Raw genomic sequence first — 115343 nt, forward strand, 5'->3', positions numbered from 1 at the left:
CGTGGGCTCGGAGATGTGTATAAGAGACAGAGTTATCCCCCTCCATCAGGCAGTTTCCCAGACATTACTCACNTGCATGTGTTAGGCCTGCCGCCAGCGTTCAATCTGAGCCATGATCAAACTCTTCAATTAAAAGTTCGATTTGCTTAAACAAGTTAAGCGGTGCTCAAAGTTTACTTTCGTAATAATTCAACTAAATGAATTACTGCTTGGTCACTCTAAGACTTGATATTTTTTGCCACCGAAGTGGCTGATATCGTCTTGTGAGTGCCCACACAGATTGTCTGATAAATTGTTAAAGAGCGTTCGTTGCGAGATTTAACTCAGCAACGTGGGAGGCACATATTACTCCTTCCCACTGAAGAGTCAACCATTTTCTTTTACAAGATGCGGTGTTTTCACCGGGTTGATTCTTCCTGACTGAGCGACTTGGTTCTCGTTAGAGGAGTCGTTGTTCCCGGTCAGTGGAGGCGCATTATAGGGAGTTCTCAGAAGGCCGCAACTCTTAATTTCAAAAAACTTTCCGAATGCTTTCTTTTTGGTCTAAACGTTTACTAAGCCCGCATTAGTGCGATTTTTTATACGATATCTGCCCAAAATCTTTAGCGAATTTAGCCACCTGCTGCCAGTCGGTGTATTCCACTTCTTTACTGGTGTCCGTTTCGCCGCCTGTCATTCGCATAATCAGTTTGATCATCACCTTATCGAACCAGCGATAACGTGGATAACGTAATGCTCCGGCGAAGACACCGCAGATCGCCGGCTCCCACGGTGACGTCAGCAGAAACTTACGCACATAGGCATTCGTCTGCGGCGTTCTCTTCTCCGGCTTACGGGCTGTCAGGTTCACGCCGAAAAATGCAGAAGGCATTTGGTTCAGCGTTTCCGAATGCGTTTTAACGAACTTATCCAGCACAGCATTAAAATGACCGTAGCGAATGGACGCGCCGATCATGACCTGGTCGTAATGCTTTAAATCAACGTGGCCCGCGTGAGCCAGATCGACAACATCACAGTTGCACTTCTCTTTCAGCTCATTTGCTATAAAGGAAGCGATGGCATGAGTCTGGCCGTCACGGCTTGAGTAGAGGATCAACGCTTTCATTCTTATTCCCTTTCAAAAACTCATTCGCGCCAGAATGTCGGCGTGAACAGCACTAATAATGTGAAGACCTCAAGGCGGCCAAAGAGCATCGTGACAATCAGGATCCATTTCGCCACGGAATTCATGGATGCGAAGTTATCCGCCACGACGCCCAGCCCCGGCCCCAGGTTATTGAGTGTGGCCGTGACCGCGGCAAAAGCGGAAAAGTTATCCACTCCCGTCGCCACGATCGCCAGCATGCTGACAATAAACACCAGCGCGTAAGCCGAGAAGAAACCCCATACGGCTTCAATGATACGTTCCGGCAATGCGCGGTTACCCAGTTTGATGGTGTAAACCGCATTCGGGTGAACCAGTCTTTTCAGTTCCCGCGTGCCTTGTAAATAAAGCAGCAGGATACGGATAACCTTCAGGCCGCCGCCGGTCGAACCCGCACAGCCTCCAATAAACGCAGAACACAATAATAGAAGAGGCAGGAACAGCGGCCACTTCGAAATACTGTCAGTGGTATAACCTGCCGTCGTTGCCATCGACACCACCTGGAAGAACGCCTGATTCAGCGTTTCCAGCCCTGAGCCGTAGGTATTATGTATCCACAGGATAAACGTACAGATCACTACCAGCGTAAATTGCACGCCGATGAACATCCGGAATTCCGGGTCACGCCAGTAGACTTTCAGGTTGCGTCCGCTTAGCACCGCAAAGTGCAGGCCATAGTTACAACCGGAGATCAGCAGGAAAACGGCGACAATCGTATTAATAGTGCCACTGTGGAAATAGCCGATACTGGCGTCGTGCGTCGAAAAACCACCGATAGCGATGGTTGAAAAGCTATGTCCGATGGCATCGAAAACCGACATCCCTGCGCCCCACAGTGAAAGCGCACAGGCGATAGTCAGCAGCACATAAATAAGCCACAGCGTTTTTGCCGTTTCGGCAATACGCGGACGCATCTTGTTGTCTTTCAGCGGGCCGGGCATTTCGGCCCGATACAGCTGCATTCCGCCGACGCCCAATATCGGCAGAATTGCCACGGCGAGCACAATGATCCCCATACCACCAAACCATTGCAGCATCTGCCGGTAGAACAAAATGGCCTTAGGTAATGAATCCAGCCCGACCAGCGTGGTCGCGCCCGTGGTGGTCAGCCCCGAGAAAGATTCAAAGAAAGCGTCGGTGAGCGACAAATTCGGACGCTCTGAAAACAGAAAAGGCAATGCCCCAACGCTGCCCAGCACCGTCCAGAAGAGCACGACAATCAGGAAACCTTCGCGCGGCTTCAGCTCGCTTTTTTGCTTACGGTTCGGCAGCCAGAGGAATAACCCAATGGCCAGAGCGACAAAGAAGGTCTGGCTGAACGCACGGCCCGCGCCATCGCGGTAAATTAAAGCGACCAGGCCGGGAATAATCATCGTTCCGGAGAAGAGGATGACGAGCACCCCGACGATGCGTGTTATGGCACGAAAATGCATGCTGGTGCGTTCCTCAGCGAATTAACCATAGAAAAATTTAAGAAACCGGACACAAGATGAGCGTGCCACGGCTGATATCGAAAAGCTGACTGATTGCGGCCTGCGCCTGTGCGGCAGGCAAAGCCAGAACGAGATCGACCGAAGCCCCGTACTCACTGCGTAAAATATGCCCGCCAACCTGCGAGAGCAGCGTTTCCACCAGCTGTAACTGGCTGTAATCACACTGCACCGCGTACTCCGCCAGCGGGACCTTTTGCTGCACAACGAGCAGCTTTAATGCCTGCTGGACACCGCCGCCGTAGGCTTTCACCAGCCCGCCTGTGCCCAACATAATGCCGCCGTAATAACGCACAACGACGGCGGTTATTTCTCCGACCCCGCTTCCCATCAGCTGACTGAGGATAGGTTTTCCCGCTGTGCCTGCAGGTTCACCATCATCGGAAAAGCCCAGTTGCTGAGAATCATTCGGCGCGCCAGCTACAAATGCCCAGCAGTGATGACGCGCTGCCGGATGTTGATTTCTGACGTCCTGAACAAAAGCTTTCGCCGCCTCAACGCCTTCCGTTCTTGCCAGCAAGGTGATGAAACGGCTCTTCTTTATTTCTTCGCTGTAACTGACCGGTTCAGCGGGGACGGAATACGGCTGCATCAGGCCAGCTTCAGATCACGGGTCATGTTCTCGATACGATTGTCATGAATGACAATATTGTCTTCGATACGGATCCCGCCAAATGGCTTCATTGCATTAATACGATCCCAGGCAAAGTGCTTGCTGAACTGCCCTTCGCGCCACGGCGTCAGCAGCGAATCAATGAAATACAAGCCCGGTTCGATGGTCAGAACCATTCGTGGCTCAATCACACGCGTACAACGCAGATAAGGGTATTGCGAAGGCGCGGCCAGATGCGTGCCCTGATCATCTTGCATAAAACCGGCAACATCATGAACCTGCAACCCCAGCGGATGCCCCAGACCATGCGGCAGGAAAGGCCCGGTCAGGTTCTGTTCAACCATCGCGTCTTCGCTGATATCGACCACCAGCTTGTGCGCTTTCAGCAGTTTGGCGATGCGATGGTGCATCTGAACATGATAGTCGGTATAGCGCACACCGGATTTAATCGAATCAATTAACGCCAGTTGTTCGGTGTTCAGATCTTTAACCAGTGCCCCGAAATCGCTGTCAGGTTTTCCGGCATAGGTACGCGTCAGGTCAGCGGCATAACCGTTATATTCTGCGCCCGCATCAAGCAGGAAACTGCGCATTTCGGCCGGGGGCTGGTTATCAAGCGTGGTGTAATGCAGCACGGAAGCGTGTTCATTGAGCGCCACGATGTTGTCGTAAGGCACATCAGTGTCGCGGTGACCGGTCGCGGTGAGATACGCGAGATTGATATCAAACTCACTCATCCCCGACAGAAACGCTTCTTTCGCAGCACGGTGGCCGCTTACGGCGACTTTCTGCGCTTCACGCATACAGGCCAGCTCGTAGTCTGTTTTGTAGGCGCGATGATAATGCAGATAATCCAGCACCGCTTTCGGGTTCACGTTCGACGCCGGAACGCCCATGCTGATGGCGCGATCCTGGCTGGAGCCGATATAGCCCACGCGCTTCAGATCCACCGGCAACTGGCCCTTGATATCGTCCGCATTTGCCAGCGGCGTCAGCGAAATTTCTTTGGTCCAGAAACTCTCAGGCAATGGCTCATGGCTGTGCCAGTAATCCACCGGCGAATAGAACCACAGCTTCGGCGCATTAACGCCATCCACCCACAGCCAGCAGTTCGGCACTTTAGTGACCGGCACCCAGGCTTTGAATTGCGGGTTAACTTTGAAGGGATAACTGTGATCATCAAGGAAGGTCGTTATCAGTTCACCGGAGTGAATGAGTAACGCATCAAGCTGAGAACGTTGCAGAATTTCACGGGCACGCGCCTGCAGCGTGGCGATATGTTCTTTATAAAGCGTAGTAAGCGATTCCATCCAACTGTCCTTTTTTCACCGGAAAGACGATGCAGCATCTTACCACAGCCTCACCGCGACCATAGTCCCGGAAGGTTTGTGATCTTGCCTGCAAATAAAACACATCTCATTTGCAAATTATTAACATAAAAACCACACTCGAAAGCATCTGGTCATACCAGATCATCCCAGATGATTCAGGAGAGACACATGCTCTACCAAGGCGAAACATTACATCTGCACTGGCTCGATGGCGGTATTGCTGAGCTGGTGTTTGACGCTCCGGGCTCGGTGAACAAGCTCGATACCCAAACGGTCGCCAGCCTCGGCGAAGCCATTGCGGTACTGGAAAAACAGTCTGACCTGAAAGGTTTGCTGCTCAGTTCAGCGAAATCCGCTTTTATTGTAGGTGCGGATATCACCGAGTTTTTATCTCTGTTTAACGCACCGGCGGAAAAACTGCACGAGTGGCTGAATTTCGCCAACAGCATTTTCAACCGCCTGGAAGATTTACCGGTTCCGACGCTTTCTGCCATCAGCGGGTATGCGCTGGGCGGAGGCTGCGAATGCGTACTGGCCACCGATTTCCGTATCAGCACGGCTGACGCGCGCATCGGTTTGCCGGAAACCAGCTTAGGCATTATGCCGGGCTTTGGTGGCTCGGTGCGCCTTCCGCGCCTGATTGGTACAGACAGCGCGCTGGAAATTATCGCCGCAGGCAAAAATATCAGCGGCAAAGATGCCCTGAAAATCGGGCTGGTTGATGCGGTCGTTGATGCAGAGAAACTGCGCTATGCCGGTATCAGCATGCTGCAACAGGCCATTGACGGGAAACTGGAGTGGCAGAGCCGCCGTGAACCTAAACGTTTGCCTCTGAAACTTAGCCAGATTGAAGCGGCGATGAGCTTCAGCGTGGCAAAAAGCATGGTCATGCAGAATGCCGGGAAACATTACCCGGCACCGATGACCGCGGTGAAAACGATTGAAGCTGCGGCACGCCTTGGCCGTGACGAAGCGCTTAAGCTGGAAACCGCCAGCTTTGTTCCTCTCGCGCAATCAAAAGAAGCGCGCTCGCTGGTCAGCATTTTCCTTAACGATCAGTTCGTGAAAGGCAAAGCCAAAAAACTGGCGCAAGACAGTGAAAAACCGGCGCAGGCTGCCGTTATCGGCGCGGGGATTATGGGTGGCGGTATCGCTTATCAGTCTGCGCTGAAAAGTGTGCCGGTCGTGATGAAAGACATCAGCGAACAGTCCCTGACGCTTGGCATGAATGAAGCGGCTAAACTGCTGAATAAACAGCTGGAACGCGGCAAGCTGGACGGTATGAAGATGGCAAAAGTGCTGTCGACAATCCATCCGACGCTGGATTACAGCGGCATCGAACGCGCCAAAGTGGTGGTCGAAGCGGTCGTGGAAAATCCAAAAGTGAAAGCCGCCGTACTGGCTGAAGCGGAATCCCTGCTGAGCGCCGACACCGTGCTGGCGTCCAACACCTCAACCATTCCGATCGACCAGCTGGCTTCTACGCTGAAACGCCCGGAAAACTTCTGCGGCATGCACTTCTTCAACCCGGTTCACCGGATGCCGCTGGTGGAAATCGTTCGTGGCGAGAAAACCTCGGACAAAACAATTTCGCGCATCGTCTCTTACGCCCTGGCGATGGGCAAAACGCCGATCGTGGTCAACGACTGCCCGGGGTTCTTTGTTAACCGCGTACTGTTTCCGTATTTATCCGGTTTCAGCCTGCTGCTGCGCGACGGCGCGGATTTCCGCCAGATCGACAAAGTGATGGAAAAACAGTTTGGCTGGCCGATGGGCCCGGCCTATTTGCTGGATGTTGTGGGCATCGATACCGCTCACCACGCGCAGGCCGTTATGGCCGCCGGTTTCCCACAGCGCATGGCGCGCAATTACCGTGACGCCGTGGACGTGTTATTCGACAACCGCCGCTTTGGTCAGAAAAACCAGCTGGGCTTCTACCATTACAGCCAGGACAGCAAAGGCAAGCCACGTAAAGACGTCGACGATCAGGCGGTCAGCCTGTTAGCTGAAAACCTGAAACCTGCGCATTCCGATTTCTCACCGCAGGACATCATTGCCCGCATGATGATCCCGATGATTAACGAAGTGGTTCGCTGCCTGGAAGAAGGCATTATCGCCAGCCCGGCAGAAGCTGATATGGCACTGGTTTACGGCCTCGGATTCCCTCCGTTCCACGGTGGCCCGTTCCGTTATCTGGATACGCTCGGCACCGCCGCGTATCTGAAACTGACCGAACAATATGCACATCTCGGCCCGATGTATCAGGCGCCGGAAGGGTTACGCGCCAAAGCACAGGCAAATGAAAGTTATTATCCGGTTGCGGCTCCGCTGGAAACCCTCAGCACCGGCAATCAGGCATAAGGACCGAAATCATGGAAAACGTAGTCATTGTTGACGCAGTCCGTACACCAATGGGCCGTTCGAAAGGCGGCGCATTCCGCCAGGTCAGGGCTGAAGATTTATCGGCACATCTGATGCGTGCCCTTCTGGTACGCAATCCGTCCGTTGATGCCAAATCGATTGATGATATTTACTGGGGCTGCGTGCAGCAGACGCTGGAACAAGGCTTCAATATTGCCCGCAACGCCGCCCTGCTGGCTGAAATTCCGCACAGCGTGCCGGCCACCACGGTGAACCGCCTGTGTGGTTCCTCCATGCAGGCTTTGCACGACGCGGCGCGCGCCATTATGGTCGGCGATGCGCAGGTCAGCCTGATCGGTGGCGTGGAACATATGGGCCACGTCCCGATGAGCCACGGCGTGGATTTCCATCCGGGCCTGAGCAAAACCGTGGCGAAAGCCGCAGGCATGATGGGGCTGACCGCCGAAATGCTGGCGAAAATGCACCAGATCAGCCGCGAGATGCAGGATGAGTTTGCTGCGCGTTCCCATCAGCGGGCACACGCTGCAACACTTGCCGGGCATTTTGCCAATGAAATCGTTGCGACCGAAGGCCACAACGCAGAAGGCGTGCTGACCCGTTATGATTTTGACGAAGTTATCCGCCCGGAAACCACCGTCGCCACACTCGCGGCATTGCGTCCGGCCTTTGATCCGGTCAACGGCACCGTAACAGCGGGGACGTCTTCGGCGTTATCCGACGGCGCATCAGCTATGTTGCTGATGAGTGAATCCCACGCGAAATCCTTAGGTTTGAAAGCCCGCGCACGGATCCGTGCGATGGCTGTGACCGGTTGTGACCCTTCTATTATGGGTTACGGCCCGGTTCCGGCGACGCGTCTGGCGTTGAAACGCGCCGGTCTTAGCGTGCAGGACATCGGCCTGTTCGAACTCAACGAAGCCTTTGCCGCGCAGGCGCTGCCGTGCGTAAAAGACCTGGGGTTGCTCGAAACGATGGAAGAACGCGTCAACCTGAACGGCGGCGCAATCGCGCTCGGACATCCGCTCGGTTGCTCCGGTTCGCGTATTTCCACGACTTTGCTGAACCTGATGGAACGTCGCGATGTGCAGTTTGGCGTCGCCACCATGTGTATCGGTTTAGGTCAGGGTATCGCCACCGTCTTCGAACGCATCTGACGTCAGTCTGTAAAAAAGAAAAAGCGGGCTAAATGCCCGCTTTTTAAAATCTTGTTCTTCTCGTTTTAGTTGCCGTTTTCCCGCCTGTCAGGGGCGGGCTTTTTCTCAACGATCCATTTTCAGATCAGATGAAAGAGAAGGCATCACCAAACAAACGGTCTTCCAGCGCACCGCGTTCCGCAACAAAACGCTCACGGGCGATTTTTGCCATTTCAAAACGACCGGCGATATAAATATCGTGCTCCGCCAGTGAAGAGAAATCTTGCAGAACGGCGCTCAGCACCGTCCCGCTTCTGCCCTGCCAGCCCTCTTCCGGCTGTTCGACAACCGGGATCACTTTCAGATTCGGGTGGTTGATGCTCATTGCTTCAAGCTCGCCCAGATCATACAAGTGCTTCAGCTCGCGGCCACCCCAGTAAATGGAGATATCCCGGTGAGGTTGTTGTTCGAGCGCCGTAATCAGAATGGAACGGACATACGAGAACCCGGTTCCGCCTGCAATCAGCACCAGCGGACGCTCGCCATCTTCACGCAACCAGGCATCGCCGTGCGGAATATCCACGGTAATCGCCTGTTCTTTCAGAATGCGATCCATCACCGCCATCGCGTACAGATTCAGCTCAGACGCGCCGATGTGCAGCTCAATGACGTTGTTTTCAGCAGGCGTAGAGGCCAGCGAGAACGGACGCTTATCGCGCTCGTCCATCACCACCATCAGATACTGGCCCGCGCGGAAAGAAAAAGGCGCTTCCGGAACCAGCCGGACACGGTAAACCGTATCCGTTATCGCCTCAACCGAGGTCACTTTACAGCTCAATATTGTCATGCGTTCCCTCTGTGGGTCATCAAAGCAAAGCGTAGGACAAAGATTCGATTATTTTTTCGCATCGTCTTTATCATTTAGAATAGCGAGTTCATCCCAGATGGCGTCGATACGCGCGGTCACGTCCGGATCTTTCACAATCGGGCGTCCCCATTCACGCTGCGTTTCTCCCGGCCATTTGTTGGTCGCATCCATCCCCATTTTTGAGCCAAGGCCCGAAACCGGAGAGGCAAAATCCAGATAATCTATCGGCGTGTTTTCCACCAGCACGGTATCGCGCGCGGGATCCATCCGGGTGGTGATTGCCCAAATCACGTCATTCCAGTCGCGGGCATTCACATCGTCATCACACACAATCACAAACTTGGTGTACATGAACTGACGCAGGAAAGACCAGACTCCCATCATGACGCGTTTGGCATGACCAGCGTACTGCTTCTTCATGGTAACGACCGCCAGACGGTAGGAGCAACCCTCCGGTGGCAGATAAAAATCAACAATTTCCGGGAATTGTTTCTTCAAAATTGGCACAAACACTTCATTGAGCGCCACACCCAGCACCGCAGGTTCATCCGGCGGACGGCCTGTGTAGGTGGAGTGATAAATGGCGTCTTTACGCTGCGTCATGTGCGTAATCGTGAAAACAGGGAAACTGTCTACTTCATTATAGTAGCCGGTATGGTCGCCATAAGGGCCTTCGGGCGCCATTTCACCCGGTTCGATATACCCTTCCAGCACGATTTCGGCGCTGGCCGGGACTTCCAGATCGTTGGAAATACACTTCACAACTTCGGTTTTATTGCCGCGCAGCAAACCTGCGAAAGCATATTCAGACAGCGTGTCCGGCACCGGCGTCACCGCGCCAAGAATGGTGGCCGGATCTGCGCCGAGCGCGACACTCACCGGGAAACGTTTACCCGGATTCTGCTGGCACCACTCCTGGTAATCGAGCGCGCCACCGCGATGGGATAACCAGCGCATAATCACTTTGTTTTTGCCCAGAACCTGCTGGCGATAAATGCCGAGATTCTGACGCGGCTTGTTCGGGCCACGGGTTACAGTCAGGCCCCAGGTGATCAGCGGCGCGGCGTCTTCCGGCCAGCACTGCATCACCGGGATCTTCGTGATATCAACCGCGTCACCTTCCCAAATCTGCTGCTGACAAGGTGCGGAATGCAGCACTTTGGTCGGCATATTCAGCACCTGTTTAAACTTCGGTGCCTTATCGTATAAATCGCGAAAACCCCGCGGAGGCTCAGGTTCTTTCAGAAACGCCAGCAATTCACCCACTTCACGCAGCGCGCTGACGTCTTCTTTCCCCATGCCCATCGCGACACGCTGCGGCGTGCCGAACAAATTGCACAGCACGGGCATGTCATAACCTTTCGGATTTTCAAACAGCAACGCCGGACCACCCGCCCGCAAAGTGCGATCGGCAATTTCGGTCATTTCCAGATAAGGGTCAACAGACTGGCTGATGCGTTTCAGTTGGCCTCTCTTTTCAAGTAACGAGAGGAAGTCACGTAAATCACGGTATTTCATGCTGATTCTGAGTCGCCGGGTTGAAGGAGGGCATTATAAAGCCTCTCCGGTGTTGTTGCTGCCTTTTTGTTATCAGCAGGTAAACACTGATAACGAAAAAGCAGTATAACCGCCAGATTTAAACGCTGCAGGTCTGGCGATGCGAATGTGGCTGAGCAACAGCGTTACTGACAGTTAAAAGGCACCAGTGGCTGTATGGCCTGAGTATCCTGATATTCCTGCGTTTCCTGCCCGTGGCGGAATACTTTGAAACCCTGCCCTTTCGCGCTGAAATAGCTCAGATTATTGCCGGAAACCTGCAACAGGCTGCCTTCACGCAATGCCAGCACGGACTCCGACGGATTAACCGCACAGAATTCGGCAATACGCTCATCGCGCGTTTCCCCCATATGACCGCTTAAATGCGCGTCGATATAGTGCGGGTTAATCTGTACCGGGAAGAGACCCAGAGAAGGCAGAACCACGGAGTTGCGAACCGGCATATCATTGGTGGTGCGAATGCTTGGCGTGGCTACGTTACAACCCGCGCTCCAGCCGATGTAAGGCACATTGCGTTCACGCACAGCACGCTGGATCGGCACAATCAGGCCATTCTCATGCAGAAGCTGGTTGAGCATCCAGGTATTGCCGCCGCTAATCAAAATACATTCTGCGCTGGCAATCGCCTGGGCAGGGCTGGCGGCGTGATGGATGCTGTCTACTTTAATACCCAGCGCGTCCGAAAGCTCTTTCGCACGGGCGTCATAATCACTGCGGATCAAAGCGTAAGGAATCAAAACAGCAGAACGGATGTTTTTCGCCTGCAACATTGCCTGAATACGCTCTTTTGCATAACCCAGTAACTCGGATTCACCTGAGAGTTTACCGTTACTCAGCAAGAACAACTCCATGAGACTTCTCCTGATAAATTTAGGACGAATAGAGGGGATAAGACCGCGCTTTTCTTCGATAATAAAAGATAACGGGCCGACAATCAGCAAGCGTCTGCACTGACTTGCACTGTCTGTATCTCATGAGCGGCTTTTGGTATGCTGCCCCGCTCAACGTTTTAATGTGGGAAACTATGGAATCCTGGTACTTACTCTATTGCAAACGTGGTCAGCTGCTTCGCGCGAAAGAACATCTGGAGCGCCAGGAAGTTAACTGCCTGACACCGATGATCACACTGGAAAAAATGGTGCGCGGACGCCGTACGGCCGTCAGTGAACCTATGTTCCCGAATTATATGTTCATCGAGTTCGACCCTGAGCGGATCCATACCACGACGATCAACGCGACGCGTGGCGTCAGTCACTTCATCCGCTTCGGTGCAAAACTGGCGACGGTTCAGCCGGACGTTATCAAACAGCTGATGGAACCGCCTTCGGTTGAATACCGCGACCCCGAGACGCCTTATGAAGGCGACCATGTCGTGATTACCGACGGAATTTTCACCGGTATCGAAGCGATATATACCGAACCCGATGGCGAAGCGCGTTCACTGCTGATGCTGAACCTGATAAACCAGCCGGTCCGTCAGAGCATCGAAAATACGCATTTCCAGAAAATCTGATTTGCGTTCACTGGCGTCCCGATGAAAAAGCACCGTTTGCCGGTGCTTTTTTAATTCAGGAATTTATTGAAACGCCTTCATTTCAAAGTACGGGCAACGCAAAAAGCTTACGCGCATTCTCATCCGTGATATCCGCCAGCCATTGCGGATCTTCCCCCCGCCACAACGCCACCTGATTCACAATATGCGGCAGGAAAGCCGGTTCATTACGGCGATTCTTCGGCTTATTTTCCATATCACGCGGCAAGAGATAAGGCGCATCAGTTTCCAGCATCAACCGGTCAGCGGGGATCAGCGGCAGCATTTCGCGCAGTTCCAGCCCGCGACGTTCATCGCACACCCAGCCGGTAATACCAATCGATAACCCGAGAGACAGATACAGTTCCAGCTCTTCACGCGTACCGGTAAAACAGTGGACGACGCCGCCCGGCAGATCCGGCAGCCAGGGTTTGATCAACGCGGCAAACCGCTCTCCGGCATCACGGCAGTGCAAAAATACCGGCAACTGCAACTCTTTCGCCAGCGACAGCTGCGCGGTAAACGCCGCTTCCTGACTGTCTGCCGGAGAAAAGTTACGGTTAAAATCCAGCCCGCATTCGCCGATCGCAACAACCTGAGGCAATGCGGCCAGATCGCGAATACTGCGCTCAACGTCTTCGTTCCAGTCACTCGCCTGATGCGGATGCACGCCCGCCGTCGACCAGCAGAAATCCGGATGTTCCATCGCCATCTTCTGCGCTTCAGCGCTTTCCTGCTCGGACGTGCCGGTGATCAACATACCGCTCAGACCGGCTGCTCTGGCTCTTTCGACGACCTGCGGACGATCTTTATCAAACTGATTACTGGTGAGGTTAATACCGATTTCAAACATGAAGAGTCCCAAAACAGAAACCGCCCAACAGGGCGGTTTTTTTCATCAAAGAATGTATTACGCAGGCTGATCCGGATCAGCTTCGCTATCGACATCAGCACGACGACGGCCACCCACATAGAAACGGGCAAAGAACACGCCGATTTCAAACAGCAGGTACATCGGAATGGCCAGCAGCGTCTGAGAGAAAACGTCCGGCGGCGTTAACAACATACCGACGACGAAAGCGCCGACTAACACATAAGGGCGCTTTTTCTTCAAATCTTCCGGTGTGGTTACGCCACTCCAGCACAGTAAAACAATCGCAATCGGCACTTCGAAGGACACACCAAACGCCATAAACAGCGCCATCACGAAATCGAGATAGTTGTTGATGTCGGTGGCTATCTGAACGCCAGCGGGCGCGGTTTTCGCAAAGAACGCAAATGCCAGCGGGAAGACGACAAAGTACGCAAAAGCCACGCCGAGATAGAATAACGCGGAGCTTGAGAACAACAGCGGCATCATCAGACGACGTTCATGTTTGTACAGCGCAGGCGCTACAAACGCCCAAACCTGATACAAAATGAACGGCGCAGAAAGAAATACCGAGACAATCATCGTCAGCTTGATTGGCGTGAAGAACGGCGATGCGACGTCAGTCGCAATCATGCTCGCGCCCATCGGCATCTGTTTGATCAGCGGAGAAGCGACCAGCTGGTAGATATCATTGGCAAAATAAACCAGTGCCAGGAACACCACGATAATGCAGATAATGGCATTCAGCAGACGCTTACGCAGCTCAATAAGATGGCTGATAAGTGGTTGAGTATCTTCAACAGCCATGTTTAACGCTCACCTGTTGTTTGAGTTGATGAAACCGGTTTTACCGGTACTGCGGGTTCAGCAACAGGGGCTTCAGCGGCGACAGGTTTCATCACCGGCGCAGAGGCAACCGAAGGCTCGGCAACCGTTGATTCTGTTACCGAAGGCTCCGCAGAAGCGGCCAGCGTTTCAGCATGTTCTGCTGCTGCATGCGCCGTCTTATTGGAGGCCAGCGCAGCATCAACAGCACTTTGTGGTGCGGCAACAGGCGCGGAGACTACTTTCTCAGCCGTGGCCGGAGAAATACCTGCATCATGATGCGCTTCGGCTTCATCCAGAACCGGGTTGTGGATGGTGTTGCCTTCAGCTTTGGCGTTTTCGACAGCTTTCTCCGCAGGGTTCAGCCCTGAGTTGATCGACTGCTTCATAGACTCTGCCGCTTCTTTCAGCTCATCCATAGACGCTTTGATTTCTGGCGTTAAATTCTTCAGGCCGGCTTCTTCAGCTTTTTTCAGGCTGTCCTGCAATTCCTGAAGTTTCAGTTCCTGCGAAAGCTCGCTTTGAACAGAGGCCGCCATGGCACGCAGTGTGCGGATCCAGCCTGCTACTGTTCTTACTGCTACAGGTAAACGCTCCGGCCCAAGGACTACCAGGCCAATCACCAATACCAGCAGCAGTTCACTAAATCCAATATCGAACACGGCTTATACCTGCTCTTTGTTTTGGCTCTTGGTTTCATCTGCCTTGGCTGCTGGCTTGCTTTCAACAGACTTAGCGATGAAATCAGCATCAGAAGCAGAAGCAGAAGCAGAAGCAGAAGTGTCAGCATCTTTGTTAGTTTTCTGGCCTTCATCATCGCTCATAGCTTTTTTAAAGCCTTTGATGGAAGCACCCAGATCAGAACCCAGACCGCGCAGTTTCTTAGTACCGAACAGCAGTACCACGAGTACAACGAGAATCAGGATTTTTGTAATACTAATACCACCCATTATTTTCACCTCAATAGGAAGGAACGACATTCATTGCCGTACGCAAACGGCATTCAAGTTAACGCAAAGTATTCAGCTGGCGCGCTTCCATCCAATCAACCAGGAAATTGCACCCGCAGCCATCAGGCATGCCGGATAAACCTTAACATCGCCCAACAGTAAAAGAGTTCCGCTCAACAGCAGCGTCGCACCAATCCCCAGAAGATAACGAGACTGGCCCTGACGGGAACTCTGGTTATGGATCTGGGAGGAAAGCTTCTCAATGTTGTATTGCAACAACTTATGCTGATGCAGGCTCTGGTAAACCAGATCCGGCAACTCAGGCATTTTCTCCAGCCAGAACGGCGCACGCTCTTTCAGCGCACGGATCATTGCCGGCAACCCGACCTGATCGCGCACCCAACTTTCGAGGAAAGGTTTCGCCGTGGTCCACAAATCGAGTTGAGGATAAAGCTGACGTCCGAGACCTTCTACGTACAGCAACGTTTTTTGCAGCAGCACGAGCTGAGGCTGAACTTCCATATTAAAACGGCGGGCCGTATTAAACAGATTCAACAGCACGTTACCGAAAGAAATTTCGGCCAGCGGTTTCTCAAAAATCGGTTCGCAAACCGTACGGATAGCGAATTCGAACTCTTCGACGTTGGTATCGCGGGGAACCCAGCCGGAATCGACATGTAATTCAGCCACTTTACGATAATCGCGGTTAAAGAAAGCGATAAAATTCTCCGCGAGATACCGTTTGTCTTCCTTGTTGAGCGAACCAACTATGCCGCAATCAATGCCTATGTAGCAAGGATCTTCAGGGGTTTCGTAGCTGACGAAAATATTCCCAGGGTGCATATCGGCATGGAAGAAACTGTCGCGGAAAACCTGGGTGAAGAAAACCTGCACGCCGCGTTCGGCCAGCAGTTTCATATTGGTGCCCTGTTTCTTCAGCGCTTCAATATCAGAAACCGGGATACCGTAAATACGCTCCATCACCATCAGACGTTCGCTACAGTAATCCGGATAAACCTCCGGCACATACAGCATCGGGCTGCCTTCGAAATTACGTCGCAGCTGAATAGCATTCGCCGCTTCGCGCAGTAAATTCAGTTCATCGAGCAGCGTTTTTTCATATTCGCGTACCACCTCACGGGGGCGCAAACGGCGGCCATCGGGCAACAGAATCGGTAACCAGCCTGCCAGACGCGACATCAGACGGATATCCGCCACGATAGTCGGCAAGATATCCGGGCGGATCACTTTGAGAACCACCGGCTTACCGTTTTCTTTCAAAATGGCGGTATGAACCTGAGCAATCGAGGCCGAAGCCAGCGGCGTCTGGTCGAACTCATCAAACCAGGTTTCCACCGGACCACCGAGCGCCACTTCAATTTGCTGGCGCGCTTTCGCACCATCGAAAGGCGGAACGTGGTCCTGAAGCAAGGCAAGCTGATCGGCAATCTGAGGAGGGAAAAGGTCGCGGCGTGTTGACATCATCTGGCCAAACTTGATCCATACCGGCCCCAGTTCTTCCAGCGCCATACGCATGCGCTCGCCCAACGGCTTTTCTTTATGACGATTAGGCAACCAGAAAAAAAGATAACGACCAATGCGCAGCGGCAGCGTTAAGCGGATTTTAGGGATGAGTTCGTCAAGGCCATAGATCAGAAACATGCGGATAATCAGATATAAACGTCGCATTTCCCTAGGCGTCACGGTTTACCCTCCAGTTTTTCGATACGTTTGTCCAGCGCATCCAGCTCGCGCTCCAGCGCAGAAACTTCATCGCTAAACCAGACAACTTCCAGCGGGCCCGGCGCCATCTTCCACTCTTCGGTCAGCGTCTGAGCCACATAGCTTTGCTGATGTTTCAGACCTTTTTGCAGAAAACGCAAACTTCCCTGAACGGCCTGAGTCAGCCCCTGAGCCGCGATATCACCGACGTAAGGTGCCAGGAATTCTGCGGGATCCCATTCGGCCATATCGAGCAGAGCGGTCCATTGCTGGACAACAGAAATATCACCCTCGACCACCAGCTCACCGCTGCGCATAAGCGGCGATAATTGCTGACGATCGCGCAGCTTATGGAGCACAGAAAGCCGTGTGATAACGGTGCAATCCGCCGCACCGTCCCACTGTCCAAGAACATCGATTTTTTGCTCGCTGAACACAAACGTCAGCGGAGCGCTCAGTTCCTGCAATTCGACACGTAAAACTTTACCTGCCAGACGCGTCCGCGCCGCCTTCATGCTGCGATCGCGGAAAAGCAGGTAATTAAGCGGCGTCTCAATGGCAGCAGTCAGTAACGGAGTCAACAACATCGGCATGCTCATATCAGAATTTGAAACCCCGATGCAGCGCAACAATGCCACCGGTCAGGTTGTGATACGTCACATTTTCAAAACCTGCGTCCGCCATCATGCCTTTCAGAGTTTCCTGATCAGGATGCATACGGATGGATTCGGCCAGGTAGCGATAGCTTTCAGCGTCTTGCGCAACCAGTTCACCAATGCGCGGCAAAATATGGAAAGAATAAGTGTCGTAAGCTTTGCTCAGCGGTTTCAGAATAGGTTTGGAGAATTCCAGAACCAGCAAACGACCACCCGGCTTGAGCACGCGGAACATCGAACGCAGCGCTTTTTCTTTTTCAGTCACGTTACGCAGACCGAAAGAAATGGTGATGCAGTCGAAATAATTATCAGGGAAAGGCAGAGCTTCAGCGTTGGCCTGAACATAATTAACGTTACCCACGATGCCGAGATTACGCAGCTTTTCGCGGCCCATCTTCAGCATGGAGTCGTTAATATCCGCCAGCACAACTTCGCCTTTTTCGCCCACCAGACGGGAGAATTTTGCGGTCAGATCGCCGGTGCCGCCCGCCAGATCCAGCACACGCTGGCCCTGACGCACACCGCTGCAATCAATGGTGAAACGTTTCCAGATGCGATGAATACCGAAAGACATCAGGTCATTCATCAGATCATATTTTGCCGCAACGGAATGGAAGACTTCCGCCACCATTTCCTGCTTCTCATCTTTGGCTACTGTACGAAAACCGAAATGGGTGGTTTCCTGCGTCTGCTTTTCCATTATTTATGCCTGCTTTTTCAGTCAAACTCTTGGGGAGAAGTGTACCAGAACCCGTTAGAAAGCCCCATCACCGATGGTGATTCAACATATTGCAAAGATTCATTTATTGAATCAGTCCGACTCAGTGGAAACCTTTGCCAGCTTTAATTATTCACGCGGGTTCAGCGCCTGTTCTTCTTCCGCATCAGAGGTATCGGGCAGAGATGCGGTATCTTCCGGTTCATTTTCCGCTTTCGCTATCTCAGCCAGAGACGGGCTGATAGGCCGTTTAACTTCGACCCCCAGAGCACGGAAACTTTCAACCTGCCCTATAAGATTACCACGGCCTTGCGTGAGTTTATTCATCGCTGAGCGATAACTTCCCTGCGCTTTGTCGAGGCTTTGTCCCATCGACTCCATGTCATCCACGAACAACCGCAGCTTGTCATACAAACGGGCAGCGCGGTCGGCAATGCGTTTAGCGTTCTGGCTCTGATGCTCATAGCGCCATAAATTACTGATTGTACGCAAAGCCACCAGCAGCGTGGTCGGGCTGACAAGCATAATATTGTGACGCAGTGCTTCGCTGATCAATTCTGGCTCCCGGTCGATAGCCAGTAAAAAAGCAGGCTCAACGGGGATAAACATCAGGACGTAATCAAGGCTGCGCAAACCGGGAAGCTGCTGATAATCTTTACGGCCCAGCAGGCGGATATGGCCGCGGACAGACGCGATATGCTCATTCAGCGCCGCTTCACGCTCGCTGTCATCTTCACTGTTGAAGTAACGCTCGTAGGCCACCAGCGTCATCTTCGCGTCAATCACCACGTCTTTATTCTGCGGCAGACGCACCACCACATCGGGCTGCATTCGGCTGTTCGTATCAACCTGAACGCTGACCTGCGTCTGATATTCGTAACCCTCGCGCAGGCCGGACGCCTCCAGCACGCGGCTGAGCACCACTTCACCCCAGTTCCCCTGCGTTTTATTATCACCTTTCAGCGCTTTGGTGAGGTTCACCGCTTCGCGCGCCATCTCAACGTTCAGCTGTTGCAGGTTACGGATTTCGTGCGCCAGCGTGTGACGTTCACGGGCTTCCTGACCAAAACTGTCCTGCACCTGACGGCGGAAACCATCGAGCTGCTCGCGCAACGGCAGCAGAAGTTTATCGAGGCTTTGCTTGTTCTGTTCGTCGGCCCGGCGACCATTTTGTTCAAAAATACGGTTAGCCAGATTTTCAAACTGGCTGCTCAGGCGCTGTTCACTGTTGATCAGCAGGCGCTGTTTGTCTTCTGCCGCCATACGCGTTTCGTCCAGCCGCGTAGAAACCTCGCGCAGCTCGGCTTCCTGAGCGCTGTTAATTTCACGCTGGGCTCGTAATTCCTGGTTCAGTTGCTCACATTCATTTTGCCAGTGGGCCAGCAATTGCAACTTTTCCTGGCTGGCTGCCGCCGCGCTGTGCAATTTGCGCAGCTCAAGTTCCGTTTCACGCATTTGCTGCTGAACGGCTTGTCGCTCATTTTTGTGCGCATCGTTTTCCGCCTTCACTTGCTCCAGCGAATGCTCCAGCAACCGGCGCTGTGTTTCGTACTCTGCCTGTTGCTGCTGTTGCCGAAAACTGGCGACCAGCCAGCCGACTAACAGGCCGATTATCCCTGCGCCCAGGGCGTACAAAATGCTGATATCCACGCGTATTCCTTCTTAAAATCACTTGCGGTCACGGTAATAGCAGGCTGTATGGATGTCCAGTCTATTTTCAGGGGCATGACGCCTTTGCGAGACGTCTTCCAAAAAGGAATTTCTCCCGCCCGCCCCTCTTAAAGACTTCAGCAATGCAGCGCAGGATTCAGAACCAGCGGCTCAGCCATTGGATGCCAAAAGCGCCCGGCGCAAGAATGCCGAATGCCCAGATCAGTGCGGAGGTTACGTTGGCAATCTGGAAATACTTCTGCGGCATGCCACAGATCCCCGCCACCAGCGGCACTACGGCGCGGAGCGGGCCAAAGAAACGCCCGATAAATGCGCCCGGCATGCCCCATTTTTCGAAGAATGCATGCCCGCGAACCAGCATTTGCGGATGGCGCGAGAACGGCCAGAAATTCCCGACGCGATCCTGAAAATGTGCGCCGACCCAGTAAGAAAGCCAGTCGCCGAAGAATGCACCGGCCGCCGCTGCTGCCCATATCGGCCAGAACGGAATGCCGGTTTCACCAATCAGCGCCCCCAACCCCAACAGAATAAAAGTGGCCGGAAGGAGCAGAGATAAAAACGCCAGAGATTCGCCAAAAGCGAGGAAGAACACGATCGGCGCAGCCCATACCTGATGCGCGCGGATAAAGGTCGTTGTGTAATCCAGAAGGTCGTGAACAGTCAAAAAGCAGTTCCTTTTGTCAGCGGTTTTGTGTCAGCGGCTTTTTATCAGCAGTTGTTTATCAGCAGATAAGTCGCCGGATTGATAAATTATTCCAGACACTTTACTAACACGACCTTAACAGATCTGATTATCGGGGCAAAAAAATGGGCCGCCAGAGGCAGCCCACAGATGTGATGTGTTTGTTTTAGTATTTTTTAGATCAGGCGACGGGCGGCTTCTACAACGATTTTCACCGCGTGGCTTTCGGTCTTTTTCATCGTTTCCGCGTCAGGAATTTCCTGCTGCGTGCGGTTTACGATAACACCGGCAACCATACCTGCACGCAGGCCCTGGCTTGCACACATGGTCAGCAGTGTGGCGGATTCCATTTCGTAGTTCATCACGCCCATTTCCTGCCACTCTTTCATCGATTCTTTGAAGCGACGAACAACGCGGCCAGAGAAGGTGTCGTAACGTTCCTGACCCGGATAGAAGGTGTCAGAAGACGCGGTTACGCCGATGTGCGTTGCAGCGCCAACAGATTCTGCCGCCGCGACCAGCGCCGTGGTACAGGCGAAATCGGCGACAGCCGGGAATTCCATCGGTGCAAAGTGCAGGCTCGCGCCATCAAGTCGAACAGCAGCCGTCGTGACCAGAACATCGCCCACATTGATATGCGGCTGAATAGCGCCGGTCGTACCCACGCGCAGGAAAGTCCGGATACCCAGCTGTGCCAGCTCTTCCACCGCGATGGACGTAGACGGGCCGCCGATACCGGTTGAACAAACGATCACAGATTTGCCGTCAAGCTCAGCACGCCATGAGGTAAATTCGCGATGAGAAGCCAGACGCACCGGGTTCTCCATCAGTTTGGCAATTTTCTCCACGCGCTCAGGGTCGCCGGGAACAATCGCCAGCGTGGCACCGTTTAAATCTTTTTTGGCCAGGCCAAGGTGGAAAACTTCAGGCTGAGACATAACAAACTCCTCTGTAAGTAAGGTCATTTATTGGCAGGAGGAACACCCGGCAACTGTACTGAACATTGTGACGTTATTTCGTGACGGCAGTCACTATGATGTAACAACAAGAATCACGCATACATTTAATTTGTGACGCAAATCACAAATTAAATGTATTACGCCGAAATTTTAAGCAGACTGATGCTTTGCAGGATGAAGTATTTCCCGAACGGAGAAATAAAAGCAGGCGTTGCCATATCACTGATGAATGACGCCGCCTGCCGGTGAGGCTGATTAAAATTCAACTCAGGCCGGAACGGCTCCGGCTGCCGCACTGCGCGACCAGACGCGATGTTTTGCCATTTCTTTCAGGAACGCTTTCAGTAATTTTCCTTCCGCCTTTTCGCCTTCGATAATCCCGTCCTCCGGTACGTCATCCGTCAGCCCCAGCAGCGGTTTAAAGCGACGGGCGTCTCCGCTCAGCCCGATAACTTTCAGATGTTTATAGGCTTCAAGCACGTAATGGCGGGAATCACCGTTCATCAGCAAAGCATCGATGTGTCCGTGAGGCACAATAACGGCGTCCACGGTAATGGACGGCGAACCGGCAAACGTGGCATCTACCGGCAATGTCGAACCATCATCGGCAATTACATTTCCCAGATGGCTGGCCAGAAGTTTGGGATGAACGCCCGCAGCCTGAAGCGCCTGCAAAGTTTCCAGCACATCTGCAGCATTCACGCCTTCGCCCAGCAGCACCGCCACCTGACGCCCTTTTATCGTCCCTTTTCCGCTGGCGTACAAACTCAGTGACGGATCTGCTTCCAGGCCATTAACCGGTTTCGGAGGCTTAACCTTCCTCGTTTGCGCCGAAAGTGTAATGCCCAGATTTTTCGCAACGATAGCCGCCAGAGTCTGGTCAACGTGCGCCAGCAAATCCACCACGCGTTCGCGAATATACGGCCGTACCACTTTGGATAACTCAAAGGAGAATGCCCCGGCAATATGGTCCTGCTCCACTGGAGTCTGACTCAGCCAGAACAGCCGCGGATGCGCATAGTATTCTGCAAATGATTCGCTTCGCTGCCGGATTTTTTCAGCATCAATACGCTCAGGGTAACTTTCAAATCCGCCTCCCGACGCAGCCGGTGGCGTTTCTCGCGGCCAGTTATTGTTGATTGAATTCGGCTCGTAATTAGCCGGATTGGTATCGACATCCTGCCGGTGCATCCCGTCGCGCTGAAAATTATGGTACGGGCAGGTTGGCCGGTTAATCGGGATCTCATGGAAATTCGGCCCCCCCAGACGGCTGATTTGCGTATCGGTATAGGAGAACAGACGCCCCTGCAACAGCGGATCATTTGTAAAATCAATGCCGGGCACAACGTGTCCCGGGTGGAAAGCGACCTGCTCGGTTTCCGCGAAGTAGTTGTCCGGGTTACGGTTAAGCACCATTTTCCCGACAAGCTCCACCGGCACCAGTTTTTCAGGGATCAGCTTGGTCGGGTCGAGCAAATCGAAATCAAACTTGAATTCGTCCTCTTCCGGGATCAGCTGAACGCCCAGTTCATATTCGGGATAATCGCCGGCTTCGATGGCTTCCCACAAATCGCGCCGGTGGAAATCGGCATCTTTCCCTGCCAGTTTCTGCGCCTCGTCCCACAACAGAGAAGCCTTACCCGCCAGCGGTTTCCAGTGAAAACGGACAAACGTCGCTTTCCCTTTGGCATTCACAAAGCGGAAAGTGTGGATCCCGAAACCTTCCATCGTGCGGTAACTGCGCGGAATGCCCCGGTCAGACATCGCCCAAAAAACGTTATGCAGCGTTTCGGGCTGGAGGGAAACATAGTCCCAGAAGGAGTCATGCGCGCTGGCACCTTGTGGAATTTCGTTGTGCGGCTCGGGTTTTACGGCGTGGACAAAATCAGGAAATTTATGGGCATCCTGAATGAAGAAGACCGGCGTGTTATTGCCGACCAGATCATAAATCCCTTCATCGGTATAAAACTTGGTGGCCCAGCCGCGAATATCACGAACCGTATCTGCTGACCCTTTCGAGCCCTGCACCGTCGAGAAACGCACAAAGACCGGCGTTATCTTTTTCGGGTCGGAGAGGAAACTGGCTTTTGTGACCGCTTTCAGGCTGCGGTAAGGCTGGAAATAACCGTGCGCGGCGGCACCGCGCGCATGAACGATACGTTCAGGTATCCGCTCATGGTCAAAATGGGTGATTTTCTCGCGGAGGATGAAATCTTCCAGCAGCGTCGGCCCCCGGCTGCCGGCTTTCAGCGAGTTCTGGTCATCAGCAATCTTAGTGCCCTGATTGGTGGTCAGCGGCTGCTTCTCACCATTTTTTCGATGTCGCTCCAGCGCATCGAGTTTGGCGTTAGTGTTCTCCGGGCTTTTGGCACTGCCGGAGGCGGTTGGTTCTTTGCCGGGCGGCGTGGGTTGCGGTGAAGCCTGATAAGCACTGTCGGATGGCGCGAGATTGCCCAGGCCGGGTTGAGAAGATTGACTGCCCGTGGCGGGGGCGCGGCTTACCGGTTTTGGCTCGCTTTTCTTGGTCGTTTTAGACGGTGATTTCGACATTGAACATGACTCCTCATGAAAGATTCGGACGTTCTATGGTTCTTCCCTGACATATTTCCTGCATAACTTTTAACTATAGAACATCTGTTCTGCCTTGCTGTTCCCGCTTTCGGGCTATAGTTTTAATCCATAGAGCCAGATTTCCGTATGGACACTTGCATGGAGACCACGATGAAAAAAGAAGAAGAATTACTGACGCTGAAACAGGCTCCGACCAGCTTTGCCCCTGCCGTGACACCGGTTGCCAGCACGACTATTCATACCGACACCGACGGGCTTCACGCCGGTCAGACAACCATTCCTTCGCAGGGTGAAGATCTTCCTGCCTATCTCGCCCGGCCGGAACAATTCTCCGGAAAATTACCGATCATTCTGGTGGTTCAGGAGATTTTTGGCGTTCACGAACATATTCAGGATGTCTGCCGCCGTCTGGCAAAACAAGGGTATCTGGCAATCGCGCCTGAGCTGTATTTCCGTCAGGGCGACCCGCGCAATTACACCGAAATCAGCGAGCTGTTCGAAAAACTGGTCAGCAAAGTGCCGGATCAGCAGGTACTTTCCGATCTCGACCACACCGCGCACTGGGCATCGCAGCACGGTGGGGATATTTCCAAACTGGGGATTACCGGTTTCTGCTGGGGTGGCCGGATCGCGTGGCTGTATGCGGCGCATAACCCGCAACTGAAAGCGGGCGTGGCGTGGTACGGAAAACTGGTCGGCAACAAAACGCTGACCAGCCCGACCAACCCGGTTGACCGTGCCGCTGCGCTTGATGCGCCGGTGTTAGGTTTGTACGGCGGTCAGGACACCGGCATTCCGCTGGATACCGTCGAAACCATGCGGCAGGCCATTCGCGCGGCCAATGCTAACGCGGAAATCGTCGTTTACCCTGAAGCCGGACATGCTTTTTATGCCGATTATCGGCCGAGCTATAACGCCGAAGCCGCTCACGATGGCTGGCAGCGTATGCTGGATTTCTTTGCACAGTATGGCGTGAAGTCATCGCAATAACTGCGTAATTAAGGCATCAAATATCAGAAGCCCGGCAGGTTTTCCTGCCGGGCTTTTTACTTGCAGATTTAGATTACTTGCAGATGCAGAGTCGCAGCCATATTTAACGCAGCGACAACTGACCGAATGCGCCCTGCCAGTCTTCTTCGAATTTAACTACCGCCGCCTGAACCGCCGGTGCGCTGACAAACTGCTCGGCGACGTCCATCGGAATTGTTATGGACTGGCATCCGGCCAGCAGACAATCAAGCGCCTGACGCGGCGTTTTGAAGCTGGCGGCCAGCACTTTGGCGTGCGGCGCATGCAACGTCAGCAATTTCTGCAATTGCGTCACCATCTCAATCCCGTCTCCGCCCTGCGCATCGAGACGGTTCACGTACGGCGCAACATATTCCGCTCCTGCCAGCGCCGAAAGCAGCCCCTGACCTGCACCATACACGGCGGTTCCCAGCGTCGGAATTTTTCGGGTACGCAGGATTTTAATGGCTGCCAGCCCTTCTGCCGTAACCGGAACTTTCACCACCAGCCCCGGGACGCGTGAATGAAGCAATTCGGCTTCTTCAACCATTTGTTCTGCCTGATTTGCCAGCACCTGCGCAAACAGTTTTCCTTCACCGCCTAAAGCATCACGCAGCGCCGGCAGGACTTCCCATAATGACGTCCGGGCTTTTGCCACAATGCTCGGGTTTGTGGTCACGCCCTGTAACGGCAAAATGCGGGATAAACGTTTTACTGCGCTGATGTCAGCGGTATCCAGATACAGTTCCATATCCTCTCCTGTCAGAGTTCAAGCTCTTGTTTCAGCAGCGTTTCAATCTGCGCTGCCGTGGTCGAATTCATCAGCGCATCCCGGAAACTGTCATGCATAATCCGGCGCGCCAGCTTTGAGAAAATCCGCATATGCTGGTCACCTGCCGCGTGCTTATTGAGGGTCAGCATGATGACAAACTGCGCTTCTTCATCGCCCCACTGCACCGGTTCAGGCAACTTCGCGACGCTGATTGTCGATTGTTCGATATGTTCTGATTTGGTATGCGGGATAGCAAAACCGAAACCCAGTCCGGTCGAAAATACGGCTTCCCGCGCCCAAACGTCTGCTGCCAGTTTTCGCGGATAGCGACAACGTCCGGCCAGCATCAGGTTATCGACCATGCCTTTAATCACTTCCTCTTTGCTGCGCCAGTCCGCATTGAGCGCCACGCATTCTGTGGTGATCAGCGGTGCATCGTTCACGGCCATACGGAACTGCGCCAGCAAATGTTCAACCTCAAGCGACGTGCGGCACTGCATGGCACGGTTGAGCAACTGACGGCATTCCCGGCTGTCGAGTTTTGCCAGCCGCGCTTTCGTCACCGGCACCGACGGCGCACTCATGCTGATTTCATCCAGCCCGAGGCCGACCAACAGCGGCAGTACGGAACCTTTCGCGCCCAGTTCGCCGCATAAGCCAATCCATTTCCCGTGGCGATGCACTTCGCGTACGACGTGGTCAAGGCCACGCAGGAATGCCGGATTCAGGCTGTTGTAATGGCGGGTAACTTTGGCGTTATCGCGGTCGACGGCGAGCAGGTATTGCGTCAGGTCATTGCTACCGATGCTAAAGAAATCAATCTCTTCGCAGCATTGATCGATGATGAACATCACCGACGGGACTTCCAGCATGATCCCGAACGGGATTTTTTCATCAAACGGGATCTGTTCATTGCGCAGGGACTGTTTGGCCTCCGCCAGCCGGTCTTTCACCCATAAAATTTCTTCCATTGAGGAAATCATCGGGATCATGATTTTCAGCGGGCCGTGTGCGGAAGCACGCAAAATAGAGCGCAACTGCGTGAGGAATAAAGGCAGGAACTCCTGATAAATACGGACAGCGCGGTAGCCCAGGAAAGGGTTGTTTTCAGCCGGAATATTCAGGTAATTAACCGGTTTATCGCCGCCAATATCCATCGTGCGGATAATAATAGTTTTGCCTTTTGCCGCTTCCGTTGCCTGACAATAAATGTTGTACAGCTCATCCTCAGAAGGCGCACTCGCGCGATCCATATAAAGCATTTCCGTCCGGAACAACCCTACCGCTTCGGCACCGTTACTGAACGCCGCATCGGCTTCGACCGAATGCGCGATATTCGCCGCGACCTCCAGGCGCACGCCGTCGGCGGTGTATCCCGGTTTATCAAGATAGGCACTCTGCTGCTGCCGCAATGTCTGACGGACATGTTCTTCCTGACGGTAATAGCGCCTTACCGGCTCACTGAGCGCACAAGCCACCAGCCCGAGATCGCCGTCAATCTGCACATCCTGCCGCAGATACGCCTGTAATGGCTGCGGGTCGACCCCAACCAGCGTGGGAATATTGAAAGACCGCGCGAGGATCACCGTGTGCGATGTGCTGCCACCGCTGCCGAGCAGTAATCCTTTAAGGTGTTGTTTATCCAGTTCGAGAAACTGGCTTGGCGTCAGTTCATCCGCCAGACAAATGCTCGCTTCACTCAGTTTTTGCTGGGACGCAAAACAATCCTCGCCATAGATTTGCTGCAACAGCTGGAAGCTGACATCACGAATGTCCAGTTCGCGTTCACGCAGATAGGCACTGGAAGATTGCGCCAGCTGTTCGCTGAAATGCTGAGCCGTTTCCACGATGCTTTGCGCGCAACTTTTTCCTTCCATGACATGCTTATGCAGCGCGTCACGCAGGCTGTTATCACGCAGCAAAGAACGGTGCGCCTCCAGCACGGCGGTCACCGTGCCATTCCCTGCCATCAGCTGAAGTTCGATAGATTTCTCCAGCCCTGTCAGCCCGTGAGAAAGTAAACTCTGTTCTTTATCGGTGCCTTGCGTCTCGGGTAAATCCGCCAGCGTCGCCAGATTCACGCGGGCAAGGCTGACCAGTTTCCCCAATGCGCAGCCTTCACTGACGGAACGCGCACGAAAGACCAGCGGGGAAAGATGTGCCAGAGATTCAGGAAGAGGTTCCCGCTCCGCCTGATCATCATGTTCCGGCAGGGCTTCATCACACAGCGGAAACTGGTGTTCAATAAAATGCGCCAGCGCGGCAAAGGCGGCTTCTTCGTCTTCCCCTTCCACGGTGACGTGGCATTCATCACCCAGCAAAATATCCGCGCCAATCAGCGACAGAACACTTTTGCCATCGGCTTTGCGGTCAGAACGGGCATTGTGCCAGTGAAAAGAAGAATCAAATCCATTGCACAGCGTTTCAATATGGCTGGCCGGACGGGCATGAACACCATTTACCAGTACGCAGGTGAAGCTCAACTTCTTGGTCATTTCTGAATCCTCATCCCAAATTCCGGCGGATAAACCGGCTCATTGCAGGATAGGAGTCTGGCGGGCCAACTTGCTACCAGACAAAAATGACAAACACTGGACAAATGTAATGTCCGTCGCTTTTTGCGAGGCAGCTCACACTGCGTTCTGACGTAAAAACCTCCCTCAGACTCGGGTTATTTGAACCTGCTCGCATTTTTGAACTGAGCTTACAAAAGTCCAGTAAAACACAAATTTGTCCACTATTAGCGCCCATGACGGCGGCCTATTGTGGTCGTCAATATCCTTTCAGCTTCCGAGGTTTTGCTGAAAAGGACGTTCCGTTATTTTCGCCCGACACCGGAGCCCACCATGAAAGAATTGCTAAATATTCTAAAAAATACCCGTCAGCACCTGATGACCGGCGTATCTCATATGATCCCTTTTGTGGTTGCGGGCGGCATTCTGCTGGCAGTCTCTGTCATGCTTTACGGCAAAGGTGCCGTGCCTGACGCAGCGACCGATCCGAATCTGAAAAAACTGTTTGATATTGGTGTAGCCGGTCTGACGCTGATGGTGCCTTTCCTGGCGGCTTACATCGGTTATTCCATTTCCGACCGCTCTGCGCTCGCGCCTTCAGCCATCGGTGCCTGGGTCGGCGCTTCTTTTGGTGCGGGCTTCTTCGGCGCGATCATCGCCGGTCTTCTCGGGGGGATCATCGTTTTCTATCTGAAGAAGATCCCGGTACCGAAGATCCTGCGCTCCGTGATGCCGATCTTTGTGATCCCGATTATCGGCACCTTGCTGACTGCGGGCATCATGATGTGGGGGCTGGGGGAACCGGTCGGGCTGCTGACTTCCTCGCTGACTCACTGGCTGCAAGGTATGCAGCAGGGCAGCATTGTCGTGCTCGCCATCATTATGGGGCTGATGCTGGCTTTCGATATGGGCGGGCCGGTCAATAAAGTCGCCTACGCCTTTATGCTGATTTGCGTGTCACAGGGCGTTTATACCGTCGTCGCAATTGCCGCCGTCGCGATCGCCACACCTCCGCTGGGGCTGGGTTTCGCCACACTGATTGGCCGCAAATACTATTCCACTGAAGAACGCGAAGCCGGAAAAGCCGCCCTGCTGATGGGATGCGTCGGCGTCACTGAAGGCGCGATCCCTTTCGCCGCCGCCGACCCGCTGCGCGTTATTCCTTCCATTATGGTGGGCTCCGCCTGTGCGGCGGTGACCGCTGCGCTGCTGGGCGCCGAATGCTATGCCGGCTGGGGCGGGCTGATTGTGCTGCCCGTCGTAGAGGGAAAACTCGGTTATATCGCGGCCCTGCTGGTCGGCATGGTGGTGACCGCCGTGTGCGTCAACGTACTGAAGTATCTGGCTGCCAAAAAGCAGTCGGCTAAAAAGCATCAGGAATCAGACCTGGATCTGGACTTCGAAATTAACTGACCTCAGACGTAAAACCAAAGGTGAAAATCATGACCAAAATTGTTGCTGTCACTGCCTGCCCGTCCGGCGTCGCTCACACCTATATGGCCGCCGAAGCAATTGAACGCGCGGCCAAAGCCAAAGGCTGGGCATGCAAAGTCGAAACTCAGGGTTCTATTGGCCTGGAAAATGAACTGACCGTGGAGGATGTCGCCGCCGCCGACATGGTGATCCTTACCAAAGACATCGGCATCAAATTTGAAGAACGCTTTAAAGGCAAAGTTGTGGTTCGCGTGGCAATCAGTGACGCCGTAAAACGCGCTGACGCCATTATGGAAAAAATCGCGACACACTTCGCCAGCACGGCGGCCACGGATTAATCACAAGGAGAATAAGATGACTTCCCGCATCGAACGTCTGAAAGCCGCACTCTTCGCCAGCCCGCGTGAAATTTCGCTGGAACGTGCCCTGCTGTATACCGAAAGCCATCGCTGCACCGAAGGCGAATGCACGCTGCTGCGTCGCGCTAAAGCGACGGCTTACATTCTGGACAACGTTGAAATTACCCTGCGTGAAGACGAACTGATCGCCGGTAATCGCACGGTAAAACCGCGGGCGGGAATCGTCTCACCAGAAATGGATCCTTACTGGTTGCTGAAAGAACTGGATGCTTTCGCCACCCGTCCTCAGGATCGTTTCAACATTTCAGAGCAGGATAAACAGGTTTACCGCGAGCAGCTTTTCCCTTACTGGGAATCCCGCTCAATGAAAGATTTCATTAATCAGCAAATGCCGGAAGACGTTAAGGCAGCGACCCAAACGCAGATTTTCAGCATCAACCAGACCGACAAAGGCCAGGGGCATATCATTATTGATTACCCGCGTCTGCTGAATACCGGGCTGGATGATCTGGTGTCTGAGTTACAACAGCACGTTGAACAGGAGCCGGAAAATACGTTTTATCAGGCGGCACTGATTCTCTTACAGGCCGCTCAGCGCCATATTCTGCGCTATGCCGCGCTGGCAGCGCAGATGGCCGGTGCGTGTGAAAACGTCCGGAGAAAGCAGGAACTGGAACGTATTGCTGCCATCTCGACGCATATTTCAGGTAAGAAACCGCAGGATTTCTATCAGGCCTGCCAGCTGTTCTGGTACATGAATATTATTTTGCAGTACGAATCCAACGCCAGTTCGCTGTCGCTCGGACGCTTCGATCAGTACATGCTGCCGTTCTACCAGCATTCTCTTTCACACGGCGAACAGCCGGCGTTTTTGAAAGAGCTGCTGGAAAGCCTGTGGGTGAAATGCAATGACATCGTGCTGTTACGTTCAACGTCAAGCGCCCGGTATTTCGCCGGTTTCCCAACGGGTTATACGATTTTACTCGGCGGCTTAACCGAGACGGGCCGCAGCGCGGTCAACGTGTTGTCATTCCTGTGTCTGGACGCTTATCAGAGCATCTGCCTGCCACAGCCCAATCTCGGCGTGCGGGTGAACGAGCTGATCGACCGCCCTTTCCTGCTGAAAACAGCCGAAACTATCCGTCTCGGCACCGGCATTCCGCAAATCTTCAACGATGAAGTGGTGGTTCCGGCCTTCCTGAACCGCGGCGTGAGCCTCGAAGATGCCAGGGATTATGCGGTTGTCGGCTGCGTCGAATTATCTATCCCAGGGAAAACGTACGGGTTGCATGACATTGCGATGTTCAACCTGCTGAAAGTCATGGAGTTAACGCTGCATGAGAACGAAGGAAATTCTGCGATTACCTATGCTGAGCTGGTGGAACAGATCCGCCAGAAAATCAGCCACTACGTGAAACTGATGGCGCAGGGCAGCAATATCTGCGATATCGGCCACCGCGACTGGGCACCGGTTCCGTTGCTGTCGTCTTTCATTGAAGGTTGTCTGAAAAGCGGGAAAGACATTACTGCCGGTGGCGCGCGCTATAATTTTTCCGGCGTTCAGGGCATCGGTATCGCAAACCTCAGTGACTCACTGCATGCGCTGAAAGGGCTGGTGTTTGATCAGCAACGCCTGAGCTTTGATGAACTGCTTGCCTCGCTGAAAGAGAATTTCGCCAGCGAAGAAGGCCGCGCGATCCGCGCCCGCCTGATCAACCGCTTCGAGAAATACGGCAACGACATCGATGAAGTTGACCTGATCAGCGCCGACTTGCTGCGGTTTTATTGCAAAGAAGTCGAACAGTACCGCAACCCGCGCGGTGGCCAGTTTACGCCGGGGTCCTATACCGTTTCCGCTCACGTCCCGCTCGGCGCGGTCGTCGGTGCGACGCCGGACGGGCGCTTTGCGGGCGAACAACTGGCCGACGGCGGCCTGTCGCCTATGCTCGGGCAAGATCATCAGGGGCCAACCGCGGTACTGAAATCCGTCAGCAAGCTCGACAACACGCTGCTCTCAAACGGCACGCTGCTGAACGTGAAATTTACGCCATCAACGCTGGAAGGTTTACAGGGTCTGAATAAGCTGGCTGATTTTCTCGGTGCTTTCACCCATCTGAAATTACAGCATGTTCAGTTCAACGTGGTGAATGCAGAACAGCTTCGCGAAGCGCAAAGGCGTCCGCAGGATTTCGCCGGATTAGTGGTCAGGGTCGCCGGATACAGCGCGTTCTTTGTCGAACTGTCAAAGGAGATTCAGGATGACATTATCGGCCGCACCGCGCACCAGCTCTGACCTGCGGATCCCCACGGTCAACGGAGCTTGTGAAACCGCTGAAAAATCCCTGACGGGACGCATCTTTAATATTCAGCGTTTTTCTCTCAATGACGGTCAGGGGATCCGCACGATGGTTTTCTTTAAAGGTTGCCCGCACCGCTGCCCGTGGTGCGCCAACCCGGAATCCATGTCGCCCCGGATCCAGACCATCAAACGTCAGGCGAAATGCCTGAACTGCCGGACTTGCTTGCAAGACCCGCAGGAGTGCCCGAGCGGCGCACTGGAATATGTAGGCGAAGACATTACGCTGCCAGCGCTGATGTCCCGGCTGCTCAGGGATGAAGTTTTTTTCCGCTCATCCGGCGGTGGCATCACGCTTTCCGGTGGCGAAGTGCTGATGCAACCTGTTTTTGCCCGCGAGTTGTTGAAGGAATTACAGGGCCTCGGGATCCACACGGCCATCGAAACCGCAGGCGATGTCCCTCGGGATCATTTGCTTTCGGTGGTTGATCACTGCGATCAGGTTTTATTTGATTTCAAAATCATGGACGCCACGCGGGCCCGCACCCTGCTCAACATGAATCAGCCCCGGGTGCTGGAGAATTTTAAGGCACTGACCCAACGCGATGTGAAAGTGCTTCCGCGTGTTCCCCTGATCCCCGGCTATACGCTGACAAAGGAAAACCTGCGGCAGATCCTGGATTTCCTTAAACCCTTCAACTTAAATGAAATCCATCTGTTACCCTTCCACAAATACGGAGAAGCAAAATATCCGTTATTAGGAAAAACCTATTCGATGCACAAAACACCGGTGCCGGATGCCATCGCACTTGCGCCATTGCGCGCAATGGCTGAAAGCGATGGGTATACCGTGACGATGGGCGGGTAAAATTTCCAGCTACGGGGAGCGGTAAATGTCATTAAAACTGGTCGGAGTCACCGCCTGCATCAGCGGTGTCGCACACACGTATATGGCGGCAGAACGCCTGGAAAAGCTGTGCTTGCAGGAAAAATGGCAGGTGAAAGTGGAGACGCAGGGCGCGCTGGGTGTCGAGAACGTGCTTTCGGAAAGCGATATTGCTCAGGCGGATATCGTTTTGCTTATCACAGAGATCCAACTGGAAAACAGTGACCGTTTTACTCACAGCCGCTGCGTACAGACAGGCATTCACACTTTTTTGCGCACGCCGGAAAAAGTCATGGCCGCCGTGAAAAAGATCGCCGCATCTCCGCAGGGTACGCACATCGTTCTCGCATAATAGTGGCCATCAGCGCGTTTACGGCTCCAGACTCTCAAACTGGCTGCGATACTGGCGGCGGTATTCGGAAGGGGAACGTTCGGTGCTTTTCTTAAACTGGCGGCAAAAATAGTTGCTGTCGATATACCCGCAGGCATGGGCGACTTCTTTCACTTTCATGTCATACCCTTTCAGCAGATTTTTTGCCTGCTCCAGCCGCACATAGTTCAGGTATTCGTTCAGCCCAATCCCGCCGCTTTTCTGAAACAGATGTGACAGATAATTCGGTGAAATATAAAACGCCTTGGCGACGGAATCCCGCGTGAGCGGTTCGCGGTAATGCTCTTCGATATGCTGGCGTATCGCGCCGAAAAGCGCCTGACTGCGTGAGGCGGTATGCGCCGAGGAACTGAATAAATCCAGCGCGTGGCTCAGTAATCCTTTCACCAGGAACTGCGCCGTCCGCTGATCCGCCCGGTGCCAAGCCAGTTCATTGAGCGCCTGCAACATAAAAGCGCCCACGCGCGGCCCGCGCCTGCCGGTATTGCCTATTTCACGTGAATCAAACTGCTTGCCGTCCCAGCCGAGCAGGCTGAAACCCAGCTGCTGTTTGCCAAATAACAGGCTCAGCGTGCGAACCGGCGTTTGCCACTGCGGACTGTTCCAGCCTTTTGCGGGCACGAATAACGCATCTCCCGCCTGCATCCGGACAACCTGACTCACGCCCTGCTCATTTTCCCATTCCATCATCTGATCCCCTTCAAGGATGAGCTCCAGACGCGGAAAACCTACCTGATACGCCAGCTCCGGCACTGGATGCTGGGCACCGGCAAAAAAGACCTGCCGGACGCCTTCTGGTTGCTCAAGTACCGGAGATAAAACGGAAAAAAGAGGGTGCGTCATGTTCAGGTTACCTGTCAGCGGAATCACGTCATCATAACTAACCTGCGGCGCAGACAGAAAAGGAAGTCACAAATTTGGGAGGAGTACCGGGAAATCCGGCCTGCCGGTGAGGCAGCGGGCCGGAAATATCAGCTTATGCCTGCGGAGGCTGTCCGTTGGACGCCGACAAACCGCCATCAACCGGCAGGTTTACGCCGGTCACGAAACGGGCGTCGTGGCTGGCAAGAAAGGCAATAACATCTGCGATTTCTTCCGGTTCCGCACCCCGTCCCAGTGGAATTCGTTCGGCAAATTTAGCCAGCAACGGCTTGTTGTCTTTAATTCCGGCCGCCATCTCCGTAAAGGTCAGTGACGGGCACACCGCGTTAACACGCACGCCGTCTTTACCGTGGTCCATCGCAATCGAGCGGGTAAAGTTCGTCACGCCGCCTTTTGCCGCATTATAGAAACTCATTCCCCAGTCGCCGCCGGTACCGGAAACCGAGGAAATGTTGACGATATTTCCCTTACTTTTGATCAACGCAGGCATGAAGAAACGCGTGCAGTAAAAGACGCCGCTCAGATCAATGGCGATAATTTTCTGCCAGTCATCCAGACTCGCTTCGGTCGCTTTACCTTGTACAACCACGCCCGCGCCGTTAACCAGCACATCAACACGCCCGAATTTGTCTTCGATCACCGCCGCCATCCGCTCGACATCCTGCGCGGAAGAAACGTCCGCCAGATGAATGTAATACTGCGTGCTGCTCAGCGTTTTGGCGACTTTCTCCAGTTTCTCTTTTGTTCTCCCCACCAGCACGACAATCGCGCCTTCCGAAGAAAAACGTCGCGCCGATGCCGCGCCCATGCCAGAACCCGCGCCGGTAACGACAACCACTTTGTCTGTAAATCGGTTCATGTTCTCTCCTTGTTCAGATGAAGGAATAAATCCGTGAAACAGGCTTTAAGCCTAGCGGAGAACCGCGCCATTCGTGGGAATCAGCCGCATTTCTGCACCCGGATAGCGCTACAGCCGGCGTATGACGGGAGCTGAAAGAGACGTAACAAAGTGCGAATGAGGCGGATGGCAGATCCCCCTACCGGCCATTTATCTCCCGTTTCCAGCCAGCCAACGGATATTTTCATGGCAGACGTCGCCCTACTCTTTGTCTGCGGGTCCGCACCTCGTATCGCACTTATCCAACAGGAGTAAACATTATGGATTCACAATTTATTGGTTCCGTCATCAATGCCCTGCCACTGGAAAACATGATTGGCGGGCCGTTGCAGGCCATGATCAAAGCGCAGGTTCAGGCCAGTAAAGCTTATGCCGACTTCCTGCTTTCGGTTTGTATTAAAGATGGCAAGGCAGAGGCCGTTCAGTTTGACTACGACGAAACGGTTGTCGATCAGGCTGGCGTCATCCAGGGGGTGGTCAAAAAGACCATGCGCATTCCTCTGCTGGCGGCCATCACCCATCCGATTATTTGTATTGAAGAGGGTACGATTGACTTCGAACTTGAAGTGACTCAAAGCGAATCCAGCTCCAGCAGCGATGACGCCGAAGGCTCTTTCGAAGCTACTTTGGGCTGGGGGCCGGTCAAAGTAAAAGTCTCCGGGCGTGTTTCACATAAAGCCGAACAAACCCGTAAATCCGATACCCGCGCCAAATACAGCATCCACACGCAGATCAAACGCCAGCAACCGCCGGAAGCACTGATGCGCGTGATCGACTTCCTGACGGATGCCGCGACTAAACCTGCCGTTCTGCCAGCCGAAGCGAACAAAAAAGAGCTGGATGCTTTCACACCAACAGCAACATCCGCGGATAAAACCCCGGAAAAAGCGCCAGCCTGATCATGCCGGTGTCTGACAACGTCTAATCCGAAGGCCGCCAGCGCGGGGCCTTTTTAATCAGGAGCAGGTTATGTCTTTAAAAAGCTGGCTACGGGGCGGGAAAACTACTGGCGAAACATCGTCGGGCGGAGCGGTTCCTCCCCCGGGGAATTCAGGCACGCCGCCTCCACCGTCACCGGGAGGGCTGATGCCGGTATCGCTTGAAGAAGTTACCCGCGGTATGCAACAAGCGGCTAGCGCAGCCAACCAGCTGATTGCACATCAATATATGCAGGCGCTGGATCCGTATTTTGAACATCTTGATGACGGTTCAGTCGTACCGCGCACGATGATTATGCAGATTGACGACAAGCATCATTTCGAGCTGCCTTTAGTCGCACTCTCCACGCCGCGTGGGCTGATGCTGGAAAAAATGAAGGTTCATCTGACCATCCGTACCGATGGCGTTGAACAGTTGCCCATTGAAGGTGGCGAAGAAAACGTCAGTCGTTTTCACGTAAGTCTCTCGCCTGCCAGCAAAAATCAGGAAGGCCGTGACAGCCGTCATGTGGATATCGAGATGCAGTTTACCGTGCTCGAACCACCCGAAAGTGTCATGCGCCTGATTGATGAATACACCAACCGGGTTATCCCGAAACCTAACACGACAGAGGTATCTGCTGATGAGTGAGCCACGTTTATCTACCGGCGCAAAAGGGGTTGCGCTGATCAAAACTTTCGAGGGACTGCGTCTGGAAAAATATCAGGATGTTGTCGGTAAATGGACCATCGGTTATGGGCATCTTATCCTGCCGGATGAATCTTTTTCTGCTGCAATCCCGGAAGCGCAGGCTGACGCGCTTTTGCGTCAGGATCTGGGTATCAGTGAGAAAGCAGTGAATCAGTACGTTATTGTTCCGCTCACGCAGAATCAGTTTGATGCGCTGGTCTCTTTCACCTTCAATCTTGGCGTCGGCAATTTGAAAAGCTCAACATTACTGAGAGTGCTGAATGCGCGTCAGTATCAGGATGCGGCTAATGAATTCCTGCGTTGGGATAAAGCGGGTGGGAAACAGGTTGCCGGATTAACCCGGCGTCGTACGGCAGAGCGCGCGTTATTCATCAGCCAGCCGGAATAACGTGTTCACCGGCTTTCATTTTATATTCCCGAACATTCATGAATACAGGAAATAAACATTATGACAATTCGCCGAAGTTATTTATCGGGATTATTCCCGCAACTGGTTTTTTTATCTTTTTTGGCTTTACTGACATCAACGGCGAATGCCGTCGATAAAATAAAGTGTGATATCGCTGTTCATGATGCCAATCAGCAACTGGAAACGGATAATAACAAGACCATCAATGATGAAGCCAGCCTGGTAAAATTATTACGGACATTAAATAAGGATGACGTTTTGCCCGTGCAATATGTCACCACGGACTATGCCAAAAAACAGGGCTGGAGCGGAAATTCGCAGGATTCTCTTTGGAAAGTCTGGGTACTCAATAAGAAAGAGATTGGCGGAGACAGTGTTCAGATCCCGGAGCAGAAAAGTGGCGAAAAATGGTACAGCGCGGATCTGGAATCCGTCCGTGGATTACGCAGTGCAAAACGTCTTATTTATTCACCTCAAAGACAGGAACGTTATTTAAGCACTAACGAAAATACATCCAAAGTAATTATTAAAGCCTGTATTTAGATAACATTAAAAGTTAAATTCCACGCCTAAACGTCCATTACTCCTTTATATTTTGAGAGGTATTATCATGTTTGAAACTTTTACGCTTCAGCAACCGGCAGGCAGTGATTCTTGTGGCGCATTTTCTCTGGCAGCATTATTAAATGCCCGCAATCAGGGACTGCCCGTCAACACGCCCACCGGTGCCACGGTATATAACGATATTATTGCAAGACAGAATCCTCTTCCTCCCGGCTATCCGCTAATTTTTGCCCCGCCGGCACCGCGCTCGTTACCTTCAAGTCTCGTTCGTGTCGGTATCGCTCGTGGATTTAACGATCAGGTGCAGGTTATGGTGAATAAACCTTTAATGCCCGTCGCCATGCATCCTTTAATTGGGCCGGAAACCACGCGGATTGGTAGCACAGCAGCGGTTATAAGCAGCACCGCCAACCTTCAGGCTCTGGTTCAGGCCGCAGGTTATTACCTGGCGCTGGTGCTCGATGGCAATCACTGGATTGCGCTCGGGCGGAACGCACAAGGTTTTTACGCCTACGACCCTGCATCAAATTTCCACGGGGCCGTAAACCAGCCAGTCGGGAACCGGGTGACACTCAACGGCGTGCAGTATGACTTCTCAGGAATTTTAATCTGTTTCTGAACCGCGCTTCATTCTTCTTCAGTGCCACTCCGGTGGCACTGTCTTTCTAAGGAGTTCACTATGGCAGCCGTCATGCTTGAATCCTCACAAAGTTTTCTTATCAGCCAGATCCTGGCTGCCTTTTCCGGTTTGTTTGGCGGACTGAGTATTTCTTTCTTCTGGCAGCCAAAAAAATTGCATCAGCACGGACGTTTTTCCGCCGGACTTATCATTTGCAGCATCAGTGTCGCGGCCACATTTGCCCTCGGCGGTCTGGTATCGCGCTGGCTGGGGATGAACTTTGATCAGGCTGATAATGCCATGGGATTAGGCTATGGACTGGGTGTGATCAGTGTCGGAGTGATTGCCTGGCTGGCAAATTTTTTCAACCGCCGGGAAGACAGCGATATTCTCGAAGTCGCAGGAGAGCTGAAGCGAGTGGCTCGCGGGCTTCGCGCCAAAGGATCTCCGCCAGCAATTTCGACAACAAAATCGACGCGCAGAAGAACCACCGCCAGCAAACCATCACGAGGAGAATAGGATGAGTCATTTAGAATGGCCGGGATTTTTCCTGCTAACCCTCCTCGATATGATGACAGCTGTGATGATTTTCTTCTGCGCACTCAATGAACGTATCCTGCTGATGTCAGTTTGGTACCGCGTTGGCCTGATTACTGCCGCGCTGGGTTTTGCCGCACAAGGCGCACTGAATTTGCCTTACCTGCTTTACGGCACGCAGCTTTATGCCAATGAAATTCCGTTTTGGGCTTTAAAGGATATGGGGATTTCGATGGTCGCCACCCACTATTTTTGGCTGGTTCTGCGCGATAAGCGAAAGCTGGGTACGCCTTTGGAACAAGACCGGGCAGCGAAGGCCGATAAATCGAGGAAAACGCGGGTGAGGAAAACATCGGTTCCCGCTGTGGCGCCAGCAGGCAGGAAGAGAACAACCACCAAAACTAAATCCTGATTAACTTATCAGACGTTGCGGCAGTAACGTCTGATCCTTTTCAGCCACACTGAAGATGAACAATCCCTGGTGAAAAAATAAACGCCTGATGGCGGATTCTATTTACTTATCGAAACGGTTTTTTCAAAAAAATTACTCGTCGGATGACATCATCATCGCAGCCTGTGTTCTGTTTTTCACATTCAGGCGACGATAAATAGATTCAAGATGGGATTTTACTGTTCCGGCACTAATATTAAGAAGACGACTAATTTGTTTATTTGATTCTCCGGCTGCAATAAGCCTTAACACTTCCCGCTGACGATCGCTTAATCTCGTTAATAATGCCTGTTCGCTATCCATATCCCACACACTTTCACTGTGCGGAATACAGACCATTCCGCAACATGCCGTTTTTATTACCTGGAAAATAGTCTCCATTGACGCCTCTTTTGAAACGACTGCAACAGCATGATGCTCGAGGAAGCGCCGCAGCGAGTCTTTTCTTACCTTCATTAACATCACGATGATACGGATATGGGGATATCGGGCAGCAATATCATCCAGCAAGATGAGCTGTGAACTATTCTCCATTCCTCCGTCAATCAGTATTACGGAAATAGGGGTCGCCGAAAGTATCTCCCAAATATTTTCACATTGATTGACGCCATTAACAGAGATGTCCGGCATTGTATTTTTAAGACCAGCCGTCAATCCCTGTATAAACAGCGGCAACGGATCAACAATGAGTATGTTCATTATAATGACTCCCATAACTTAGAAATTGCGTGTGTGTCGGACCAGAGGAAAATTCCTCTGCTTAACGAGTATTGACGCAATAATTAAGAAAGGGAGACGTCATTCAGCCTATGACATCAGACCAACAGACAAAAGCAATACCCCATATTTCAGTGAGGGAAATAAAAAAAAGGGGCACCGGAGTGCCCCAAAACGTTTCAGCAACAACACAACGTAATCAGAGGTTCTCTGCGCGCAGACGTTTGGCGGCTTTCACCATGTTTTCCAGCGATTCGCGGGTTTCCGGCCAGCCACGGGTTTTCAGGCCACAGTCCGGGTTTACCCACAGGCGTTCTGCCGGGATACGGTCCGCCGCTTTGCGCAGCAGGTCCTCAATCCATTCGACGCTTGGCACGTTCGGTGAGTGAATGTCGTAAACGCCCGGCCCGATTTCGTTCGGATACTCGAAGTCTTTGAATGACTCCAGCAGATCCATATCGGAACGTGAGGTTTCGATGGTGATCACGTCGGCATCCAGCGCGGCAATGGAATCCATGATGTCGTTGAATTCGCAGTAACACATGTGGGTGTGGATCTGCGTGTCATCGCTGGCAATCGCGGCGTTCAGTTTGAAAGCATCGACTGCCCAGCGCAGGTAAGCATTCCATTCTGAGCGGCGCAGCGGCAGACCTTCGCGCAGTGCCGGTTCGTCAATCTGGATGATGCCAATACCGGCTTTTTCCAGGTCTTCCACTTCGTCGCGCAGCGCCAACCCGATTTGCTTCGCGATGGTTTCACGGCTGACATCTTCACGCGGGAACGACCAGCAGAGAATGGTCAGCGGGCCGGTCAGCATGCCTTTCACCGGTTTTTCGGTCAGCGACTGTGCGTATTTCGCCCACTCAACGGTGATGGCTTCCGGGCGGCTGACGTCGCCGATGATAACCGGCGGTTTGACGCAGCGGGAACCGTAGCTCTGTACCCAGCCGTTTTGCGTGAACACAAAACCGTCCAGATGTTCACCGAAATATTCCACCATGTCGTTACGTTCAGCTTCGCCGTGAACCAGTACGTCGATATCCAGACGCTCCTGTTCTTTAATGGCCTGCCGGATGTGTTCGCTGATGCCGGTACGATATTTGTTGTTGTCCAGACGGCCCTGTTTAAAGTCCAGACGCAGGCCACGGATTTCGGTGGTTTGCGGGAATGAACCGATTGTGGTTGTCGGCCATGCAGGCAGATTAAAGCGGGCACGCTGCGCAACGGCACGCTTCGTGTAAACGTTTGGACGTTCAATGTCCGCCGCCGTAATCGCAGCAACACGTTTGCCGACGGCTGCGTTATGAACGCGTGCGGATTCGCGGCGGGCGCGGATTGGCGCGCTGTATTCTGCCAGCTTTTGCTGTGCTTCTGCGGTCGGGTTGTTCAGTGCCGAAGTCAGCAGTGACAGCTCGGCGCATTTTTGCAGGGCAAAGGCGAACCAGCTTTTCACTTCTTCATCCAGACGGCTTTCAACGCTTAAGTCGATCGGGCTGTGCAGAAGCGAACATGAGCTGCCGATCCAGACATTGCGGCCTTCAATCAGCGGCTTCAGGCGATCAAACCAGGTGCTCAGATCCGCACGCCAGACGTTACGGCCATTAATCACGCCCAGAGAAATCAGCCAGTCTTTTGGCAGCGCGTTAATGACGGTTTGCAGGTCGTCGCGACCGGCAACAGCATCAATGTGCAGTCCCTGAACCGGCAACTGGCGGATAGTGTCGAGGTTGTGGCCGACGCTGTCGAAATAAGTCGTCAGCAGCAGTTTGATTTTGCTTTGTTGCAGCGCGGTGTAAGCCGGTTTGTACGCATCCAGCCATTCCTGCGGTAATTCCAGAACCAGCGCAGGTTCATCAATCTGCACCCATTCGATATCGCGTTTGGCCAGTTCAGCCAGCACCTGCTGGTAAACAGGCAGAATGTCGTTGAGCAGTGAAAGGCGGTCAAATTGCTCGCCTTTCACTTTGCCAAGCCAGAGGTAAGTCAGCGGCCCGAGCAGGACAGGTTTCACTTTGTGGCCGAGCGCCAGTGCTTCATCCACTTCTTCCAGCAGCTGTGTCCAGGTCAGTTTGAATTTCTGGCCTTTCACAAACTCCGGCACCATGTAGTGATAGTTGGTGTTAAACCATTTGGTCATCTCCGCAGCGGCAGCCGGTTTACCGGTCGGTGCGCGGCCACGGCCAAGACGGAATAAGGTATCGAGATCGACAGAACCGTCGGCATTCTGGTGACGTGCTGGCACGTTGCCCAGCAGGAGGCTGGTGGTCAGAACGTGATCGTACCAGGCGAAATCGCCCACCGGCACCTGATCCACGCCTGCTTCAGTTTGTTGTTTCCAGTGACGGGCGCGCAGTTCACGTCCGGTTGCCAGCAGTTCTTCCTGAGTGGAGTGACCTGCCCAGTAGCTTTCTTGTGCTTTTTTAAGTTCACGACGCAGACCAACGCGTGGAAAACCCAGAGTGTGATTCAGTATCGTCATCTTTTTAATTCCTGTTTAGCCGTCCAGATGTTTACACATCCATAATCCGCAGGTACTGTATATTCCACAAGCGCAAATTATTCATGTCACAGTGAAGGACTCTCATGATCGAACTGAAACACCTGCGAACGTTGCAAGCACTGCGCAACACCGGGTCACTGGCCGCCGCCGCCTCGCAGCTTCATCAGACACAATCGGCCCTGTCGCACCAGTTCAGCGACCTTGAGCAACGGCTGGGTTTCAGGTTGTTCGTGCGGAAAAGCCAGCCGCTGCGGTTTACGCCACAGGGCGAAATCATGCTGAATCTGGCAGAACAGGTGCTGCCGCAAATCCAGCAGGCGTTGCAGGCGTGCAATGAGCCGCACCAGACTTCACTGCGCATCGCGATTGAATGCCACAGCTGTATTCAGTGGCTGACGCCCGCGCTGGATAACTTCCACCAGAACTGGCCGCATGTGGTGATGGATTTCAAATCCGGCGTGACGTTTGACCCGCAACCGGCGCTGCAACAGGGCGAACTGGATATTGTGCTGACTTCCGATATTCTGCCGCGCAGCGGTTTGCACTATTCTCCGATGTTCGATTACGAAGTCCGTCTGGTGCTGGCACCGGATCATCCGCTGGCGGCTAAAACCGTGATTACGCCGGAAGATCTGAGTACGGAAACCCTGATGATTTATCCGGTACAGCGTCAGCGTCTGGATATCTGGCGGTATTTTCTGCAACCGGCAGGCGTCAGCCCGTCGCTGAAAAGCGTTGATAACACGTTGTTGTTGATTCAGATGGTGTCGGCGAGAATGGGAATTGCGGCGTTACCGCACTGGGTCGTGGAAAGTTTTGAGCGCCAGGGCCTCGTCGTCACTAAGACCCTGGGCGAAGGTTTGTGGAGCCGTCTGTTCGCCGCCGTGCGCGACGGCGAGCAGCGTCAGCCCGTCACCGAAGCGTTTATTCGTTCGGCGCGGCAGCACGCGTGCGATCATCTGCCGTTTGTTCGCGACGCGGCACGACCCAACGCCGGTGTACCCACAGTGAGGACATAATCACCGCAGCGCCGATAATAAAACTCGGCCAGTGAGGCTGCTGTTGCCAGATCGCCAGATTGACCAGCAGCCCGGCCGGGACGTGAAAGTTGTTCATAATCCCCAGCGTTCCGGCGTCCACCTGCGTGGCCCCGTAGTTCCACATGAAATACCCGATCCCCGACGCGCCAATCCCCAGCCACACCAGAATGCCCCATTGCAAATCCGTGGTCGGCAGTTTTTGCGGATTTCCCCACAGGAACCAGGCCACAACGGCGCACATCAGCGCACCGATATAGAACCACGAAAACGCCGTATGTTGCGGCATCGGGCGGGTTTCCATCAGGCGTTTATATCCTACCTGACCGATAGCAAAGCAGATGTTCGCCGCCTGCACCAGCAACAGGCCGATAATGAAATGTTCGCTGATGTGGTCGTAACGGATAATCGCCGCACCGGCCACCGCCAGCAGCGCGCTCAGCGCGTAGCCAATGCGGATTTTGCGCCCGCTGATCAGGTCATAAATCAGCGTCACGTACAGCGGCGTCATCACCGTAAACAGCAGGAACTCCGGCACCGACAGGTACAGATACGCTTCAAAGCTGATGAGATACATGATGCCAAGCTGCATCGCGCCGACCGCCATGTACAGCAAAATGGTGGTGAGCTGATGGCCTTTCCAGCGCAGGAACGGCAGGAATACCAGCGCCGCCAGCCCCAAACGGACCAGCACGGCGAAGACGCTGTCGACCTGTCCGGCCAGATAAACCCCGATCAGGCTGAACGAAAAGGCCCACAAAATGGTGGTGATAATAAGTAAAGGCACGGCAGTTGAGCCCTAAAATGTAAGAGATGCACGATTGTAGCGGAATGCGGATAACCGCGGCGCGTGAAGGTGGTTTACATGTGGTCAATTATAGAGCAAACGAGAGCATCCCCACGCTTTGAGGGATTCGTGCCGTGAAATCTCACACCCGTTGGTGTGATGGCATACACTTAAGGAATGACCGGAAATGGAGAATAACCAAATGAAATTCATGCATGGAATCATCGCCGCCCTGCCGCTGTTGTTCGCCGTACAGGCCGCCAGCGCAGCCGAGAAGGTGCCTAATCCTAACGATCCGCTGCTGACCAATCCGTCACAACAACGGATGCAGCAACAACAGCAGGTTAATCAGCAGATGCAAAAGCGTCAGCAGGAACAGGATTTGCGCAGCAGCCAGCAACAGCAGCAACTCAAACTGAAATCCCAGATTCAGAGCAACCAGCAGCGGTTGCAGATCCAGCAGAATAACCAGACGCTGAATCAGAAGTTGAATCAGACGCCTTAATTTTTAATACCGGCAGAGGCACGCGGTGCCTCTCTTTCCACTCAGAAAATATTCCCACAAATTTCATTGCCCCAATAAATTATTTCACTTTGCGTCTATCACGATCTGAAATTTATTATCCCCTTCTGATCAAAATTATTATTAAGGTTTTTAGTTTATCTGGCCGATAAGGAAAAATAAGCTCTGCCACTAAAACGCAGGGTTATGTATTCTTGTGTCTAATTCTCAACAAGCGAAATATCAATTTAAAATTCTTTGACAGTGATTTATAAAATAAAAAGGGAAACTATTAGATGAAAGCTTCAACAGGGATTGCCGTCGTTACTGCCAGTTTATTATTATCCGCCTGTTCCACCCCTAAAACAGAAAAAATCACTGCCGCCAATGGCAGCAGCATCGGGTTATATTCTGGTTTCGCCTCGGCTGATTTAAATAATAACCGCGCGCCTGACGTCGTTTTGCGTGAAGTAACGCCCGCTTATACTGCCGCAGGCGTCGGGCTTAACGTAATGACATCAGTGCTTTCGGGCGGTATCGCGGTAAACACTTTCAGTAAGGAAAATCTGAAAGGGACTAAAATTGATGCCCTGCCGGAACCGACATCAGCTTATCTGACACCAAGAGCCAAGCCGCTTATTGCCCGCTGGTTAGAAAAAAATGGTAACGGCTATCAGTATAAAAAAAATCTGAATATTGTCGCAGCACAATGGCTGCTGGTTTATAAAGACCTTTCATCGGCCAATTCAGATTACGAATTACGTTATACCGTTAAGTTCTACAAAAAACCGGAAGACGCGAATATGTTCTCCGCCTGGGTAATAGCGGAATGTACGCCGCCGGTAGTGGCAGCACCTCTGGCCGACTGGCGTGCAAACAACTATGCGCTGGTCACCAAAACTACCGAGAAATATATGGATTCCTGTCTGCTGGAGCTGGATAACCAGTTGCCGCGTCTTCTGAAACACTGATTATTCTGTTTCGGAAAAACAATAAAGGCGCGATTATCGCGCCTTTATTTTTAGCAGCATCAGCTTACTTAAAATCTTTACTCAAAATCTGGCCCGATCACATCAATCTTATCCGTACAGATGCAATCCACGCCCCAGCGCAGTAACTCGCGGGCACGGTCCGGGTTATTCACGGTATACACCAGAATATGCAGCCCGGCGGCTTTGATCGCTTTCACGCGCTCTTCATTGAGCAGTTTGTGATTGAGATGCAGCGACGCGCATTCGAGTTCGTCGGTCAGGGCTTTCCAGTTTTCATGCCATGAGTCGATCAGCAGACCGCGCGGAAGCTCCGGGGCGGCTTTTTTGGCGGCGACCAGTGCATCGAATTCAAAGGAAGAAAGCAGCGGCGGCACGGCCTGGTTTTTCCACAATTCACGGGCGGCCAGCGCGACGTCGGTTCCAGTTTTTTCATCCAGCCCGGTCGTCGGTTTGATTTCAATATTTGCCATCATGTTATGGCGCGCACAACGTTCGGCGACCTGCGACAGCAGCGGGAGTTTTTCTCCTTTGAACTCTGCGCCATACCAGTCACCGGCGTCGAGACGTTCGAGTTTTTCCCACGGCAATTCCCCTGCCACGCCCCAGCCATTACTGGTGCGGTTCAGCGTATCGTCGTGCAGTAAGAAAATTTCCCCACCCTGCGCCAGTTTGGCGTCAAATTCGATCATCGTGTGACCGTATTTCGCGCCCACGTCGATAGCCGCCAGCGTGTTTTCCGGTGCCAGAGCACCGCCACCGCGGTGCGCCACAATGCGAGGATAAGGCCAGGCTTTCATGTTCATTCCATCCGTAATCCACTGTTGGTATCGAAAAAGTGTAACGCTTTCGCCGGGAAAACCAAGCGCAACAGCGAACCGGCGGTGGGAAATACTTCATGCGATAAGCGCACCACAACGCCGCTGCCCGCCAGTTTGCCGTGCGCCAGATTATCTGCGCCCAGCAATTCCAGCGTATTAAGCACCATAGGAATGCCGTTTTGCGTGTCGTCCGTCAGCTGAATATGTTCAGGACGAATACCGACCGTCAGTTCGCGGCCGCCCCATTCCGGGCGCGGAACCGGCAGCGGAAGCTCAAAACCGCCTTCCATCACCAGCGAAGTGCCGTCGGTGGTCAGCTGGCCGGGCAGTAAGTTCATGGCCGGAGAGCCGATAAAACTGGCGACAAACAGGCTGGCCGGACGGCGATAAACTTCCGACGGCGTGCCAATCTGCTCGGCGATACCTTTGTTCATCACGATAACGCGTTCTGCCAGCGTCATCGCCTCAACCTGATCGTGCGTGACGTACAAACTGGTAGTGCGCAGACGGCGGTGCAAATCCTGTAATTCGAGGCGCATCTGCACGCGTAGTTTGGCATCGAGGTTAGAAAGCGGTTCATCGAACAGGAAAACTGCCGGTTCCCGCACAATGGCGCGCCCCATCGCGACGCGCTGACGCTGGCCGCCGGAAAGTTCGCGCGGTTTGCGTTTCAGCAACGGGCCGAGTTCGAGAATTCGCGCCGCTTCTTCCACGCGCGCGTGGATCTGCGCCTTGCCGAAACCGCGGATTTTCAGGCCGTACGCCATGTTGTCGAACACGCTCATGTGCGGATACAGCGCGTAGTTCTGGAACACCATCGCAATGCCGCGATCTTTCGGTTCCAGATCGGTGACGCGCTGGTCGTTAATGTAGATATCGCCGGACGTCGTGCGTTCCAGCCCGGCCACCATGCGCAGCAGCGTGGATTTCCCACAGCCGGAAGGCCCGACCATCACGATGAATTCGCCGTCGGCCACATCCAGATCAATGCTCTGGATAATCTGGTTTTTGCCGTCGTAAGATTTGGTCACTGCCTGTAATTTCAAATTTGCCATTTCGGTTTACTTCTCACTGTCTACCAGGCCGCGCACAAACCAGCGCTGCATCAGGAGCACCACCGCCAGCGGTGGCAATAAGGTCAGGATCATGGCTGCCATCACCTGATTCCATTGGGTCGAGCCGTCGCCTGAGGAGATCATGCTTTTAATCCCCGCCACCGCGGTGCCCATCGAGGCATCGCTGGTGATCAGAATCGGCCACAGATATTGGTTCCAGCCATAGATAAAGGTGATGACGAACAGCGCGGCCAGGTTGGTTTTGGACAGCGGCAGCACGATGTCCCAGAAGAAGCGCATCGCGCCCGCGCCATCGATACGCGCCGCTTCGAGCTGCTCATCCGGCAGGGTCATGAAGAACTGGCGAAACAGGAACGTCGCCGTTGCCGACGCCATCAGCGGCAACGTCAGGCCGGTGTAGCTGTCGAGCATATGCAGATTGGCGATCACCTGAACGGTCGGGAAGATACGCACTTCCACCGGCAACATCAGCGTCATGAAAATCAGCCAGAAGAACAGATTACGCAGCGGGAAACGGAAATAGACAATCGCGTAAGCCGAAAGCATCGAGACCGATATTTTCCCGACGGTAATCACCATCGCCATAATAAAGCTGTTGATCAGCAGGCGGCCAAACGCCGGGCTGTTGTTGCCTGCGCCCTGCGTCCAGATGGTGCTGATGTTTTCCCACAAATGGCCGCCGGGGATCAGCGTCATCGGCACGTCGAAAATTTGTTTGTTATCCAGCGACGCCGCCACAAACGCGACGTACAGCGGGAACAAAATCACCAGCACGCCGAGCAGCAACATGAGGTGGCTGAAAATATCCAGCCCTCTGCGGTTTTCAATCATTGGTAACGCACCTTACGCTCGACAAAGCGGAACTGAATGAACGTCAGGCCGATCACCAGCATCATCAGAATGACGGACTGCGCGGCGGAACTGGATAAGTCAAGACCGGAGAAACCTTCGCGGTAGACTTTGTAGATCAGGGTCGTTGTTGCCTGAACCGGGCCACCGCCTGTCGCGGCGTCAATCACCGGGAAGGTATCAAAGAAGGCGTACACCAGATTGACGACCAGCAGGAAGAAACTGACCGGCGAAATCAGCGGTAACACCAGATTGAAGAAACGTCGCACCGGGCCTGCGCCGTCGATAGCGGCCGCTTCCACCAGCGATTTCGGGATCGACTGCAACGCCGCCAGAAAGAACAGGAAGTTGTAGCTGATTTGCTTCCAGACCGACGCGAGCACGACCAGAAACATCGCCTGACCGCTGTTTTGCGCGTGGTTCCAGTTGTAACCGAGGGAGCCGAGGAAATGCGAAATCAGGCCAAGGCCGGGGCTGAACAGGAACATCCATAATACGGCAGCCACGGCGGGTGCAACGGCGTATGGCAGGATCATCAGCGTCTGATAAATCCGGCTGCCGCGAATAACGTGATCGACCAGCGCGGCGAAAAACAGCGACAGCACCAGCCCGAAAAAGGCCACCATAAAGCTGAATTTCAGCGTGGTGTAGAAGGAGTCGAGATAGTACGGATCCTGAAACAGCTGCGTGAAGTTCGTCATGCCCGCAAAAGTGCTGGAAAGCCCGAACGGATCCAGTGTCTGCACCGAATACCACAGCGCCTGCCCCGCAGGCCACAGGAAGAATATCGCGGTGATCAGCAGCTGCGGCAATACCAGTGCGTAAGGCAGCCAGCTGCAACCAAAACCGGGACGGTGTGAACTCATAATGGTTTACTCGTTGATACGGTGACAAAAGGCAGGCTACTCCGGCACAGGCGTAGCGAGCGAAGCCTGACCGGGTGCGGACAGCGCACAGCTCCCGGAGTGGACATAAAGTCCATGAGGAGAGCGAGCACTGCCCAATCACGGTCAGGCAAAGCGCAGTAGCCGACTTACTTGGTAGAGGCTTCGAAGCGACGCAGTAATAAATTCCCGCGCTGTACCGCTGTATCTAACGCTTCTTTAGCTGTCTTCTTGCCGCTCCAGACGCTTTCCAGTTCTTCGTCTACGATGGTACGAATCTGTGGCATGTTGCCCAGACGCAGACCTTTGGTGAACGGTAATGGCGGTTTGTTCAGCATCTGGCGGGTGGCAACGTCAGAACCCGGGTTCTTATCGTAGTAGCCTTCTTTTTTGGTCAGCTCATACGCGGCAGTTGTCACCGGCAGATAACCGGTTTTCTGGTGCCATTCAGCCGCGATTTCCGGCGTGGTCAGGAATTGCAGGAATTCGGCAACGCCTTTGTAGGTGTCTTTGTCTTTTCCGTTCATCACCCACAGGCTTGCACCGCCGATGATGGCGTTTTGCGGCGCGCCTTTGATGTCTGCGTCGTAAGGCATCATGCCTACGCCGTAGTTGAATTTGGAATACTGACGGATATCGGCCAGAGAACCGGAAGAGGCGGTGGTCATCGCGCAATCGCCGTTATAGAACTTGGCGGTGGATTCGTCTTTGCGACCAAAATAGGTGAAATCACCTTTTTTGTTCATGTCTTCGAGCATCTGGATGTGTTTGATTTGCTCTGGTTTGTTGAATTCCAGAACCGCATCAGTGCCATCGAAACCGTTATTTTTGGTCGCAATCGGCAGGCTGTGCCAGGCGCTGAAGTTTTCAATCTGGATCCAACCCTGCCAGCCGCTGGCATAGCCACATTTCATGCCCGCTTCGCGCAGTTTCTGGGTGTAAACCGCCATGTCCTGCCAGGTTTTTGGCGGCTGATCCGGGTTCAGGCCGGCTTTCTTAAAGGCATCTTTGTTGTAATACAACACCGGCGTGGAGCTGTTGAAAGGCTGCGATAACAGGCGGCCTTTGGAATCGGAGTAGTAGCCGGAGACGGTCGGCACAAACTGGGAAACGTCTTCTTTAATGCCGGCATCGCTGAACACTTCGTAGACCGGTTTAATGGCTTTGCTCGCCATCATGGTCGCGGTGCCCACTTCGTAAACCTGCAAAATAGCAGGCGCATTACCGGTGCGGTACGCCGCAATACCGGCAGCCAGGCTTTCGTCGTATTTACCTTTGTAGACAGGCACGATTTTGACATCGGGGTGCGTCTGGTTAAAACGGTCGGCCAGCGAGTTCACTTCTTTACCTAATTCGCCGTCCATGGAATGCCAGAAAGGAATTTCTGTTACAGCAAAAGCGTTGGCGCTGAAAGCCAGCGTCAGCGCGGTGCCGATGACCGTTTTTTTGAGATTGATGAACATGCCTGTCTCCTGAATTCTGCTGGTGTAAAAGGGGCAGAGATAAATGGGGTATTGAGAAACGTTTTTATGCGGAGGTAACATGACACGGCTAAATTACAGATAAATAACAGTTAAATGACATTAACGTTACAGCAGCATGAAGTGCAGGTGACGAACAGATGGCAAAAAAGAAGGCGCATCGGGTAAGCGATGCGCCTTGTAAAGAAGGGAAATCCGGGGGTTTTACAGCGCGCGTTTCAGGCGGGCAACGGCCTCGTGCATCTGCTCTTCGGTCGCTGTGGCGAACGACAAACGGAAGGTCGAGTGATCCGGATTATCGGCATAGAAGAACTCGCCCGGCACAAACACCACGCCCTGCTCCAGCGTCTTTTTCATCCACTCAGCGCAGTTACGCGGCTCGCGGAAACGCGCCCACAGGAACATGCCGCCTTTCGGGTATTCAAACGTCAGCACGTCGCCCAGTTCGCGTTCCAGCAGCTCCGCCAGAATCTGACATTTCTTTTTGTACGCGGCACGGATCGTTTCGATTTGCGCAGGCAGACGGCCCAGACCGAGATAACATTCAGCAATCGACTGTGACAGCGCGCTGGCGTGCAAATCGGCCGCCTGCTTGATGATGGCGACTTTGTGCAGCAGCCAGTCAGGCATGATGACCCAGCCCAGACGCAGGCCCGGTGCCAGGATTTTGGAGAACGTTGAGGTGTAAATGATGTTGTCGGCATGGCCAAACAGCGCTTTCGACAGCTCAAACAGCGTTGGCTGGCGTTCGTCGGTGAAACGCAGTTCGCCGTACGGATCATCTTCCACAATCAGGAATTCATGTTTCGCCGCCAGCTGAACCAGCTGTTCACGACGTGCGCGGCTCAGGGTCACGCCGCTCGGGTTGCCGAACGTCGGCACCAGATACACGCCTTTAATTTTGCGGGTTTTCAGCAGTTCGGCAAGCTCATCGACAATCATGCCGTCGCCGTCGGTGCCGACGGAAAGGATATTCGCCTCGGCCAGTTCCAGCGTTTGCAGTGCGGCCAGATAGGTCGGGCGCTCTACCACAAAAATATCGTCCGGATTCACTACCGCGCGCATCACCAGATCCAGCGCCTGCTGGGAACCAGCGGTCACCACGATATCATCGGGTTTTGCCACCACACCGCGCTCCTGACAAAGCTCAGCAATACGCTCACGCAGCGTATAACTGCCTTCGGTCAGGCCATACTGGAATGCGTGCTCCGGCTGTTCCGTGATCGCCTGCTGCGTCGCCTGACGCAGACCGTCAAAATCAAACAGTGCCGAAGAAGGAATACCACCCGCCAGTGAAATAACGCCTTCCATTTTGCTGTGTTTCAGCAGTTCCCGGATGGCTGAACTTTTAAGCCTGACCATACGGGCGGCGAGTAAACCTTCTGTGTTCATGAAATCTTCCTGAAGATGTGCAAAGTTATTAGAATGTGAGAGATGTTAATTTATAGGCAAAATAAAAACCGCAAAGCGCTTGCCGTGCGGTTTACTAGATTTATCACAGATTTTCGAAATCCAAAGCGGATTTATGCGCCGAGATAGGCCGCACGCACCGCTTCGTTCGCCAGTAATGCCGCGCCGGTGTCTTCCAGCACCACATGACCGTTCTCCAGCACATAACCGCGATCGGCGAGTTTCAGCGCCTGATTGGCGTTTTGCTCGACCAGGAAGATGGTCATCCCTTCTTCGCGCAGTTGCTGGATAGTGTCAAAAATCTGCTGGATGATGATCGGCGCCAGACCGAGCGACGGCTCGTCGAGCAGCAGTAAACGCGGCTGGCTCATCAGCGCACGGCCAATCGCCAGCATCTGTTGCTCGCCGCCGGACATGGTGCCGGAGCGTTGCAGACGGCGCTCCTTCAGACGCGGGAACAGCGTATACACGCGTTCCATACGTGACTGATACTGATCGCGCGTCGCAAAGAAACCGCCCATCGCCAGATTCTCTTCCACCGTCATCCGCGAAAATACGCGACGGCCTTCCGGCACAATCGCGATATCGCCACGCATGATTTTGGCGGTCTGCCATTGGGTGATGTCCTGGCCTTCGAAAATAATTGCGCCGTGCGACGCCCGCGGTTCGCCACATAAACTACCGAGCAGCGTGGTTTTCCCCGCGCCGTTGGCGCCAATCAGCGTGACGATTTCCCCTTTGTTAATGCTCAGGCTGACTTCATGCAGCGCCTGGATTTTGCCGTAATGGGCGGATACCTGATTAAATGACAACATCTTGTTCTGCCTCTTAGCCTTCGCCCATTAACCTTCGCCTAAATAGGCACGGATCACGTCAGGATTATTACGAATTTCAGCCGGTGTGCCCTGCGCCAGCGGCGTACCCTGATTCACCACGTAGATGCGGTCGGAAATACCCATCACCAGTTTCATGTCATGTTCAATCAGCAGGACCGAGACGTTGTGCTGGTTACGCAGTTCGGCAATCAGCTGGTTCAGCTCTTCGGTTTCACGCGGATTCAGACCGGCCGCGGGTTCGTCGAGCATCAGGATTTCCGGCCGCGTCACCATGCAGCGGACGATTTCCAGACGGCGTTGCTGGCCGTACGCCAGATTACCGGCCTGACGGTTCGCCAGTTCGAGTAAGCCCACGCGTTCGAGCCAGTCGGCGGCGCGATCCAGCGCTTCGGCTTCTGCCCGACGGAATCCCGGCGTTTTAAGCAGACCGGCCAGAACGCCACTTTTCAAATGCTGATGTTGCGCGACCAGCAGGTTTTCAATCACCGTCATTTCGCGGAACAGGCGGACGTGCTGGAAGGTTCGCACCACGCCCATACGGGCAATTTTCTGCCCCGGCAGGCCTTCAAGATGCTGATCGCGCAACTTGATGGTGCCGCAGCTCGGCTTGTAGAAACCGGTCAGACAGTTAAATACAGTGGTTTTACCGGCCCCGTTCGGGCCGATAAGGGAAACAATTTCGCCCTGGTTGAGGTTCAGCGCCACGTTGTTGACCGCCAGCAGGCCGCCAAAACGCATCATCAAACCTTCAACGGCTAACAGAGGTTGCGTGCTCATGCCTGTTCCCCCTGATCGGCGATTTGTTTTTTAGACAATTTGAGTTTCAGCTGCGGACGTTTCATCGGCAGCAAGCCCTGCGGACGCCAGATCATCATCAGCACCATTAAGGCACCGAGCAGCAACATGCTGTATTCGTTGAGGTCACGCATCAGTTCTCGGGAAACCACCAGTAAAATGGCCGCCAGAATAACCGCAAACTGCGAGCCCATTCCGCCGAGCACCACAATGGCCAGCACGAAAGCGGATTCCGCAAAGGTGAAGGATTCCGGGCTGACAAACCCCTGACGCGCGGCGAACAGCGTACCGGCAAAACCGGCAAACGCGGCGCTGATGGTGAACGCGGTCAGTTTGATGCGGGTCGGGTTCAGCCCCAGCGAACGGCAGGCAATTTCGTCTTCACGCAGCGCTTCCCACGCGCGGCCCAGCGGCATACGCAGCAGGCGGTTAATGATGAAAAGCGTCACCAGCACCAGCAGCAGCGCCACCATGTACAGGAAAATTATCCTGTCGCTCGGATCGTAGGTCACATTGAAGAAGTTGCTGAAGGTATCCCAGCCGCCGTCGCGCGGTGTCCGGCTGAATTCCAGCCCGAACAGCGTCGGTTTGGGGATCTGGCTGATGCCGTTCGGCCCGCCGGTCAGTTCGGTATTGTTGAGCAACAAAATACGGACGATTTCGCCAAAGCCGAGGGTCACAATCGCCAGATAGTCGCCCCGCAACCGCAGAACCGGGAACCCGAGCAGGAAACCAAACGCCGCAGAAACCAGCCCCGCCAGCGGTAACGCTTCCCAAAAACCGATGCCGTAATAGTGGTTGAGCAGCGCATAGGTGTAAGCGCCGATGGCGTAAAAACCGCCGTAACCCAGCACTAACAAACCCGACAATCCGACCACCACGTTCAGGCCAAGACCCAGCATGATGTAGATGAGCGTCAGCGTGGCGATATCCACCGTGCCGCGCGAGACGATAAACGGCCACGCGATGGCGGCAATAATCAGCACCAGCGCCAGCAATTTTTGTTTCGGCGTCGAGCCGTCAAAACTGGGCAACACCCAGCCCGGCCCGGAGACTTTTTTCAGGCCACTGCTCACCAGCGGACGGAACAGCTGAAACACGAAAACAATCGCACAGCCAATCGCAATCCACGTCCAGCGAACTTCGCCCGCGCCGTTCACCACCAGTTTGGTACCATCCAGGCTCAGTTGCAGCCCCATAATGAACGCAGCCAGAACCAGCAGAACGAAAGCGGAAACCAGCGCGTTTAACAGATTCAGGCGCTTCATACTTTTTCCACCTCCGGACGACCCAGAATACCGGTTGGCAGCACCAGCAAGACCACAATCAGCAGCGCAAAGGACACCACATCTTTGTATTCGGTGCTCAGATACGCCGACGTCAGCGCTTCGGCCACACCCAGAATCAGGCCGCCGATCATCGCGCCCGGAATGCTGCCGATGCCGCCCAGAACCGCGGCGGTAAAGGCTTTCATCCCGGCCATAAAGCCGATGTACGGGTTAATCACGCCATAGAATTGCCCCAGCAGAACGCCCGCCACCGCCGCCATTAATGCGCCGATCACGAAAGTCAGGGAGATCACGCGGTCAGTGCTGATCCCCAGCAGGCTGGCCATTTTGAGATCTTCGGCGCAGGCACGGCACGCGCGCCCCATGCGGGAATAACGGATGAACAGCGTGAGCGCCAGCATCGCGATGAAGGTCACGATCCAGATGATCAGTTGCATGGTGCTGATGGTCGCCGCAAAGCCGTTCGCTTCGCCGAGTTTCCACTGGCCGGTGACCAGGCTTGGTAACGCCAGATCGCGTGAGCCTTGCGTGAGGCTGACGTAGTTTTGAAGGAAAATTGACATCCCGATGGCAGAAATCAGTGCAATAAGACGTTTGGAGTTACGCACAGGCTTATACGCCACGCGTTCAATACTCCAGCCGTACGCACTGGAAATCACAATCGCCGCGATAAATCCGGCACCGATCAGCAACCAGCTGGCATCGATACCCATCATCATCAGGGCGGCAATCACGATAAAGGAGACATAACTGCCGATCATATACACCTCGCCGTGGGCGAAGTTGATCATGCCGATAATGCCGTAAACCATGGTGTAACCAATGGCGATCAGCGCATAAGTGCTGCCCAACGTCACACCGTTGAACATCTGCTGAATGAAATAGAGGAACTGCTCTGACATACCCTATCCTTATTAATCAAGGGTTTGATGACTTGTGCTGAGACTACAACCCAGCGCCTTCTATAACAGTAGACGCCGGGCAGAGTAATGCGCTGTTCTTGTCCTGCTACGCAATGCATAACAATGCTTAGCAATGCCCAAAATCATTCTGGTTGCAGGAAGGCGGCAATCGAACGAATCCCGATGAACTGACATAAGTCAGTGATTCGGGTGAGCGAGTGCAGCCAACACCCCTGCAACCTGAAGGATGAAGGGCATTTATTTGATAGGGGTAGACGTACCGTCTTTATGCCACTCGAAAATACCGAATTCGAATCCTTTCAGATCGCCCTTCTCATCCCAGCTCAGCGGGCCCATTACGGTGTCCACGGAAGCTGATTTCAGGTTTTTAGCAATGTCTGCCGGTTCCATGCTGCCGCTGCGTTCCATACCGGTGGTCAGCGCCTGCAATGCGGCGTAGGTGGTCCAGACGAACGGACCGGTTGGATCCAGTTTCTTCGCTTTCAGGGAATCAACGATTGGCTGGTTAGCCGGAACCTGGTCATAACGTTTTGGCAGGGTCACGAACATACCTTCGGACGCATCACCGGCAATGTTAGACAGTGAGGAGTTGCCCACGCCTTCCGGCCCCATGAATTTCGCATTCAGACCCGCCTGTTTGGACTGACGCAGGATCTGGCCCATTTCCGGGTAGTAACCGCCGAAATAGACGAAGTCCACGTTGTCTTTCTTCAGACGTGCAACCAGCGTTGAGAAATCTTTGTCGCCTGCGGTGATACCTTCAAACAGTACGACGTTGCCGCCGCCTTTTTTCAGCGCGTCCTGTACGGAACGGGCCAGGCCTTCGCCGTATTGTTGTTTGTCATGCACAACCGCAATACGTTTTGGTTTGATGGTGTTGAGGATATAATTTGCAGCGGTCGGGCCCTGATCGGAATCCAGACCGGTGGTACGCATCACCATTTTGTAACCGCGGGTGGTCAGGTCTGCGTTGGTCGCGGCGGGCGTAATCATCAGAACGCCTTCGTCTTCGTAGATGTCTGAAGCCGGCTGTGTTGAGGATGAACACAGGTGGCCAATCACGTAACGGATACCGTCGTTGATCACTTTGTTGGCAACGGCGACCGCTTGTTTCGGATCACATGCGTCGTCATATTCGACACCAACCAGTTTGTCGCCCTTCACGCCGCCTTTGGCGTTGATGTCTGCGATCGCTTGTTTAGCCCCTGTAAACTCCATATCACCATACTGGGCGACCGGACCTGACATAGCACCAACGATGGCGACTTTGATATCTTTTGCGAATGCCGCCTGACTCATTGCTAATGCAATACACCCTGCCAGCCAGATCTTACCCTTAGTTACTTTCATCCGATTACCCCGTTTGATGTGTGTTGTGGTTTGCTCTTTGCCTGCCTGTTCAAAACATCATCACTTAAGAAATTTAGTATAAGTAATAATGAGTTACCGGCTTATTTCGCCTTATTTTCGAATAAGACTTTATAATTCATATCATTAAACAGGAATTTTCTTCTGCAAATCAAATGGCACAGTCAGAAATATGAGGTGTAAACAGAATTTTATTTGGATGGAAAATCGGTTCCCTTTTAAACAATCAGCCGTTAACGCTGGCATTATTGATTAAAGCCAACATTTATCGCTTATACATGGATCGCTGAAAAAGTTTTCAACCTGTTACTGTACAAAAAAAGTTACGCCCGATTTTCAGACGGATCCGCTACACTAAACGCCTCTTTTTTCTGACCGTCCACATCATGAAATTAACCATCCAAAAACTCACTTCGCTCAGCACGCAGGATCTTATCGATCTGGCAAAAGTCTGGCCTGAGCAAACGGAAAGTGACTGGCAAGGCAGCCTGAGCGAACACCACGCGCTGTTCGCCGCCGTGTTTAACGAGCGCATTCTTGGCGCGGTGAAAGTCCGGCTGAACGGCGACCACGGCGAGCTCAGGGATCTGCGGGTTCGCGAAGTGACGCGGCGCCGCGGCGTCGGGCTGTATCTGATGGAAGATTTGCAGGCGCAACTGCCGCAGGTTAAAAGCTGGGAAATGCCGTCCGATGGCGAAGCCGTGACCGACGCCTTTATGCAGGCCTGCGGTTTTTCCCTGGCAGGGAATATCTGGAAGAAGCCCTAATCCGCGCTGAATTTCAGGCATAAAAAAAGCGACCCGAAGGTCGCTTTTTTGTTTCAGAAAGCTGTCGTATCAGGCTTCAATTGCCAGACGCAGTTTCTTCATCGCGTTCTTTTCAAGCTGACGAACACGTTCTGCTGAAACACCGTATTTATCGGCCAGTTCCTGCAGAGTCGATTTGTTATCGTCATCTAACCAGCGGGCACGGATGATATCCTGGCTGCGTTCGTCCAGACCTTCCAGCGCGTAGCTCAGTTTGTCTGTCGCATCGCGATCCCAGTTATCTTCTTCGATGCTTTCTGCAAAGTCAGAGCTTTTATCTTGCAGATACAGCATCGGTGCCATCGCGGCGCCGTCGCGTGGTTCGTCGTCCGGTGTCGGGTCGAACGTCATGTCCTGTGCGGCCATGCGCGATTCCATTTCCAGCACATCTTTGCTGGTCACACCCAGTTCGCGGGCAACGTGCTCCACTTCGTCGTGGCTGAACCAGCCCAGACGCTGTTTGTTTTTACGCAGGTTAAAGAACAGCTTACGCTGTGCTTTCGTCGTCGCGACTTTCACGATGCGCCAGTTACGCAGCACGTATTCGTGAATTTCTGCTTTAATCCAATGCACCGCAAAGGACACCAGACGTACACCGACTTCCGGATTAAAACGGCGAACCGCTTTCATCAGGCCGATGTTACCTTCCTGGATAAGGTCTGCCTGTGGCAAACCGTAGCCTGAATAGTTGCGGGCAATATGAGCAACAAAGCGCAGGTGAGACAGGATCAGCTCTTTCGCTGCGTCCAGGTCACCGTCGTAATGCAGCCGCTCAGCCAGTGCCCGTTCTTCCTCTGCGGTAAGCATAGGATAAGTATTGGCTGCCCGAACATAGGCTTCCAGGCTACCTTGGGGTACTAATGCTAAAGTGCGCATTTCGTTAGTCATTCAAAAGCCTCTCATGTATGACGTTGTGCAGGTTTTATACCACGTTGCTGCGGGATGATACCGCTACGCTGTGTGCCATCTGGCGATCACAGAAGCAACGCCGAGCCCTTAATATCCGCTGCTCTTCGACCCCGAATTTTACATAAAGTTCACGGCCGGATTCAACAGTCTGACGACTGTATGTGACAGACTGACTATTGGATAGTGAATTTGTGCCATTGCGGAGAAAGCAGGGAAATGATGTGGCGGAAAGGCCGAAAACAGCTTCCCCCTGAGACACAATGACTGAGCAGCAGGGGGACATTATAGCAAACTCTCGCTACTGTGGTGTAAATCGCCGTAAATGTTGAACGGTCGCCAGCCACGCCGCAATCCAGCCAATCATTGCGGACACGATCAACAGCAACAGACTTTCGTCCCAGCCCAAACCGTGCAGATCAAAGGTCGTGCCGAACACTTGCGCGACTTGCGTCACCACGCTCTCAAGGCGCAGTACCAGCACTTCCGACAGGATCAGCGACAACAGCGCGCCGGTAAAACCAAGCATCGCGCCACCGTTTAGGAATGGCCGCAAAATGAAGCCATCGGTCGCACCAATCAGCTTCATAACGTTGATGGTATCGCGGCGGCTGAAGATACTCAGTCGCACACTGTTACCAATTACCAGGAAGACAGCGATCACCATCAGCACGCCAATCATCGCGGCAATTTGCCCCACCAGACCGGTCAGCGCCGCAAGGCGGGCAAACCAGCTGTCATCCATACGCACTTCATCCACACCGTGAACCGCCGCCACGCGATCGCGCAGGGTGTTCAGCGTGGCGGAGTCCTGGAAATTCATTTTTGGCGTGATGATAGCCACGGCAGGCAGCGGATTCTGTTCGAGCATATCCATTGCGCCGCCAAAGCCTGACCAGTTGCGGAATTCGCCCATCGCTTCCTGACGGGAGAGATAATTGACCTTATCCACGCCCGCTTCGGTTTTGAGGGTTTTCACCACATTCTCAGCCGCGTCGTCATCCAGCGCTTTGTCGAGATACACCGTCAGCTGCGGCGTCGGATACCACTGCTCAGCCGCCGAACTGACGTTCTTCCACACCAGATAACACACGCTTGGCAGCGTCAGGGAAATGGCGATCACCATGACCGTCAGCAAGGTTGCCAGCGGCTGGCGAAGCATATCCGCCAGCGCGTTCATCCACGCGTAACGCCACTGTTCGCGCCAGCCACCCTGCAACGCTTTGCTTTTCGCAGCGCGGGCGCTTTTTGCGGTTTTCGCCGGGTTTGGGCTGTTTGCCATCAGTAAACCCCTCCCGACATACGCCCCTGACTCAGCGTCAGCGTGCGGTAATTACGGCGGGCAATCAGGCCCACATCATGCGTTGCCATCAGAACGGTGACGCCAACCCGGTTAAATTCTTCGAATAAACGCAAAATGCCTTCCGACAATTCGCCGTCGAGGTTACCGGTCGGTTCATCCGCCAGCAGCACCGCAGGCTTGTTCACGACGGCGCGGGCAATGCCCACGCGCTGTTGTTCACCACCGGATAACTGGATCGGCAGGTTTTTGGCTTTATCCAGCAACCCGACTTTATCCAGCGCCGCCGAAACGCGACGGCGGATATCTTCACTGCTGGCGCCGGAAATAATCAGCGGCATCGCCACGTTGTCATATACCGTGCGATCCATCAGCAGATGGTGATCCTGAAAAATCATGCCAATCTGACGGCGCAAAAACGGCACTTCGCTGGATTTCAGGCGGCTGATGTCGTGGCCGCCAAACAAAATCTGCCCGGCGCTCGGGCGCTCAATGCCGCAAATCAACTTCAGCAGGGTACTTTTACCCGCGCCAGAGTGTCCGGTCAGAAATGCCATTTCCGCTTGCTGGATGTGAAAATTGACGCCCTGAAGCGCCTGTCGTCCGCCCAGATAAGCTTTACTGACCTGTTCAAAGCGAATCATCCGTATTAATCCTCTCGGGCAAAAAGTGCCTCAATAAAATCGTCTGCCTTAAACGGCCTCAAATCTTCGATACCTTCGCCGACGCCGATATAACGGATCGGGATACTGAACTGATCAGCGATGGCGAATATCACGCCGCCTTTGGCGGTGCCGTCCAGTTTAGTCAACGTAATGCCGGTAAGTCCGACCGCTTCGTTAAACAATTTTGCCTGACTGACGGCATTCTGGCCGGTACTGGCGTCGAGCGTCAGCATAACCTCATGCGGTGCGTCTTCGTCGAGTTTCTTCATCACACGGACGATTTTCTTCAGCTCTTCCATCAGGTGCGCTTTGTTCTGCAAACGCCCGGCGGTGTCGGCGATCAGCACGTCGATATTGCGGGCCTTCGCCGCCTGAATGGCATCGAAAATCACGGAAGCGGAATCGGCACCGGTATGCTGAGCGATGACCGGGATCTTGTTGCGCTGGCCCCAGACCTGCAACTGTTCAACAGCCGCCGCACGGAAAGTATCACCCGCTGCCAGCATCACAGATTTGCCCTGCGCTTCAAACTGACGCGCCATTTTACCGATGGTGGTCGTTTTACCGACGCCGTTCACGCCCACCATCAGAATGACATACGGGGTTTTTCCGCTGACATCCAGTGGCTCGTCCACTTTCGACAGAATTTCGGACATTTCTTCCTTCAGCTTGCCGTAGAGCGCATCGGCGTCTTTCAGCTGCTTGCGGGAAGCGTGTTCAGTCAGCGAAGTGATAATTTTACGCGTGGTTTCAACACCAACGTCGGCGATCAGCAGCTGTTCTTCCAGCTCTTCAAACAGATCGTCGTCGATTTTTTTACCGCGGAACAACCCGACAAAACCGGAGCCGAGATTCTGCTTAGTTTTAACCAGACTGCGTTTCAGGCGGGCAAAGAAACCTTCTTTCGTCGGACGTTCCTGCTCAGTTTCACCGGCAGGCAGCACAACGATAGGATCGAGCGCAACGGGCAGCGGCGCGTCTTCAACAGGTTCTTCTTCGACAATCTCTTCTTCAGCAACGTGATCTTCCACCACGAGGCTGTCGTCGACGGCGTCGAGAGAATCTTCGCGGGCGTCTTCTGCAATCTCAGCGGCTGACTCAACGAATTCGTCTTCAACAACCTGTTCTTCAACCAGCACCGGTTCTTCGGCGACGGTTTCTTCAATGACCGGTTCTTCGGTGACGACTTCTGTAACCACAGGCGTTTCAGCAACGGGCTGCGCCGCGACCTGTTCGGTGATGTGAACAATTTCTTCGGCCAGTTCCGCCGCTGCCTGTTCGCGAGGTTCTTCAGCGGCCGGAGGCGCTTCCTGTGCAGGCGTATCGCTCAGTGGCGCTTCGGCAACCGGCGGCTCTACGCGTGTTTCTTCTTTCTGCTGCTCTTCTTCCTGACGGCCGCGGCCAAACCAGGAGAAGAAACCGCGTTTTTTATCTTTTGCCATTTTACAACTTCACTCCTCGCCGCTAATGATTGGCGAACGGATTATTAATAGGGTTATGGTCGGGCAGTCTATCACTTTCCCCTTCCGGCAACACGCCCGCGTATTGAATTCCGGTGGTTTTTCAATCGCCCATGTTAAACATTTGCCCATTGCCCGCACACCGGTAGAATAGCCCTCCAAACGATATGCAACGAAGCCCAACGGCTTTGGATTACACAAGCGAACTATGGCAAAGAAACCCAACACTCCAGCCGCAGGCCAGATCCGAATTATTGGCGGTCTCTGGCGCGGACGCAAACTTCCGGTTCCACACAGTCCGGGACTGCGCCCGACCACCGATCGCGTGCGCGAAACGCTGTTTAACTGGCTCGCGCCGGTTTTGCAGGGCGCACATTGTCTGGACTGTTTTGCAGGCAGCGGCGCACTCGGTCTGGAAGCGTTATCGCGCTACGCCGCCAGCGCCACCCTGCTGGAGTTTGAGCGCCCGGTTGCGCAACAGTTAGAGAAAAACCTGGCGCTGCTAAACGCCAAAGATGCGCAAGTCTTTAACGTCAATACATTGAACTGGCTGGCAAAAGCCGGGAATGCTTTTGATGTGGTTTTCCTCGATCCGCCTTTCCGTAAAGGCATTCTGCAAGACACACTGAATCTGCTGGAGCAAAATAACTGGCTGGCAGACGAAGCCTGGATTTATGTCGAAACAGAAGCCGAACACGACACTCTGGATGTGCCTGCCAGCTGGCGTTTACATCGTGAGAAAGTCGCCGGACAAGTTGCTTATCGCCTTTATCATCGCGATGTGACGCCTGAAACCGGCTCACCAGAACAGGAGTTGTAAGATGTTGATCAATATTGGTCGGTTGTTGATGTTGTGTATTTGGGCGTTTCTGGCGTTTAACCTGATTCACCCTTTCCCGAAACCGATCAAATACTTTTTAGACGTGGCGATTGTGTTCATGTTCTTCATGCACGGCTTGCAGGTGATGTTGCTCAAAGCCACGCAGGGCAAGGAAAAGGATACTATTGGCGGCTGGCTGCAAACCCGTATTTTCCTGTTCGGCGTGTTTGAATTGCTGGCCTGGCAGAAAAAACAGCCTCCGTTGCCCACCAAAAAGTAATCCCCGTTTTACGGCGCGTCCTGCGCCGTAAAAAGCCCCTCTGCGGCTGCTATTCTTCAACTCTGCCTGAACAGACGGCCTGATAAGGTTATTTCTGATTGTCTGCGGCACCGCGCCTCTCCTACACTGAGAATAAGTACGGGAAACCAGGATGTGTTTTCCTGAAGGCAGATCCTTGCGTTGGTTTTATCTTCTGTTTTTTAGATATGAAAGGATAAACAATGAGTTGGCCATTCCTCGCAGTATTTTTCTCAGGCTGGTTGTTCGTTGACGCCAGCTATCGCGGCCCGCGCTGGCAACGCTGGGTATTCAAACCCGTCACTTTATTATTGCTGCTTTTACTCGCCTGGCAGGCACCGACGCTCAATGTTTACAGCTATCTGATCCTGCTGGGTCTGGCCGCAACGCTGGTCGCCGACGGCCTGCTGTTGCTGCCGGAAGAGCGGTTTATGTACGCCATCGGGGCGTTTTTCCTCTCGCATCTGCTGTATACGCTCAGTTTTGCCAGCCAGATGACGATTACGTTCTTCTGGCCTTTGCCGCTGACGCTGCTGATTATCGGCGCGATATTACTGGCGGTGATCTGGACGCGGCTGGCGGAACTTCGCTGGGCAGTGACCACTTACATCGCGATGACGCTGCTGATGGTCTGGCTGGCGGGTGAACAGTATTTCGCACGCAGCACCGACATGGCGTTCTCGCTATTTTGCGGCGCAGCGCTGCTGTTGCTCGGGAATATTTTCTGGCTCACCAGCCGTTATCGCTTCACTTTCCGCGCCTCCGACGCGCTGGTTGCCGCGTGTTATTTCGGCGGGCACTTCCTGATTGTCCGCTCGCTGTATTTGTAATTCTCCCTTACGGCAGATCTGTTCCGGATCTGCCGTTTTAAATTTCACTTGACCTTAGAGCTGACTCCAACGTTTACACTGAGTGCAATTCCACTCGGTTTTAAACCGGAGGCACTATGACCCCACTTCAAAAAAACACCGGATGCAGCTGCGGCTGTCAGGCCAAACGCGGCGCCGGGCTGCGTATCAACAAAATCAGCGCACCGGTTCAGTCCGGTACACATCCTGCGGGCTGCTGTGACACGCGTGCCACGCTGGCAGTTTCGGCCAGCGCGGCCACAGACAGTTGCGCTACCGACAGCTGCTGCACACCGAAGTCAGGTGAGCACTCACACACTTCTGGCGACGGCAATGCAGAAGGCTCGCCGGGGGAAGATGCCCCCGAAGCCGCGCATTCCGGTGACTTACAGTACAGCTGGAAAGTCGCCGGAATGGATTGCCCTGCATGCGCCCGCAAAATTGAAAATGCCGTCTCCGGCCTCGAGGGCGTCAGCCGCGCCAGAGTCTTATTTGCGACGGAAAAACTGGTCATTGATGCGGGTTATGATATTTCACACAATGTTAAGCAGGCCGTTATCGCCGCCGGTTTTACGCTGCAATCTCTCGATAAAAAAACCGCTGCTTCCGAACCTGAAGAGTCCCGCCTGAAAGAAATGCTGCCGCTGATCGCCCTGTCGGTGCTGATGCTGCTGAGCTGGGCGCTCGATCACGTCAGCCCGCAGGCGGGTAAAATCGCGTTTATCGCCACCACGCTGGTCGGGCTGTGGCCGGTGCTGCGTCAGGCCATCCGCCAGACGCGTTCCGGTTCGCCTTTTGCCATCGAAACGCTGATGAGCATAGCGGCGCTCGGTGCGCTGTTCATTGGCGCGACCGCCGAAGCCGCGATGGTGTTGCTGCTGTTTATGGTGGGCGAGCGTCTGGAATCCTTCGCCTCGAGCCGCGCACGCAGTGGCGTGAAATCCCTGATGGCGCTGATCCCGGATACCGCCGTACGCGTGGTGAACGACAAAACGGAAACGGTGCCGGTCAGCAGCCTGCGCCCCGGCGATATCATTGAAATCGCGGCGGGCGCGCGCCTGCCCGCAGACGCCATTTTACAAGGCCACGCCAGTTTCGATGAAAGCGCATTAACCGGCGAATCCGTGCCCGTTGAACATCAGCCCGGCGAAAAAGTCCCGGCGGGAAGCCTGTGCGTTGACCGTCTGGCGCGCCTTGAAGTGGCTTCCGCGCCCGGCAACAGCGCGATTGACCGCATCCTGCAACTGATTGAAGAAGCCGATGAGCGCCGTGCGCCGATCGAGCGTTTCCTTGATACCTTCAGCCGTTACTACACGCCGGTCATCATGCTGCTGTCGCTGCTGGTTATTATCATTCCGCCGCTGGCGATGGGCTTATCGTGGGAAACCTGGATTTACCGTGGCCTGACGCTGCTGCTGATTGGTTGCCCGTGCGCGCTGGTGATTTCCACGCCGGCGGCGATTACCTCCGGTCTGGCGGCGGCAACGCGTCAGGGCGCATTGATCAAAGGCGGCGCGGCACTGGAACAGCTGGCGCTGATTGAAACCGTCGCGCTGGATAAAACCGGCACGCTGACCGAGGGCAAACCGGAAGTCACGGACGTTTTCGCGCTCAATGATACCAGCGAAAAAGAACTGTTAAGCCTGGCCGCCGCCGTTGAAGAAGGTTCGCACCACCCGCTGGCGCAGGCGATTCTGACCCGCGCACAAGAGAGTAATCCGGTGCCAATGAGGGCGCAGAACCGCCGCGCGCTGGCCGGTTCCGGCGTGGAAGGCGTGGTATCTGGCAGTAGGGTTCAGGTTCTCGCGCCGGTGCGTGTGGCGGAACGGGTACTGACGCCGGAGGCCCGCGCGCAAATCACGGACTGGGAATCGACCGGCAAAACGGTCGTTGTGGTCTTAAAAGATGAAACAGCGGTCGGGCTCATCGCGATGCAGGATCGTTTGCGTGACGATGCGGTGAATGCGTTGCAGAAACTTAAAGCGCTGGGCGTGTCTGCGGTGATGCTGACCGGCGACAACCCGCGTGCGGCGAAAACTATCGCAGATCGTCTGGGGATTGAGTTCCGCGCGGGCTTATTGCCTGCGGACAAAGTCTCGGCAGTTACCGCGCTGAATGCGGTTAAACCGGTCGCGATGGTCGGCGACGGCATTAACGATGCGCCCGCCATGAAAGCCGCTACGATCGGGATTGCGATGGGAAGTGGCACCGACGTGGCACTGGAAACCGCCGACGCGGCGCTGACGCACAACCGTCTGAGCGGGCTGGCGCAGATGATCAGTTTGTCACGCGCAACGCGGGCGAATATCCGTCAGAACATCACAATTGCGCTGGGGCTGAAGGCGATATTTCTGGTGACGACGATTATGGGGCTGACCGGTTTGTGGCTGGCGGTGCTGGCCGATTCCGGCGCAACGGCGTTAGTCACTGCCAATGCCTTGCGGCTGTTGCGCAAGAAATCACACTGACCGTCAGGGCTGAGCAATCAGCTCTGCTTTTCCACCAGACCTTTGCACAGCAAATAGCGGTACGGCAGGTTTTCCGTATCAGACGCTAAAAGCCGGTGTTCCATAAAACGGCAGAAACCGGGAATATCGCGGGTCGTTGCCGGATCATCGGCGATGATCAGCAGCGTTTCGCCATCTTTCATGGTGCGCACCGCTTTGCGAACCATCATGACAGGTTCCGGGCAACGCAGACCCAGCGCATCAAGCTGATGGTCGGGATTGATAAAGGGGTCGGTCATTTCGTGTCTCAACATCTTCATACGTGGATGCGCGACAGTTTAACCCGCTGGTTTTCTGGTGCAACAAACAAGGCGCATTGCGCTAAAATTAACCATCGCTGCTGTTGCGCAAACGGTGCGCAAACAGTTACTATGCGCGCCGCACGTGATAACTCAGTGCAGAAGTAACAGTTCAGAAGTAAAAAAACGTTTGGGTTCCCTCACCCCAATTTCTTTATAAAAAAAGGTCACATCTATGTACTCTTTTACTGCTCAACAGCGGTTTTCCGCGTTGATATGGCTTTCGCTTTTCCACATCGCCATCATTACCTCCAGCAACTATCTGGTTCAGTTGCCTGTCTCCATTTTTGGTTTCCATACCACCTGGGGCGCGTTCACTTTTCCGTTTATTTTCCTGGCAACCGATCTCACAGTGCGAATCTTTGGCGCACCGCTGGCACGCCGGATTATCCTTTCCGTCATGATCCCGGCACTGGCAATCTCTTACGTGATTTCCGCGCTGTTCTTTGAAGCACAGTGGCAGGGCGTTGAAGCGCTCAGCAGCCTGAACATCATGGTCGCCCGCATCGCAACCGCCAGCTTTATGGCTTACGTGCTGGGACAAATCCTCGACGTTCACGTGTTTAACCGCCTGCGCCAGAACCGTCGCTGGTGGATTGCGCCGGTCGCCTCAATGTTCCTCGGCAATATCAGCGACACGCTGTCATTCTTCTTCATCGCGTTCTACAAAAGTACCGATGCCTTTATGGCGGCGCACTGGGTAGAAATCGCGCTGGTAGATTACAGCTTCAAAGTGCTGATCTGTCTGGTGTTCTTCCTGCCGATGTACGGCATGCTGCTCAACATGTTGCTTAAGCGGCTGTCGGCGCACGGAAATCACAATGCTTCTGCGGTCAGTGCGCACTAAGAGTGACGACGGCGTCTCAGATGACACAAATCGCGCCATAATCTGACTTGCATTTGTGGCCTGAATAGGTTGCCATAACGGCTGTTAAGTCAACATGTAAGCCTGATAGACAGGCCACTTAAGGAAGCCCGATGCGTAATGTCGCAAAAATGATGGGAATGGCAGTACTGATCGCCGGTCTGGCTGCGTGTGATGGTAAATCAACAGACGCGCCAGCCGCAGACAAAGGCGCACCGGCAGCAACAGCCGCCGCGGCGACTACGCCAGTCAGCCTGCTGGACGGCAAAGTGACTTTCTCCCTGCCGCAGGGAATGAGCGACCAGAGCGGTAAGCTGGGCACGCAGGCAAACAATATGCACGTCTACGCAGACAGTACCGGCCAGAAAGCGGTGATTGTGATCCTTGGTGATAACACCACCGAGTCACTGGACGTTCTGGCGGGTCGTTTACAGGATCAGCAAAAAGCGCGCGATACCAATCTGCAAGTCGTCACCAATAAATCCATTCAGGTGAACGGCCAGACGTTGCAGCAGTACGACAGCGTCATCACCTCTGCCGGTCAGAAAGCGTATTCCTCTATCGTGCTGGGCAAAGTCGACAGCCACCTGCTGACAATGCAAATCACGTTGCCAGCGGACAATCAGCAACAGGCACAGACCGATGCCGAAGCAATTATTAATACGCTGAAAATTCAGTAAATTCAGATGTTGTGAAAATATCAGGCGGGGCTCAGGCTCCGCCTTTTTTTGTCTCATGCTGTTACTCCGCCTCACAAAACCCACCTTCACTGTAATAAAAATGTAACATTTCGGTCATAAATCACAGTTCGTTTGTGCGCGAATAGCTAAAATCATGTTCGTTTTAGAACACCCTGGCACCGCCCTTTCGTCATTGGCTCATGAGGAGTCAGACCTGATTTATGCCATCGGAGGCATTTATGCTCAGTATCTTCAAACCCGCGCCCCACAAAGCGCCCGTGGATGAAAACCACGTCGATCCGCTCTACCGCCGTCTCCGCTGGCAGATTTTCATGGGGATCTTCTTCGGTTATGCCGCTTACTATCTGGTTCGTAAAAACTTCGCGTTAGCGATGCCCTATCTCATCGATCAGGGTTTTTCGCGGGGTGATTTAGGCTTTGCGCTGTCCGGAATTTCTATCGCCTACGGCATTTCAAAATTCATCATGGGGTCGGTCTCAGACCGCTCGAATCCGCGCGTATTTCTGCCTGCGGGTTTAATCCTCGCTGCCGCCGTGATGCTGTTTATGGGCTTTGTTCCGTGGGCTACGTCCAGCATCGCCATCATGTTCGTGCTGCTGTTCCTGTGCGGATGGTTTCAGGGTATGGGCTGGCCACCGTGCGGGCGCACGATGGTTCACTGGTGGTCGCAGAAAGAACGTGGCGGCATTGTTTCCGTCTGGAACTGTGCGCATAACGTCGGCGGCGGCATTCCTCCGCTGCTGTTCCTGCTGGGCATGGCCTGGTTTAACGACTGGCACGCGGCGCTGTATATGCCCGCGTTCGGTGCGATCCTGCTGGCCGTTTTCGCGTTCATGACGATGCGCGATACCCCGCAGTCCTGTGGTTTACCGCCGATTGAAGAATACAAAAACGATTATCCGCCGGACTACGTGAAAGAATCCGCCGAGCAGGAGCTGACGGCAAAACAGATCTTCATGCAGTACATTTTGCCCAACAAGTTGCTGTGGTACATCGCGCTGGCCAACGTGTTTGTTTACCTGCTGCGCTACGGCATTCTGGACTGGTCTCCGACTTACCTGAAAGAGGTGAAACATTTCGCGCTGGATAAATCCTCGTGGGCGTATTTCCTGTATGAGTATGCCGGTATTCCGGGCACGCTGCTGTGCGGCTGGATGTCGGATAAAGTCTTCAAAGGGAATCGCGGCGCGACCGGCGTGTTCTTTATGGTGCTGGTGACAATCGCCACCGTGATTTACTGGCTGAATCCGGTCGGGAATCCGGGTATCGACATGGCCTGTATGATCACCATCGGCTTCCTGATTTATGGCCCGGTCATGCTGATTGGCTTGCATGCGCTGGAACTGGCACCGAAGAAAGCAGCGGGGACGGCGGCGGGCTTTACCGGCCTGTTTGGTTATCTCGGCGGTTCAGTGGCGGCGAGCGCAATCGTCGGCTATACCGTTGATTTCTTTGGCTGGGATGGCGGCTTTATCGTGATGATCGCCGGGTGCGTGCTGGCGGTGCTTCTGCTGGTACTGACGATGCTCAGTGAAAATAAACACAAAGCGCAGCTGGCGAAAAACGCCTGATTCAGGCTGAAAGCATAGAAAGCAAAAAGGCACCGGAAGGTGCCTTTTTCAATGACGACTCAGGAAACGATTATTCAGACAAATACATTTTGCGCAGGTAATGCGGCACGGCGTCGTCGGCGTTGGAACCAATGATTTCCGCATCCGGCATCGCCGCTTTCAGGCGTGGCAATGAGCCACTCATCAGGCAACCTTTACCGGCCATCGACAGCATTTCCAGATCATTCAGACCGTCGCCAAACGCGATGCAATCTTTCAGCGTATAACCCATCAGTTTGGACACATATTCCAGCGCGTGACCTTTCGACACGCCGCCCGCCATCACTTCCAGACAAACCGGCAGTGAGAAGCTGACGTTTACACGATCGCCCCAGCGCGCATTAATGGCTTCTTCGAGTGGCAGCAGTTTTTCGTGATCTTCGCAGGTGAAATACACTTTGCAGATGCCGTCAGTTTCCAGCAAACCCGGTTCATAGAGTTTGTATTTGAAAACGGATTCACGGAAAAAATCATCCTGATCGGCGCGGTCACGGTTCATGTACCAGTCGTCGTTACGGTAAACGTTGGTCAGGATATCCGGATTGTTGTGCATGATGCCAAACAGATCTTTGGCAATGTCTTCATCCAGATTATGGGCGAAAATCAGCTCGCCGTCGGTGTTATGCACACGCGCACCGTTTGAGGTGATCATGTACGCGCTGATCTCGAGATTGTCGCGCATCTGCGCAACGTCAATATGGTGACGTCCGGTCGCGAACACGAAATGCACATCGCGCTGGGTCAGCAATTTCAGCGTCTCTTTCGCGAACGGGCTCAGGGTATGGTCAGGTGATAGCAGTGTGCCATCTAAATCGGAAGCAACAACAGGATACATAGCGTTAGGTTCTAACCTCTGATGGAGTTGTGCGCGGCGAACCGCGGATTAATGCTGTCGCGCAAAAAAGCGCATGATGGCGTCCAGCGCCTGTGCCCGCAGGTCGTCCCGCTCAAACAGGATCTCATGGCGCGCGCCTTCGATGACCAGCGGCTTTTCCCCTTCACAAGGGTGCCCCGCAACGGCCATGGCCTGACAAAAAGCGAGATGCGACCGGTTGTCTACTACACGGTCTTCGCTCGCCTGCAATAAAAGAACAGGAGTCGTGATTTTTTCGGCTTCCCTGAGGATATGCATGCCCGCCTCAATGCCTTCACGCACCCAGTGATACGTAGGTCCGCCGACCTGGAGTTCCGGGTAATCCGCATAAAAACGCAGATTACGACGATATCGCTCGCGGCTGTGCGTCAGCTGATTCACCACAAACGGCAGCGGACGCCAGTGGCCGGTACCCAGCGCGTAACCATCACGGCGAACCGGGCGATTCTCCGCCCAGTTGAGAATACGGCGCGAAACCCAGCCCGGCATCGGAAGATAGATACCGGTCATCGGCGCTAATAGCGCTGCCGCATCGAAGCGCTCAGGATACTTCGCCATAAACAACGCCAGAATTGCGCCCCCCATTGAATGGGCCAGCGCGAACTTTTTCACGTACTGACGCGGCGCGACTTCAAGCTGATAAAAGGTTTCGAAATCGTCAACATAGTCGTCGAAATGCTGGACATGACCGCAGTGCGGGTCTTTAAGCATACGCCCCGAACGCCCCTGCCCGCGATGATCGAGGATCATCACATCATAGCCACAGTGGAATAAGTCGTAAGCCACTTCCGGGTATTTTACGTAGCTTTCAATACGCCCCGGTGACACCACAATGACTTTGTCGTGTGAGGGCGAACAGAATCGAACGTAGCGGATCGGGACGTCATCGACGCCGCTAAACTCACCTTCTTCGCGTTGCTGCCAGAAATCGAGCAAGGGCCCGGTCGCAAAGGCGGAGAACTCTTTCTCACGTGTTAACCACTTCGCAATATTTACAGGCATTCAATAATCCAAAGTCGCATGGCAGGGAGGAAGAAAGTGTTATTTGTGAGTTATAGCGCAATTATAGACAATGGCGTATTGTGCCATAAAACAACACAAAACGTATTCAGGGAGTCTCACAATGACCTTGGACTGGTGGTTAACCTACCTGCTCACCACTTCTATTTTAAGTTTGTCCCCGGGTTCCGGCGCGATTAACACCATGAGTACCGGCATCAGCCACGGTTACCGCGGTGCGGTGGCGTCGATTGCCGGTTTACAGCTCGGTTTGTCGATCCACATCGTTCTGGTCGGCATCGGGCTGGGTGCGCTGATTTCGCAATCACTGCTCGCCTTTGAGTTGCTGAAATGGTTTGGCGCCGCCTATTTAATCTGGCTGGGCATCTGCCAGTGGCGTTCTGCCGGAGCGATTGATCTGAACGCACTCGCCAGCACTATGCCGCGCCGCCGTTTGTTCAAACGCGCCATTCTGGTGAATCTGACCAATCCAAAAAGCATTGTGTTTCTGGCTGCACTATTCCCGCAGTTTATCATTCCGCACCAGCCGCAGGCTGCACAATACGTGGTATTGGGCGTCACCACCGTAGTCGTCGATATCATTGTGATGATCGGTTACGCCACGCTGGCCACGAGAATCGCCGGTTGGGTAAAAGCCCCGAAGCAAATGCAGCTGCTGAACCGGATTTTCGGTTCGCTGTTTATGCTGGTTGGCGTATTGCTGGCCAGTGCGCGAAAAGTGTAAATCCCTGAAATGCAAAAAGGGTCCGGCAAATCACCGGACCCTTTTTTATGCAGAGCGTTTTAATCAGCGATTTACAATCAGCGCAATGCCAAATCCTGCGAAAACCACACCCGCCACGCCGTCGATCCATTTCGCTAAACGCTGATAGCCACGGCGCATTTTTGGCAGCGCAAACACCATCGCCACTAAAGAGAACCACGCCAGCGTTTCCACCACGATCAGCAGGAAGATACCCAGCCGCTCGCCGCCGCTGACGCTGTCACCCACGAACATGGAAAACACGCTGCCGAAGTAAATCACGGCTTTCGGGTTCGAGAGGTTGGTCAGCAGGCCGCGCATAAAAGTCCGGCCACGCGCGGGCAGAACCACCGGCGTTTCATCGCCATTCTGCTTTTTAGCCCGTGCAGATTTCAGCAACTGCCAGCCCATCCAGCACAGATACAAGCCACCGCCGACGGTGATAATCTGATGCAGCCACGCCATTTTTTGCAGAATTAAGTGTAAGCCCATCAGCGCAACTGCCGCCCAGACCAGCACACCCAGCGTAATACCAATCACACCCATCATGGCTTCTTTGCGTGAACGGCTGGCCGCCGTCTGCGAGACAAAGAAGAAGTCCGGCCCCGGACTCATCAGCGCGATCAGATGAACCATCGCAACCGTCAGGAATAGCATCAGCATGATTAACTCTCTGTTTTATGTGTAGGGAACTGAATTCTGTTACTCGTCGCCGTTATCGATATGGTCACGGATCATCGTCATAAATGGCCGCCCGAATTTCTCGAGCTTACGCTGACCGACGCCGGTGATGTCCAGCAAATCGCTCGGGCTGACGGGCAGATGTTCTGCCATTTCCAGCAGCGTCGTGTCATTGAAGACCACGTACGGCGGCACGTTATTCTCATCCGCCAGCGATTTACGCAGTTTGCGCAATTTGGCAAACAGCTTGTGATCGTAATTTCCGCCATAGGTTTTCTGGCGTGATGTGCTTTTAATTTTCAGCGTCTGGATACGCGGCACCGCCAGTTGCAACGGAATTTCGCCGCGCAATACCGGACGGGCAGATTCGGTCAGTTGTAGCGCCGAATGCATGGCGATGTTCTGAGTAATCAGCCCGAGATGGATCAGCTGGCGCACCACGCTGGTCCAGTGCTCATTGCTGTGCTCTTTACCGATGCCGTAGACGGTCAGTTTTTCGTGGCCGTATTCGCGGATACGCTGGTTGTTCGAGCCGCGCAGCACTTCGACCACGTAACCCAAACCAAAGCGTTGCCCGACGCGCGCCACCACCGACAGCGCTTTTTGCGCGTCCAGCAGGCCGTCGTAGCGTTTTGGCGGGTCAAGGCAGACGTCGCAGTTGCCGCAGGCGTTCTGTTTGCCTTCACCAAAATAGTTAAGCAGCACCAGACGGCGGCAGGTCTGTGCCTCGGCAAATGCGTTCATCGCATTCAGTTTGTGGCGTTCCACATCCTGTTGCGCACCGGCCGGTTTTTCTTCCAGACAGCGGCGCAGCCACGCCATATCCGCCGGATCGTACAACAGCACCGCTTCGGCGGGCAGACCATCACGTCCTGCGCGCCCCGTTTCCTGATAGTAAGACTCGATGGTGCGCGGAATATCAAAGTGAACCACAAAACGGACGTTCGGTTTGTTGATGCCCATCCCGAATGCGACGGTCGCGACCACAATTTGCAGGTCATCGCGCTGGAACCCTTCCTGCACGCGGGCGCGGGTTTCGTTGTCCAGACCGGCGTGATACGCGCCAACGCTCAGCCCGCGACTTTGCAGGCGTGCGGCGGTGTCTTCAACTTTGGCGCGGCTGTTGCAGTAAATAATGCCGCTTTTACCGCGCTGGTCCTGCACAAAACGGATCAGCTGATCGAGCGGTTTAAACTTTTCCACCAGCGTGTAACGGATGTTCGGGCGATCGAAGCTGCTGACCTGAATCAGCGGATCATTCAGTTCAAGCAGACGAACAATGTCGTTACGGGTGGCCTCATCGGCGGTCGCGGTCAGCGCGATCACCGGTAATTGCGGGTAGCGCAGCTTCAGCTGGCCGAGCGCGCGATATTCCGGACGGAAATCATGGCCCCATTGGGAAATACAGTGGGCTTCATCGACGGCCAGCATGGCCGGATTCCACTGTTGCAGTTGTTCGAGGAAGTCGCCCATCATCAGGCGTTCCGGCGCGATATACAGCATTTTGATGCGGCCCGTACGGCAACCGGCCATCACTTCCTGCTGTTGCTCGCGGGTTTGCGTGGAGTTCAGACAGCCCGCTTCAACGCCCGCCGCCATCAGCTGATCAACCTGATCTTTCATCAGCGAGATGAGCGGGGAAACGACCAGCGTCAGGCCGTCCATCACCAGCGCAGGGATTTGGTAGCACAGCGATTTACCGCCGCCGGTCGGCATCACAACCAGACAATCCCGGCCAGAAATGGCGGTATTGATGATAGTTTGCTGACCTGGTCTGAATTGCTGATAGCCGAAGGTATCGCGTAATACCTGATGAGCCAGCTCTTCTTTGTTTATCACTGCCGCCGTAGACACTCAATTCCCCAACTGTTCAAACCACCCGGCTAAACCCTAAAGCCGCCGGGGCTGTACTGCACCGACATAATATACCCTAAATAATTCAGGTTGCAGCCAAAGGGCATGCAACCTGAGTATGACGGATATTACATCATGTCGTTAAGCATGATACCGACACCGACGCGAGTTTGCTTGTGGTTGTAGTCGATTAACGATTCGCCGTAACCGCTGAACACCTGCGTATAGAAGCGAACGTGTTTGCTGATCGGATAGCTCCAGCCCGTTGTCGCGCCGCCGTAGCCGGTGTTCCAGTTGTAGCGACTTTCAACGCTGAACACGCTGTCCCCGAGGGCATAACCGACTTTCAGACGGTAATACCCCATATATTTGGTGATGTCCGGATTATCGTCATTTTTGTCACTTTCCGGCAGGCGATACCAGGGTTTGACATCGACCTGCCAGTTGCCGTGCTGCGCCATAAAACGCGCATAGACGCGGTTCCAGCTGCGCGAAGTCGGGTCTGAACGCCCGTTGGAATCGTGATTCACGCCGTATTCGGCTTCACGTAACGTCCAGCCCAGGAAGTCGTAATCCGTCGCCCAGGCCAGGAACAGTTGCGGCTCATAGTTAGTTTCGCGAAACGGTGAAGATTCGCCGCGGTTGGAAAGCTGCCAGAACGATTTCTGCGTATAAGACGCGCCGAGCACCGAGTTATCCCCGGCGATACCGCGCCACAGCGGGAATGCCAGGCTCAGCTGGAACTCAACTTCATCGTGCTTGGCATTGTCCGCCCAGTCATAAGACTGAATGGCTTTTTTGTTAATATTGCTGGTGTCGGTATACAGCAAATAGTTTGATTCGTAGGGATAAAGCGTGAACGGGTTGTCGTGATCCTGCAACATACTGGCGATAATGCTGCCGCGAACGGCCGGTTTATCATGCACTTCCTGAATGGTGGCTTCAGCCGCATAGCTCAACGCTGGCAACGCCAGAATGGCGGCACCGACAGCCCAATTTTTACGCATTTTCCTTACCCTCGCCCTAAAATTTTAAAATGAGTTATTGTTTATTGGCCTGCTACCTGGCCGTTTTCCTGCTGACTTAAGTCCGGAAATCCAAAGCGGGACATTTTACACACAAATACATTTCTACATGACCACTGAATACATTTATCGGTCGCACTCTGGAATTCCCTTTCTCCCGCACCTAAAATCAACATCCCGTTAACTTTTTCGGCGAACATACCCGTCTTACATTTTCGTCAGGAATCACTCCATGTCTGCTTCATCCCTCAGCCACGAGGCTGCCCTGCAACTGATCGGCAATATTTTCGTTTATGACATGCCGTTTAACCGCGAACTTGGGCTCGAACTGAAACGCCTCGACGTTGATTACGCTGAGCTGAAATTTTCCAATCAGACCAAGCTGGTCGGTAACGCCGCACAAAAAATCTTACACGGTGGCGTGATTGCCGCGGTTCTGGACGTCGCCGCCGGGCTGGTGTGTGTGACCAGTTCTCTGATCCGCCGCGATAAACCCGATCATCCTTTGCTGGAAGCCGAGATGCGCCAGCGTTTATCAAAAATGGGCACCATTGACCTGCGCGTGGATTATCTGCGTCCGGGGCGCGGCGAGTTCTTTATCGCCTCCAGCAGCCTGATCCGCGCCGGGAACAAAGTTTCGGTCGCGCGCGTGGATTTGCACAGCGATACCGGTGTTCATATCGCCACCACCACCGCCACGTACATGGTGGGCTGACGCTAAGCGCGTTGTGCTTTCGGCTGCATCAGAAGCGTAATCTGCGGCAATAAATCAGGTAAACTTGCGCTTCTTTTCTCTTCATCTTTTTCAGGTACCCACATGGACGCACACCGTACCCGGCAGGGCATTATTTTTGCCTTTGTTGCCTATCTGATCTGGGGGATCGCTCCGGCGTACTTCAAGCTCATCAAACAGGTTCCTGCTGATGAAATTCTGACGCACCGGGTGATCTGGTCATTCTTCTTCATGCTAGTGCTTCTTTCGGTCAGCCGCAGCTGGGGCGATGTCCGGCGGGTGTTCGCACAACCGAAGAAAGTCGGCATGTTACTGATCACCGCGCTGCTTGTCGGTGGGAACTGGCTGATTTTCATCTGGGCCATTAACCATGACCACATTCTGGAAGCCAGTCTGGGCTATTTTATCAACCCGCTGGTCAACGTGGTGCTGGGGATGCTGTTTTTGCGGGAGCGATTCCGGAGTTTGCAATGGTTTGCCGTGGCGCTGGCCTTCGCCGGTGTTCTGGTGCAGGTCTGGATATTTGGCTCCGTGCCAATTATCGCGATCGGGCTGTCGCTGACTTTCGCGTTCTACGGTTTGCTGCGTAAGAAAATTGGCGTCGATTCCCAGACCGGGATGCTGATTGAAACGCTGTGGTTGCTGCCGGTCGCGGCGATTTATCTGTTCTTTATCGCCCACAGCCCGACCAGCAATCTGGCGGCAAATCCGTGGTCGCTGGATTTACTGCTGATGGCCGCCGGGATCATTACCACGATCCCGCTGCTGTTCTTCACCGCCGCAGCAGCGCGCCTGAAGCTTTCAACACTGGGCTTTTTCCAGTATCTCGGCCCGACGCTGATGTTCCTGCTGGCGGTGGTGTTCTACGGCGAGACCGTTCACCCTTCCCAACTGATTACGTTCGGCTTTATCTGGGTCGGGCTGCTGTTCTTTATCGGCGATGCACTTTACACGCAAGGCCGGTTAAGACGAGGAAGAAGCGGGCACAGCGCTGCGTGATATAAAACGCGCCATCGCCGGACCGGTCACGAGGATGGTGATCAGACGCAACGTCTGCATCGCCATCACAAAGCCCAAATCCGCATGACTTCCCGCTGCAATAATCGCGACGGTGTCCAGCCCTCCGGGGCTGGTCGCCAGATACGCCGTCAGCATATCTACATGCAGTAACTTCGTCAGCACCCACGCCATTCCCCCGCAAATCAGCATCAGGCCGATAATTGACGCAATCATCTGCGGCAATGTGCGCAGCGCCAGTTTGAAGATGGGCCGGGTGAACCGCAGGCCGACGCTCCAGCCAATCAGCGTGTACGCCATCGCCAGCAGCCATTCGGGCACTTCTAAAGTGACAGTGCCGGTGGAATGCAACACCGCGCCGACGACGGCAGGAAGCAGCAGCGCGCCGGAAGGAATACGCAAACGCGGCCCGAGCCAGACACCGGCCAGCGCCAGAAAAACGGTGGCGAAGAACCGCCAGGTCAGCGGCGGAAACCAGACAACGGCCGCCGCCAGCGACGCACTGTCGCCCATGCTCACACGAGCCACGAACGCCGCTGCCGTGGCAACGAACAACACCCGTAAATACTGCATGAACGCGACCAGACGAACGTCCGCGCCGAAATCACCGGCCATCGCCACCATTGCGCTGGCACCGCCGGGGGAAGAGCCCCACGCGCCGGTCGGCCCCGGTAATTGACTGAACCGCACCAGCAGCCAGCCGGACAACCCGCTGGCCAGCAGTGTCGCCACGAGCACCATCAGCACCAGCGGCCAGTCATTCAGAAGCGGAGGTAAAATTGACGGCGAAAGGCTTTGCGCAATCATGCAGCCCAGCACGCCCTGCGAGATTTTGAAGAACAGCGGATGAATGCGCACACTGGCGCCCAGCAGCCCCATCAGTACGCCGACAATCATCGGCCCGAGCAACAGCGCGGCCGGAACATGGAATGTTTGAAAAATAATACCGAGAATCAGCGAGGAAACGACGAGGATTATCCACTGGCCCGCCGGAGCCATCCTTTCCATCAACATGGCAGTTGGTCTGTTTTTTAAGAGAGTTCAGCGCTCTTTATTAACATATTTTAAACAGAAGAGGGAACCGCAAAGACACAACAAAGACGGAATCCCCCGTCGCGACAAGGCGCAAGAGGGGGATATTTTGTCTGACCGGTTATAGCCAGTTTTTACGTTTGAAGTACAGGTAAGGTGCCAGTCCGGCGAGGATCATCAGCGCAATCGCGCCCGGATAACCGAATGACCATTTCAGTTCCGGCATGAATTCGAAGTTCATCCCGTAGCTTGATGCCACCAGCGTTGGCGGCAGGAAGACGACCGAAACCACCGAGAAGATCTTGATGATGCGGTTCTGTTCAATGTTGATAAAGCCCATCGCGGCCTGCATCAGGAAGTTCACTTTCTGGAACAAAGATTCGTTGTGCGGCAACAGGGATTCGATATCACGCAACACTTCACGCGCCTGTTCCAGCTGGCCCGCCGGCAGACGCGCTTTACGCACCAGGAAATTCAGTGCGCGCTGGGTATCCATCAGACACAACCGGACTTTCCAGCCGATATCTTCCAGCTCCGCCAGCGTGGAAAGCGCGGCGTCATATTCGTCGCCCTGATGCCCTTCCATGATCACGCGGCTAAGTTTTTCCAGATCGCTGTAGATATTTTCAATCTCATCCGCCAGCTGTTCGATTTTGGTTTCGAACAAATCCAGCAGCAGTTCATACGCGTTACCGTCGACCAGTTTCTGGTTTCTGGCGCGCATACGGTAGAGACGAAACGCCGGTAATTCGCGCTCGCGCAGGGTATACAGACGCCCTTCGCGCACGGTAAAGGCGACGGTGCTGTTGCCCGCGTGGTCTTCAGCGTCTTCGTAATAGAAAAAGGAGTGAATGTGCAGGCCATCTTCATCTTCGAAGAAACGTGCGGAAGCCTCGATATCGTCCAGTTCAGGCCGTGTGGCCAGGCTTTGCCCTAATTCGCATTGAACGCGTTCGCGCTCCTGCTCGTCAGGTTCAACCAAATCGACCCACAATGAGGTTTTGAGATCGTCTGACTCGTCCAGCTCTAAACGGGATAAGCGGCTGTTTTCTAATTTAAAAGCACTCAGCATGTGCCCGTTCTCCCAATAAATACGGAAAGTGGACAACGCGTTGAAGCACAGAAAATCACGAGGTGAAAGGTGTCACCGGCGTAATTCAGACCAAATTCAGATCTGACTCACAGCGACAAAACGGGGGTCGCTGACAACCACTAAGGCCATCAGCAAAGAGGAGGGCCTTAGAAGTGGTACCTAATGAACAGGTTATTGAGCCAGTATCTACTGGGTGTGTCCAAGGCGCAGTTCCTCATTGATAATAGTGCGCGCATGTTACGCCGGGAATAAAAAGACTGTCAACCGCCAGTAAATCGATTATGGCAACATTTATGCATAAATTTCAGGCATTGTTAGCAACGTTTCCCGGCTTATGCGCAGCCGTTTTTTTGGCTACACTCAGAGACCTGATTTCCCCACACTTTTCAGATGACCCTAATGATTAAGCAGATTAACCAAGACACGCTGTGCGACCTGATCACCAAGGCGGCTCACTCGCCAAGACTACGTCAGAACCTGAATATGCATCCGGCACCGGAAGATGACGTTCAGCGTCTGGCGATCGCCATGGAGCCGGGCACTTATGTGCGTATTCATCGCCATCCGCACACCTGGGAAATGCTGACCGCCCTGCGCGGACGCTTTCTGGTGCTGATTTATGATGCCAGCGGAAAAGTGACCGACCGTCTGTGGCTCGGCGCAGAAACCCGTCTGCTGGAAATCCCGGCCAATACCTGGCACAGCGTATTATCGCTTGATGAAGGCGGCGTAATCTTTGAAGTGAAGCACGGTGCGTACCAGCCGGTGCTGGAACAGGATTATCTGCCGGGCACTCCTCCGGAAGGCGACGAACGCGTAAAAGCGACGCTGGAATGGTATGCGAAAGCGGAAGAAGGCGAGATTTTTGCCCTTTAGTTTTTAAGGTACCACCGGGCAAGCGTCAGCGACGCAGGGATTTTGAGTGCGGACAGCGCACAGCAACCGGAGCGTACTCAAGTACGTGAGGATTGCGAGCACTGCCCAATCTCAAAAGCACCAGTAAGCTAGCTTGCTGGCTCGAGTTTCGCGTAGGCCGCAACAAGCCACTTGATCCCTTCTCCCGGGAACGCGACTTGCAGACGGCTGTGTTCGCCGCTGCCTTCCATATTGACGATGGTGCCTTCACCGAATTTAGGGTGATTAACGCGCTGGCCGAGTTTGAAACCGGTGTCACTGACGTTGGTCGGCGTGCCCATACTGCGGTTGCTCATCGGGCGTGAAACGTTGGCGCGGAGCCGCACTTCTTCGACACAATCCTCCGGCAGCTCGCCGACAAAACGTGAAGGCCGGTGCGACACTTCTTTGCCGTACAGACGGCGGGTTTCCGCATACGTCAGCGTCAGTTTTTGCATCGCGCGGGTCACGCCCACATACGCCAGACGACGTTCCTCTTCCAGGCGCCCGCCCTCTTCCAGCGACATCTGGCTCGGGAACATGCCTTCTTCCATGCCGACGATAAAGACCTGCGGGAACTCCAGTCCTTTGGCCGAGTGAAGCGTCATCAGCTGTACCGCATCCTGATTCGCATCCGCCTGCCCTTCGCCCGCTTCGAGCGCGGCGTGGGATAAGAATGCCTGCAACGGCATCAGATCTTCGTCTTCATCCTGATAGCTGAACTGGCGCGTTGCCGTCACCAGTTCCTCTAAGTTTTCGATTCGTGCCTGACCTTTTTCACCTTTTTCCTGCTCATACATGATGAACAGGCCGGAATCTTTGATCACACGGTCGGTCTGTACGTGCAGCGGCATATCTGCGGTTTCATGCGCCAGCGCGTCCACCAGTTCGGTAAAACGTTGCAGCGAGGAAGCCGCACGGCCCGCGAGCACTTTGTCCTGCAACAGTGCGCGCGTCGCCTGCCACATGGTCATCTGACGGTCGCGCGCGGTCTGGCGAACCACATCCAGCGTACGGTCGCCGATGCCACGCGTTGGCGTATTCACCACACGTTCAAACGCGGCATCGTCATTGCGGTTGGACATCAGACGCAGATACGCCAGCGCATCTTTGATTTCCTGACGATCGAAGAATCGCTGGCCGCCGTAAATGCGGTACGGCATCGCCATCTGCAATAATGCTTCTTCCAGCACGCGCGACTGGGCGTTGCTGCGGTACAAAATAGCGCAATCTTTCAGCACATTGCCGTTGTCCTGCCAGGTTTTAATCCGGCTGACCACAAAGCGCGATTCATCAAGTTCGTTGAACGCGCAGTACAGCGAAATCGGCTCGCCCGCGCCGTCTTCGGTCCACAGGTTTTTCCCCATACGACCGTTGTTATTCTCAATCAGTGAGTTAGCAGCTTTCAGGATGGTGCTGGTGGAGCGGTAGTTTTGTTCCAGACGGATAGTTTCCGCATTCGGGAAATCTTTCAGGAAGCGCTGGATGTTTTCGACCTGCGCGCCGCGCCAGCCGTAGATCGACTGGTCATCGTCGCCGACGATCATCACATTATTGTTGTCGCCCGCCAGCAGACGGATCCACGCATACTGAATGCTGTTGGTGTCCTGGAATTCGTCCACCATCAGGTTGGTGAAACGCTCGCGGTAATGCTGAAGGATATGCGGCTTGTTCAGCCACAACTCGTGAGCGCGCAACAGTAACTCGGCGAAATCCACCAGCCCGGCGCGGTCACAGGCTTCCTGATAGGCCTGATAAATGCGTAACCAGGTCGCTTCAATGGGATTGTTATAAGTTTCAACATGCTGCGGACGCAAACCTTCGTCTTTCTTGCCGTTGATGTACCACATCGCCTGACGCGGCGGCCATTGTTTCTCGTCAATGTTCAGCGCCTTGATCAGGCGCTTAATCAGACGCATCTGGTCGTCGCTGTCTAAAATCTGGAAATCTTGCGGCAGATTGGCGTCGAGATGGTGCGCACGCAACAAACGGTGCGCCAGCCCGTGGAAAGTCCCGATCCACATACCGCCCTGACTGGTGCCGATCAGCTGATCAATACGGTGGCGCATTTCCGCTGCGGCTTTGTTGGTGAACGTCACCGCCATGATGGAATACGGCGAGCAATTTTCTACCGCCAGAAGCCATGCGATGCGGTGCACCAGCACGCGGGTTTTGCCACTGCCTGCCCCGGCCAGCACCAACAGATTGCTGCGCGGCGCGGCCACGGCTTCACGTTGTTTTTCATTCAGGCTGTCGAGCAGGTCAGAAACGTCCATAGGCACCGTTTGTCAGGATGAGAAAACATTCACGGGGTCTGTGCCGCCGTGAACGCTTTTCTACTGTGAATTTATACAGAGTAATTTAAGAAGGGATTATAGCAATGCTGTCAGCGATGCCAACTGCGAAATCTCAATATGCGGTAACAGACGGGCATCCTGAATGTGCATCAGGTCGCCTTCGCGCAGATTAATCCAGCATGACTGCATGCCGCAACGCACGGAACCGGCGACGTCGGTGGTCAGATCATCACCCACGTGGAGAATTTGCTCCAGCGGTAAATCCAGTTTCATCGCCGCCTTTTTATACATGTCGGCATAAGGCTTGGCGCGGCCATGATCGCCGGCGCGTAACGTGAACTGGAAATACTGCGCCAGACCGCAGGCGTGAGGATCGGCGTTACCGTTGGTGATTGCCACCAGAGGCCAGCGTTCTGCCAGAGCCGCCAGCGCATCGTGGTTTTCCTGCGGAACATAAATACGGCTGCGCCATAAAGCGAAGGTTTCCATGGCGGCTTTCGTGCCCTGTTTTGCATCGCTTTCACCGAGACCCGCGCGGGTCATAGCCAGATGCACGGCCTGACGACGCCATTCCGTCACATCGTGATAAATCTCCGCGTCTTCGGCCAGCAGTTCGTTACGCATATCGCGGATAGCGCCCGGCGCCATATCCGCCAGCGCCGGGTGGTAACCCTGAATAAATTTCAGTGTTTCAGAATCGGTACGGCGGATGACGTCATAATTGTCGTACAGCGTGTCGTCTAAATCGAAAGTGATCGCTTCAATGCGTTTCAGCGGACGATAGAACTTCATCAGGATTTTCCTCGTTTTGCGCGGGGATGCGCGGCGTCGTAAACCGTCGCCAGATGTTGAAAGTCGAGGTGGGTATAGATTTGCGTGGTGGACAGGTTGGCGTGGCCCAGTAATTCCTGTACTGCGCGCAAATCACCGCTGGATTCCAGCACGTGCGTCGCGAATGAGTGGCGCAGTTTATGCGGGTGAATATGGCTGTTCACGCCTTGTTTCACGCCCCACTCGGCAAAGCGTTTTTGTACGTTGCGGGCGGAAATCCGGTTGCCCTGGCTCGACAGAAACATCGCGTCGTCCTTCGGGCCAAACAGGGCACGTCTTTCCAGCCAGTGTTCCAGCCAGGTCACCGCCGTTCGCCCGATAGGCACTTTGCGCTCTTTGCTGCCTTTCCCCAGAACACGCACTTCGCCTGAAGCCATATCAATATGCTTGCAGTCGATGCCCACCAGTTCGGATAAACGCAGCCCGCCGCCGTACATCACTTCCAGCATCGCGCGGTCACGCACGGAAAGCGGATCGTCGAGATCGATTTCCAGCAGTTTATTCACTTCATCGACGTCGAGATTTTTCGGCAGATGTTTTGGAGAACGCGGGGTGGAAATCCCTTTGGCAGGATTGGCGCTTAACACGCCCTGACGCACCAGCCAGTCGAGAAAACTGCGCAGCGAAGACATGCGCAAAGCCAGACTGGATGCGCCGAGACCGGCGCGTTTACTGCGGGCCAGCAACATACGCACTTTCGGCGCGTCAAGCTGTTGCCAGTGAGCAATACCAATCTCGCCTGCAATCACGATCAGGGCGTCTAACTGGCGGCTGTAATTGGTGGTCGTTAACGGGCTGAGCTGACGCTCGACGTGCAAGTAACGCAGAAACGCCCCGACGGCGGGATACAGAGGCGATTCAGACGGGCTCATACCCGTTCAATCCAGCGTTCCAGCAGGCCGGGTAACATTTTGGCGAGCTGGTCGAGTAATACGGTGCCCATTCCCGGCTGATAGTGCTGCGGGTCGCGGCTGCTGAAAATCAGCACGCCCAGTTCACCTTGCTCGCCCATCAGCGATAAGGCAACGGAACCGACGGCTTTGGCCTGCGGCAACAATAACAAAAGTTCAGGGCCGTTCAGGCCACCGAGATAATGCGGGGTTTCGCCCAGACGCTGAATCCGCATGGATTCAAAAGCGCTGCGGCTGACGGCAAGATGGGTGAAATCAGACGGTGCGCCAATGCGCCAGCCTTCGCTGAACAGGCGGACGTTCGCACCTGCCAGCCCCAGACTGCGCGCCCAGCGCTGCAGGCGGTTGAGCATATCCTGCAAACTGCTGGCGGCGGCGAGCGTGGCCTGAAGTTCGATCATGCGTCCGAACAACGATTCGTTGATCGACGCCTGTTCCATCAGCAACGTAATTTCTTCTTCGAGCTGAGCAATCTGATGACGCTGACGTCCGAGCTGCCACTCCACCAGCGAAGTGCTGCCTTTTACCGGGTGCGGAACGTGCATCTGTTCAACGCTGCGGGCATTGCGGATAAAGAAATCCGGGTTTTGCAGCAGGTATTGCATGACGCTGTCGTCGTCGAGCGCAATCACCGGTTCAATCTGGTCATCAAGATTGTTCATAGATGAATAAATCCGTCGTAAACGTGAGTGGCAGGTCCGGTCATATACAGCGGATGACCCGGCCCTTTCCAGCGAATATCGAGGCTGCCTCCCGGCAGTTCCACCTGAACTTCTTCTGCAAGTAAACCTTGCTGAATTCCTACGGCAACCGCCGCACAGGCGCCGCTTCCGCATGCCTGTGTTTCGCCTGCTCCGCGCTCATATACGCGAAGTTTGACGCTTTCCGGGCTGACAATCTGCATGAACCCGACGTTCACGCGCTCAGGAAAACGCTCATGGCTTTCCAGCACCGGGCCGAGAATTTCGACTTCGGCCGTCAGAACATCCTCAACCTGCAATACGCAGTGCGGGTTCCCCATCGACACGACGCCGCAAAATACTGTGCGCTCTTCCGCACGCAGAATATAGGTCTTTTCCGGTTTTGCTGCACGGAAAGGCACCTGCTGCGGCTCGAAAACCGGCTCACCCATATTGACCTGAACTTCTTCATCTTCCGTGACAGTCAGCGTCATACGGCCAGTCTGCGTACTGACGCGAATGTCGCGTTTGTTCGTCAGACCTTTAATGCGGACAAAGCGGGCAAAACAGCGCGCACCGTTACCACATTGCGCCACTTCGCTGCCATCCGCGTTGAAAATACGGTAATGGAAGTCTAATTCGGGATCGTAAGGAGGCTCTACCACCAGCAGCTGGTCAAAACCCACGCCACGGTGACGATCGGACAAACGACGGATCAACTCAGGAGAGAAATAGACATTTTGAGTGACGGCGTCAACGACCATAAAATCGTTGCCCAGGCCGTGCATTTTGGAGAACTGCATAACTGACTCCGTTTACCGCTGGTCAAATCCAGTCGCGATGATCCCTTCATGATACGAACCGGCACAAAGCCGCCGGTACGCCGACACAAAGTGTTGATTAATCTCTGGAGTTCGTCGTGAGATCTTCGGGTGATACGCCTTTCTGCTGCGAAGAACCGTCGTTAGCAGTACCCGGTACATTGCTGGTTTTTTGCTTTGTGGCTTTTTCCGGTGGTGGGAAATACAGCGGCCCTTTCAGCCCGCAACCGGAGAGAGCAAATAATATCGTCGCGGCCAGAGACCAGCGTAAAACGTTTTTCATTTTATGAATGCCTGTAATTCATGCGACCAAGCTCTCTATCATCGCAGGTGGATCATGAAAAGCAACAGGAATCGATAAAACCCGCGGGCACATTTTTGGGATTTAAAGGGAAAGAAAGCCGGATATTCTGCCGCGTGTCCGCCAGAGGAACGCTTTTTCTAATGCAGCTGGAATTGCTGTTTCAGGCGGGAGGGTTCCGCGTCGCTTTCGGGGATAACGGCGCAGGTCGCAGATAACGCGTTGCTGCGAAATGGGATCACCTGGATACGGTCATCAAGCGTTACAATCTGATAGAACTGCGGCAGGTTGAAGTTGATGAAGCTCGAGCCGTAGGTGAAGCGGTCATGTGAGGAAGAATAGAAGCGGCTGACGTCGCGCACCAGATCTTCTTTACTGCCTTCACAGTGGTGATACACCTCGACGCGGTTCGATTCATCAAGAATATAGATGTTAAAGCCGATATCGTCGGCGCTGTCTTCGAAGAAGAACTGAATGATCCCTTCGCTCGCATAACCGTCAATGACCGCAGGCAGATGCGCCTGATCGGTCTGCAATTTCACCGACAAACCGTGCAGTTTGTTATTGGAAATGGCTCCGTAAAATTCGACGGCATTTTCCAGTTTCTGTACGGAAACACTCAGACGCTCGAAGAACAGTCCCCAGGTCTGGCCGGAAACGCGTACCGCTTTGAAACGGCCAGGCTCCAGACGTTTGCTCGACAGGCGCAGCTCAATACATTCCGATACCAGTTGCTGAATGCGCGTGCGGATAAGCCCGCGCAAATGCTGGCTGTAGCAGAACACTTCCACCGATTCCGGCGGCGCGGCGTCCTGGTGCATTTTGCCCAGAATGGTTTTCAGCGCTTCCAGCACCGCCTGCTCGCCGCTGAAATGCAGCGTACGCACTTCATTCCACGAGTTGCGGTAGAGCAAATCAATGCTGCCGACCATGCATTCCTGATTCTGACCGAAGCTGAAAACGTCCAGTTTACGGAAATCAAAATGCACGACCTGATTGCGGAATGCGGCAGTCGGATCGTGTTCGAGGTTAACGATAATCGCCAGATGGCGGATTTCGCACGGGCTGTACAACGCTTTTGGCGTCGGGGCCGGTAAACGCAGCGGGAAACTGTGGGACACATCCGCCACCAGCTCGCGCAGTTTGGCGATGTCACACAGGCTGCCACTTTTAATGTGCAGCCGCGTGGTCGATGTCAGCAGGCCGTTGAAATACGCCCACGCCACCAGTTTATTCAGGTAACGGTTATATTCCAGCGGCTGATGGCTGACGATAGATTCCATCGACGGCGACTGGTTATACAGGTACCAGCCGGTGCGGTTCGCACGGCCAATCGGCACATGAATAAAGGTTAAATCGTTTTCGGACAGGTCAGGTGAAATCTGCGGATTCACCAGCGTGACTTTGCCAGGCAGTGCTTCGAATGCGGCGTACAACTTACGGGTCAGCACGCCGATATCCTGCGGGCTGGCGCTGACGCTTAAATTGTTGCGACGGGCAAAGCGGATCAGGTTGCGATAACTTTGCATCATGGCATCGAGCAGTTCGTTATGCGCTTCGCGCACACGCTCGATTTTCCAGTTCGCCCGGTTGTCCAGGATCGCCAGACGCTCTTCATCCCAGCCCCATTCTGCCACCAGCTGGCTGAGAATTTCGCGACGCCAGCCCACCGACGCACGGGCGCGGGACAGCTTTTCGCAGACTTTTAAATAGAAACAGCGGCGGACTAAATCGAGGCGGGTAAAATCTTCAATCTGGGTGAGGTAACGGGTCACGCGGTCGAGCATCATACAATAGGAATCAAGACCGAAGCAGACGATCTCACCCTGATGCAGGCGCTGTTTGATATCCATCGCCAGCAATTGTGTTTTCGGGTATTCCCACGAATAGGTTTCCAGCAGCAGCGTTTTCAGCACTGCTTTGTACGGCGAATCAATACTTTTATAGAGCTGCCAGAGGCTCGCGCCGAAATACTCTTCTGCCGACAGCGTACTGAGGCCGCCGAGATCGAGCCATTCGTTAGGCGTCAGCGCGCCCTGCGCATAAAGAGAAAGAACATATTCATCGTAATGCCCTTCTTCTTCGCCCGGCACCATGTTCCAGAGAATACGTTTCCCGGCCAGACGGACTGCCGTGCGGTAAAATTCGTCGAGCAATAAAATGTGCTGCGTTGAACCGCAGTCTTCACCGCCCAGACTGCCGCTTTCATTGTGGCGGAAGCGGTTTTCATCAATCAGGAAGAAACTGACTTCAACGCCCAGCGAAGCGGCCCATTTTTCTAACAGGCTGCATTTTTGCTGTAAGCGGTTGCGTTCTTCGTTATCGAGCCAGGACTGGTGACATACCCAGATATCGAGATCTGAGCTTTGGCTCTGACCAATAGAAGAGGTGCTGCCCATCGAATACACGCCGGTAATCGGCAATTCGCCTTTCGCCAGAGGTTCGAGCGCGCTTCCCCATTTATCTTCGAGGTCATTTAAATAGGTGTTTTGGGATTCATCAGGCGTGAAAATACAGATACCATGCGGAACCTTACCTTCAAGGTATCCCGGCATCAGAGGGTGATGTTGATGTAGAAAGACAGGAAGCAGCTGATAGACCTGTTGAAACGCAGGGCCCATTGCTGCCAGTGCACGATCGACTCGTAACTGGTTGATCGCATCCAATCTTTGCTTCAATGTCTCGATGTAGAGGTACAAGACGTTTCGCCTGATTATACAGTGTCTGGAAATAACCCCGTTCCAAATCCGTCATTTATCGTGATGCTTATGCTTTGAACAACCGCGATTGTGCAAATAGTTGACGAATAATTGCTGGAAACGTGATCAATTTAACACCTTGCTGATTGACCGTAAAGAAAGTAACGCACCACAATTACTCTTCCGCTTCTCTGGATTTTACCGCCTGTTCCTAAATGGAACAAATGACCTTCATCATCGTTAACCCTCTTTTACGAATGCCTTCTTACGCTGACAGCTTTCTATTGTCAGTGGTAGGATGGTCGCAGAGACAGTTAAACGGTAACAAACATGTTAGACAAAATCATTCGAATTGCCACCCGGCAGAGCCCTCTGGCTTTGTGGCAGGCACAATATGTTCAAACCCGGCTGATGGCCTGTCACCCCGGTTTACAAGTGGAACTGGTCCCAATGGTGACGAAGGGAGATATCATTTTAGATACCCCTCTGGCCAAAGTGGGCGGCAAAGGTTTGTTCGTTAAAGAGCTTGAACTGGCCATGCTGGATGGACGCGCAGATATCGCCGTGCATTCCATGAAAGATGTACCGGTTGAATTCCCCGAAGGTCTCGGCCTGGTCACTATTTGCGAACGCGAAGATCCGCGCGATGCTTTCGTCTCCAATCATTACGCCAGCCTGGCCGACTTACCGCACGGCAGCATCGTCGGAACGTCCAGCCTGCGCCGCCAGTGCCAGCTGCGTCAGAAGCGTCCCGACCTGCAAATCCGCGATTTGCGCGGGAACGTCGGCACACGTTTATCCAAACTCGATAACGGCGAATACAATGCCATCATTCTGGCCGTTGCCGGGCTGAAACGTCTGGGTCTGGAAGACCGCATCCGCGCTGCCCTGACGCCGGAAGAATGTCTGCCTGCCGTCGGACAAGGCGCTGTCGGTATCGAATGTCGCCTGGATGACCAGATCACCCGCGATTTACTCGCGCCGCTGGCACACCGCGAAACCACGCTGCGCGTGCAGGCCGAACGCGCCATGAATATGCGCCTTGAAGGCGGATGTCAGGTGCCTATCGGCAGTTACGCCGAGCTGGAAGGGAATGAACTGTGGCTCCGTGCGCTGGTTGGCGCACCGGACGGCAGCCAGATGGTGTGCGGCGAACGTCGCGGCCCTTCTGAAAATGCCGAAAGCATGGGTGTTGATCTGGCCGAAGAGTTGCTGGCCAACGGTGCCCGTGAAATTCTGCATGAGGTCTATCAGGGGAACGCCCCTAAATGACCATTCTGGTCACCCGCCCCTCTCCGGGAGGAGAAGCACTGGTCAGCCGGTTGCGCACTTTAGGCCGGGTGGCCTTCCATTCCCCGCTGATTGAATTTGCACCGGGGAACCAGCTCGCAATGTTGCCGAACCTGCTATCCTCATTAAATCAGCAGGATCTGGTGTTTGTACTCTCACAACATGCCGTGAATTACGCCGATCGCGCATTACGTCAGGCTGCGGTTCGCTGGCCGGACAACCTCAATTATTACGCGATTGGCCGAACCACCGGCCTGCTGTTTCACCGGGTCAGCAGCCTGCCTGTACTTTATCCGCAGGACGGTGAAACCAGCGAAATGCTGCTCAATCTTCCGACGCTGCGCCGCCTCGAAGGCAAAAAAGCGCTGATATTGCGCGGCAACGGCGGGCGTGAATTGCTGGCGGAAACGCTGACTGAACGGGGCGTCGACGTGGCGTACTGCGAGTGCTATCAGCGCAGCCCGATTCATTACGATGCCAGCGAGCAAAGCGCCCAATGGCAACGCGCCGGAATTGACACGCTGGTGGTCACCAGCGGAGAAATGCTCCAACAGCTGTACCAGTTAGTTCCTGATTACTACCGAAATTCATGGTTACTGCGCTGTAATCTGGTGGTAGTCAGCGAACGTTTGGCAACCCTTGCCCGCCAGCTTGGCTGGAGCGCCATTCGGGTTGCCGATAATGCAGATAATGATGCGCTGATCCGCGCATTACAACTACCTGACTAAGGGATGTGCCAAAATGACGGAACAAAAAAATCCTTCCGCTGCGGATGATGAAGTGATGATCTCCGGCGCGGTTGAGAGCCCCCAGCCAGACGCCTCCGGCCACGACCAGGAGCTGAAATCGTTGCGTAAAAAGCAGCGTACCGCGCCGGTGTTAGGCGCTATCGCGATTGTCTTAGTGATTGCGCTTGGCGCGGGCCTTTATTACCACGGTCATCAGCAATCGCTGGCTCAGGCGGCTTCCAACGAAGCGCTTTCTGAACAACTCGATGCCCTGCAAAAAACCCAGCAACAGGATAAACAGCAAATTGCTGCCCTGCTCGCTCAGCAGGACAAAACCCGGCAGGATGCCGAACGTCAGCAGGCGTCATTCGGCCGTCAGCTGAACGAATTGCAGGACAAAGTGGCCAGCATTTCCGGCAGCGATGCGAAAACCTGGTTACTGGCGCAAGCCGACTATCTGGTGAAACTCGCGGGCCGTAAACTCTGGAGCGATCAGGATGTCACGACTGCTGCCGCGCTGCTAAAAAGTGCTGATGCAAGCCTGGCTGATATGAACGATCCCAGCCTTATCGACGTTCGCCGCGCGCTGAACGAAGACGTCGGCAGTTTGTCCGCTGTGGCTCAGGTCGATTTCGACGGCATCATTCTGAAGCTGAATCAGCTGTCGAATCAGGTGGATAACCTGCGTCTGGCAGACAATGACACAGACGATTCGCCGATGGACAGTGACGGTTCCAGTTTGTCCGGCTCACTGGCCGAATGGCGTCAGAACCTGACCAAAAGCTGGCACAACTTTATGGATGACTTCATCACCATCCGCCGTCGTGATACCAGCGCAGAACCGCTGCTGGCGCCAAATCAGGATGTGTATCTGCGGGAAAATATCCGATCACGCCTGCTGATTGCCGCGCAAGCCGTTCCGCGCCATCAGGATGAAGTCTACAAACAGTCGCTGGAAAGTGTATCGACCTGGGTTCGCGCCTACTTTGATACGTCAGATCCGTCGACCAAAGCTTTCCTTGAGGAACTGGACAACCTTAGCCAGCAATCCGTTTCGATGGATGTGCCGGATGAGCTGAAAAGCCAGCCGATGCTGGAAAAACTGATGCAGACCCGCGTGCGTAACCTGCTTCAGCAGCCCGCCGCCGCAACACAGGGGGAATAACGCATGTTACGAGTTTTCGTGCTGTTCCTGATTGTGTTTGCCGGGATCATCGTCGGCCCGATACTGGCCGGCCATCAGGGCTACGTTCTGATTCAGACGGACAATTACAACATTGAAACCAGCGTCACCGGCCTGGTCATCATGCTGATCGTCCTGATTCTGGTGCTGTTTTTCATCGAGTGGATCCTTCGCCGCGTTCTGCGCACTGGCGCACGGACACGCGGCTGGTTTGCCGGACGTAAAAGCTCCAAAGCACGTAAGCAGACCAAGGCCGCCATGCTGAAACTGGCGGAAGGCGATCATCGTCAGATGGAAAAATTGCTGGCCCGCAATGCCGATCACGCCGATCAGCCGGTGGTGAATTACCTGCTTGCCGCCGAAGCAGCGCAACAGCGTGGGGATGATATCCGAACAAATCAGTATCTTGAACGTGCGGCAGAAATTGCCGATACCGACCAGATGCCGGTGGATATCACCCGAGTCCGCATCCAGCTGGCGCAAGGTGAAATCCATGCTGCACGCCACGGCGTTGACCGGTTGCTCGGGCAATCGCCGCGCCATCCGGAAATTTTACGTCTGGCGGAACAGGCTTATCTTCGCACCGGCGCTTACGGTTCGCTGCTGGAAATTTTACCTTCCATGGCGAAAGCGGATATTCATACCGACGACGAGATTCGCGTTCTTCAGGAACAGGCGTATATCGGCATGATGAACCAGCTGATGGCAGAAGAAGGCAGCGACGGCCTCAAGCGCTGGTGGAAAGATCAGAGTCGCAAGACCCGCCATGAAGTGGCGTTGCAGGTCGCGATGGCGAAACACCTGATTGAATGCAACGATCAGGATCTGGCGCAGGAAGTGATCCTTGACGGCCTGAAACGCCAGTATGACGATCGTCTGGTCGCACTGATGCCTAAGCTGCGTTCCGGGAATCCGGAGCAACTGGAAAAAACGCTGTATCAGCTGATTAAACAAAACGGTCCGTCGCCGCTGCTGAGCAGTACGCTGGGGCAGTTACTGATGAAGCATGGCGAATGGCTGAAAGCGAGCGAGGCTTTCCGTGAAGCGCTGAAACAGCGCCCTGATGCTTACGATTACGCGTGGCTGGCTGATGCGCTGGATAAACTGCATAAACCGGCTGAAGCAGCGGAGATGCGCCGTGAAGGGCTGATGCTGACGCTCAATAACGATCAGCAGCTTTAACCAGAACCGGGCTTCACATTATGTAAAAGGCTCCTTCGGGAGCCTTTTTTACGCCTGGTGCAAATCGCACATAAAAAAACACCTGCAATATAAGCAGGTGTATAAAACAATCAGGTCCAGGACAACAGATGAGTGCCTCACTCAACGTTTTGCCTTCTGGTTGATAGCGCATCAGCGTTATCGGTCAGGATGACAATAGGCACTATAAATTGGCTCTGCATCATTCCCAGGTTTATGAAGCCGGAGCAAACATAATAGGTGGAATGAGCATCTACGGCGGGAATATTGCAGGAGGCGTGCCAGTATGGCAATAGTGGATGTGAAATTTTTAATATCATTGAAAAGTAAGCGTTTTATTTTTCAGCGTAGCCAGAGTCAAAACCCTCCACGCTCAATAGCATTTCGCAGCCACCTCAATCTGTCTCCGCTGAACGACAGCTAAAACCTTGCCTGAGTGACTCTTTATTTATCAATAAGATAAATGTCTCAAGACAGAGACAGATAACAGGGGGAATGTCGTGAAACGGCTACAACGGACAGAAAGGGATTTTTAGAAATAACAGACGAAAAAAAACCTGCTTTAGAAGCAGGTTTCTTAAATGTGGTCGGCGAGAGAGGATTCGAACCTCCGACCCACTGGTCCCAAACCAGTTGCGCTACCAAGCTGCGCTACTCGCCGATGTCGTGCATCTTACTACTTTATGATGCTAACTGCATCATTTAAATGAATTTTGTGTGTGGTGCGAAGGGAGGGACTCGAACCCTCACATCCGAAGGACACTAACACCTGAAGCTAGCGCGTCTACCAATTCCGCCACCATCGCATGTCACAATCACAAAATCATTTTTAGAGTGGGGTGGCTAATGGGGCTCGAACCCACGACAACTGGAATCACAATCCAGGGCTCTACCAACTGAGCTATAGCCACCATATCTCTAACTAACGTGAAATGTTTAATTCAACAATTCACCGCAACTCTAGCGCAAACTAATGGTGCGCCCGACAGGATTCGAACCTGAGACCTCTGCCTCCGGAGGGCAGCGCTCTATCCAGCTGAGCTACGGGCGCTTAGCGCCGTTGCGGGTGGGGATACTACGGTTTTAACGCCAAGCTGTCTAGTGCTTTTTATCAGAAATATTGCGTTTGATTACGCTTTATCCAATCCGCATTAAAAGTAAGCGCCTTCCCTTCCCCACCCATGACTTACAGCGTTATTTTACCTTTTCCGCCGTAAGTGCAGCACGCTTATGCATGCCCAGGCCGAAGTATATCAGTGACACCGCCGCGATGAAAATACCGCCAACCAGCAGAGAAACCCGCGTATCCGGGTTAATTGCCATGCCCACCAGCACACACGCCAGGAAAATCAGCGTCAGATAGTTGGTGTAAGGGAACAGCACGGACTTGAACGGATGGTTTTTCAGTTTCTCTTTATGCGCGTCACGAAAACGCAGCTGGCTAATCAGCACAACAAACCACGGTACCATGCCCGGCAGCACGCTGGCGCTATAGACATAAACGAACACTTTCTCCGGATTCGGGATCACGTAGTTCAGGCATGAACCCACCAGCAGACATAAAATCGTAATCGCGATGCCATAAACCGGGACGCCGCTTTTAGAAACCCGGCTCAGGAACGAAGGCAACTGGCGGTTCTTTGACAAGGCGTAAAGCATACGTCCGCAGCTGTACATGCCGCTGTTACAGCCCGACAGCGCCGCCGTCAGTACCACAAAGTTGATGATACCGGCCGCAGAGGCAATACCAATTTTCGCGAAGGTTAAAACGAACGGGCTGCCGTGCGTGCCCATTTCGTTCCACGGGAAAATCGTGATGATGACGAAAATCGCGCCCACGTAGAAAATCAGGATACGCCACAGGATATTATTGATGGCGCGTTTGAGGGTCACCTGCGGGTTTTTCGCTTCACCGGCAGTAATCCCCACCAGCTCAACGCCCTGATACGACGCCACGACGATACACAGCGCGAAGAGGAACCCTTTCCAGCCGCCAGCGAAGAAGCCGCCGTGCGCCGTCAGGTTTGCAAATCCCACCGGTTCGCCGTGATTACCAAAGCCGAAGAAAATCACCGCCAGCCCGACCACAATCATCACAATAATGGTGGTGATTTTGATCAGCGCAAACCAGAACTCCATTTCGCCATAAAGCTTAACGGCGGCCAGATTCGCCGACGCCACAATCGCCACGGCAATCAGTGCCGGGATCCACTGCGGCAGTTCGGGGAACCAGTATTGCGCGTAGACGCCGATCGCGGTGATTTCAGAAATCCCCACCGCTATCCACATAAACCAGTAACTCCACGCCGTCAGATAGCCGTAATACGGCCCGAGATATTTATGCGCGTAGACTGCAAACGAACCGGCAACCGGCTCAAGATGCAGCATTTCACCCATTGAGCGCATGATAAAGAAGACAAAAACGCCCGCCAGAATATACGCAAGCAGTACCGACGGGCCCGCCCATTTGAGCGTGCTTGCCGCGCCCATAAACAGCCCTACACCGATGGTGCCACCCAGTGCAATCAGCTCGATATGCCTCGCTTCAAGCCCCCGGTGTAGCCCACCTTTTTCTTCTTGATTCGCCATAGATCCTCAATTTCTCTGTATTTGTGTTTGCCTTTCGGAATGACCGAATTGTTATTTTTATTGTGATATTCCCCGCTGAAGGCGGAAAAACGGCGTTATGGTTTCGTATTTTCTAACGAGTTGCAAACCACAATTGAGAAAGATACGCATTGATAGACAAGACAGACTGCAAACGTAAGCAAGAGGAAGGCAAAAATGAGAGGTCGCTCGCCGCCCTGAGAAATTGGGGCGGCGAAGGTTTTAAGGCGGTCAGGATTTACAGACGGTTGGTGTAGTAATAGCGGACGAACTTCAGCAGTTTGAGCTGACGGCGTAAACGGCTGGGCTGCAAAATCAGGCGGTACAGCCATTCAAGCCCCAGCTTCTGCCAGAGTTTAGGCGCGCGTTTTACGTGGCCGGTGAAAACGTCATACGTCCCGCCGATCCCCATATACAGCGCATCGGGATGAACCAGACGGCAATCGCGCATCAGGATTTCCTGTTTCGGCGACCCCATTGCGACTGTCACAATCGCCGCACCGCTGGCTTTCACCCGTTCGAATAGCGCATCACGTTGTTCCGGCGTGAAATAACCGTTCTGACTGCCGACAATATTGACGTTCCAGCGCGCACGGAGCTTCTCTTCGGTTTGCTGAAGAATCTCGGGTTTACCGCCAATCAGAAACACCGGCGTTCCTTCGGCACCGGCGCGCTGCATCAGCCCTTCCCACAAATCCGCACCGGCGATGCGCGATATTTTCGCCCCGGGATACTTGCGGCGAATGGCGCGCACAATGCTGATGCCGTCGGGATATTTATATTCCGCCACTTTAATCAGCGCGCTCATTTCCGGATTGCTTTCGATGGTCAGCACTTTCTCGGCATTCATCGCCACCAGCGAACCGGTTTTCACCTGATTATCGGCAAACAGATAATCAATAAAATGCGCCATATCGCGGAAGCCCCAGAGGCGGATCCCGCGGATATCATATTGTGGAACATTATTCTCAGAGTTCATTAAAATTCCTGCCAGAGTCAGGCTCCATGAGGTTTTTTCTGCGCGGCATTTTGACACGGATAAGCCCGGCGGCATCGAACATCCAGTACAGGAGTTTGGCGACGACCAGACATGCACCGAACACCAGGCAGAAAAACACCACCCGTGAGAAGAAGGAATCCACGCCTTCACGGGCCAGCACAATCATATTAAACACCGCACCAAAGCAGAAACTTTGCAAAATGGCGGCCTTATAAGGGTTCGCGTCCGCTTTCCCTTTTTCGTATAGCCAGTCTAACCATTTCATGATCATGCCCACCGCGACGGCGCCCAGCGGAATAAACCACACGCCGCCCATCACCACCAGAGAACCAATCAGGGTCGGGGAAATCGCCAGACCGGAGTGGTTATCGAGCACTTCCCAGGTGAAATAGTTGGCAGAATTGAGCACGATGCCTGGACGGTCATGCCACAGCCAGGTCGGGATGAAAACGTAGAAATCACGCACAATCGGCGCAAGACCCTGGAAGCTGATTTTGTCGTAGTTCTGCAACAGCAGCCCCAGATTTTCCCACGGAGAAAACGTGTCGCGCGTCAGATACAGGAAAGTATAAATCGCTTCCGGGCCGCTGACGTTCAGGCCATAGCGTTTAAGCGCCAGCCAGAACATGCCGACAATCCCCAGCACGCCCGCCACCGCCAGCATCCACAGACTGATCCAGCCGCGCACAATGCCGATAAACAAAAACAGCGCAAAAGCGATGATGATATTGGCGCGGGTTCCGCCGACGATAACGTACGTCAGGAAGCCAAAAGCCACGGTGCTGGCGAGGAAAAACAGCCAGCGGCGGACATCCGGTTTGATGAAAAACACCACCAGCATCGCCGGAATGAAGAAGTAAAAGAAGCGTTTAAGCGCCACACCGGAGACATCGCTGGAGAAGATCTGGCTGTAGGATTTCAGCTTAAACAGCAAAAAACCGTTGTGCATGAAGAAGATGGAAACGGTGACGACTGCAATCAGCGCCAGCAGCATCCAGGTCAGATGGGTTTCGACCCGGTTCATGGTAAACAGTGGCCGTGAAGGGCCGTCGCGTTTAGCCTTCAGCCGCGTTTTGTAGCAAACGTAATAAATGCCATAGAAACAGGTCGCGGCCAGCATTGCCTGCAACAGGTTTTCCACCGGAACCACTTTGACGTCAAACTGGAAAACCAGCAGACAGGTCAGCGGAAAACCAAAGTAGAACGTCAGCAGATACAGTAACGAAAATAAGACGTTAAAGTTGAAACGCACGCGCCGGAACTCTTTGTACGTCAGCGTGAGAATAAACAGCAGCGACAGCACGTAAACGACGGTCAGGCCGCCTAATTGTGCCAGCGTCATGACGTTTCTCCCGCCGCGAGCAGTAATGCCTGCTGCCAGCCTGAAATATAGTTCGGATTAAAGAAGGCGATGTTTTTGCGATCGGCATTCAGTAACTGACGCCGCGCCTCAGCGACCACTTTTTCATCCAGCATATCGCCGTAGAAAAGCACCGGCAGATGCTGCTCGGCCAGATCCTGCCAGAAAGGATTCTGACGGCTGACGACAAACGGCACGCCGAACTGAATCAGGAGACATTGCGTCCCGATGCCCTGCTGGCGGTCGAAAATAAAATAGCCCAGCGAGCAGCGACGCAACACATTCAGATAATCGTCGAACGCCATGGCGCCGGTCATCAGGTCGACATTTTCGGGCGCAAACAGCGTTAATGCCTCGGTGCGAACCTGCTCAATGTAAGTCTGATTATCCGCCGGGTATCCCATCGGGATAATCACGCGGATACCGCTACCGAACTGCTGATGCAGCGAACGCAGTGCTTCAATGTGGCGGTTACTGCGGTCACCGGAATTCCCCACCAGCACCGTCATCGGCCCTTCAGGTTCAGGCAGATCAGCGGGTTGGGTCAGCGCCGGATCCATCCGCGTCGGAAAATACAGTAAAGAAGACGGCGTACGCGGGTATCGCTGATGGAAATGAATCAGATCGCCGCGCGTGGCAAAGACATGCCCGATACGTCCCTGCGCCAGGCGGCGCATGAAATAAAACAGGCGGAATTTCAGGCCTCCGGCAGATTCATACAAATCTGCACCCCAGATATGCCAGCTCGCCTGCGAGGCTTTGATTTTGCCCGTCAGCAGCGCCAGCCAGAGGGTGGGATTAAATTGCCCGTGGAAGAAAAAGTGGTGCGTCCGGTCCTGCGCGCGGGAAATCACCGCCGCAGCCAGCGTTTTTTTGTCGGGATAAACCCGAATGTCCAGGCGCGTAAACTCAGCAAACGCCGAAGCATCCGCCGCCGCGACCATAAAATGACAAATCCGCTTTTCAGGCGTGCATTCGGCCAGCACGTCGTTGAAAAAGCGCAGTACGGTTACATTATGATGAGGGATGTCAGATCCCAAAACGTGAATCAGCGTTGTCATGCTCGTCTACGATAGATAACAAATACAGTGCAGCACGCGGCAAAATAGACGATATACGTCGCCATATATGCCTGCGCGGCGCCCAGAGAACCGTGAATCGGGATCAGCCAGTGTGAGAAACCGGTCAGCAGCGCGAACTGACTGATTTCTGTCAGCACATAAAAGCGCAGAGACGCGCGGGCGATCACCAGATACCCAAAAACATACGAGCCGACTTTCAGTACATCGCCCACCAGTTGCCAGGCGAACAAATCGCGCATCGCGATAAATTGTTTTGAAAACAACAGCCAGATAGCAAAATCGCGCAGTAACCAGACCGTGAAACTGACCGCGGCCACGGCGGGGATGACAAATTTCAGTGACTTCACGATTTCGCGGGAAATATCCCGTTTATCAGTCAGCCGGGATAATGTGGGCAACAAATACACGCTGAATGAGGCGGTAATAAATTGCAGGTAAGCATCCGAAATACTGCTGACTCCCTGCCAGATCCCCACATCTTTCCAGCTGTAATGTTCAGCCAGCAGATTTCGCATCATCACATACGCCACCGGGATCGTGACGGAAGTGATCAGCGCCATCAGCGTAAATTTACCGAGATGGCTGGCAATAAAACGATCCCAGCCCGGCTTTAAGTATTCCAGCGGAAAGGATTTGCGCTTCCACAACATGCCAGCCGCGGGCAGGATGACCAGCGCAGGCACCAGCGCCAGACCGGCCAGCGCACCTTCGTAGCCGCCCAGTTTGAAGCACGCCAGATAAGCGACTAACCCAATCAGGCTTCCGCCAATCACCGCCAGCGCGTTGCCCATCGCATCGCGATATCCTTTCAGGATCGCCTGAAAATAGTTGGCGTAGGCGATGCCCATCTGGATAAAGGCTACGGCGCGGACGACCGCCTGATAGCGCTCATGCCCGAACAGACCGGTACTGATCGGCCCGGCGAGCAGCAGAAATATCGCCGCCAGCAGCGTGGAGAAACCTAAAATCAGCGATGACGATGTCCCGAGGACGGCTTTAAGACGCTCAGGATTATCATGGTGTTCGGCAACATATTTGGTGACGCCGTTGAAGATCCCGGCACCGGACAACACGCCCAACACCGTGACCATCTGACGGAAATTCCCCGCCTGCCCCACGCCTTCCGGCCCGAACGCCACGGCCAGCAGTTTGACCACCAGCAATCCGGCGCCAATTTTAATCAGCGTGGAACCGGCGGTCCAGACTGACGCTTTTGCCAGCGACATATCAGGCGAAGTATTGCAGCATGGCTGCAATCACAGTGCGCTGTGTATCGTCGGCCATGTTATAGAACAACGGCAAGCGCACCAGACGCTCACTTTCCTGCGTGGTAAAGCGGTCGGTGCCAGAGAAACGCCCGAAGTTTTCGCCAGCCGGACAGGCATGCAGCGGAATGTAATGGAATACGGTGAGGATATTGGCCGCTTTCATATGGCGGATGAACGCATCGCGATCTTCGATATCGTTCAGACGAACATAGAACATGTGGGCGTTTTGCACACATTCCTGCGGGATAGCCGGAAGCTGGATACGACCTGCATCGGCCAGATCCTGCAAGGCTTCGTAATACTGATTCCAGATAGCCAGACGGCGCTGATTAATTTTTTCAGCAGCATCCAGATTTCCCCACAGATACGCGGCCTGCAAGTCAGACATCAGATAGCTTGAGCCGATATCGCGCCAGGTATATTTATCCACCTGCCCGCGGAAGAACTGGCTGCGGTTGGTGCCTTTTTCGCGAATGATTTCAGCACGATCAATCAGCGCCGGATCGTTGATCAGCGTCGCACCGCCTTCGCCGCCTGCGGTGTAGTTTTTCGTTTCGTGGAAACTGAAACAGCCGATGTGGCCGATCGTTCCCAGCGCTTTGCCTTTGTAAGTCGACATCACGCCCTGCGCGGCATCTTCCACCACGAACAGGTGATGCTTTTCGGCCAGCGCCATGATGGCGTCCATTTCACAGGCCACGCCTGCGTAATGAACCGGCACAATCACTTTGGTTTTAGCCGTAATCGCCGCTTCAATCAGGGTTTCATCGATATTCATGGTATCCGGGCGGACATCCACAAAGACGATTTTCGCGCCACGCAGAACAAACGCATTGGCGGTCGAGACGAACGTGAAGCTCGGCATAATCACTTCATCGCCCGGCTGGATATCAAGCAGCAATGCGGCCATTTCCAGCGACGCCGTGCAGGACGGCGTCAGCAATACTTTCGGACAGTTGAAATGTTGTTCGAACCATTTCTGGCAGCGCAGCGTGAATCCGCCATCGCCGCAAAGTTTGCCACTGCTCATCGCCTCGCGCATGAAATCAATTTCAGTGCCAACAATCGGCGGCGCATTAAAAGGGATCATCGTTTCACCTGTACAGCCAGTACGCCGTGCGCGTGACTTTGCCACCGCTGGCGAGATAAAGGTTTAAAGCCGGAAGGTTGCCGGTTTGTGTCGCGACGTGCAGACGCGAAACGCCCTGACCGGCACACCATTGTTTCGCAGCCGCCATTAATGTCTTGCCCACTCCCCGCCCCTGACATTCAGGTCTGACGGCCAGCAGGCCAATTCTTGCTTCGCCATTGGCTAACTGACGCAGCGTCACAAATCCGCTCGCGTCATCGGCCCACAGGCAAAGATGGTCGAATGTGCCCAGCACTGCTTTTTCCGCCCACATCGCATAAAACCGCGCGCTGTCATCCGGCTGATACCACGGCGACCGAAAACGGCTCAGGCGAAACGCCTGACGGGCGATCATCACCACGTCCGCAATATCTTCCGGCACCGCCAGACGCCCGGCGGGCAACGCGATATCCTGCGCACTCACCGCGACGCACACATCGGTTTCACCTTCGGCCAGACGAAAGCCGAGCGCGAACAGCGCATCCAGCATTTCGGTCTGATCCGCGTCCACTTTTGCCTGCACCAGCGCATATTGCGCCAGCGCCTCTGGCGTTACGACGGTTTCCGCCGACGCATCCAGGCTCAATTTGGCACTGCACAACTGGAAGAAATCGCTCTCCCAGTCGAGCGGTTCAATATTGCCGTGGACGGGCATGTAACAAGTCCAGTAAGTATTTTCCATAACCCGTTTTTGCCAGCGTTTGGGCTGCGTGCCTTACGGCATCATCATCAAGCCAACCGTTACGCCAGCCGATTTCTTCCAGGCAAGCTATTTTAAAACCTTGCCGCTTTTCGACAGTTTGCACAAAGGTACTTGCCTCAATCAGACTGTCATGCGTTCCGGTATCAAGCCAGGCAAAGCCGCGGCCCAACAACTCAACCGACAATTCACCCCGTTCAAGGTACATCTGGTTGATGGAGGTAATTTCGAGTTCACCACGCGAAGAGGGTTTAACCTTTTTCGCGAAATCAACGACCTGGTGATCGTAAAAATACAGCCCTGTCACCGCCCACTTTGATTTCGGATGTTCCGGTTTTTCTTCAATAGATAAAGCCCGAAAATCGTCGTCAAATTCCACAACACCAAAACGTTCTGGATCCATAACCTGATAGCCAAATACCGTTGCGCCCGTTTCACGGGCGGCCACTGACCGTAATTTCGGGCTAAAACCCTGACCAAAGAAAATGTTATCACCAAGCACAAGGCAGGTAGGTTGCCCATCGATAAAGTCTTCACCAATCAGAAAGGCTTGCGCTAAACCATCAGGGCTGGGTTGCACTGCATATGTCAAATGAATTCCAAATTCGTCACCGTTGCCCAGCAGTCGTTGGAAGAATGGCTTATCCTCCGGCGTCGTAATGATCATAATATCGCGAATACCCGCAAGCATAAGCACTGAAAGCGGGTAATAAATCATGGGCTTATCGTAAATAGGTAACAACTGTTTTGACATACCGCGCGTGATGGGGTGCAACCGGGTACCAGAGCCTCCGGCAAGAATGATACCTTTCATTGCTTATCCTCTGTTTAATCTTGAAAAATGCGCATTAGCCTTTAAGGCCCAGACGCTCACCACGATAGCCACCATTTTGAACACGTTGCCACCAGGTTTGGTTATTCAGATACCACATCACAGTTTTACGTAAACCGGTTTCAAAAGTCTCTTCCGGTTTCCAGCCAAGTTCATGCTCAATTTTGTCAGCATTAATTGCGTATCGAAGGTCATGTCCTGGGCGATCTTTAACGAAGGTAATTAAATCCCGGTAATGCTCTACATTGCTCGGTTTCTGCGGAACAAGCTCCTCAAGCAATGCACAGATGCCTTCTACGACCTCAATATTTTTACGTTCATTGTGCCCACCAATATTATACGTCTCCCCTATGCCACCTTTCGTCAAAACCAGATATAAAGCGCGCGCATGATCTTCCACATAGAGCCAGTCACGAATCTGACCGCCATCGCCATAAACCGGTAAAGGCTTTCCTGCTAATGCATTGAGGATAACGAGTGGGATCAGTTTTTCTGGAAAATGGTAAGGACCATAATTATTGGAACAATTAGTGACTAAGGTCGGCAATTCATAGGTACGCAACCATGCTCTCACAAGATGATCACTGGCAGCTTTTGAAGCTGAATAGGGGCTGCTCGGCGCATAAGGTGTGGATTCAGCAAACTGAGCATCAGTCGCCTGAAGATCGCCAAACACTTCGTCCGTAGAAATATGATGAAAACGAAACACCTTGCGTGCAGTTTCTGACAGCGTCAGCCAGTACTGGCGGGCAGCTTCCAGCAGTTGATATGTGCCCACCACGTTGGTTTCGATAAATGCTGCGGGCCCGTCGATAGAACGATCGACATGACTTTCGGCAGCCAAATGCATAACGGCGTCTGGCTGATATAGCGAAAACACAGAGTCCAGTGCAGCACGATCATTAATATCAACCTGTTCGAATGCGTAACGTGGATCTGCCGAAATCTCAGCGAGTGAATCAAGGTTGCCCGCATAAGTCAGCTTATCGACAACAATCGCGAAATCTTGTGTGTTATGAATAATATGTCTGACAACGGCAGAACCGATAAAGCCTGCGCCACCAGTGATCAGTATTTTATTCATCGCCACACACCTTTGGTATCCACGATCCAGGACTGGCGGATCGTGCTGGCCGGCATCGCCTTGAACGAGGTGTGATCAACCAGCATCACCAGAAGATCGGCGTCTTTCAGGGCATCATCCAGAGAATGCAGTGTCACTTTTTCTGCCAGCGACGCCGGAAGCTGATGAACATTCGGTTCAACGGCCCAGGTCTCGCCTGCATGCCAGTCGGCAATCAGATGGGTGACTTCAACGGCCGGGCTTTCGCGCAGGTCGTCAATATTCGGTTTAAACGCCAGACCAAAGCAGGCGATTTTGATTTCGGAAGCGCGCTTCCCGGTGGTCGTCAGGCAATCTGCCAGCGCGGCCTTCACGCGATCAACCACCCAGTGCGGTTTGCTGTCATTCACTTCGCGCGCCGTGCGGATGATCCGCGCAAGTTCAGGGTTCTGCGCCACAATAAACCACGGGTCGACCGCAATACAGTGGCCGCCAACGCCCGGTCCCGGCTGTAAAATATTCACGCGCGGATGACGGTTTGCCAGGCTGATCAGCTCCCAGACATTAATGCCCTGCGCATCGCAAATCAGCGACAGCTCATTAGCGAAAGCAATGTTGACGTCACGGAAGCTGTTTTCGGTCAGCTTGCACATTTCCGCCGTACGCGAATTCGTAACCACACATTCCCCTTTCAGGAAAATGTTGTACAAATCACTGGCGCGCTGCGAGCACACAGAGGTCATCCCGCCAATCACGCGGTCATTTTTGATCAGCTCAACCATCACCTGACCCGGCAAAACGCGTTCAGGGCAGTAAGCAATATTGATATCCGCCTGCTCACCCGCCTGTTGCGGGAAGCTCAGATCCGGGCGAACTTCGGCCAGCCATGCTGCCATTTGTTCTGTCGCGCCGACCGGAGACGTGGATTCCAGAATGATCAGGTCACCCTTTTTGAGTACCGGCGCCAGAGAACGCGCGGCGGATTCCACGTATTTCATATCCGGCAGATGATCGCCCATAAAAGGCGTCGGTACGGCAATCAGGAAAGCATCCGCAGGTTCGGGCTGAGTGACGGCGCGGAGGAAACCGTCTTCTACCGCCTGTTTTACCAGCGTGTCGAGATCAGGTTCAACGATATGAATGGCGCCACGGTTAATGGTCTCAACCGCGTGCTGATTGATGTCCACCCCCACGACTTTTTTCTGGCGTGAGGCGAAGGCGGCAGCCGTCGGCAAACCGATGTAACCCAGTCCGATTACAGAAATAGTATTGAAATTCATGGTCATACCCGATGATTTTTTAATGCATCAAGAATATGGCGACACGCGTGTCCGTCACCATAAGGATTGTGCGCCCTGCTCATGCTGTTGTATTCGTTTTCATCGCTCAGCAGACGGTTCACTTCCTTAACAATTTTTGCAGGATCAGTCCCGACCAGACGTACCGTGCCGGCATCAACGGCTTCCGGACGCTCTGTGGTTTCCCGCATCACCAGCACCGGTTTCCCCAGTGAAGGCGCTTCTTCCTGCACACCGCCCGAATCCGTCAGAATCAGATAGGCTTTATCCATCAGATAAACGAAAGGCAGATAATCCTGCGGGTCGATTAACACGATGTTGTCGATGCCTGCCAGAATGCGGTTTACCGGCTCACTGACGTTAGGATTAAGGTGTACCGGATAAACAATCTGAACATCCGGGTGCTGGCGGGCAATATCGGCCAGCGCCGAGCAAATCCGCTCAAAACCGCCGCCAAAACTTTCACGGCGGTGACCCGTTACGAGGATCAGTTTTTTACTGGCATCGAGGAACGGATAAGTATTGGCCAGTTGCTGCGCCAGAGACGCATCGCTGTTAAAGCGATCACGAACCCACAACAGCGCATCAATCACCGTATTGCCGGTGACGAAAATGCGACTTTCAGGAATATTTTCCCGCGTCAGATTCGAACGGGCGTTTTCCGTCGGGGCAAAATGCCAGCGCGCAAGATGACCGGTCAGCAGGCGATTGCCTTCTTCCGGCCACGGCGAAGAAAGATCGCCAGTGCGCAGACCGGCTTCGACATGACCGACCGCAATCTGATGATAAAAAGCCGCCAGACTCGCGGACAGCGTCGTGGTGGTATCGCCGTGAACCAGCACGACGTCCGGTTTAAATTCATCAAGCACCGGCTTCAGGCCGGTCAGAATACGGCTGGTGATTTCCGTCAGACCCTGCCCCGGTTTCATAATATTGAGGTCATAATCGGGCGTAATCTCAAACAGACGCAGTACCTGATCGAGCATTTCACGGTGCTGTGCCGTGACACAAACTTTAGATTCAAAAGCCGCATCCTGCGACAAAGCAAGCACCAGCGGCGCCATTTTAATGGCCTCCGGACGGGTGCCGAAAATCGTCAACACTTTCACAATGTGTTTCTCTTATTTTTACGACGCGTCAGGGCAACTCCTGCCCCGATTAAACCACCGACAATCCCCCACATGATCATCAGGAACACACGGCGCGGGCTGTCACGTTTTACAGGTTCTTCAGGCGTTCTGAGGTAACGGTAAGTCTGGAATTTCGCGGTCAGCGTCGGGCCCACATTCAGCGTCGACAGCATGGCGCGGTTCTGGTCGTAATCCAGATCATAGCCCGGCCCGGAAGCCTGTAATAATTCCAGGCGCGCTTTCAACATAGGCACTCCCAGCAGGAACATGTCGGAATCCGGCAGCTCTTCGGCTGGTGTGTCCGTCACGCTTTTGGTGATGTTTTGCTGCTGGGCGATTTTCAGCGCCTGCTCGGTGTTATTCACCGTGCGTTTGAAAATGCTTTGCGCCACTTCTTCCTGGCGTTTGACCTGCGCTTTCATCGACTGAGTTCGGGCAGCCCACGCACCCTGCAACTCATCGTAAAGATGCTGCGCGGCGCGCTGGCTGGCGAAATTAACATACTGGCGCAACAGTTTGTTGGCATCAGCGGCATTTTCCGCCGTCAGTTTCACAATGTCGTTCGGGACTTTCATTGCATCGCGCGGTGTGAACTGAATATCGTTAATCAGATCATCGAGCAAAACGGCATCCGCGCGCGGATCATTTTCCAGGCGCTGCTTGTAATAAGGGCTTTGCAGCCAGAAATCACGACGGGTGTCGTAAGCGGCCAACTGCATCACAAATTCATTATAGGATTCATCAGAGATCGGCGGACGACCGGTATCCGACGGTAACGCAGTGCGCACATCCAGATTACGCAGGAACTGCGCCTGCGAGAAATAAGACGAGAGATTGTTCACGGTAGGACGGTCGGTTATGGCCGTCGAGCTCCACTCTTGTTTCATCAGGTAAGAGGAGCCCAAAGCCACTAACGCGAACAGTATTGCCAGGCCCGCAATCCAAAATTTACCTTTCCATAAGGTGCAGCACAAACCACGAATATCGAGTTCATTCTCGATGTCACGATCATTCTGGTTTCTTATCATTTCTGGTTTATCCACAGCCAGTATGCCCTTGTGTAAAAGATGAATTATTGAGGAGATGAACGGCGCAAACGCCTTTTAAGACGTTTGATAAACCGGGCCACGCGCCAGGCGTGCTTGATGCAAACGCCGTACAACAGGAATGCGACAAAGAATAAAACCAGCATGACCCATTCAGGCACGAAAGGCAGATGTTCGCCAATCACGCCAACCGCCGCCAGAAGTGCAGCGGCCACGGTAATCAACATAAAGGCCTGACGGGAAGTAAAACCGGCGCGCATGATCAAATGATGAATGTGCTGACGATCGGCAGAAAACGGACTCATGCCTTTGCGCAGACGGCGGTACATGATGGCAACCATGTCCATCAGAGGGATTGCGATAAGCCAGAGTGCGGTGACCGGGTTCATCGGATGCGTTTCGCCCTGCGTGCTTTGCAGCAGGATCCAGATCACCGTAAAACCAATCAGCGTACTGCCCGCATCGCCCATGAACACTTTATATCGGGGGCCGAAGACGCCCAGATTGAGCAGGATATAAGGCAGGATGGCGGCAATCATGGCAAAGCACCAGAGCGCCAGCTCCATGTGCCCGCTGCCATACATGATGATGCCCAGAGAACCGAAACTGACGCAGGATAATCCGCCCAGCAGTCCGTCGATACCATCCACCATATTAAAGGCGTTGATCGCCGCCCAGACGGCAAACAGGGTCACCAGATAGCCGAACGGCCCCAGTGCCATTTCCCATGGACCAATAAGATGTCCGAGATTACGCAGCGTGAGATTCGCGAAACTCATCATCGCCACCGCCACCACGGCCTGCACCATTGCACGGGTTTTTACACTGATATCGAAACGGTCATCGAGCGCGCCGACCAGCACCAGCAAGCCCGCGCAGGCGAGATAAAGGTTGCCATGGGGAATGACATAGCTGGTGATAAGAAAGGCGAAACAAACCCCTGCATACACAGAAATACCGCCGACCAGCGGGATCAAACCCTGATGGCGTTTGCGAAAATTGGGTTTATCTACGAGTCCGATTTTATTCGCCACCTTCCGGGCAACGAACAGAAACAGGAATGAAAATACGAAAACAATGGCAAGCTCAGTACTCATATTGAGTAAATTCACAGTTAAGAGATCTCTTCTGCAAAAATAAGGTGCGTGGAATCGAGAGCATCATAAACCTCACAGCCTTAAATCAAATCCTATGGTGACAGTTATGGTTTTGTCTCAGGCAAGACCTTATCTGTTGCCATTTCTTGGGCAGTAAACCGATAAAATAAAGAAAGGGCACTGGAAAAACCATCAGCTATTATCCGAATAGTCTGACAATTTCACCAAAGTAGCATTATGGTAGCTACCAAAAGCAAAAAACGCCACGGCTTAGCGTGGCGTTAGTTTGAGTTTTACACCAAATTACGAACGTTTCATCATATCGAAGAAGTCGTCATTGGTTTTCGTCATGGCGAGTTTGTTGATGAGGAATTCCATTGCATCAATCTCACCCATCGGGTGAATGATTTTGCGCAGGATCCACATCTTCTGAAGTTCTTCTGACGTGGTCAGCAGTTCTTCTTTACGGGTACCAGAACGGTTGTAGTCAATCGCAGGGAATACGCGTTTCTCAGCGATTTTACGCGCCAGATGCAATTCCATGTTGCCGGTACCTTTGAATTCTTCATAGATAACTTCATCCATTTTAGAACCGGTATCGACCAGCGCAGTAGCGATGATGGTCAGGCTTCCGCCCTCTTCCACGTTACGTGCTGCACCGAAGAAACGTTTTGGACGGTGTAAGGCGTTAGCATCCACACCACCGGTCAGAACTTTGCCTGATGACGGAACCACGGTGTTGTAAGCACGTGCCAGACGGGTAATGGAGTCCAGCAGGATGATGACGTCTTTCTTGTGTTCAACCAAGCGTTTAGCTTTTTCGATGACCATTTCAGCCACCTGAACGTGACGGGATGCCGGCTCATCAAAGGTAGAAGCGATAACTTCACCTTTAACCAGACGCTGCATCTCGGTCACTTCTTCCGGACGTTCGTCAATCAGCAGAACCATCAGCACACAGTCAGGATGGTTGTACGCAATGCTGGTCGCGATGTTTTGCAGCAGCATGGTTTTACCCGCTTTCGGCGGAGCAACAATCAGACCACGTTGGCCGCGGCCAATCGGAGAGGCCAGATCCAGTACACGTGCGGTTAAATCTTCTGTTGAACCATTACCACGTTCCATACGCAGACGGGAATTTGCATGCAGAGGGGTTAAGTTTTCGAACAGGATTTTGCTGCGGGCGTTTTCTGGTTTGTCGTAGTTAACTTCGTTAACTTTCAACAGGGCAAAATAACGTTCACCTTCTTTAGGTGGGCGGATTTTACCGGAAATGGTGTCGCCAGTGCGAAGGTTGAAGCGGCGAATTTGGCTTGGAGATACGTAGATGTCGTCGGGGCCTGCGAGGTAGGAACTGTCTCCGGAGCGGAGGAAACCAAATCCATCCTGCAATATCTCCAGTACGCCATCACCGAAGATGTCTTCTCCGCTTTTCGCATGCTGCTTCAATATTGAAAAGATAATGTCTTGCTTGCGCATGCGGGCCTGGTTTTCCAGCCCCATATTTTCGCCGAGTGCAATCAGGTCAGAGACCGGCGTATTCTTTAATTCGGTAAGATTCATAATGGTGGGTTCTTAAACTCGGGGTATGTCTCGAACATCTGTCGTGAATGGGTATGGCAGGGTCATCCATGCCTGTTTATTGTCTGACACTTCAAATCACAGCTTTGAAATCCAGCCGCAGGCAGTCGCTCGCGGGCGATATTCTAGAGGGGCAATGATATTGAAGGTGTCTTAAAGCCGATTTTTGTTAAAACCGTTAGATGGTCAAGCACAGTGCCAGTTCAATTTAATTATTATTCAAAGAAACTTTATAGGCAGATGTTTTTGACACAACAGAGTAAAACGTAAGAATCAAACTACAGGTAAGCTCTATTTGCAGTAAGCGTAAACTTAGCACGCTTCTTGACAGGCGTCTAGCGGACAATGTGAAAAACACGGCAGCCCGCTAAACACCTGGCTTTGGTCATCCCGACCGATTACAGATTAGCTGTTAAGAACTCTTTCAGCTGACCTTTCGACAGTGCGCCAACTTTAGTTGCTGCGACTTCGCCGCCTTTAAATAACAGCAGGGTAGGAATACCACGGATGCCGTATTTAGGTGCAGTACCTGGGTTTTCATCGATGTTCAGCTTCGCGATGGTCAGCTTGCCTTCGAACTCAGTGGCAATTTCATCCAGAATCGGAGCGATCATTTTACAAGGACCACACCACTCTGCCCAGAAATCGACCAGCACCAGCCCTTCGGCTTTCAATACGTCGTTGTCGAAACTGTCATCGGTCAGGTGAATAATTTTATCGCTCATGTTCTACTCCAAAGGATTATCTTTACCTTGTTGATGTAGCATTAACCAACAGTAGGTTGACTTTATTTCACCGGATACGCTTTCGTAAAGCAATAGTTAGCTGATATTCTACCACACTATGAGCAAAACACACTTGACCGAACAGAAGTTTTCCGACTTCGCCCTGCACCCGCTGGCAGTTGAAGCCCTTGAAAAGAAAGGGTTCCATTACTGTACGCCTATTCAGGCATTGGCATTGCCGATCACGCTCGCTGGGCGTGATGTTGCAGGTCAGGCGCAAACCGGTACCGGCAAGACGCTGGCTTTTCTGGCGTCTACTTTCCATTATCTGCTTTCTCACCCTGCTGCGGAAGGTCGTCAGACTAACCAGCCGCGTGCCTTGATCATGGCACCTACGCGTGAACTCGCGGTGCAGATCCACTCCGACGCCGAAGCATTATCTGAATCTACCGGGCTGAAATTAGGTCTGGCCTATGGCGGCGACGGTTACGACAAACAGCTTAAAGTGCTGGAAAGCGGCGTGGACATCCTCATCGGAACCACTGGCCGTTTAATCGATTACACCAAACAGAACCACATCGACCTGGGCGCGATTCAGGTGGTGGTGCTGGATGAAGCAGACCGCATGTTCGATCTGGGCTTCATCAAAGATATCCGCTGGATCTTCCGCCGGATGCCACCTGCGACTCAACGCCTCAACATGCTGTTCTCAGCAACCCTTTCCTATCGTGTGAAAGAACTGGCGTTCGAAAACATGAATAATGCCGAGTCGATTGAGATCGAACCGGAGCAAAAAACGGGCCACCGTATTAAAGAAGAACTCTTCTACCCTTCAAATGAAGAGAAAATGCGCCTGTTACAGACGCTGATTGAAGAAGAATGGCCAGACCGTTGCATCATTTTTGCTAACACTAAACACCGCTGTGAAGACGTTTGGGGCCATCTGGCAGCCGACGGCCATCGCGTAGGTTTGCTGACCGGCGATGTCCCGCAGAAAAAACGCCTGCGCGTTCTCGAGGATTTCACCCAAGGCACGCTGGACATTCTTGTTGCGACTGACGTTGCTGCCCGTGGTTTGCACATTCCTGCCGTTACGCACGTCTTTAACTATGACCTGCCTGACGACTGTGAAGACTACGTTCACCGTATTGGTCGTACCGGCCGTGCGGGTCTGAGCGGTCATTCCATCAGCCTGGCTTGTGAAGAGTACGCGCTGAACCTGACGGCAATCGAAACCTACACCGGTCACAGCATTCCTGTCAGCAAATACAGCAGCGAAGCGCTGTTAACTGATTTACCTGCGCCGAAACGTCTGGCTCGCTCTCGTACCGGTAACGGTCCGCGTCGTAACAGCAACTCGTCTTCACGTCGCAGCAGCGCACCACGTAGCAACCGTAAACGTCCGGGCTGATAACCTATGCTAAGCTCCACCTCACTCTATGCAGCAATTGATTTGGGCTCTAACAGCTTTCACATGCTGGTTGTTCGTGAGGTGGCAGGCAGTATCCAGACCCTCGCCAGAATTAAGCGCAAAGTGCGTCTGGCTGCCGGTCTGGATAAGCAAAACCTGCTTTCTCAGGAAGCCATGCAACGTGGCTGGCAATGCCTGAAGCTGTTTTCCGAAAGATTGCAGGATATTCCCCGCGAACAAATCCGCGTCGTTGCCACCGCAACGCTGCGGCTTGCCAGCAATGCCGACGAATTTTTGGGTAAAGCTCAGGAAATCCTTGGTTGCCCGATTCAGGTCATTGCCGGTGAAGAAGAAGCTCGTCTGATTTATCACGGCGTTGCCCATACCACGGGTGGCCCGGATAAACGTCTGGTCGTCGATATTGGCGGCGGCAGTACAGAGCTGGTCACCGGTATCGGCGCACAGGCCACCACGCTGTTCAGCCTTTCGATGGGTTGTGTGACCTGGCTGGAGCGCTATTTTACCGACCGCAATCTGGCAAAAGAAAACTTCGATCGGGCCGAACAGGCTGCGATCGACATGATCCTTCCGGTAGCGCCTCAGCTGATCGCCAATGGCTGGCAAATTTGTGTCGGTGCTTCCGGCACCGTTCAGGCGCTTCAGGAAATCATGGTCGCTCAGGGTATGGATGAGCGCATTACGTTGCCGAAACTTCAACAGCTCAAACAGCGTGCGATTCAGTGCGGGAAACTGGAAGAGCTGGAAATAGAAGGCCTGACGCTTGAACGTGCGCTGGTTTTCCCAAGTGGTCTTTCGATTCTCATCGCCATTTTCAAAACCCTGAATATCGAAACCATGACGCTGGCCGGTGGCGCACTGCGCGAAGGTCTGGTTTACGGCATGCTGCATCTGCCGATTGAACAAGATATTCGCCAGCGCACATTGCGAAATCTGCAACGCCGCTATCTGCTTGATAATGAACAGGCGCAGCGCGTAGCACAGCTTGCAGAGAACTTTTCGTTGCAGGTGGCACAGGAATGGAAGCTCGATGCCCGCGCCCGTGAGTTGCTGAACAGCGCCTGTCTGATCCACGAAATCGGGCTGAGCGTTGATTTCAAAAAAGCGCCGCAGCACGCAGCTTATCTGATCAGTCATTTAGACTTACCGGGCTTTACGCCGGCGCAGAAAAAACTGCTGGCGACGCTGTTGCAAAATCAGAACGGGACGCTCGATTTGCCGTTGCTCAATGAGCAAAACGCCGTGCCGCCGCGTCAGGCACAACGTCTTTGTCGCATTCTCCGGCTTGCGATTATCTTTGCCAGCCGCCGCCGTGACGACACGTTGCCCGCCGTGCGTTTACGGGCAAATGACGATGAACTGAATGTGATTGTGCCACAGGGCTGGCTGGCCCAGCATCCGCTTCGGGCAGAAGAGCTG

107 protein-coding genes and 4 tRNA genes (1 of these 111 running past the window's edge) are annotated in these 115343 nt (G+C 53.7%); 37 read left to right on the top strand and 74 right to left on the bottom strand.

Annotation, left to right across the window (positions count from 1 at the left end):
* Positions 1-565: 565 nt before the first annotated feature.
* The 4 genes from hemG to pepQ are packed head-to-tail and all read right to left on the bottom strand — an operon-like array spanning position 566 to position 4557.
* Positions 566-1105, bottom strand: a complete 540-nt coding sequence (hemG, locus tag KWG64_RS20535) for a menaquinone-dependent protoporphyrinogen IX dehydrogenase (protein ID WP_195816012.1) — start codon at positions 1103-1105, stop codon at positions 566-568.
* Between the two features lie 20 nt (positions 1106-1125).
* The gene (trkH, locus tag KWG64_RS20540) at positions 1126-2577 is read right to left on the bottom strand and encodes a Trk system potassium transporter TrkH (RefSeq protein ID WP_101079360.1); all 1452 of its coding nucleotides are present in this window, start codon (positions 2575-2577) and stop codon (positions 1126-1128) included.
* Between the two features lie 37 nt (positions 2578-2614).
* Positions 2615-3226, bottom strand: a complete 612-nt coding sequence (locus KWG64_RS20545; protein WP_218522991.1) for an IMPACT family protein — start codon at positions 3224-3226, stop codon at positions 2615-2617.
* Positions 3226-4557 (bottom strand): Xaa-Pro dipeptidase, encoded by a 1332-nt coding sequence (pepQ, locus tag KWG64_RS20550; protein ID WP_195825764.1) that lies wholly within the window; start codon positions 4555-4557, stop codon positions 3226-3228. Before pepQ ends, KWG64_RS20545 begins: the two co-directional genes overlap by 1 nt.
* A gap of 189 nt (positions 4558-4746) precedes the next feature.
* Here pepQ and fadB point away from each other — a divergent pair, with 189 nt between their 5' ends.
* Together fadB and fadA are read left to right on the top strand one after the other, a co-directional pair.
* A complete protein-coding gene (gene fadB / locus KWG64_RS20555) occupies positions 4747-6939 on the top strand; it encodes a fatty acid oxidation complex subunit alpha FadB (protein WP_218522992.1) in 2193 nt (730 codons plus the stop codon).
* Between the two features lie 11 nt (positions 6940-6950).
* Complete coding sequence (fadA, locus tag KWG64_RS20560; protein WP_195816015.1) at positions 6951-8114, top strand: acetyl-CoA C-acyltransferase FadA; 1164 nt, start codon at positions 6951-6953, stop codon at positions 8112-8114.
* Between the two features lie 124 nt (positions 8115-8238).
* On the opposite strand, the gene fre is transcribed toward fadA, so the two are convergent.
* From fre to pepE, 3 genes are all read right to left on the bottom strand, one after another.
* Positions 8239-8940: an NAD(P)H-flavin reductase gene (gene fre, locus KWG64_RS20565; protein WP_195825761.1), complete on the bottom strand. Its 702-nt coding sequence runs from the start codon at positions 8938-8940 to the stop codon at positions 8239-8241.
* 48 nt (positions 8941-8988) lie between these two features.
* Positions 8989-10479, bottom strand: a complete 1491-nt coding sequence (gene ubiD / locus KWG64_RS20570) for a 4-hydroxy-3-polyprenylbenzoate decarboxylase (RefSeq protein WP_195825760.1) — start codon at positions 10477-10479, stop codon at positions 8989-8991.
* Positions 10480-10643: 164 nt separating this feature from the next.
* Positions 10644-11369 (bottom strand): dipeptidase PepE, encoded by a 726-nt coding sequence (gene pepE, locus KWG64_RS20575; protein ID WP_218522993.1) that lies wholly within the window; start codon positions 11367-11369, stop codon positions 10644-10646.
* Between the two features lie 173 nt (positions 11370-11542).
* Between pepE and rfaH the strand changes: the two genes are divergently transcribed.
* On the top strand, positions 11543-12031 hold the full coding sequence (gene rfaH / locus KWG64_RS20580; RefSeq protein WP_193333097.1) for a transcription/translation regulatory transformer protein RfaH: 489 nt from the start codon (positions 11543-11545) through the stop codon (positions 12029-12031).
* 82 nt (positions 12032-12113) lie between these two features.
* Here the strand turns inward: rfaH and tatD are convergent, their stop codons facing one another.
* From tatD to katE, 11 genes are all read right to left on the bottom strand, one after another.
* Positions 12114-12902 (bottom strand): 3'-5' ssDNA/RNA exonuclease TatD, encoded by a 789-nt coding sequence (gene tatD, locus KWG64_RS20585; RefSeq protein WP_218522994.1) that lies wholly within the window; start codon positions 12900-12902, stop codon positions 12114-12116.
* 57 nt (positions 12903-12959) lie between these two features.
* Positions 12960-13727, bottom strand: a complete 768-nt coding sequence (tatC, locus tag KWG64_RS20590) for a Sec-independent protein translocase subunit TatC (RefSeq protein WP_152324827.1) — start codon at positions 13725-13727, stop codon at positions 12960-12962.
* A gap of 2 nt (positions 13728-13729) precedes the next feature.
* Positions 13730-14407, bottom strand: a complete 678-nt coding sequence (gene tatB / locus KWG64_RS20595) for a Sec-independent protein translocase protein TatB (protein ID WP_218522995.1) — start codon at positions 14405-14407, stop codon at positions 13730-13732.
* A 3-nt stretch (positions 14408-14410) separates the two neighbouring features.
* A complete protein-coding gene (tatA, locus tag KWG64_RS20600) occupies positions 14411-14695 on the bottom strand; it encodes a Sec-independent protein translocase subunit TatA (RefSeq protein WP_218522996.1) in 285 nt (94 codons plus the stop codon).
* 72 nt (positions 14696-14767) lie between these two features.
* Positions 14768-16399, bottom strand: a complete 1632-nt coding sequence (ubiB, locus tag KWG64_RS20605) for a ubiquinone biosynthesis regulatory protein kinase UbiB (RefSeq protein WP_195816020.1) — start codon at positions 16397-16399, stop codon at positions 14768-14770.
* Positions 16396-17004, bottom strand: coding sequence for an SCP2 domain-containing protein (locus tag KWG64_RS20610; protein WP_195816021.1), 609 nt, complete (start codon positions 17002-17004; stop codon positions 16396-16398). Before KWG64_RS20610 ends, ubiB begins: the two co-directional genes overlap by 4 nt.
* Before the next feature lie 13 nt (positions 17005-17017).
* A complete protein-coding gene (gene ubiE / locus KWG64_RS20615) occupies positions 17018-17773 on the bottom strand; it encodes a bifunctional demethylmenaquinone methyltransferase/2-methoxy-6-polyprenyl-1,4-benzoquinol methylase UbiE (RefSeq protein ID WP_218522997.1) in 756 nt (251 codons plus the stop codon).
* A gap of 147 nt (positions 17774-17920) precedes the next feature.
* Positions 17921-19441: a DNA recombination protein RmuC gene (gene rmuC, locus KWG64_RS20620; protein WP_218522998.1), complete on the bottom strand. Its 1521-nt coding sequence runs from the start codon at positions 19439-19441 to the stop codon at positions 17921-17923.
* A gap of 157 nt (positions 19442-19598) precedes the next feature.
* Complete coding sequence (locus tag KWG64_RS20625) at positions 19599-20126, bottom strand: DedA family protein (RefSeq protein WP_104924109.1); 528 nt, start codon at positions 20124-20126, stop codon at positions 19599-19601.
* 194 nt (positions 20127-20320) lie between these two features.
* Positions 20321-21082: a uridine phosphorylase gene (udp, locus tag KWG64_RS20630; protein ID WP_101079380.1), complete on the bottom strand. Its 762-nt coding sequence runs from the start codon at positions 21080-21082 to the stop codon at positions 20321-20323.
* A gap of 288 nt (positions 21083-21370) precedes the next feature.
* Complete coding sequence (gene katE, locus KWG64_RS20635; RefSeq protein ID WP_218522999.1) at positions 21371-23653, bottom strand: catalase HPII; 2283 nt, start codon at positions 23651-23653, stop codon at positions 21371-21373.
* Positions 23654-23824: 171 nt separating this feature from the next.
* On the opposite strand from katE, the gene KWG64_RS20640 reads away from it, so the two are divergent.
* Positions 23825-24664 (top strand): dienelactone hydrolase family protein, encoded by an 840-nt coding sequence (locus tag KWG64_RS20640; protein ID WP_218523000.1) that lies wholly within the window; start codon positions 23825-23827, stop codon positions 24662-24664.
* A gap of 103 nt (positions 24665-24767) precedes the next feature.
* Here KWG64_RS20640 and fsa read toward each other — a convergent pair whose 3' ends face one another.
* Both fsa and ptsP read right to left on the bottom strand, forming a co-directional pair.
* Positions 24768-25433 carry a fructose-6-phosphate aldolase gene (gene fsa / locus KWG64_RS20645; protein WP_218523001.1) on the bottom strand — a complete coding sequence of 222 codons (666 nt, stop codon included), beginning with the start codon at positions 25431-25433 and terminating at the stop codon, positions 24768-24770.
* Between the two features lie 11 nt (positions 25434-25444).
* Positions 25445-27949 carry a phosphoenolpyruvate--protein phosphotransferase gene (ptsP, locus tag KWG64_RS20650; protein WP_218523002.1) on the bottom strand — a complete coding sequence of 835 codons (2505 nt, stop codon included), beginning with the start codon at positions 27947-27949 and terminating at the stop codon, positions 25445-25447.
* A 351-nt stretch (positions 27950-28300) separates the two neighbouring features.
* Here ptsP and KWG64_RS20655 point away from each other — a divergent pair, with 351 nt between their 5' ends.
* The 5 genes from KWG64_RS20655 to KWG64_RS20675 are packed head-to-tail and all read left to right on the top strand — an operon-like array spanning position 28301 to position 33294.
* On the top strand, positions 28301-29380 hold the full coding sequence (locus tag KWG64_RS20655; protein ID WP_218523003.1) for a PTS fructose transporter subunit EIIC: 1080 nt from the start codon (positions 28301-28303) through the stop codon (positions 29378-29380).
* A 29-nt stretch (positions 29381-29409) separates the two neighbouring features.
* Positions 29410-29739 (top strand): PTS fructose-like transporter subunit IIB, encoded by a 330-nt coding sequence (locus KWG64_RS20660; protein ID WP_218523004.1) that lies wholly within the window; start codon positions 29410-29412, stop codon positions 29737-29739.
* A 16-nt stretch (positions 29740-29755) separates the two neighbouring features.
* Positions 29756-32053 carry a formate C-acetyltransferase gene (locus tag KWG64_RS20665; RefSeq protein ID WP_218523005.1) on the top strand — a complete coding sequence of 766 codons (2298 nt, stop codon included), beginning with the start codon at positions 29756-29758 and terminating at the stop codon, positions 32051-32053.
* Positions 32019-32924 (top strand): [formate-C-acetyltransferase]-activating enzyme, encoded by a 906-nt coding sequence (locus tag KWG64_RS20670; RefSeq protein WP_218523006.1) that lies wholly within the window; start codon positions 32019-32021, stop codon positions 32922-32924. Before KWG64_RS20665 ends, KWG64_RS20670 begins: the two co-directional genes overlap by 35 nt.
* A 25-nt stretch (positions 32925-32949) precedes the next feature.
* Complete coding sequence (locus KWG64_RS20675; protein WP_195825745.1) at positions 32950-33294, top strand: PTS fructose-like transporter subunit IIB; 345 nt, start codon at positions 32950-32952, stop codon at positions 33292-33294.
* A gap of 18 nt (positions 33295-33312) precedes the next feature.
* Here the strand turns inward: KWG64_RS20675 and KWG64_RS20680 are convergent, their stop codons facing one another.
* Both KWG64_RS20680 and KWG64_RS20685 read right to left on the bottom strand, forming a co-directional pair.
* The gene (locus KWG64_RS20680) at positions 33313-34176 is read right to left on the bottom strand and encodes an AraC family transcriptional regulator (RefSeq protein WP_218523007.1); all 864 of its coding nucleotides are present in this window, start codon (positions 34174-34176) and stop codon (positions 33313-33315) included.
* 133 nt (positions 34177-34309) lie between these two features.
* On the bottom strand, positions 34310-35074 hold the full coding sequence (locus KWG64_RS20685) for an SDR family NAD(P)-dependent oxidoreductase (protein WP_101079400.1): 765 nt from the start codon (positions 35072-35074) through the stop codon (positions 34310-34312).
* 299 nt (positions 35075-35373) lie between these two features.
* Here KWG64_RS20685 and KWG64_RS20690 point away from each other — a divergent pair, with 299 nt between their 5' ends.
* The 7 genes from KWG64_RS20690 (at position 35374) to KWG64_RS20720 (ending at position 39283) form a co-directional block, all read left to right on the top strand.
* Positions 35374-36012 (top strand): DUF2589 domain-containing protein, encoded by a 639-nt coding sequence (locus KWG64_RS20690; RefSeq protein WP_195816033.1) that lies wholly within the window; start codon positions 35374-35376, stop codon positions 36010-36012.
* Positions 36013-36082: 70 nt separating this feature from the next.
* Positions 36083-36682 (top strand): DUF2589 domain-containing protein, encoded by a 600-nt coding sequence (locus KWG64_RS20695; RefSeq protein ID WP_195816034.1) that lies wholly within the window; start codon positions 36083-36085, stop codon positions 36680-36682.
* Complete coding sequence (locus KWG64_RS20700) at positions 36675-37130, top strand: lysozyme (RefSeq protein WP_218523008.1); 456 nt, start codon at positions 36675-36677, stop codon at positions 37128-37130. Before KWG64_RS20695 ends, KWG64_RS20700 begins: the two co-directional genes overlap by 8 nt.
* Before the next feature lie 60 nt (positions 37131-37190).
* Entirely contained in the window at positions 37191-37694 is a 504-nt protein-coding gene (locus KWG64_RS20705) for a ribonuclease domain-containing protein (RefSeq protein ID WP_218523009.1), read from the top strand.
* 67 nt (positions 37695-37761) lie between these two features.
* Complete coding sequence (locus tag KWG64_RS20710; RefSeq protein ID WP_218523010.1) at positions 37762-38334, top strand: hypothetical protein; 573 nt, start codon at positions 37762-37764, stop codon at positions 38332-38334.
* 60 nt (positions 38335-38394) lie between these two features.
* A complete protein-coding gene (locus tag KWG64_RS20715; RefSeq protein WP_218523011.1) occupies positions 38395-38853 on the top strand; it encodes a hypothetical protein in 459 nt (152 codons plus the stop codon).
* Between the two features lies 1 nt (position 38854).
* On the top strand, positions 38855-39283 hold the full coding sequence (locus KWG64_RS20720) for a hypothetical protein (protein WP_195816039.1): 429 nt from the start codon (positions 38855-38857) through the stop codon (positions 39281-39283).
* 132 nt (positions 39284-39415) lie between these two features.
* On the opposite strand, the gene KWG64_RS20725 is transcribed toward KWG64_RS20720, so the two are convergent.
* Both KWG64_RS20725 and metE read right to left on the bottom strand, forming a co-directional pair.
* The gene (locus tag KWG64_RS20725; RefSeq protein ID WP_195816040.1) at positions 39416-40021 is read right to left on the bottom strand and encodes a response regulator transcription factor; all 606 of its coding nucleotides are present in this window, start codon (positions 40019-40021) and stop codon (positions 39416-39418) included.
* Between the two features lie 217 nt (positions 40022-40238).
* A complete protein-coding gene (metE, locus tag KWG64_RS20730) occupies positions 40239-42518 on the bottom strand; it encodes a 5-methyltetrahydropteroyltriglutamate--homocysteine S-methyltransferase (protein WP_218523012.1) in 2280 nt (759 codons plus the stop codon).
* Between the two features lie 104 nt (positions 42519-42622).
* Here metE and metR point away from each other — a divergent pair, with 104 nt between their 5' ends.
* Positions 42623-43558, top strand: coding sequence for an HTH-type transcriptional regulator MetR (metR, locus tag KWG64_RS20735; RefSeq protein WP_218523013.1), 936 nt, complete (start codon positions 42623-42625; stop codon positions 43556-43558).
* Here metR and KWG64_RS20740 read toward each other — a convergent pair.
* Complete coding sequence (locus tag KWG64_RS20740; protein ID WP_101079403.1) at positions 43464-44363, bottom strand: carboxylate/amino acid/amine transporter; 900 nt, start codon at positions 44361-44363, stop codon at positions 43464-43466. The two genes, metR and KWG64_RS20740, sit on opposite strands and share 95 nt — an antisense overlap.
* Positions 44364-44550: 187 nt before the next feature.
* Here KWG64_RS20740 and KWG64_RS20745 point away from each other — a divergent pair, with 187 nt between their 5' ends.
* Both KWG64_RS20745 and KWG64_RS20750 read left to right on the top strand, forming a co-directional pair.
* Positions 44551-44868: a DUF2756 domain-containing protein gene (locus tag KWG64_RS20745; RefSeq protein ID WP_229893670.1), complete on the top strand. Its 318-nt coding sequence runs from the start codon at positions 44551-44553 to the stop codon at positions 44866-44868.
* A 293-nt stretch (positions 44869-45161) separates the two neighbouring features.
* Positions 45162-45836, top strand: a complete 675-nt coding sequence (locus KWG64_RS20750) for a hypothetical protein (RefSeq protein ID WP_218523014.1) — start codon at positions 45162-45164, stop codon at positions 45834-45836.
* Between the two features lie 77 nt (positions 45837-45913).
* Here KWG64_RS20750 and ugpQ read toward each other — a convergent pair whose 3' ends face one another.
* The 11 genes from ugpQ to KWG64_RS20805 all read right to left on the bottom strand — a co-directional run bounded on the left by ugpQ (position 45914) and on the right by KWG64_RS20805 (position 57568).
* The gene (gene ugpQ / locus KWG64_RS20755) at positions 45914-46654 is read right to left on the bottom strand and encodes a glycerophosphodiester phosphodiesterase (RefSeq protein WP_195825740.1); all 741 of its coding nucleotides are present in this window, start codon (positions 46652-46654) and stop codon (positions 45914-45916) included.
* Positions 46655-46656: 2 nt separating this feature from the next.
* On the bottom strand, positions 46657-47730 hold the full coding sequence (locus KWG64_RS20760) for a sn-glycerol-3-phosphate import ATP-binding protein UgpC (protein WP_195816045.1): 1074 nt from the start codon (positions 47728-47730) through the stop codon (positions 46657-46659).
* A gap of 6 nt (positions 47731-47736) precedes the next feature.
* The gene (ugpE, locus tag KWG64_RS20765; protein ID WP_218523015.1) at positions 47737-48582 is read right to left on the bottom strand and encodes a sn-glycerol-3-phosphate ABC transporter permease UgpE; all 846 of its coding nucleotides are present in this window, start codon (positions 48580-48582) and stop codon (positions 47737-47739) included.
* Complete coding sequence (gene ugpA / locus KWG64_RS20770) at positions 48579-49466, bottom strand: sn-glycerol-3-phosphate ABC transporter permease UgpA (RefSeq protein WP_195825739.1); 888 nt, start codon at positions 49464-49466, stop codon at positions 48579-48581. The genes ugpE and ugpA overlap by 4 nt, the downstream gene beginning before the upstream one ends.
* Positions 49467-49633: 167 nt before the next feature.
* Positions 49634-50947: a sn-glycerol-3-phosphate ABC transporter substrate-binding protein UgpB gene (gene ugpB, locus KWG64_RS20775; RefSeq protein ID WP_101079409.1), complete on the bottom strand. Its 1314-nt coding sequence runs from the start codon at positions 50945-50947 to the stop codon at positions 49634-49636.
* Positions 50948-51169: 222 nt separating this feature from the next.
* Positions 51170-52357 (bottom strand): PLP-dependent aminotransferase family protein, encoded by a 1188-nt coding sequence (locus KWG64_RS20780; protein WP_195816047.1) that lies wholly within the window; start codon positions 52355-52357, stop codon positions 51170-51172.
* Between the two features lie 131 nt (positions 52358-52488).
* Positions 52489-53190 carry a high-affinity branched-chain amino acid ABC transporter ATP-binding protein LivF gene (livF, locus tag KWG64_RS20785; protein WP_218523016.1) on the bottom strand — a complete coding sequence of 234 codons (702 nt, stop codon included), beginning with the start codon at positions 53188-53190 and terminating at the stop codon, positions 52489-52491.
* Positions 53191-53217: 27 nt separating this feature from the next.
* A complete protein-coding gene (gene livG, locus KWG64_RS20790; RefSeq protein ID WP_218523017.1) occupies positions 53218-53988 on the bottom strand; it encodes a high-affinity branched-chain amino acid ABC transporter ATP-binding protein LivG in 771 nt (256 codons plus the stop codon).
* The gene (locus KWG64_RS20795; protein ID WP_218523018.1) at positions 53985-55274 is read right to left on the bottom strand and encodes a high-affinity branched-chain amino acid ABC transporter permease LivM; all 1290 of its coding nucleotides are present in this window, start codon (positions 55272-55274) and stop codon (positions 53985-53987) included. Before KWG64_RS20795 ends, livG begins: the two co-directional genes overlap by 4 nt.
* Entirely contained in the window at positions 55271-56197 is a 927-nt protein-coding gene (gene livH / locus KWG64_RS20800) for a high-affinity branched-chain amino acid ABC transporter permease LivH (RefSeq protein ID WP_101079414.1), read from the bottom strand. Before livH ends, KWG64_RS20795 begins: the two co-directional genes overlap by 4 nt.
* 258 nt (positions 56198-56455) lie before the next feature.
* Complete coding sequence (locus KWG64_RS20805) at positions 56456-57568, bottom strand: branched-chain amino acid ABC transporter substrate-binding protein (RefSeq protein ID WP_101079415.1); 1113 nt, start codon at positions 57566-57568, stop codon at positions 56456-56458.
* A 404-nt stretch (positions 57569-57972) separates the two neighbouring features.
* Between KWG64_RS20805 and panM the strand changes: the two genes are divergently transcribed.
* Complete coding sequence (gene panM / locus KWG64_RS20810) at positions 57973-58353, top strand: aspartate 1-decarboxylase autocleavage activator PanM (protein WP_218523019.1); 381 nt, start codon at positions 57973-57975, stop codon at positions 58351-58353.
* 69 nt (positions 58354-58422) lie between these two features.
* Here panM and rpoH read toward each other — a convergent pair whose 3' ends face one another.
* From rpoH to ftsY, 4 genes are all read right to left on the bottom strand, one after another.
* Positions 58423-59280 carry an RNA polymerase sigma factor RpoH gene (gene rpoH / locus KWG64_RS20815; protein ID WP_152324796.1) on the bottom strand — a complete coding sequence of 286 codons (858 nt, stop codon included), beginning with the start codon at positions 59278-59280 and terminating at the stop codon, positions 58423-58425.
* Between the two features lie 319 nt (positions 59281-59599).
* A complete protein-coding gene (gene ftsX, locus KWG64_RS20820) occupies positions 59600-60580 on the bottom strand; it encodes a permease-like cell division protein FtsX (RefSeq protein ID WP_195816053.1) in 981 nt (326 codons plus the stop codon).
* Positions 60580-61242 (bottom strand): cell division ATP-binding protein FtsE, encoded by a 663-nt coding sequence (ftsE, locus tag KWG64_RS20825; RefSeq protein ID WP_195816054.1) that lies wholly within the window; start codon positions 61240-61242, stop codon positions 60580-60582. The genes ftsX and ftsE overlap by 1 nt, the downstream gene beginning before the upstream one ends.
* A gap of 5 nt (positions 61243-61247) precedes the next feature.
* Positions 61248-62705, bottom strand: a complete 1458-nt coding sequence (ftsY, locus tag KWG64_RS20830; RefSeq protein ID WP_218523020.1) for a signal recognition particle-docking protein FtsY — start codon at positions 62703-62705, stop codon at positions 61248-61250.
* A 226-nt stretch (positions 62706-62931) separates the two neighbouring features.
* Between ftsY and rsmD the strand changes: the two genes are divergently transcribed.
* The 4 genes from rsmD to KWG64_RS20850 all read left to right on the top strand — a co-directional run bounded on the left by rsmD (position 62932) and on the right by KWG64_RS20850 (position 67157).
* Positions 62932-63543 carry a 16S rRNA (guanine(966)-N(2))-methyltransferase gene (gene rsmD / locus KWG64_RS20835; RefSeq protein ID WP_152324793.1) on the top strand — a complete coding sequence of 204 codons (612 nt, stop codon included), beginning with the start codon at positions 62932-62934 and terminating at the stop codon, positions 63541-63543.
* 1 nt (position 63544) lies between these two features.
* Positions 63545-63823 (top strand): DUF1145 family protein, encoded by a 279-nt coding sequence (locus tag KWG64_RS20840; protein WP_152324792.1) that lies wholly within the window; start codon positions 63545-63547, stop codon positions 63821-63823.
* A gap of 221 nt (positions 63824-64044) precedes the next feature.
* Positions 64045-64671, top strand: a complete 627-nt coding sequence (locus tag KWG64_RS20845) for a lysoplasmalogenase (protein ID WP_101079422.1) — start codon at positions 64045-64047, stop codon at positions 64669-64671.
* Positions 64672-64787: 116 nt separating this feature from the next.
* On the top strand, positions 64788-67157 hold the full coding sequence (locus KWG64_RS20850; protein ID WP_218523021.1) for a zinc/cadmium/mercury/lead-transporting ATPase: 2370 nt from the start codon (positions 64788-64790) through the stop codon (positions 67155-67157).
* 17 nt (positions 67158-67174) lie between these two features.
* On the opposite strand, the gene tusA is transcribed toward KWG64_RS20850, so the two are convergent.
* Complete coding sequence (gene tusA / locus KWG64_RS20855; protein WP_218523022.1) at positions 67175-67435, bottom strand: sulfurtransferase TusA; 261 nt, start codon at positions 67433-67435, stop codon at positions 67175-67177.
* Between the two features lie 235 nt (positions 67436-67670).
* Between tusA and KWG64_RS20860 the strand changes: the two genes are divergently transcribed.
* From KWG64_RS20860 to glpT, 3 genes are all read left to right on the top strand, one after another.
* Complete coding sequence (locus tag KWG64_RS20860) at positions 67671-68342, top strand: 7-cyano-7-deazaguanine/7-aminomethyl-7-deazaguanine transporter (RefSeq protein ID WP_195825731.1); 672 nt, start codon at positions 67671-67673, stop codon at positions 68340-68342.
* 131 nt (positions 68343-68473) lie between these two features.
* Positions 68474-69040 carry a DcrB family lipoprotein gene (locus KWG64_RS20865; protein WP_218523023.1) on the top strand — a complete coding sequence of 189 codons (567 nt, stop codon included), beginning with the start codon at positions 68474-68476 and terminating at the stop codon, positions 69038-69040.
* A gap of 239 nt (positions 69041-69279) precedes the next feature.
* Entirely contained in the window at positions 69280-70632 is a 1353-nt protein-coding gene (glpT, locus tag KWG64_RS20870; RefSeq protein WP_195825729.1) for a glycerol-3-phosphate transporter, read from the top strand.
* A gap of 70 nt (positions 70633-70702) precedes the next feature.
* On the opposite strand, the gene yigL is transcribed toward glpT, so the two are convergent.
* Entirely contained in the window at positions 70703-71506 is an 804-nt protein-coding gene (gene yigL / locus KWG64_RS20875) for a sugar/pyridoxal phosphate phosphatase YigL (protein ID WP_195816062.1), read from the bottom strand.
* A gap of 48 nt (positions 71507-71554) precedes the next feature.
* Positions 71555-72547, bottom strand: a complete 993-nt coding sequence (gene pldB / locus KWG64_RS20880) for a lysophospholipase L2 (protein WP_195825728.1) — start codon at positions 72545-72547, stop codon at positions 71555-71557.
* Positions 72548-72668: 121 nt separating this feature from the next.
* On the opposite strand from pldB, the gene rhtB reads away from it, so the two are divergent.
* Entirely contained in the window at positions 72669-73289 is a 621-nt protein-coding gene (gene rhtB / locus KWG64_RS20885) for a homoserine/homoserine lactone efflux protein (RefSeq protein WP_218523024.1), read from the top strand.
* 63 nt (positions 73290-73352) lie between these two features.
* Here rhtB and rhtC read toward each other — a convergent pair whose 3' ends face one another.
* From rhtC to pldA, 3 genes are all read right to left on the bottom strand, one after another.
* Entirely contained in the window at positions 73353-73970 is a 618-nt protein-coding gene (rhtC, locus tag KWG64_RS20890; RefSeq protein ID WP_165061892.1) for a threonine export protein RhtC, read from the bottom strand.
* 39 nt (positions 73971-74009) lie between these two features.
* A complete protein-coding gene (recQ, locus tag KWG64_RS20895; protein WP_195816064.1) occupies positions 74010-75842 on the bottom strand; it encodes an ATP-dependent DNA helicase RecQ in 1833 nt (610 codons plus the stop codon).
* Between the two features lie 128 nt (positions 75843-75970).
* A complete protein-coding gene (pldA, locus tag KWG64_RS20900; RefSeq protein WP_195816065.1) occupies positions 75971-76849 on the bottom strand; it encodes a phospholipase A in 879 nt (292 codons plus the stop codon).
* A gap of 250 nt (positions 76850-77099) precedes the next feature.
* Here pldA and KWG64_RS20905 point away from each other — a divergent pair, with 250 nt between their 5' ends.
* The gene (locus KWG64_RS20905; protein ID WP_195825724.1) at positions 77100-77582 is read left to right on the top strand and encodes a thioesterase family protein; all 483 of its coding nucleotides are present in this window, start codon (positions 77100-77102) and stop codon (positions 77580-77582) included.
* A 102-nt stretch (positions 77583-77684) separates the two neighbouring features.
* On the top strand, positions 77685-78599 hold the full coding sequence (gene rarD, locus KWG64_RS20910) for an EamA family transporter RarD (protein WP_218523025.1): 915 nt from the start codon (positions 77685-77687) through the stop codon (positions 78597-78599).
* On the opposite strand, the gene KWG64_RS20915 is transcribed toward rarD, so the two are convergent.
* Both KWG64_RS20915 and corA read right to left on the bottom strand, forming a co-directional pair.
* Entirely contained in the window at positions 78564-79631 is a 1068-nt protein-coding gene (locus KWG64_RS20915) for an AbrB family transcriptional regulator (RefSeq protein WP_370530276.1), read from the bottom strand. The two genes, rarD and KWG64_RS20915, sit on opposite strands and share 36 nt — an antisense overlap.
* Positions 79632-79770: 139 nt before the next feature.
* Positions 79771-80721, bottom strand: a complete 951-nt coding sequence (corA, locus tag KWG64_RS20920; RefSeq protein ID WP_104924058.1) for a magnesium/cobalt transporter CorA — start codon at positions 80719-80721, stop codon at positions 79771-79773.
* A gap of 420 nt (positions 80722-81141) precedes the next feature.
* Between corA and KWG64_RS20925 the strand changes: the two genes are divergently transcribed.
* Entirely contained in the window at positions 81142-81618 is a 477-nt protein-coding gene (locus tag KWG64_RS20925; RefSeq protein WP_104924057.1) for a WbuC family cupin fold metalloprotein, read from the top strand.
* Between the two features lie 128 nt (positions 81619-81746).
* Here the strand turns inward: KWG64_RS20925 and uvrD are convergent, their stop codons facing one another.
* The 7 genes from uvrD to KWG64_RS20960 all read right to left on the bottom strand — a co-directional run bounded on the left by uvrD (position 81747) and on the right by KWG64_RS20960 (position 90176).
* Positions 81747-83912: a DNA helicase II gene (uvrD, locus tag KWG64_RS20930; RefSeq protein WP_195825720.1), complete on the bottom strand. Its 2166-nt coding sequence runs from the start codon at positions 83910-83912 to the stop codon at positions 81747-81749.
* A gap of 96 nt (positions 83913-84008) precedes the next feature.
* Complete coding sequence (yigB, locus tag KWG64_RS20935) at positions 84009-84725, bottom strand: 5-amino-6-(5-phospho-D-ribitylamino)uracil phosphatase YigB (protein WP_195825719.1); 717 nt, start codon at positions 84723-84725, stop codon at positions 84009-84011.
* Positions 84725-85636, bottom strand: coding sequence for a tyrosine recombinase XerC (xerC, locus tag KWG64_RS20940; protein ID WP_195816070.1), 912 nt, complete (start codon positions 85634-85636; stop codon positions 84725-84727). The genes yigB and xerC overlap by 1 nt, the downstream gene beginning before the upstream one ends.
* Positions 85633-86337: a DUF484 domain-containing protein gene (locus KWG64_RS20945; protein ID WP_101079448.1), complete on the bottom strand. Its 705-nt coding sequence runs from the start codon at positions 86335-86337 to the stop codon at positions 85633-85635. The genes xerC and KWG64_RS20945 overlap by 4 nt, the downstream gene beginning before the upstream one ends.
* On the bottom strand, positions 86334-87158 hold the full coding sequence (dapF, locus tag KWG64_RS20950) for a diaminopimelate epimerase (protein WP_195816071.1): 825 nt from the start codon (positions 87156-87158) through the stop codon (positions 86334-86336). Before dapF ends, KWG64_RS20945 begins: the two co-directional genes overlap by 4 nt.
* A gap of 97 nt (positions 87159-87255) precedes the next feature.
* The gene (locus tag KWG64_RS20955; RefSeq protein WP_152324774.1) at positions 87256-87459 is read right to left on the bottom strand and encodes a lipoprotein; all 204 of its coding nucleotides are present in this window, start codon (positions 87457-87459) and stop codon (positions 87256-87258) included.
* Between the two features lie 158 nt (positions 87460-87617).
* Complete coding sequence (locus KWG64_RS20960; RefSeq protein WP_195825718.1) at positions 87618-90176, bottom strand: class I adenylate cyclase; 2559 nt, start codon at positions 90174-90176, stop codon at positions 87618-87620.
* Between the two features lie 330 nt (positions 90177-90506).
* Between KWG64_RS20960 and hemC the strand changes: the two genes are divergently transcribed.
* Genes hemC through hemY form a run of 4 tightly spaced genes read left to right on the top strand, consistent with a single transcriptional unit; the run spans position 90507 to position 94559 of the window.
* A complete protein-coding gene (hemC, locus tag KWG64_RS20965) occupies positions 90507-91448 on the top strand; it encodes a hydroxymethylbilane synthase (RefSeq protein ID WP_218523026.1) in 942 nt (313 codons plus the stop codon).
* Positions 91445-92194 carry a uroporphyrinogen-III synthase gene (hemD, locus tag KWG64_RS20970; RefSeq protein WP_218523027.1) on the top strand — a complete coding sequence of 250 codons (750 nt, stop codon included), beginning with the start codon at positions 91445-91447 and terminating at the stop codon, positions 92192-92194. Before hemC ends, hemD begins: the two co-directional genes overlap by 4 nt.
* 13 nt (positions 92195-92207) lie before the next feature.
* Positions 92208-93359, top strand: a complete 1152-nt coding sequence (hemX, locus tag KWG64_RS20975; protein ID WP_218523028.1) for a uroporphyrinogen-III C-methyltransferase — start codon at positions 92208-92210, stop codon at positions 93357-93359.
* A gap of 3 nt (positions 93360-93362) precedes the next feature.
* On the top strand, positions 93363-94559 hold the full coding sequence (gene hemY, locus KWG64_RS20980) for a protoheme IX biogenesis protein HemY (RefSeq protein WP_218523029.1): 1197 nt from the start codon (positions 93363-93365) through the stop codon (positions 94557-94559).
* 602 nt (positions 94560-95161) lie between these two features.
* Here hemY and KWG64_RS20985 read toward each other — a convergent pair.
* From KWG64_RS20985 to trxA, 19 genes are all read right to left on the bottom strand, one after another.
* Positions 95162-95238: transfer RNA gene (locus tag KWG64_RS20985), tRNA-Pro, on the bottom strand.
* Between the two features lie 59 nt (positions 95239-95297).
* Positions 95298-95383 (bottom strand) — tRNA-Leu (locus KWG64_RS20990).
* Between the two features lie 29 nt (positions 95384-95412).
* A tRNA-His gene (locus KWG64_RS20995) sits at positions 95413-95488 on the bottom strand.
* Between the two features lie 63 nt (positions 95489-95551).
* Positions 95552-95628 (bottom strand) — tRNA-Arg (locus tag KWG64_RS21000).
* A 143-nt stretch (positions 95629-95771) separates the two neighbouring features.
* Positions 95772-97166, bottom strand: a complete 1395-nt coding sequence (locus KWG64_RS21005; protein ID WP_218523030.1) for an amino acid permease — start codon at positions 97164-97166, stop codon at positions 95772-95774.
* 256 nt (positions 97167-97422) lie between these two features.
* Positions 97423-98163: a lipopolysaccharide N-acetylmannosaminouronosyltransferase gene (gene wecG / locus KWG64_RS21010; protein WP_195825712.1), complete on the bottom strand. Its 741-nt coding sequence runs from the start codon at positions 98161-98163 to the stop codon at positions 97423-97425.
* Positions 98153-99526, bottom strand: a complete 1374-nt coding sequence (wzyE, locus tag KWG64_RS21015; protein WP_218523031.1) for an ECA oligosaccharide polymerase — start codon at positions 99524-99526, stop codon at positions 98153-98155. Before wzyE ends, wecG begins: the two co-directional genes overlap by 11 nt.
* The gene (locus KWG64_RS21020; protein ID WP_218523032.1) at positions 99523-100605 is read right to left on the bottom strand and encodes a TDP-N-acetylfucosamine:lipid II N-acetylfucosaminyltransferase; all 1083 of its coding nucleotides are present in this window, start codon (positions 100603-100605) and stop codon (positions 99523-99525) included. The genes wzyE and KWG64_RS21020 overlap by 4 nt, the downstream gene beginning before the upstream one ends.
* Positions 100602-101852, bottom strand: coding sequence for a lipid III flippase WzxE (gene wzxE / locus KWG64_RS21025; RefSeq protein WP_218523033.1), 1251 nt, complete (start codon positions 101850-101852; stop codon positions 100602-100604). The genes KWG64_RS21020 and wzxE overlap by 4 nt, the downstream gene beginning before the upstream one ends.
* Position 101853: 1 nt before the next feature.
* Positions 101854-102984 (bottom strand): dTDP-4-amino-4,6-dideoxygalactose transaminase, encoded by a 1131-nt coding sequence (rffA, locus tag KWG64_RS21030; RefSeq protein ID WP_218523034.1) that lies wholly within the window; start codon positions 102982-102984, stop codon positions 101854-101856.
* 4 nt (positions 102985-102988) lie between these two features.
* The gene (gene rffC, locus KWG64_RS21035; RefSeq protein ID WP_218523035.1) at positions 102989-103678 is read right to left on the bottom strand and encodes a dTDP-4-amino-4,6-dideoxy-D-galactose acyltransferase; all 690 of its coding nucleotides are present in this window, start codon (positions 103676-103678) and stop codon (positions 102989-102991) included.
* Entirely contained in the window at positions 103656-104537 is an 882-nt protein-coding gene (gene rfbA / locus KWG64_RS21040; protein WP_218523036.1) for a glucose-1-phosphate thymidylyltransferase RfbA, read from the bottom strand. Before rfbA ends, rffC begins: the two co-directional genes overlap by 23 nt.
* 34 nt (positions 104538-104571) lie before the next feature.
* Positions 104572-105639: a dTDP-glucose 4,6-dehydratase gene (gene rfbB, locus KWG64_RS21045; RefSeq protein ID WP_218523037.1), complete on the bottom strand. Its 1068-nt coding sequence runs from the start codon at positions 105637-105639 to the stop codon at positions 104572-104574.
* The gene (wecC, locus tag KWG64_RS21050; protein WP_218523038.1) at positions 105636-106898 is read right to left on the bottom strand and encodes a UDP-N-acetyl-D-mannosamine dehydrogenase; all 1263 of its coding nucleotides are present in this window, start codon (positions 106896-106898) and stop codon (positions 105636-105638) included. The genes rfbB and wecC overlap by 4 nt, the downstream gene beginning before the upstream one ends.
* A 2-nt stretch (positions 106899-106900) precedes the next feature.
* Positions 106901-108025: a non-hydrolyzing UDP-N-acetylglucosamine 2-epimerase gene (wecB, locus tag KWG64_RS21055; protein WP_195825706.1), complete on the bottom strand. Its 1125-nt coding sequence runs from the start codon at positions 108023-108025 to the stop codon at positions 106901-106903.
* A complete protein-coding gene (gene wzzE / locus KWG64_RS21060) occupies positions 108022-109074 on the bottom strand; it encodes an ECA polysaccharide chain length modulation protein (protein ID WP_218523039.1) in 1053 nt (350 codons plus the stop codon). The genes wecB and wzzE overlap by 4 nt, the downstream gene beginning before the upstream one ends.
* 44 nt (positions 109075-109118) lie before the next feature.
* A complete protein-coding gene (wecA, locus tag KWG64_RS21065) occupies positions 109119-110204 on the bottom strand; it encodes a UDP-N-acetylglucosamine--undecaprenyl-phosphate N-acetylglucosaminephosphotransferase (RefSeq protein WP_218523040.1) in 1086 nt (361 codons plus the stop codon).
* Positions 110205-110492: 288 nt separating this feature from the next.
* The gene (gene rho, locus KWG64_RS21070) at positions 110493-111752 is read right to left on the bottom strand and encodes a transcription termination factor Rho (RefSeq protein WP_195816086.1); all 1260 of its coding nucleotides are present in this window, start codon (positions 111750-111752) and stop codon (positions 110493-110495) included.
* A 416-nt stretch (positions 111753-112168) separates the two neighbouring features.
* Positions 112169-112495, bottom strand: a complete 327-nt coding sequence (gene trxA, locus KWG64_RS21075) for a thioredoxin TrxA (RefSeq protein ID WP_013577537.1) — start codon at positions 112493-112495, stop codon at positions 112169-112171.
* A 118-nt stretch (positions 112496-112613) separates the two neighbouring features.
* On the opposite strand from trxA, the gene rhlB reads away from it, so the two are divergent.
* Together rhlB and gppA are read left to right on the top strand one after the other, a co-directional pair.
* Positions 112614-113906 (top strand): ATP-dependent RNA helicase RhlB, encoded by a 1293-nt coding sequence (rhlB, locus tag KWG64_RS21080; RefSeq protein ID WP_195816087.1) that lies wholly within the window; start codon positions 112614-112616, stop codon positions 113904-113906.
* 6 nt (positions 113907-113912) lie between these two features.
* Positions 113913-115343, top strand: partial view of a guanosine-5'-triphosphate,3'-diphosphate diphosphatase gene (gene gppA / locus KWG64_RS21085; RefSeq protein ID WP_218523041.1) — the 5' portion only. Its footprint extends 63 nt past the window's final position; the window shows 1431 of its 1494 coding nt (coding positions 1-1431); its start codon is at positions 113913-113915; its stop codon lies off the right edge, out of view.

The sequence above is a fragment of the Rahnella sp. PD12R genome, assembly GCF_019200965.1.
In the GTDB taxonomy this organism is placed as follows: Bacteria; Pseudomonadota; Gammaproteobacteria; order Enterobacterales; family Enterobacteriaceae; genus Rahnella; species Rahnella laticis.

What these genes read in the sequence shown, in the direction of transcription:
- hemG (WP_195816012.1), bottom strand. Translation starts at nt 1,105, where the DNA reads ATGAAAGCGTTGATCCTCTACTCAAGCCGTGACGGCCAGACTCATGCC.
- trkH (WP_101079360.1), bottom strand. Translation starts at nt 2,577, where the DNA reads ATGCATTTTCGTGCCATAACACGCATCGTCGGGGTGCTCGTCATCCTC.
- KWG64_RS20545 (WP_218522991.1), bottom strand. Translation starts at nt 3,226, where the DNA reads ATGCAGCCGTATTCCGTCCCCGCTGAACCGGTCAGTTACAGCGAAGAA.
- pepQ (WP_195825764.1), bottom strand. Translation starts at nt 4,557, where the DNA reads ATGGAATCGCTTACTACGCTTTATAAAGAACATATCGCCACGCTGCAG.
- fadB (WP_218522992.1), top strand. Translation starts at nt 4,747, where the DNA reads ATGCTCTACCAAGGCGAAACATTACATCTGCACTGGCTCGATGGCGGT.
- fadA (WP_195816015.1), top strand. Translation starts at nt 6,951, where the DNA reads ATGGAAAACGTAGTCATTGTTGACGCAGTCCGTACACCAATGGGCCGT.
- fre (WP_195825761.1), bottom strand. Translation starts at nt 8,940, where the DNA reads ATGACAATATTGAGCTGTAAAGTGACCTCGGTTGAGGCGATAACGGAT.
- ubiD (WP_195825760.1), bottom strand. Translation starts at nt 10,479, where the DNA reads ATGAAATACCGTGATTTACGTGACTTCCTCTCGTTACTTGAAAAGAGA.
- pepE (WP_218522993.1), bottom strand. Translation starts at nt 11,369, where the DNA reads ATGGAGTTGTTCTTGCTGAGTAACGGTAAACTCTCAGGTGAATCCGAG.
- rfaH (WP_193333097.1), top strand. Translation starts at nt 11,543, where the DNA reads ATGGAATCCTGGTACTTACTCTATTGCAAACGTGGTCAGCTGCTTCGC.
- tatD (WP_218522994.1), bottom strand. Translation starts at nt 12,902, where the DNA reads ATGTTTGAAATCGGTATTAACCTCACCAGTAATCAGTTTGATAAAGAT.
- tatC (WP_152324827.1), bottom strand. Translation starts at nt 13,727, where the DNA reads ATGGCTGTTGAAGATACTCAACCACTTATCAGCCATCTTATTGAGCTG.
- tatA (WP_218522996.1), bottom strand. Translation starts at nt 14,695, where the DNA reads ATGGGTGGTATTAGTATTACAAAAATCCTGATTCTCGTTGTACTCGTG.
- KWG64_RS20610 (WP_195816021.1), bottom strand. Translation starts at nt 17,004, where the DNA reads ATGTTGTTGACTCCGTTACTGACTGCTGCCATTGAGACGCCGCTTAAT.
- ubiE (WP_218522997.1), bottom strand. Translation starts at nt 17,773, where the DNA reads ATGGAAAAGCAGACGCAGGAAACCACCCATTTCGGTTTTCGTACAGTA.
- udp (WP_101079380.1), bottom strand. Translation starts at nt 21,082, where the DNA reads ATGTCTCAGCCTGAAGTTTTCCACCTTGGCCTGGCCAAAAAAGATTTA.
- katE (WP_218522999.1), bottom strand. Translation starts at nt 23,653, where the DNA reads ATGTCGAAATCACCGTCTAAAACGACCAAGAAAAGCGAGCCAAAACCG.
- KWG64_RS20640 (WP_218523000.1), top strand. Translation starts at nt 23,825, where the DNA reads ATGAAAAAAGAAGAAGAATTACTGACGCTGAAACAGGCTCCGACCAGC.
- fsa (WP_218523001.1), bottom strand. Translation starts at nt 25,433, where the DNA reads ATGGAACTGTATCTGGATACCGCTGACATCAGCGCAGTAAAACGTTTA.
- ptsP (WP_218523002.1), bottom strand. Translation starts at nt 27,949, where the DNA reads ATGACCAAGAAGTTGAGCTTCACCTGCGTACTGGTAAATGGTGTTCAT.
- KWG64_RS20655 (WP_218523003.1), top strand. Translation starts at nt 28,301, where the DNA reads ATGAAAGAATTGCTAAATATTCTAAAAAATACCCGTCAGCACCTGATG.
- KWG64_RS20660 (WP_218523004.1), top strand. Translation starts at nt 29,410, where the DNA reads ATGACCAAAATTGTTGCTGTCACTGCCTGCCCGTCCGGCGTCGCTCAC.
- KWG64_RS20665 (WP_218523005.1), top strand. Translation starts at nt 29,756, where the DNA reads ATGACTTCCCGCATCGAACGTCTGAAAGCCGCACTCTTCGCCAGCCCG.
- KWG64_RS20670 (WP_218523006.1), top strand. Translation starts at nt 32,019, where the DNA reads ATGACATTATCGGCCGCACCGCGCACCAGCTCTGACCTGCGGATCCCC.
- KWG64_RS20675 (WP_195825745.1), top strand. Translation starts at nt 32,950, where the DNA reads ATGTCATTAAAACTGGTCGGAGTCACCGCCTGCATCAGCGGTGTCGCA.
- KWG64_RS20680 (WP_218523007.1), bottom strand. Translation starts at nt 34,176, where the DNA reads ATGACGCACCCTCTTTTTTCCGTTTTATCTCCGGTACTTGAGCAACCA.
- KWG64_RS20685 (WP_101079400.1), bottom strand. Translation starts at nt 35,074, where the DNA reads ATGAACCGATTTACAGACAAAGTGGTTGTCGTTACCGGCGCGGGTTCT.
- KWG64_RS20690 (WP_195816033.1), top strand. Translation starts at nt 35,374, where the DNA reads ATGGATTCACAATTTATTGGTTCCGTCATCAATGCCCTGCCACTGGAA.
- KWG64_RS20695 (WP_195816034.1), top strand. Translation starts at nt 36,083, where the DNA reads ATGTCTTTAAAAAGCTGGCTACGGGGCGGGAAAACTACTGGCGAAACA.
- KWG64_RS20700 (WP_218523008.1), top strand. Translation starts at nt 36,675, where the DNA reads ATGAGTGAGCCACGTTTATCTACCGGCGCAAAAGGGGTTGCGCTGATC.
- KWG64_RS20705 (WP_218523009.1), top strand. Translation starts at nt 37,191, where the DNA reads ATGACAATTCGCCGAAGTTATTTATCGGGATTATTCCCGCAACTGGTT.
- KWG64_RS20710 (WP_218523010.1), top strand. Translation starts at nt 37,762, where the DNA reads ATGTTTGAAACTTTTACGCTTCAGCAACCGGCAGGCAGTGATTCTTGT.
- KWG64_RS20715 (WP_218523011.1), top strand. Translation starts at nt 38,395, where the DNA reads ATGGCAGCCGTCATGCTTGAATCCTCACAAAGTTTTCTTATCAGCCAG.
- KWG64_RS20720 (WP_195816039.1), top strand. Translation starts at nt 38,855, where the DNA reads ATGAGTCATTTAGAATGGCCGGGATTTTTCCTGCTAACCCTCCTCGAT.
- KWG64_RS20725 (WP_195816040.1), bottom strand. Translation starts at nt 40,021, where the DNA reads ATGAACATACTCATTGTTGATCCGTTGCCGCTGTTTATACAGGGATTG.
- metE (WP_218523012.1), bottom strand. Translation starts at nt 42,518, where the DNA reads ATGACGATACTGAATCACACTCTGGGTTTTCCACGCGTTGGTCTGCGT.
- metR (WP_218523013.1), top strand. Translation starts at nt 42,623, where the DNA reads ATGATCGAACTGAAACACCTGCGAACGTTGCAAGCACTGCGCAACACC.
- KWG64_RS20745 (WP_229893670.1), top strand. Translation starts at nt 44,551, where the DNA reads ATGGAGAATAACCAAATGAAATTCATGCATGGAATCATCGCCGCCCTG.
- KWG64_RS20750 (WP_218523014.1), top strand. Translation starts at nt 45,162, where the DNA reads ATGAAAGCTTCAACAGGGATTGCCGTCGTTACTGCCAGTTTATTATTA.
- ugpQ (WP_195825740.1), bottom strand. Translation starts at nt 46,654, where the DNA reads ATGAAAGCCTGGCCTTATCCTCGCATTGTGGCGCACCGCGGTGGCGGT.
- KWG64_RS20760 (WP_195816045.1), bottom strand. Translation starts at nt 47,730, where the DNA reads ATGGCAAATTTGAAATTACAGGCAGTGACCAAATCTTACGACGGCAAA.
- ugpE (WP_218523015.1), bottom strand. Translation starts at nt 48,582, where the DNA reads ATGATTGAAAACCGCAGAGGGCTGGATATTTTCAGCCACCTCATGTTG.
- ugpA (WP_195825739.1), bottom strand. Translation starts at nt 49,466, where the DNA reads ATGAGTTCACACCGTCCCGGTTTTGGTTGCAGCTGGCTGCCTTACGCA.
- ugpB (WP_101079409.1), bottom strand. Translation starts at nt 50,947, where the DNA reads ATGTTCATCAATCTCAAAAAAACGGTCATCGGCACCGCGCTGACGCTG.
- KWG64_RS20780 (WP_195816047.1), bottom strand. Translation starts at nt 52,357, where the DNA reads ATGAACACAGAAGGTTTACTCGCCGCCCGTATGGTCAGGCTTAAAAGT.
- livF (WP_218523016.1), bottom strand. Translation starts at nt 53,190, where the DNA reads ATGTTGTCATTTAATCAGGTATCCGCCCATTACGGCAAAATCCAGGCG.
- livG (WP_218523017.1), bottom strand. Translation starts at nt 53,988, where the DNA reads ATGAGCACGCAACCTCTGTTAGCCGTTGAAGGTTTGATGATGCGTTTT.
- KWG64_RS20795 (WP_218523018.1), bottom strand. Translation starts at nt 55,274, where the DNA reads ATGAAGCGCCTGAATCTGTTAAACGCGCTGGTTTCCGCTTTCGTTCTG.
- livH (WP_101079414.1), bottom strand. Translation starts at nt 56,197, where the DNA reads ATGTCAGAGCAGTTCCTCTATTTCATTCAGCAGATGTTCAACGGTGTG.
- KWG64_RS20805 (WP_101079415.1), bottom strand. Translation starts at nt 57,568, where the DNA reads ATGAAAGTAACTAAGGGTAAGATCTGGCTGGCAGGGTGTATTGCATTA.
- panM (WP_218523019.1), top strand. Translation starts at nt 57,973, where the DNA reads ATGAAATTAACCATCCAAAAACTCACTTCGCTCAGCACGCAGGATCTT.
- rpoH (WP_152324796.1), bottom strand. Translation starts at nt 59,280, where the DNA reads ATGACTAACGAAATGCGCACTTTAGCATTAGTACCCCAAGGTAGCCTG.
- ftsX (WP_195816053.1), bottom strand. Translation starts at nt 60,580, where the DNA reads ATGGCAAACAGCCCAAACCCGGCGAAAACCGCAAAAAGCGCCCGCGCT.
- ftsE (WP_195816054.1), bottom strand. Translation starts at nt 61,242, where the DNA reads ATGATTCGCTTTGAACAGGTCAGTAAAGCTTATCTGGGCGGACGACAG.
- ftsY (WP_218523020.1), bottom strand. Translation starts at nt 62,705, where the DNA reads ATGGCAAAAGATAAAAAACGCGGTTTCTTCTCCTGGTTTGGCCGCGGC.
- rsmD (WP_152324793.1), top strand. Translation starts at nt 62,932, where the DNA reads ATGGCAAAGAAACCCAACACTCCAGCCGCAGGCCAGATCCGAATTATT.
- KWG64_RS20840 (WP_152324792.1), top strand. Translation starts at nt 63,545, where the DNA reads ATGTTGATCAATATTGGTCGGTTGTTGATGTTGTGTATTTGGGCGTTT.
- KWG64_RS20845 (WP_101079422.1), top strand. Translation starts at nt 64,045, where the DNA reads ATGAGTTGGCCATTCCTCGCAGTATTTTTCTCAGGCTGGTTGTTCGTT.
- KWG64_RS20850 (WP_218523021.1), top strand. Translation starts at nt 64,788, where the DNA reads ATGACCCCACTTCAAAAAAACACCGGATGCAGCTGCGGCTGTCAGGCC.
- tusA (WP_218523022.1), bottom strand. Translation starts at nt 67,435, where the DNA reads ATGACCGACCCCTTTATCAATCCCGACCATCAGCTTGATGCGCTGGGT.
- KWG64_RS20860 (WP_195825731.1), top strand. Translation starts at nt 67,671, where the DNA reads ATGTACTCTTTTACTGCTCAACAGCGGTTTTCCGCGTTGATATGGCTT.
- KWG64_RS20865 (WP_218523023.1), top strand. Translation starts at nt 68,474, where the DNA reads ATGCGTAATGTCGCAAAAATGATGGGAATGGCAGTACTGATCGCCGGT.
- glpT (WP_195825729.1), top strand. Translation starts at nt 69,280, where the DNA reads ATGCTCAGTATCTTCAAACCCGCGCCCCACAAAGCGCCCGTGGATGAA.
- yigL (WP_195816062.1), bottom strand. Translation starts at nt 71,506, where the DNA reads ATGTATCCTGTTGTTGCTTCCGATTTAGATGGCACACTGCTATCACCT.
- pldB (WP_195825728.1), bottom strand. Translation starts at nt 72,547, where the DNA reads ATGCCTGTAAATATTGCGAAGTGGTTAACACGTGAGAAAGAGTTCTCC.
- rhtB (WP_218523024.1), top strand. Translation starts at nt 72,669, where the DNA reads ATGACCTTGGACTGGTGGTTAACCTACCTGCTCACCACTTCTATTTTA.
- rhtC (WP_165061892.1), bottom strand. Translation starts at nt 73,970, where the DNA reads ATGCTGATGCTATTCCTGACGGTTGCGATGGTTCATCTGATCGCGCTG.
- pldA (WP_195816065.1), bottom strand. Translation starts at nt 76,849, where the DNA reads ATGCGTAAAAATTGGGCTGTCGGTGCCGCCATTCTGGCGTTGCCAGCG.
- KWG64_RS20905 (WP_195825724.1), top strand. Translation starts at nt 77,100, where the DNA reads ATGTCTGCTTCATCCCTCAGCCACGAGGCTGCCCTGCAACTGATCGGC.
- rarD (WP_218523025.1), top strand. Translation starts at nt 77,685, where the DNA reads ATGGACGCACACCGTACCCGGCAGGGCATTATTTTTGCCTTTGTTGCC.
- KWG64_RS20915 (WP_370530276.1), bottom strand. Translation starts at nt 79,631, where the DNA reads ATGTTGATGGAAAGGATGGCTCCGGCGGGCCAGTGGATAATCCTCGTC.
- corA (WP_104924058.1), bottom strand. Translation starts at nt 80,721, where the DNA reads ATGCTGAGTGCTTTTAAATTAGAAAACAGCCGCTTATCCCGTTTAGAG.
- KWG64_RS20925 (WP_104924057.1), top strand. Translation starts at nt 81,142, where the DNA reads ATGATTAAGCAGATTAACCAAGACACGCTGTGCGACCTGATCACCAAG.
- uvrD (WP_195825720.1), bottom strand. Translation starts at nt 83,912, where the DNA reads ATGGACGTTTCTGACCTGCTCGACAGCCTGAATGAAAAACAACGTGAA.
- yigB (WP_195825719.1), bottom strand. Translation starts at nt 84,725, where the DNA reads ATGAAGTTCTATCGTCCGCTGAAACGCATTGAAGCGATCACTTTCGAT.
- xerC (WP_195816070.1), bottom strand. Translation starts at nt 85,636, where the DNA reads ATGAGCCCGTCTGAATCGCCTCTGTATCCCGCCGTCGGGGCGTTTCTG.
- KWG64_RS20945 (WP_101079448.1), bottom strand. Translation starts at nt 86,337, where the DNA reads ATGAACAATCTTGATGACCAGATTGAACCGGTGATTGCGCTCGACGAC.
- dapF (WP_195816071.1), bottom strand. Translation starts at nt 87,158, where the DNA reads ATGCAGTTCTCCAAAATGCACGGCCTGGGCAACGATTTTATGGTCGTT.
- KWG64_RS20955 (WP_152324774.1), bottom strand. Translation starts at nt 87,459, where the DNA reads ATGAAAAACGTTTTACGCTGGTCTCTGGCCGCGACGATATTATTTGCT.
- hemC (WP_218523026.1), top strand. Translation starts at nt 90,507, where the DNA reads ATGTTAGACAAAATCATTCGAATTGCCACCCGGCAGAGCCCTCTGGCT.
- hemD (WP_218523027.1), top strand. Translation starts at nt 91,445, where the DNA reads ATGACCATTCTGGTCACCCGCCCCTCTCCGGGAGGAGAAGCACTGGTC.
- hemX (WP_218523028.1), top strand. Translation starts at nt 92,208, where the DNA reads ATGACGGAACAAAAAAATCCTTCCGCTGCGGATGATGAAGTGATGATC.
- hemY (WP_218523029.1), top strand. Translation starts at nt 93,363, where the DNA reads ATGTTACGAGTTTTCGTGCTGTTCCTGATTGTGTTTGCCGGGATCATC.
- KWG64_RS21005 (WP_218523030.1), bottom strand. Translation starts at nt 97,166, where the DNA reads ATGGCGAATCAAGAAGAAAAAGGTGGGCTACACCGGGGGCTTGAAGCG.
- wecG (WP_195825712.1), bottom strand. Translation starts at nt 98,163, where the DNA reads ATGAACTCTGAGAATAATGTTCCACAATATGATATCCGCGGGATCCGC.
- wzyE (WP_218523031.1), bottom strand. Translation starts at nt 99,526, where the DNA reads ATGACGCTGGCACAATTAGGCGGCCTGACCGTCGTTTACGTGCTGTCG.
- KWG64_RS21020 (WP_218523032.1), bottom strand. Translation starts at nt 100,605, where the DNA reads ATGACAACGCTGATTCACGTTTTGGGATCTGACATCCCTCATCATAAT.
- wzxE (WP_218523033.1), bottom strand. Translation starts at nt 101,852, where the DNA reads ATGTCGCTGGCAAAAGCGTCAGTCTGGACCGCCGGTTCCACGCTGATT.
- rffA (WP_218523034.1), bottom strand. Translation starts at nt 102,984, where the DNA reads ATGATCCCTTTTAATGCGCCGCCGATTGTTGGCACTGAAATTGATTTC.
- rffC (WP_218523035.1), bottom strand. Translation starts at nt 103,678, where the DNA reads ATGCCCGTCCACGGCAATATTGAACCGCTCGACTGGGAGAGCGATTTC.
- rfbA (WP_218523036.1), bottom strand. Translation starts at nt 104,537, where the DNA reads ATGAAAGGTATCATTCTTGCCGGAGGCTCTGGTACCCGGTTGCACCCC.
- rfbB (WP_218523037.1), bottom strand. Translation starts at nt 105,639, where the DNA reads ATGAATAAAATACTGATCACTGGTGGCGCAGGCTTTATCGGTTCTGCC.
- wecC (WP_218523038.1), bottom strand. Translation starts at nt 106,898, where the DNA reads ATGAATTTCAATACTATTTCTGTAATCGGACTGGGTTACATCGGTTTG.
- wzzE (WP_218523039.1), bottom strand. Translation starts at nt 109,074, where the DNA reads ATGATAAGAAACCAGAATGATCGTGACATCGAGAATGAACTCGATATT.
- rho (WP_195816086.1), bottom strand. Translation starts at nt 111,752, where the DNA reads ATGAATCTTACCGAATTAAAGAATACGCCGGTCTCTGACCTGATTGCA.
- trxA (WP_013577537.1), bottom strand. Translation starts at nt 112,495, where the DNA reads ATGAGCGATAAAATTATTCACCTGACCGATGACAGTTTCGACAACGAC.
- rhlB (WP_195816087.1), top strand. Translation starts at nt 112,614, where the DNA reads ATGAGCAAAACACACTTGACCGAACAGAAGTTTTCCGACTTCGCCCTG.